Source organism: Klebsiella sp. JN_Kp122 (assembly GCF_040062085.1).
GTDB lineage: Bacteria > Pseudomonadota > Gammaproteobacteria > Enterobacterales > Enterobacteriaceae > Klebsiella > Klebsiella aerogenes.
This window is the reverse complement of sequence record NZ_JBEAHW010000001.1, coordinates 56200-171542: the sequence shown is the minus strand read 5'-3', so window position 1 is coordinate 171542 and position 115343 is coordinate 56200. Positions and strand designations below refer to the sequence as shown.

The window sequence follows — 115343 nt, the reverse complement described above, 5'->3', positions numbered from 1 at the left end:
CGCGATCGGCGACCGTTACCTGGCGCCACTGGCGAAAACCCTGTTGCGCCAGGGCAATGGCTGAATCCACTTGTTGTTCGGTTGACCACGGCAGAGACGACACGACTTCACCAGTGGTCGGGTTCACGGAAACCGCGTGGATGGCAGATAAATTCATGGTTATTCTCTCTGTAGGGATTGCGAAGTGTGGATAGTGTGGCCTACTCTTCCTTTCATTGAAAATGAATAATATTAAGCAATACATTCACAAAAGAAGAATACTATGGACCTTACCCAACTTGAGATGTTTAACGCCGTCGCCAGTACCGGCAGTATTACCCAGGCCGCGCAGAAGGTGCATCGCGTCCCGTCGAATCTGACCACCCGCATTCGCCAACTGGAGGCCGACCTCGGCGTCGAGCTATTTATTCGCGAAAATCAACGGCTGCGTCTGTCGCCCGCCGGGCACAGTTTTTTACGCTACAGCCAGCAAATCCTGGCGTTAGTCGATGAAGCGCGGATGGTGGTCGCCGGCGATGAGCCGCAGGGGCTGTTTTCCCTCGGCTCGCTGGAAAGTACCGCTGCGGTGCGCATCCCCACCACGTTAGCCCTTTTCAACCAGCGTTACCCGAAGATCCACCTGGCGTTGTCCACCGGCCCTTCCGGCACCATGATTGACGGAGTACTGGAAGGCACGCTCAGCGCGGCGTTTGTCGACGGTCCGCTGGTTCATCCCGGTCTGGAGGGGCTACCGGTGTTCCCGGAAGAGATGATGATCGTCGCCCCTTATGGCCATGCGCCGGTAACCCGCGCCAGCGAGGTCAACGGCGCGAATGTCTACGCATTTCGCGCCAACTGCTCCTACCGCCGTCATTTTGAGAGTTGGTTTCACGCCGACCGAGCGACGCCCGGAAGGATCCATGAGATGGAGTCCTACCACGGTATGTTAGCCTGCGTAATCGCCGGCGCTGGGCTGGCGCTGATCCCACGCAGTATGCTGGAGAGTATGCCAGGCCATCAGCAGGTTTCCGCCTGGCCGCTCGCCGAAGAGTGGCGCTGGCTGACGACCTGGCTTGTGTGGCGACGCGGCGCGAAGACGCGCCAGCTGGAGGCATTTATTGAATTGCTGAACGAGGACCGTCAGGCGGCAAGCGCGACATGATGGCCGGACGTTAATCGGCGATAATCAGCCGCGGCGAGAGTTCCTGGAGCGCATCACGGGTCTCCCCTGGCAAATGCGCATCGGTGATGATGTCCGTGAGTGAGTCGAGGTGCGCGATATTGAACAGCGACCAGGCGCCGTATTTCGAACTGTCGGCCAGCAGGATCCGCCGCCGGGCGTTGGCGATCAGATCGCGCTTCAGCGCCGCCTTCTCTTCCGTCGGCGCGGTAATGCCCTTTTGCAAATCCCAACCGTTACAGCTGACGAATGCCAGATCCGGCCACACATTCTGCAGCAAGCGTCGCCCATGCTCACCAATACACGACTGGCTGCTGTCATCGATGCGCCCGCCGATAATCGTCACCTCAATCTGTTTGAATTCAGCCAGAAACAGCGCGATATGCAGATCGCTGGTGATGACCCGCAGCGGCAGATGCGTAATCTGTCGCGCCAGTTCAATCATGGTGGTACCGGCGTCCAGCACAATGGCATCGCCGGCCTTGATAAGCGACGCCGCCGCCCTGGCGATGGCGTATTTCTCCTGAGGGCTACGCTGCGCTTTTTCCAGCGTCGTCGGCTGTGTGGGAATAAATCGGTTGAGCGTCACGCCGCCGTGGGTACGGCTAATGACCCCTTCCTGATCGAGTTTAATCAGATCGCGACGGATGGTCGCCGGCGAGGCGTTAGTTACCGCAACCAGTTGGTCGACCGTTACCAGATTATGGCTTTTCAGGAAGTCCATAATCTGCTCTAACCGATTATATCCCTTCATGTTATTCCTGTGCGATTTGCATGGCGAGCTCAATGGAGGTTGCCATGCTCTCAGACTTCGCTTTACCTGTCCAGGCAATATCAAAGGCGGTGCCGTGGTCCGCGGAAGTGCGGATAAACGGCAACCCGGCGGTGATATTCACCCCATCATAAAATCCAAGCAACTTGAGCGGAATATGCCCCTGATCGTGATACATCGCCACCACCATATCGTACATGCCTTCGTGACACTGCATGAAGACGGTGTCCGGCGGGCACGGTCCGACAACATGGATACCCTGCGCCTCCATCGCCGCGACGGCCGGGGCGACGATACGGATTTCTTCATCGCCAAACAGACCGTTTTCACCGGCGTGCGGGTTCACTCCGGCTACCGCGATGCGCGGCTGCGAATACCCCACGCGGCGTAAAAAATCATCGGCAACCCGGATAACCGTCTCCACCCGCGACTGGCTTAGGGTATCGAGGAAACGCCGCAGCGCGATATGGGTGGTAACGTGGATCACCTTGAGCTTATCGGTGTACAGCACCATGGCATAATCTTTGGTCTGCGTCAGATGGGCCAGCAGTTCGGTGTGTCCAGGGAAATGGTGCCCGGCCAGATGTAACGCCTCTTTATTCAACGGCGCGGTGGCGATAGCTTTGACTTCGCCAGCCAGCGCCAGCGCGGTGGCGCGCTTGATGCAGCGATACGCCAAATCGCCGGCCTGTGCCTGGACTTCGCCTGGCCGCAACGCCTGCGGATCGCTTAACGGTTCATCAATCACGTTAATCGTCGCGGGTGAAAACAGCGCTTCTCTCGGGTGCTCAATAATCCGCAACTCCGCACGCGGGGTAATGTTCAGCGCCAGGATTCGCCGCAGCGTCTGCGCGCAGCCCACGACCACTACCGGCGCACCGCTCAGTTCCCCTTCGCTCAGTGATTTAATAATAATTTCCGGACCAATGCCCGCCGGGTCGCCCATCGTTACCGCAATCATGTTAGACACTCAGTTTCTCCTCAATAAAATTCACGACATCCCGCAGCGTGGTCTCCGTACCGAATCCCCCTGCTTTGGTCATCACCGGACGCGGCCAGCGACTTCCGAGAAAATGGCCGTACGGCACGCATTGCGCCACCCGGCCGGTTATATAAAACCCCTGCGCGCCGAGCGCATGAGCGACGGCGATAGCGACATCGCCGCCGGACAGATAAAGCGCCCCGGGCGCATGTAACTCAACGGCAAGTTGGGTGACCTGCGCGAGATAAGCGCAGATCCGTTCTCCCAGCGACGCGCGGCTCACCCCGCGTTCACGGCACTGCGCCTCAATACCGTGCCGGGCAGCGCTGTCCGCGCAGGTGGTAACCACGCAATGATGACTTGCCGCCAGCACCGCGGCGATTCGCCGGGCATCGGCCAGGGCGTCGCCGTTAAAGGCGCGGGCGGTATCAATCCCGATCCGCTCGACCCGCGGATGGCCGGCCAAAGCGGCGACCTGAGTCTGTGCTATTTCGCTCATGGAGCCGACCACCGCCAGCAACGGCCCGGCCGCATCCCGGCGCAGATAGCGCGCCAGCGCCTCGCAGATCCCCGCAGAGCCCACCAGCAGCGTTTGCCGCGCGCGGCTGGCTACCGCGGCGATAACCTCATCCAGCTGCTCGTCTTCTTCGGCATCAATAATCAACACCCGTGGTTGGTCGCTCTCTTCCGCAAGGGCGGCTGCCAGCTGTCGCACGTCAAGCGAACGGCACGGCAGCTGGCTCTGCATGGCGAGCAATTGCCCAATATCGGCGCTAGTGACCGGGGTTTTGGGGTCGCTGGCGAATTCTGTTTCATTAAGCGCTACACCGTGGACATAACAGCGCCCCCCGCGGGTTATACGCCCTGCCCCCGGAAAGGCAGGCGCGACAACCGCGACAGAGCAGCTCCGCGCACGCATCATCGCCTCCAGTTCCGCGCCGGGGTTGCCGCGCAGGGTGGAGTCGATTTTCTTCACCTGCCAGACGGCGGCGAAATTTGCCGCATCACGGAGTACTGCGTTCACTTTCTCTGCAGCCTGCGCCCTGGAAAGCGCCCGACTATCGCTATTGAGGACCAACGCCCGGGTGGTGGACTGATGGCCGGCGTTAAAGGCCACCTCAACCGCCAGGCCCGCTTCCGCCAGACTGACACCAGCATCATTGGCCCCGGTAAAGTCATCTGCCAGCACCAGAACAGGGTTATCGCCGCAGCTCATTCTCTTTCCTTCATCGCTTATTTGAATCGTTAATGATTATATTCAATCATATTTGATTAAATGTGAGCAAGCTCAAGTTATTAAACGTCCGTATAAATTATAACTTTTGCTCATTGAAATGAGTGAACACTAAGCATGTTGATTGAATTCAATCATAACAATAGAGGAGTGAGACGTGGCGACGATTAACAGCACGATTATCAGCGGCGCGGGCGCCATATCAGCCCTGAAGCCAGTGCTGGCAGGTAAAAAGCGCATTTTACTGGTCACCGATGCGAACGTTGGTAAGTTGGCAGCGACCAAACAGATCCAACATCTGCTGGGCGAGAATAACGTTGAGGTGAGGATCGTGGATTCCGTACCGGCAGAGCCCAGCCAACATGACGTGGCGCAAATTGTTGACCAACTCGCGGGAGCGCAACCGGAGATGGTCGTCGGTATCGGCGGCGGCAGCGTCCTCGACGTGGCGAAGCTGCTCTCGGTATTACTTCATCCCGCCTCCCCTGCGCTCAACGCGCTGATCGACGGCGAGAAACCGCGCCTGCGTCTGACATCGCTGCTGATACCCGCCACCGCAGGCACCGGCTCGGAAGCGACACCAAACGCCATCCTGGCTATTCCCGAGCGTAATACCAAAGTGGGGATTATCTCCCCGCTACTGCTGCCGGATTTCGTGGCTCTGTTGCCGGAACTGACCACCAGTATGCCTGCGGCCATTGCCGCCTCCACCGGCATCGATGCGCTGTGTCATCTACTGGAGTGCTTTACTTCAACCGTCGCTAACCCGGTGAGCGATAACGCCGCCTTAATCGGCCTGCATAAGCTGGTGCGGCATATTGAGCGTTCCGTAACCCACCCGCAGGATCTTACGGCGAAACTGGAGATGCTATGGGCCTCGTACTACGGCGGCGTGGCTATCAATCATGCCGGTACGCATCTGGTGCATGCGCTCTCCTACCCGCTTGGCGGCACCTGGCATCTGCCGCACGGCGTCGCGAACGCCATTCTGCTGGCCCCCTGTATGCAGGTCGTACGCCCGCACGCGGTGGATAAATTCGCCCAGGTCTGGGATCTGATCCCGGACGCCGATCTGACTTTGAATAACGAAGAGAAATCTCATGCGCTGGTCTGCTGGCTGGCGCAACTGGTGAAACGCCTGGCGCTGCCGGACAACCTCGCCGCGCTGGGTGTACCACCAGAGAGTATTGAAACGCTAAGCGCCGCGGCGCTGGAAGTAAAACGATTAATGAATAATGCCCCATGCAGCGTGAACCAGGACGAAGTCCAGGCGATTTACCAGACGCTGTTTCCACAGTCATCTCATCAGGGAGAAGAGAAATAAATGCATCATTCCATTCGCGGCGTGTTAACCGCCATTGTTACCCCCTTTACCGCCAGCGGTGAACTTAATTTGCCGGCGCTGCGCCAACAGGTAGAACGTCAGCTGGCCGCCGGTAATGGCATTTTTTGCGGCGGAACCAACGGCGAGTTTTTCGTCCTCAATGAGGCGGAAAAAATAGCTGTTGCCGAAACCTGCGTCGAGGCGGTTGCCGGACGCGCGCCGGTGGTGGCGCATATTGGCGAAGTGTCGGCGCGGGAAACCATTCGTCTTGGCCAGCAGATAGCAAAGTCAGGCGTGGACGCGGTGTCCGTCATCACCCCGTGGTTCGTGCCGCTAAAACAAGATGAGCTGGTAAGCCACTACACGGCGATCGCCGATGCGCTAAGCGTACCGGTATTTCTGTATAACATCCCGGCGCGCACCGGTAACACCATTGAACCGCAAACCGCGCGTCAGCTGGCTGCGCATGGCAACATCATTGGCATCAAAGATAGCGCCGGTAGTTATGAGAGTCTTAAGGGCTTTCTTGATGCGGTGAAGGATATCGACGGTTTTAATGTCCTGAACGGGCCGGATTCGCTGATTCATCAGGGTTTCGTTGACGGTTGTTCAGCCTGCATTTCCGGGTTGGCTAACGTTGCGCCACGGGAGATTAACGCGATTTGGTCAACCTTCCAGGCAGGCGAAATTGAAGCCTCCAGGCTGGCGCAGGAAAACGTCACCGGCCTGCGTACCGATCTCTACAAAGTCGCCTTTTCCCCCGCCGCGGTGAAAAAAGCATTGCAGCTGATGGGCCATGAGGTCGGCGATAGCCGCTACGCGGTGCAGTTTAGCGCATCTCAACTGCAGCAAATACGTGGAATCATCGCGCAGTATCTTAATTAAGCGCTGCGCTTCTTCAACAAAATAGACCGGGCACCTGCGTGCCCAGGATTCGTACGCCCAAAGAGAGGCTAAGATGAATCATTTTACCACTGAAGATACCTTTATTATTGTTGGCATTGTCATCGCCTATATCTTATTTACCACCTGGCTGACGTTCCGTATTAGAAGTAAAAACTCCGGGGATTTTATGGAGGGCTCGCGCGCGATGCCGGCCTTTATTGTCGGTATCCTGCTGATGTCGGAATATATCGGCGCCAAGTCCACTATCGGAACCGCACAGGCCGCCTTTGAGAGCGGCATTGCCGCCTCCTGGTCGGTGTTGGGCGCCGCCATTGGCTTTCCCCTATTTGGCCTGATACTGGTTAAGCGCATCTATAACACTGGCAAAATTACTATTTCCGGGGCGATAGCCGAGAAATACGGCACCAGCACCAAGAATATTATTTCCATTATTATGATTTACGCCCTGTTGCTGGTGAACGTCGGTAACTACGTCAGCGGCGCGGCGGCCATTTCCACGGTATTAAAAATCAATTTACCCCTCGCGGCGTTTATTACCGCCATCGTCAGTACTTTCTATTTTGCCTTTGGCGGTATGAAAGGCGTGGCCTGGGTCACCATGCTGCACAGCACTTTAAAATATGCCGGCCTGCTTATTATTATGGGTTTCGCGTTGGCAAAAACCGGCGGTTTTACGCCAATGATCGAGAAAATGCCAGATTACTACTGGACCTGGGATGGTAATTTTGGCGCCGGCACGATCTGCGCCTGGCTTATCGGCACCATCGGCTCCATCTTCTGTACCCAGTTTGTCATTCAGGCGATCAGCTCGACAAAAAACGTAAAATCGGCGAAACGCTCTACCTGGATTGCCTTTTTCTTCTGCCTGCCTATCGCCTTCGCGATCGCCATTATCGGCGTGGCGGCGAAGTTTTTACACCCGGAAATCAACAGCCTGTACGCCCTGCCGGTGTTCCTGCAAGATATGAACCCGTGGCTTGCCGGGTTAGTGACAACGTCACTTGTTGCTTCAATTTTCGTTAGCGTCAGTACCGTTGCCCTGGCGATTGCCTCGCTGGTGGTAAAAGATTTTTACGTGCCGTGGCGCAATCCAACGCCGGAGCAGGAGTTTAAAGCCACCCGTTGGGCCTCGCTGATCATCGGTTTTCTGCCGCTTATTTTTGTGCTGCTGGTACCAGAAGTGCTGAAGCTCTCCTTCTTTACCCGCGCCATCAGGCTCTCTATCACCGTCGTCGCGGTCATCGCCTTCTATGCGCCGTTCTTTAAGAGCGCCCGCGGCGCGAACGCTGGCCTTATCGGCGCCTGCGTGGTGACTTCGGCGTGGTATTTGCTCGGCGATCCGTTCGGCATCAATAACATGTACATCGCGCTGATTACCCCGGCCCTGATTATGGTGATCGACCGCCTGATCCCCAATAAAGCGCAACAATCATCCCCGGCCCCCATTGAACAACGTGGAGTGTAAAAATGACCACCACCCCAACTTTTGACGGCGTAATTCGCCAACACCAACAGGATCCTCATCTGGCATGGGCAATGTTGCCCTCCGGCTGCCCGCAAAACCATGCCGCCAATCTTTTGCCGCTGCCCGATGGCACGCTGCTGTGCGTATGGTTCGGGGGTTCACAGGAAGGAAAAGCGGATATTTCAGTCTGGGGGGCGCGTTTAGCGCCGGGCGCCACAACGTGGAGCGAAGCAGTAAAGTTATCCGACGATCCGCAGCGTTCGGAACAAAACCCGGTGCTTTTTCAGGCTCCAGATGGCGTGCTGTGGCTGTTATGGACCGCGCAGCACGCCGGTAATCAGGACACCGCTATTGTGCGTTATCGCCAGTCGCGCGATGGCGGAAAACACTGGGGAGCAATCGCCACCCTGCTCGATGAACCCGGCACCTTTATTCGGCAACCCATCAGCGTGATGCCCAACGGTAACTGGTTGCTGCCGGTTTTCTATTGTCGTACCCGGCCGGGGGAGAAATGGGTCGGTAACGATGATGTGAGCGCGGTAAAAATCTCAGCCGATGGCGGCAAGAGCTGGCGCGACGTGGCGGTACCGCAGAGCCTCGGCTGCGTGCATATGAATATCACCCCACTGGCCGATGGCTCGCTGGCCGCCTTCTTCCGCAGCCGCTGGGCCGATCACATCTGGTACAGCCGGTCGACAGATTCTGGCGAAAGCTGGTCAGCGCCGATCCCCACCACGCTGCCAAACAATAACTCGTCCATTCAGGCTACCACGTTGAGCAACGGCGATCTGGCACTGGTGTTCAATAACATGAGCGCAGCAGGCGCCAGCGAGCGTCGGGCATCGTTATACGATGAAATAGAAGATGATGACGGTCGTAAAGAGCCTGAACGCACTGGCAAAACCGCCTTCTGGGGCGCGCCGCGTGCGCCAATGACCGTGGCGATTTCCGCTGACGGCGGTAAAAGCTGGCCATGGATGCGCAACCTTGATGAGGGCGACGGCTACTGTATGACCAACAATTCCGAACAAAAACTGAACCGCGAATTCTCCTACCCCAGTATTAAACAGGGTGAAGACGGTAATTTACACATTGCCTATACCTGGTACCGGCAGGCCATCAAGTATGTCCGCGTGTCGCCGCAGTGGGTGAAAGGAGAAATCGCATGATCATCGGTAATCTGAACGCCCTGCCTCAGGCGGGGTTGCCACTGGCGTTACGGCAAATCCTCAGCCGTCCTGAATGTTCTATTGCCGCCCTGACAGCCCGTGAAGATGGTCGCTTTCAGCCTGCTGATAGCGACTGGTACTGCACCATCGGCACCGCGCAAACCCAGGCGGCAGAACAGCGACATACCGAATACCACCACCAGTGGGCCGATATTCAGGTCATTTTAAGCGGAAAGGAGACTATTCATGCCGGTACGCTGTACAGCGGCCAACCCGACGATGAACAACGCAAACCAGATCTCTTTATCAGCCAGCAGACGCCGCAAAGCGTCACGCTGCATTTGCATGCCGGCGACTTCGCGGTCTTTCTGCCCGGCGAACCACACCAGGCGCTATGCGCCTTTGCAACACCCGCCCCGGTGAGGAAAGCGGTGTTTAAAGTACCGCGCAGCATGCTGGAGGCGCCATGAAGCAGGCACTGGTCACAGGCGCCAGTTCGGGGATCGGCGCGGCGATTGTGGGGCAACTGCTGGCGGAGGGCTGGCAGGTGCTCGGGCTAAGCCGCTCCGCGCCGCCGTTCGCTCATGAAGCCTTCAGGCATCTGGCAGTCGATGTAAGCGACCGCCAGGCGCTGGTTGATGCTCTGTCGTCGGTACCGACGACGCCGCAGGCGATTATCCATGCCGCCGGTATGATGGCGGCGGCGCCGCTAGGAGAACTTGACGCACTGCGTGGCGAGACGTTATGGCGTCTGCATGTGGATGCAGCGCAGACCTTAGCCAACCGCTTTGCGCCCGTTATGAGCCGCGGCGGTCGGATTATCCTTTTGGGTAGCCGAACCTCTCGCGGAGCGGCAGGCCGTTCTCAGTATACGGCAACCAAAGCGGCGCTGGTGGCGCTGGCGAGAAGCTGGGCGGCGGAACTTGCCGCGGCGGGCATTACCGTTAACGTGGTCGCCCCCGGCGCCACCGATACGCCAATGCTGCGCCAGCCAGGGCGGGAGAGTTCGCCGCCGAAGACGCCGCCGCTCGGTAGATTGATTAAGCCACAGGAAGTGGTGTCGCTGGTGAGCTGGCTTCTTAGCGAAGAGGCCGCGGCCATGACCGGACAAGAGCTGGTAATGTGCGGCGGCGCCTCGCTTAGTTAGGATTGCCCGGCTAAGCGCTGCGTCAGCCGGGGAAACTATCGTTAACTTTCGCGCAAATAGACCGTGCCGCGCAGATAGGTGGTCGCCTGGCCGCTAATCAATACGCGGTCATCGCGCCACTGGCAGCGCAGCTCGCCGCTGCGCGCCGACACCTGCCGCGCCAACAGGTCTGTTTTATTGAGCTTCGCTCCCCAGTAGGGGATCAACATACTGTGGGTTGAACCGGTTACCGGATCCTCCGGCACCCCATCACCGGGACAGAAAAAGCGGCTGACAAAATCGTACTCCTCGTCGGCGGCGCTGATGCAAATCCGCTTATCCAGCGTCTCCAGCAGCGCCATATTCGGTCGTACCGCTTCAACCTGCGCCCGGTCGCGTAGCACCACCAGGTAATCACGCCCTTCCCGCACCTCCAGCGCATCATCGATACCCAACCCGGCGAACAGTGCCGGCGGCACGTCACGCACCGGTGTCGTTTGCCAGGCGGGGAAATCCAGCGTCAGCCAATCGCCGCTGCGCGTCACCCGCAGCTCACCGACAAAACGGGTGCTGAATACGATGGTTGCCGAAGGGTGATCGAGATATTCAAAAATCACGTGCGATGCTGCGAGGGTGGCGTGACCGCAGAGATTAATCTCATCAAGGGTCGTGAACCAGCGCAGCTCATAGCCGCTGTCGGTACGAACAAAAAACGCCGTTTCGGATTGATTATGCTGCTGCGCCATTTTTAAAAGCGTTTCATCAGGCAGCCATTCGCTGAGCGGGCATACCGCCGCCGCGTTGCCGCCAAAATTGCGATCGCTGAAGGCATCGACCAGGTAAAAACTAATTTCTTTCATCGTGCTCCCCTTTTTTATCGTCTATCAACATGACACAGAAAGCGCGGGTGCACACTATTAGCTGAAAAATTAAGTTGTTAGCAGGCACAGGTGTCAGCATAAAATGAGACACAGATCACAAAGTGATTGTATTTTCAGCAGCATTCGTTTTAAGATCGCCTTCTCTTCTTCTCATTACTACCAGCCCGGAATTTATGCTTACAAATACGGTCTCACGCAGAGTCGCGTGGCTGCGGGTCGTCACGCTGGCAATTGCCGCCTTTATCTTTAATACCACGGAATTTGCTCCGGTCGGTTTGCTGTCTGATATCGCCGACAGCTTCGGCATGGAAACGGCCCAGGTCGGGATCATGCTGACCATTTATGCCTGGGTAGTGGCATTGATGTCGCTGCCGTTCATGCTGCTGACCAGCCAAATGGAGCGCCGTCGCCTGCTCATTGGCCTGTTCGTCTTATTTATCGCCAGCCACGTATTGTCATTTTTCGCGTGGAACTTCACGGTGCTGGTGGTGAGTCGAATTGGCATTGCGTTCGCCCATGCGGTGTTCTGGTCGATCACTTCCGCGCTGGCTATCCGTATGGCCCCTCCCGGCAAGCGCGCACAGGCGCTAAGTCTTATCGCCACCGGTACCGCACTGGCCATGGTGTTCGGCATCCCTATTGGCCGTATCGTCGGACAATATTTTGGCTGGCGCACCACCTTCCTGGCCATTGGTCTTGGCGCTTTAGCGACGCTGGTGTGCCTGGCTAAACTATTGCCGGCGCTGCCAAGCGAACATTCCGGTTCGCTGAAGAGCCTGCCGGTGCTGTTCCGCCGTCCGGCGCTGCTCGGCATTTATCTGCTGACGGTTATCGTGGTGACCGCCCACTACACGGCATACAGCTATATTGAACCCTTCGTTCAAACCGTCGCTGGTCTTAGCGGTAACTTCGCCACCCTACTGCTGTTAGTGCTCGGCGGCGCAGGTATTATCGGAAGTATTATCTTCGGCAAGCTGGGCAATCAACATGCTTCAGGGCTGATTACCACCGCTATCGGCCTGTTGCTAATATGCCTGCTGTTGCTGCTACCCGCCTCACGGAACGCCAACCAGCTGATGCTGCTCAGCGTGTTTTGGGGGATCGCGATAATGGTCATCGGCCTTGGCATGCAGGTGAAAGTGCTGGCGCTGGCTTCGGATGCTACCGATGTCGCGATGTCGCTGTTTTCGGGTATTTTCAATATTGGTATTGGCGCCGGCGCGCTGGTCGGCAGCCAGGTGAGTACGCAGCTGTCGATGTCGGCGATAGGCTACGTTGGCGCAGTGCCGGCGCTGGTGGCGCTGGTCTGGGCAGTGATGATTTTTCGCCGCTGGCCAACGCCGCTTGATGAACAGCAAGCGCATCACTCATGATAACGACGCGGGCGGTCAATGCCGCCCGCGGCGCCGACATCCTATCCCCAAAAGGCCCGAAACAGACACGTCGCCGGGCCTTTCAGAAAGTTATCGCGATCAGGCGTGATAGTTGGTGATAATCTCCAGCACGCCGTTAATGATGAACTGAACCCCCATACAGACCAGCAGGAAACCCATCAGGCGGGAAATCGCTTCTATGCCGCCTTTCCCCACCAGCCGCATGATTGCCCCGGAACTTCGCAGGCAGCCCCACAGAATGATCCCCACCAGCGCGAAGATAATCGGCGGCGCCGCCAATACTACCCAATCAGGGAAATCGACGCCGTGCTTCACCGTCGAGGCGGAGCTGATAATCATCGCAATGGTGCCCGGCCCGGCGGTGCTAGGCATCGCCAACGGCACGAAGGCGATATTCGCCGTGGGTTCATCCTGCAGTTCTTCCGATTTGATCTTCGCTTCCATCGAATCATGGGCTTTCTGCTGCGGAAACAGCATACGAAAACCGATAAAAGCCACGATCAGCCCGCCGGCGATACGCAGACCGGGAATGGAAATACCGAAGGTATTCATGACCACCTGGCCGGCATACCACGCCACCATCAGGATCGCGAAGACATACACCGATGCCATCAACGATTGCCGGTTACGCTCGGCGTTGTTCATATTGCCCGCCAGGCCGAGGAACAGCGCCACGGTGGTGAGCGGGTTCGCCAGCGGTAAAATCACCGCCAGACCGATCCCTATTGCTTTAAAGAGTTCCAGCATAGTGAGTCAACATCCCGTTAAGTATCATTTTTTCAGTACAGTTTCACCCCGTGAGTATATCGACAGCAGCAGCGCAGATGCCACACCCCATGAAAAAATCACGCTTATAAAAAATAACAAGCGTTAGTAAAATGGAAAAAAGTGACCACCATCAAATTATCGTTCTTTAGCAAATCGTGGCATCGGCGAATTCATAATGTTGACTTATGATTGCCACGGCAATAATATCCATCGCAACTAAATAATTGCCTGGGCAACTATCATGGAAAACACCAACAATCTGTTCAACGAGATGATCCCTCTCGGCCGATTGATCCAGATGGTTAACCAGAAAAAAGATCGACTGCTCAACGACTACCTTTCACCCATGGATATCACCGCTACCCAATTTCGGGTGCTCTGTTCCATTCGCTGCGAGGTATGTACGACACCCGTTGAGCTGAAGACCGTTCTGTCGGTCGATCCAGGCGCAATGACGCGCATGCTCGACAGACTCGTCTGCAAAGGCTGGATAGAACGGTTGCCCAACCCCAATGACAAGCGCGGCATTCTGGTGCAACTGACTCCAGAAGGCGCAGCCCTTTGTGAGCACTGTCATCAGGTTGTGGGTCAAAAATTGCACCAGGAACTAACAAAAAATCTAACGGCAGACGAAGTGGTCATGCTTGAGCAACTGCTCAAGAAAGTCCTGCCGTAATAAGAAGAGGTAAGATGATGTCCAGACGCAATAACGACGCCATCACTATCCATAGTATTTTGTCGTGGATCGAAGAGAACCTGGAATCTCCATTGTCGCTGGAGAAAGTTTCGGAGCGCTCAGGTTACTCCAAATGGCACCTGCAAAGAATGTTCAAGAAAGAGACCGGCCACTCGCTGGGCCAGTACATCCGCAGTCGTAAGCTGACGGAGATTGCGCAAAAACTCAAGCAGAGCAACGAGCCAATTTTGTATCTGGCTGAACGTTACGGTTTTGAATCGCAACAGACGCTGACGCGAACGTTTAAAAACTACTTCGATGTTCCGCCGCACAAATATCGCATCACCAACGTTCCGGGAGAATCCCGCTACCTGATGCCGCTAAATAATTATTGTTGTTAATCGCCTGCATAAAGACGTATCGAGGAAATCATGAAATTATTCGCTACCGCCGCCATCGTGCTAATGGCGCTGGCTGCAGGCCAGAGTTACGCGGAGCAAACCACCACTCCGGTTCGCCACAATAACCGGGATGCGATGATTATTCCTTCGGAACATAACGACTCGCCGTTTGATTTTAATCACATGGCTGCCGGCAATGATAAATCGGATGAGCTGGGCGTACCGTATTACAACTAATGCTCCACTTGTTCTGATATCTCCTGGGCCCCGCTAACGCGGGGCTTTTTTATCCCGCGCCGCGCCCGGGTGCACCAGCCGCAGACCAAACACGTTAATGTAGAGCCCGCCCATAATCAGCGCCGCCCCCAACAGCTGCAGGCCATTGAGCCGTTCACCGAGTAGCAGAGCCGCGCTGGCCATCCCGACCACCGGCACCAACAGCGACAACGGCGCCACCCTCCAGGTTTCATAACGTCCCAGCAGCGCTCCCCAGATACCGTAACCAACAATAGTGGCGACAAACGCCAAATACATGAGCGATAGCACGGTCGTGGCGTCGATATTCACCAGGCTTGCCGCCATCGCCTGCGGCCCATCAACAATACCCGACGCCAGCATAAACGGTAAAACCGGAATCAACGCGCTCCACACCACCAGCGACATAATCGGCGGCCTGTGCTGCTGAGACATAATCTTCTTGTTGAAAATGTTACCGCAGGCCCAGCTAAACGCCGCCGCCAGAGTCAGCATAAAACCGACCAGCGGCACGTGCTGGCCACCGAGGCTGGCCTCAACCAGTACCAATACGCCAAAAATCGCCAGCGCGATACCGGCAACCTGCTTTCCCTGTAACCGCTCGCCAAAGACAAAAGCGCCCAGCACGATTGTGAAAAAGGCCTGCGCCTGCAGCACCAGAGAAGCCAGCCCGGCCGGCATACCGAGGTTAATCGCGCAGAATAAAAAGGCGAACTGGCCGAAACTGATGGTCAGGCCGTAGCCCAGCATCAGACGCAGCGGTATTTTGGGCCGCGCAACGAACAGCAGCGCCGGAAACGCCACCAGCAAAAAACGTAACCCCGCCAGCATCAGCGGCGGCATATTGTGTAACCCGAGCTTAATCACCACAAAGTTAAGCCCCCACACCACCACTACCAGCATTGCCAGCAGTCCATCTCTGCGCGTCATACGAAGCCCCTGTCTTCCTGGTCAACGATGACCACCGTCAAAGTAACCAAATTCCCGCCGCTCGAACAGATCATTATTTTTAGCAGGTGCTGAAGGCACTTTCCGACACGGAGCCCGCTATACAAGGCTCAGTTAGCATGCTATTTGTGATCGGGCACAACAAAAATAAAACACTTCATCGGGCAAGGAAAAAATGACAACCACCATCAGGCGCTCAACGGTAGCGCTGTTGGCGTCGTCGTTGCTGTTAACCATCGGCCGCGGCGCAACGCTTCCTTTTATGACGATTTATCTCACCCGTCGGTTCCAGCTGGAAGTCGATGTCATTGGCTATGCGCTCTCCGTCGCGCTGGTCGTCGGCGTTATCTTCAGCATGGGCTTCGGTATTCTTGCCGATAAATTCGACAAAAAACGCTATATGCTGATCGCCATCGTGGCGTTTATCGTGGGCTTTATCGCCATCCCCGCGGTCAATAGCGTGGCGCTGGTGGTGTTCTTTTTCTCATTGATCAACTGCGCCTATTCGGTTTTCTCCACGGTACTGAAAGCCTGGTTTGCCGACGTGCTGACGCCGGAGAAAAAAGCGCGCATCTTTTCGCTCAACTATACCTTCCTCAATATCGGCTGGACCGTTGGGCCGCCAATAGGCACCCTGCTGGTAATGCAGAGTATTAACCTGCCTTTCTGGCTGGCCGCGCTGTGCGCCGCCTTCCCGCTGGTGTTTATTCAGCTCTTCGTCGAGCGCACCTCTGCCGCCAGTGCGGAAGGCATCACGCCGCAGTGGACGCCGTCGGTGCTTTTGCGCGACCGCGCCTTGCTGTGGTTTACCTTTTCCGGCTTGCTGGCGTCATTTGTCGGCGGCTCTTTCGCCTCCTGCATTTCGCAGTATGTGCTGGCCGCAGGCACCAGCGACTTCGCGGAAAAAGTGGTCGCGGTAGTGCTGCCGGTCAACGCCGCGGTGGTCGTCGCGTTGCAATATGCCGTCGGGCGACGGCTTTCGGCGCGAAACATCCGCCCGCTAATGACCTTCGGCACCCTGTGCTATGTGTTGGGTCTCGGCGGGTTTATCCTCTCCGGTAATAATCTGCTGATGTGGGGCATTTCCGCCGCCATCTTTACCCTTGGCGAAATTATTTATGCGCCGGGCGAATATATGCTGATCGATCAGATTGCCCCACCCGGTATGAAAGCCAGCTACTTTTCCGCCCAGTCGTTAGGCTGGTTAGGCGCGGCGTTCAATCCGATGCTAACCGGGATAATCCTCACCCATCTGCCGCACTGGTCGCTATTCTTCATTTTAATGCTGGCGATAGTCGCCGCCTGGCTGATGATTTTCCGCGGCATGAACGTGCGTCCGTGGCAAACCGTACAGGCGTAAACCGCGCGTCATGCGGCTGTCGGGTTGCTGTCGTCTGTCTGTCGGGTGCCTGTCGTGGCGCCCGGCAGGCTAAAAAACCACACTGGTCTCAGGTTCCCATCCGGAGATTAACATCATGAACAGCAGTACCCGCGTCAAACAATTACGTCTGCAGCGCGCCTGGTCCCAGGAACAGCTTGCCGAACTGGCTGGCGTCAGCGTTCGCACTATCCAGAGGATCGAAAACGGCGATCGCCCGGGGTTAGAAACCCTGAGCGCCCTGGCGGCAGTGTTTGAGATAAATGTGGCCGAACTCAGCGACGATGCGCCTGTCGGTCACGAAGCGTCGCTCGATTTACGGATCGAAGAAGCGAAAAGCCGCCTGCATCAGGAGAGCCGTTTTTTCCGCTCGCTAAGCGTGGCGGTCACGGTTTGCGTTTTGTTGCTGGTGATTAATCATTTCACCCAACCGGATGTCTACTGGTCAGTGTGGGTGGCGATCGTCTGGGGTGCATTATTGCTACTACGGGGATTACGTCTGTTTGTCTTTGCCGGGTGGATCCGCCACTGGCGACAGGCACGCCTACAGCGCCTGCTGCGCAAATAGAAAAAGCCCGCTTAATGCGGGCTATCTCTTTACCAGACCTGGGCGGCGATCCCTGTGACCAGCCGCACTTTATCCCACTGCTGGGCTTCGCTTAACGAATTGCCCTCTTCGGTGGAGGCAAAGCCGCACTGCGGGCTCAGGCAAATCTGCTCCAGCGGCACATACTGCGCCGCCTCCTGCAGGCGCGCCTTCACGCCTTCCGGGTTTTCCAGTTCACCATTCTTGGTGGTAATCAGCCCCAGAACCACCTGCTGATGGCCTGGTCGGATAAAGCGCAGCGGGGCAAAATCACCGGAACGGTCATTATCATATTCGAGGAAGAACGCATCGATGTTGACGCCGCCGAAGAGAATTTCCGCCACGGGCTCGTAGCCGCCTTCTGAAATCCAGGTCGAACGGAAGTTACCGCGACAGACGTGCAGACCAACGGTCAGATCCTGCGGTTTCCCTTCCAGCGCTTTATTCAGCACCCGGGCATAGGTACGCGCCAGTTCGTCCGGATCGTCACCGCGCTCGCGTACCTGCTGGCGTTGTTCGTCTGAACATAAATAGGCCCAGACGGTGTCATCGAGTTGCAGATAACGGCAGCCAGCGTCATAGAAAGCGCGGATCGCGTCACGCCAGGTGGTTGCTAGATCGTCAAAGTATTCGGCCAGGTCCGGGTATACGGTGCTATCGATATCTTTTCGCCCGCCGCGGAAGTGCAGCACGCTGGGGCTGGGGATGGTCATTTTCGGCTGCGCATTGCCGCTGACGCTTTTCAAAAAGCGGAAATCTTCCAGCATTGGATGGTTGCCGAAGCCCAGTTTACCGGTCACGCGCACGCCGTGCGCTTTGGTCTGTACGCCGTTGAACTGAATACCTTTCTCTGAATCGTAACGTTCCACGCCTTCCAGACCGTCGAAGAAGTCGAAGTGCCACCACGCGCGCCGGAACTCACCGTCGGTCACCACGTGCAGGCCGCAATCGCACTGCTGCTGAACCAGTTGGCGGATGGCTTCATTCTCAATTTCACGCAGATGGCCGGCATCAATATTGCCTTCCGCCAGCTGCAGGCGCGCCTGCTTAATAGCGTCAGGACGTAAAAAACTGCCGACAATATCTGCGCGGAACGGGGCCTGGTGACGTTGCATGTTCTCTCCTTAACGGCAGGCAGGTAGTTGCCCGCCGTGATAATTCATTATTTGAATTTTTAGACTTCTGGATGTCTATATGTCCAGATACTGTCATGCGGAGAGAGCATCGGCAAACGAGAAAAATTCATGGCTGTTGAATTTATTTCATGTTGCTCGTTTCGCTGACGCTAAATGCGAACCCCTCATCCGCCCAACCGGTCAGGCCGCCGAGCATCATTTTTACCGGTCTGCCAAGCTGCGCCAGCTTTAAGGCGGCAATATCCGCGCCGTTGCAGTGCGGCCCGGCGCAATAGACAACAAACAGCGTTTCCGCGGGCCACTGCGCCATTCGCGCGGCATTGATCTCGCGATGCGGCAGATGCAGCGCGCCAGGCAGGTGGCGACGGGCAAACACATCATGACTGCCAATCACGTGCAGTAGCACAAAGTCCTGTTCGCCGTGCTGCATGGCGTGATGGACATCCGCGCAGTCGGTTTCGAAACTCAGTTTATGGGCAAACCAGGCAGCGGCATCGACCGGGGCGGCTGGTGTAAATTGGCTTACAACACTCATGGCGTATTCTCCTTGTCTGTGGTAACACTACTTTAACCACCACCGTACCCGGACCACCGCCCCTATTGATGACAGAAAACGCTGAAATCCTGACAACCCGCAATGTGACACTGTCACCACCAAAAGTCGTCGTTCTGGCCTATGACGGCCTGTGTACCTTTGAATTCGGCGTGGCGGTGGAGATTTTTGGCCTCCCGCGCCCGGAAATGGGGGAAAGCTGGTATCGGTTCGCGGTCGCCGCCGTCGATGATGGCGAGCTTCGCGCCACCGGCGGTATCCGTATCGTCAGCGATGGCGGGCTGGCGCTGCTTGATGAAGCGGACACCATCGTGGTGCCCGGCTGGCGTGGCATAGAAAGCGATGTTCCTCAAGCGTTGTGCCAGGCGCTGGCGGCTGCGTACGCGCGCGGCTGCAGAATCGTTTCTATCTGTTCCGGGGTGTTTGTGCTCGCCGCCGCCGGATTGCTCAATGGGCGGCAGGCCACCACCCATTGGCGTTATACTGCCCGGCTGCAGCAGCGTTTTCCGTTGATTGAGGTGGTGGAAGACGTGCTGTACGTTGGCGATGCGCGGCTGATGACCTCCGCCGGCAGCGCCGCGGGCATCGATCTCTGTCTGCATCTGGTGCGCGAAGATTTCGGCCATGAAGCGGCGAATATCGTCGCCCGACGGCTGGTGGTGTCTCCGCACCGCGACGGTGGGCAGGCGCAGCAGGTGATTCGCCCGGTGGCTACAGCGCGTGAAAGCCAGCGCCTCGGCCAGCTGTTTGATTACCTGCATCAGCATCTCGCTGAGAGCCATACCCTCGCCTCGCTGGCGCAACGGATGGATATGAGCTCGCGCACTTTCTTGCGCCGTTTTCAACAGGCGACCGGCAAATCACCGGCCCGCTGGCTGCTCGATGAGCGGTTGCTTCGCGCCCGCCAGCAGCTCACCGACAGCCGCCTCAGCATCGACAGAATCGCCGAAATCTGCGGTTTCGCTAATGCCAGTACGCTACGTCATCACTTTCGCCAGCATTTCGCCGTGAGCCCGCTGCAATATCGAAAAAAGTTTTCCACCCGTCAGTGATAATATTAAGATGGCCAGCGACAATTATTCGCGTCGTTGATTTACACCTGCAAGGATTAAGCTGATGAAAAAAGAGTGTCGCGTCGTTATCTATAAAGAGGGGCTGCTGGGCAGTATGTTTTTTGGCGAAGCGAAAGCCGATCCCGATAAAATGAGCCGGTTCCTCACTGAGTACACGCAGCAGGGCTGGGAAGTCAAAACCATGGCGGTCGAGCGCCGCCGCAGCGCCCTGTTCTGGTCGCGCGAAGCCTATTTATTTGTGCTCGAACGCGCCATCTGATGCGTTAATTTATTTCATATACCCTAACGCCATTCTGGTTAATCGTTTGTTTAGATTGACCAGGATATTATCTCTTCAACAACCGTAAACCCTGTTCAATGAGGACAACATTAGCGCATAAATAAGATGGAGGTAGACCATGCTGGGAAACATGCATGTTTTTATGGCCGTACTGGGAACAATCCTGTTCTTTGGTTTTCTGGCCGCGTATCTAAGCCACAAATGGGATGACTGATGAACGACGATAATCCCCACCCGTAAGCGCCCCCTGCTGCTGTTGCACCAGGGGGCGTTCTGTTTTAAGTCACTTCTTTGAACGCCTGCCACATCATCCCCACCGCCTGTTTACTGCCGCTTATAAGGTCTTTCTACGCTTGCGTGAATACATCACTTCATCGCTTTGTTTTAGCATATCCCCGAGCATCGGATAACGGCTGACATCGCTCTGTAGCTCGCCGTAAGAGTAATTAATGTTATAGGGTTTTCCTGACGTCTGGTTGTAATGATCGACACTCTCACGCAGCTTTTGCAAGAATGTGTCGGCACGCCCGTTGCGGGTAATGATGGCGGCGAACTCATCGCCGCCTAAACGGCCGACAACCTCGCCTGGCAGCAGATGTTGCGCCAGAAACGCCGCGAAGGTTTTTAGCACCTCGTCACCTTCCGCATGCCCCCACAGATCGTTAATGGGTTTGAATTTATCGAGATCAAAAAAGACCAGGCTAAACGGCGTTGCATTGCTGGTAAGCATACGGAAACGTTTATCGCCGATGCGGTAAAAGCCGCGCCGGTTAGCGATGCCGGTCAGACTGTCGGTCATCGCCATGCCAATCACCTGGAACTCATCCTCGACGATATACGCCAGATCCTTGAGTACGGCGATCTCTTCATCGTTAAACTCGCGCGGCGTGGTATGAATCAGGCATAGCGTACCGGCCACGGCGCCATCGGGCAGATGGACAGGATAGCCCGCGTAGAAGCGGATATAGGGTTCGCCCGTCACCAGCGGGTTATCATAAAAACGATCGTCATTGACCGCATCGTTAACGATGAAGGCGCCGTCCTGCAAGATGGCGTGGGCGCAAAAAGAGATATCGCGCCGGGTCTGGCGAATCCCCAGCCCCTGACAGGCGAGCAGCCACTGCCGTTCCCGGTCGAGCAGGCTGATAAGTACCACCGGCACCTGAAAAATTTTTTTAGCCAGCCGGGTGAGGCGTTCGAAACGCTCATCATCACGGGTATCGAGCAAGTCCGCCAGATACAGCGATTTTAGTCTTTCTTCTTCATTTTCCGGTACGCCAGGGAATTTCATAAAGCCTCATTGCACTAAAGCGAAAAATCAGGTGGCTGGATTAATGCGCAGCCGATGAAAAGCGCGTCAGCGCCCCATACCAGTCATAGCTGCCCTGGGTACCAATTTCGCGTTCCCCCTCTTCCAGCTTCAGCAGAAAACGTCGTTTGTTAAGCTGATCGAGGTTGTGGAAGTAAGTTGCCAGCCGTCGGGCTAAATCTTCATACATGGCAAAAGCCACCGCGGTCCCTTGCGCCGCATCGGCATACTTCGCAAATTCGTTCTTAATCGCCTGAAAATCATCGTTCATTGAAAGCACCACTTCCTGTCACAATGTCATCAGTATGGTTAGCCCTGGCCATTTTTTCCATCCCGATAGCTATCAGCATTTTATGCTGCCTTAAAAAATACGGACCTGGGAATCGCCGAGACCCACGCTATGAAAAACAACGTATTTACGCCGCCATCAGCGCAAATCATCAACAACCAGCAGAAGATAATAAAATCGAAAAGCGACGAGACCGGGGGAATGGGCAAAAAAAACCGCCATGTGACTGGCGGTGAATAAATGCTTGCATGGATAGATCGTAGATTGTATTTAGCGTTTTCGTAGAAAAGCGTCGTGAGTTCCTACGTCTGACTCGCAGGCTAGCACGCCCTTGTTCAATAAATCTTAAACCGCAGACGTACTCATAGCTTCTCTACCAGCGCTTTGAGTTCAGCGATCTGCGGCGCGGTATTGTCCTGCGCCGCGAGCGGCCACGTCGACTGGCGTACCACCAGCCGCGCCGGCAGCAGTTCGCGCAGGCGACCGGTCGGCGCCGCCATCTGCTGCATCAGTAATTCCACCGCCCGGCGGCCTAACAGATCAAAATCCTGGGCGACGGTGGTAAGCGGCGGCTGAAAGTAAAGGCTATCGGCCGTATCGTCATAGCCGGTCACCGAAATCGCCTGGCTGCCGCGCCGATTAAGCTGCGCCAGCGCGCTTAACACCCCGAGCGCCATCTGATCGTTGGCGACCACGATCGCGCTTAATTTCGGGTTTTTATGCAGCAACTCAAAGGTTTTTTGCCAGCCGCTGGCGGCGCTCCAGTCGCCGAACACCGTAATCGATTGACTGACCCCCAGCCGGTGTAGCGTCTCGCGCCAGCTGCCAAGGCGCATCCGCGCCGATACCGAGCTTTCCGGCCCGGCCAACAGGCCAAACTCGCGATGCCCTAATTCCCAAAGGTGGCGCACGCAGGCGCCGCAGCCATCACGATGATCGAAACGCACGCAGGAGACATCCGTCTCCGGCGAGACATCGAGAAACAGGCAGGCGATATCCGTATTTTCCGCCGCCAGCCGTTCGGCGACGCTGCTCTCCAGCGGCAGGCTGATAATGGCGCCTCGAATATGCTGGGCGCGAAACTCATCCAGCCGCGCCTGCAGTGCCGGATAATCACTTTGTGCCGGCATGGCGATGGCGACCTCCAGCCCCTGCTCACCGGCATACCGTTTCACCGCCGCGGCAATTTGCGACGGCGCGTGTAAGGTCAACGATGCCGTGATAAGCCCTATCGACGCTGCCGCTTTGCCCGCCAATAGCTGTGCTGACCGGTTAGGCACATAGTGAAGCGTCTGCATCGCGCGCAGCACCTTTTCACGGGTGCGCTGCGCCACTATCTGTGGGTTATTCACCACCCGCGAAACCGTCTGCTGCGAAACGCCCGCCTCGCGGGCGACATCTTCTAAAGTGGCTGAACGGCGCTGCATCGCGTACTCCTGTCAGTGAAAATGGCTTAATGTCTTACGCTAACATTTTATGTCTTCCTTACGACAGAAATCTGCTATTTGCGCCGCGATTCGTGATCGTGAATGGGTTTCATTTTCGCCAACGTTGCGGGCCTGCAAAAAATACCCGATAACCCGATGAGATTGTTTAGCGAATAACATTTATTACCATTATCCGTCAGGTATGCGTATGCAACGATATGATTCAGGCGCCGCTCGCGGCCCCGCTTTTCACGAAGTCCTGGCCCGCGAGGACTGGCAGAACCAGACTATCACCCACCTCAACCGCCTGCCCGCACATCCCACTTTTGCCAGCTGGCGCGATGCCGATGCGGCGCGCGACAACCGCCATTCTGACCGCCGTCGTCAACTGGACGGCGAATGGCAATTTTCCTATGCCCGCAGTCCGTTTCAGGTTGATGCCAGCTGGCTGCAGCATGACCTGCCCGACAGTCGCCCGACGCCGGTGCCCTCAAACTGGCAAATGGAGGGTTATGACGCGCCGATATACAGCAACGTCCGCTATCCGATTGATACCGTGCCGCCGCGGGTGCCCGAAGACAATCCTACCGGCTGCTATTCGCTGCAGTTGACCGTCGATGAGGCGTGGCGGGCCGAAGGGCAAACGCAAATTATCTTTGACGGCGTCAACTCCGCCTTTCATCTGTGGTGCAACGGCGAATGGGTTGGCTACTCCCAGGATAGCCGCCTGCCCGCCGCCTTTGATTTAAGCCCGTATCTGCAGCAAGGCGCCAACCGCTTGTGCGTGATGGTGATGCGCTGGAGCGCGGGCAGTTGGCTTGAAGATCAGGATATGTGGCGCATGAGCGGTATCTTCCGTTCAGTCTGGTTGTTGCATAAACCGCAGGCCCGCCTCAGCGATGTGCAATTAACCCCGCAGCTCGATGCGCGCTATCGCGATGCGCAATTGCAGGTCAAACTTAGCGTCGAGGCCGCGTCTGAAGCGCTGGCGGCGCTGGAAGTGGAGGTTGCGCTGTGGGATGGCAAAACGCGCCTTGCCAGCCAGCGCCAGCCGCTGGGTACGCCGATTATTGATGAACGCGGCAGCTACGGCGAGCGGGCAATCATCAATCTCGACATCGAACGCCCGCGGCTGTGGAGCGCCGAGCAGCCTCATTGCTACCGCGCGGTGGTATCGCTATGGCGCGGCGAGACGTTGCTGGAAGCGGAAGGCTGGGATATTGGTTTTCGCCAGGTAGAAATCCGTGACGGGCTACTGTTGCTCAACGGCAAGCCGCTATTGATCCGCGGCGTCAACCGCCACGAACATCATCATCAGCGCGGCCAGGTGGTCAACGAAGAGGATATGGTGCAGGACATTCTGCTGATGAAGCAGAACAATTTCAATGCCGTGCGCTGTTCGCACTACCCCAACGCGCCGCGCTGGTACGAGCTATGCAACCGCTACGGCCTGTACGTGGTGGACGAAGCCAATATCGAAACTCACGGCATGGTGCCGATGAATCGGCTGTCTGACGATCCGGCCTGGCTTGCCGCTTACAGCGCGCGCGTCACCCGTATGGTCCAGAGCAACCGCAACCATCCCTCGATCATTATCTGGTCGCTGGGTAATGAGTCCGGCTGCGGCGACAACCATCAGGCCATGTACCAATGGTTGAAGCACAACGATCCTTCGCGTCCGGTACAGTATGAAGGCGGCGGCGCCGATAGCAGCGCCACCGATATTATCTGCCCGATGTACGCCCGCGTCGAGCGCGACCAGCCCTTCCCGGCGGTGCCCAAATGGTCGATCAAAAAGTGGATCGGTATGCCTGGCGAACAACGCCCGCTAATCCTCTGCGAATATGCCCACGCGATGGGCAATAGCCTTGGCAATTTCGCCGATTACTGGCAAGCCTTCCGTGACTATCCTCGCCTGCAGGGCGGTTTTATCTGGGATTGGGCCGACCAGGCAATCGAAAAAACATTCCCGGATGGTAGCGTCGGCTGGGCCTATGGCGGCGATTTCGGCGATAAGCCTAACGACCGGCAGTTCTGCATGAATGGCCTGGTATTCCCCGACCGGCGCGCTCATCCTTCGCTTATCGAGGCCAAACATGCGCAACAGTATTTCCAGTTCGCCTTGCTGGAACAAAATCCACTGTGCATTGCTATCACCAGCGAATACCTGTTCCGCGCCACCGACAACGAAACGCTGCGCTGGCGGGTAGAATGCGCCGGAAAAACGATAGCCAGCGGCGACTTAGCGCTGGTGCTGCCGCCGCAAGGGCGGGCAGAATTGATTCTTAGCGACAGCCTGGCCCTGCCGCGCGGCGCCCGCGATGTCTGGCTGCTGCTCGAGGTGATCCAGCCGCAGGCGACGTCATGGTCTGAGCCCGGTCACCGCGTCGCCTGGCAGCAGCTAGCGCTTACCGCGCCGCTGGCGCTTGCTGAGACCTCCGCCGAAGGCCCGGCGCCGGTCCTGACCATCAACCCCGCGATCTACGAGGTTAGCGTCGGATCCCAGCGCTGGGTTATCGATCGCCAGAGCGGGCGTTTAAGCGAATGGTATTGCGCGGGAGAACAGCAGCTGCTGACCCCGCTGGAGGATCAGTTTGTCCGTGCGCCGCTGGACAATGATATCGGCGTCAGCGAAGTCGAACGTATCGATCCGAACGCCTGGGTCGAACGCTGGAAGAGTGCCGGTCTGTATTCGTTGACGACCCGCTGCGTAAAATGCGAGGCACAACAGCTGGCACGGGAGGTGATCGTTGATAGCCACTGGCACTATCTGCGCGACGAGGAGACGGTCATTGCCAGCCACTGGCGCATGACCTTCACCGCCGACGGCAAGCTCCAGCTCACTGTTGATGGCGAACGTGCCGCCACGTTACCGCCGCTGGCGCGCGTCGGGCTGCGCTTCCAGGTCGCCGAACAACACGCTGAGGTCAGTTGGTTGGGATTAGGGCCGCACGAAAACTATCCGGATCGCAAAAGTAGCGCCTGTTTTTCGCGCTGGCGATTGCCGCTAAGCGAAATGAGCACGCCCTATATCTTCCCCAGCGAAAACGGTCTGCGCTGCGATTGCAAAGCGCTGGACTGGGGATACTGGCACGTCGCAGGCCTGTTCCACTTTTCGGTGCAGCCGTACAGCACGGAACAGCTGATGACGACCGATCACTGGCATCGCATGACGCCGGAAAAAGGCGTCTGGATCACCCTCGACGGCCAGCATATGGGCGTTGGCGGCGATGATTCCTGGACACCAAGCGTTCTGCCACAGTGGCTGCTGCTCGAAACCCACTGGTACTATCAGGTTACGCTTCATTGTCAATAATAACGGGGGCCTCGGCCCCCACCGCACAGGTATAATAAGATATGAAACTCTCTGAACTCACGCCCCGCGAACGGCACAATTTTATCTATTTCATGCTGTTCTTTTTCTTTTACTATTTCATTATGTCGGCTTACTTTCCCTTTTTCCCGGTATGGCTGGCGGAAGTAAACCATTTAACGAAAACCGAAACAGGGATTGTTTTCTCCTCCATTTCGCTATTCGCGATTATTTTCCAACCGGTGTTTGGCCTGATTTCGGATAAGCTCGGGCTGCGTAAACATCTGCTGTGGACCATTACCGTACTGCTTATTTTATTCGCCCCGTTCTTTATTTTTGTCTTCTCGCCGCTGTTGCAAATGAACATTATCGCCGGCGCGCTGGTGGGGGGCATTTATTTAGGCGTGGTATTTTCCAGCGGTTCCGGCGCGGTCGAGGCCTATATTGAACGCGTCAGCCGCGCCAACCGTTTTGAATACGGCAAAGTGCGCGTCTCGGGCTGCGTCGGCTGGGCCCTGTGCGCGTCAATTACCGGCATCTTGTTCGGTATTGATCCTAATATAACCTTCTGGATAGCCTCCGGTTTTGCGCTGGTGCTTGGCGTGTTGTTATGGCTATCGCGCCCAGAAGCCAGCAGCAGCGCGCAGGTTATTGACGCCATCGGCGCCAACCGCCAGGCCTTTTCTCTGCGTACGGCGGCCGAACTGCTGCGAATGCCGCGTTTCTGGGGATTTATTATTTATGTTGTGGGCGTCGCCAGCGTATATGACGTTTTTGACCAGCAGTTCGCAAACTTTTTTAAAGGCTTTTTCGCCACGCCGCAGCGCGGGACCGAAGTTTTTGGCTTTGTCACCACCGGCGGTGAATTACTCAACGCGATGATTATGTTCTGCGCCCCGGCAATTATTAACCGCATCGGCGCGAAAAACGCCCTGCTGATCGCCGGTATAATTATGTCGATGCGCATTCTCGGATCTTCATTTGCGACTTCGGCGGTGGAAGTGGTCATTTTAAAAATGCTGCACATGTTTGAATTACCGTTCCTGCTGGTCGGGACCTTCAAATATATTTCTTCCGCATTTAACCCTAAGCTTTCCGCCACCCTATTTTTAATCGGCTTTAACCTGTCGAAACAGCTTTCCGGCGTAGTGCTTTCGGCCTGGGTCGGGCGGATGTACGACACCGTGGGTTTTCACCAGGCTTACCTGATCCTCGGCTCAATCACCCTGAGCTTTACCCTGGTATCGCTATTTACCTTAAAAGGCGGTAAGACGCTGCTGCCCACGGCAGAGTATAACAACGCGGCCTGAGAGATTAACGTTCCGTCAGGGATGACGGCAACGCCGCTTTAATTTGCGTTTGCCCACCGTTATTTTCCAATTCGTAGATGCGGCTCTGCGCACGCGCCGAGATCAATTGCGCCAGTTCCGCCGAGTGGCTGGTGAGCCAGATCTGGCTATAGCGTGATGCTTCGACAATCAGTCGCGCCAGCGCCGGGAACATCTGACGATGCAGGCTGTTTTCCGGCTCATTAATGGCGAGAAAGGCCGGTGGTCGTGGGCTGAGTAAGGCAACCGCCAGGCATAAAAAACGCAGGGTACCGTCAGACATCTCCGCCGCCAGCAGAGGCCGATAAATCCCCTCCCGGCTCATCTTCATCACGAACCGCGAGTTGTCGTTCTCACAGAAAAAGGTACAGTCGGGGAACGCTTCGCCGAGGATTTCATGCAGCAACTCCTCAGCGCCAATTTCGACGATAGTCTGAAATGCCGCCGCCAGATTGCCGCCATCGCTATCGAGCACCGGCGAACGGTAGCCGACCGTCGGCTGGCGCAGCGGTGAAAGCCTGCCGATGGCAAACTCATGGTAAAAACGCCAACGGCGCATGGTCTCCCGCACGCGCGATACTTCCGGAAAACGATGCGGCTCGCCAAGCTGGCCGAAAATAGACTCGTTTTCGTAAATGGTATCGGTGAAGGTACTTTTTTCACCATTGACATCGACCAGGAACGCCGCCTGGTTTTTCCGCTGCAGTACACGCGATGATGGCCGGCGGTTAAAGCCCGACAGCCAGATATTCTCTTCTTTAACGATCGGATCGAGCATGAATTGCGTCGGATACGGCAGTTTTTCCGGAAACCCGACCTGCAGTTCATATTCAAATTCATCGGTCAGGCAGGCGATTTGCAGACGCCGTGGGTGGCGGTCGGTCGGCGCCTGCTTGCCTGACCACATGATGTTCTCCAGCCCGCCCTCCTCGCTGACATAGCTGGAGAACTGGCCGTTAGCCGAGGCGGTTAACAGATGGATTGCTTTGTAGATATTCGATTTTCCGCAACCGTTAGGGCCAAACACAATATTCAGCGGCCCCAGTTCCAGTTCAATCTCTCTGACTGAACGGAAATTATTGATACGAATACGGTTAATCATGCCATTCCTCAGGCGTGCCGACGCTCAACTGAGCGATTTTTTCATCCCGCGCGTCAGCGCGACTCTGGCGAGCTTATCGGCATCCAGGTGTGTATCACTAAACACGCCGAAAAACAGGCGTTCATTATCAATAACCTGCGACACAACCCGGTAGTTCAGCGGAAGCCCGGATGGCGCACCGTACTGCGCAGGCGTGACGGAAACTTCCGTCGCGGTGTCGGCGACGCTGACCAGCAGACCATCTGCTTTGCCGCCCACCAGCATGACCTTAATTAACGGGTGCACTGTGTTCCTCCCGAGTGGGGTCAAAAATGTCATTGAACAAGTCCCTGGCCACGCCCAAGCGCCGCAGGAAAAAACATCATCGTAAGTACTTTTTTATAGTTCATAGCGGCCAGGAATATAAAAAAAAACAAATTGCACTTTGTAAGTACGCATTATTAGTAGTAAAGGCCGACAAATGATGAAGGAAAAAAGTGGAATTGTGAATCTTAACAACTCTTATTTGTTGCTCCGGGCGTTGAGAATGGTCGCAAAATGTACATTGGTGACAGTAGCATGCCGTGCGTTTTGGTTGCCCGAACAAGGCGCAATGCGCCGCCGCCGGGAAAAACCCTGGCGGCGGCGGGTAGCACAGTATCTACAAACCGCGATTTTTCAACATCGGCTCGATCAGCGGATCGTGCCCGCGCCAGTCGCGATACAGCGCTTCGAGATCGCAGCTGTTACCGCGCGATAAGATCGCCTCGCGGAAGCGTTGACCGTTTTCCCGGGTTAATCCCCCCTGCTCGACAAACCACTGATAACCGTCGTCGGCAAGCATTTGCGTCCACAGATAGGCATAATAGCCCGCCGCATAACCGCCGCCGAAAATATGTGAGAAATAGCTGCTGCGATAGCGCGGCGGAACCGCCGCCAGATCCATCTGCTCCTCGCGCAGAGACTGCTGTTCGAAAGCATCGACATCCTGCGGCAGCCCCTGCGGGGTGACGCTGTGCCAGTGCATGTCCAGCAGCGCCGCCGCCAGCAGTTCGCTCATGTCATAACCCTTATTGAACGTTGAGGCGCGGAACATGCTGTCTCGCAGATCGTCCGGCATGGCTTCGCCGGTCTGGTAGTGCTTCGCATAATGGGCGAAGACCTGCGGCTCGCGGGCCCAATGTTCGTAAATCTGCGACGGAAATTCGACGAAATCGCGCGGCGTATTGGTGCCTGAAAGGCTCGCATAACGCTGGTTAGCGAACAGGCCGTGCAGCGCATGGCCAAACTCGTGGAACAGCGTGATGACGTCATCCCAGGATAGCAGCGCGCAGCCGCCGGCTTTTGGTTTCTGGTAGTTGCAAACGTTGTAAATCACCGGATGCTGGGCACGCAGCGTCGATTGCTCGACAAATACGTCCATCCAGGCGCCGCCGCTTTTGCTATCACGCGAGAAATAATCGCCGTAAAACAGCGCCATGCCTTCGCCGTTGGCATCAAAGATTTCCCAGACCCGCACATCGGGATGGTAAAGCGGAATATCAAAACGTTCGACAAAACGGATGCCAAACAGTTGGGAGGCGGTCCAGAAAACGCCATCTTCCAGCACCCGGTCCAGAGCGAAATAGGGTTTTAGCTGCGCTTCATCGATGGCGAATTTAGCGCGCCGCACCTGCTCGCCGTAATATAACCAGTCCCAGGCCGCGGCCTGAAAATCACCGCCCTCTTCATCAATAACCTGCTGGATGTCGGCAAGCTCCTGTTCGGCGCGTCGGCGGGCCGCAGGCGCGATGCGGCGCATAAAGGCAAGCGCCTCAGACGGCGTTTTCGCCATTTGATCGGCCATCGACCAGCTCGCGTAATCGGCGACGCCCAGCAATTCGGCCTTACGCGCGCGGATTTCCGCCAGCCGCAAAACCAGTTCACGGGTGTCGTTGGCATCGCCCTTCTGGTTACGCGTCCAGCCCGCGGCGAACAAATTGTGCCGGGTCTGGCGATCGGCAAGTGCCTGCAGCGCCGGTTGCTGGGTGGTATTGGTCAGCGCCAGCAGCCAACGGTCGTGCAGGCCTTTGTCGCGCGCGGCATCGGCGGCGGCGGCAATCTCATCCGCGGCCAGTCCGTCAAGCTGGTGTAGATAATCAACAACCAGACCGCCGGACTTCACTGCCGCCAGCAGACGCTGCTGGAACTGACTTTGCAGCAACGCCTCCTCGGTATTCAATGCTTTTAGCGCGGTTTTCTGCTCTTGCGCCAACGCGGCTCCCTCCAGCTGAAAACGCTGCCAGCTCACTTCGAGCAGACGACGCGACTCCGGATCCAGACTCAGGGCATCGCGCTGCTGCCAAACCTGTTTGACTCGCTGGTACAGCGCATCGTTGAGCCAGATATCGTTGCCAAGCTCGGCGAGCTCGGCGGAAAACTGTTCGTCCAGTTGCTGTATCAGCGGATTGGTATTCGCCCCGGCCATCGCGAAAAAGACCCGGGTCACCCGCCCCAGCAACTGACCGCTCTGCTCCAGCGCGACCAGGGTATTGTCAAAATCCGCCGGCGCCGGGTTATTGATTATCGCCGCGATCTCCTCGCGCTGGCGCCGTACGCCCTCATCAAAAGCCGGGCGATAATGACTATCTTCAATCAAATCAAAATGCGGCGCCTGGTACGGCAGTAGGCTGACGTGTAAAAAGGGATTATTGTCCGTCATCATTCTCTCCTGAACGCGGGTATCCACTAAGATTAGGCAACTCGTTGATTGGTCGCAATGATTTATCCTGCCAGCGCGTTATACCAACAGATGACGATACGATTTTCCTTTACCGCGCGGCGTTATCGCATGCTATGTTATGACAACACAAAAAGCGTTGAGGAACAGTAAGATGATTATTCTGGTGACTGGTGCAACTGCTGGATTTGGCGAATGTATTACTCGTCGTTTTATCGCTAACGGCCACAAAGTAATCGCCACCGGGCGTCGTGAAGAACGCCTGAAGGCGCTCAAAGAGGAGCTTGGCGATAACCTGTATACCGCGCAACTCGATGTGCGTAATCGCGCCGCCATCGAAGAGATGATCGCCGGGTTGCCTGCACAGTGGCAGGCTATCGACGTCCTGGTGAACAACGCCGGCCTGGCGTTAGGTCTGGAACCCGCCCATCGCGCCAGCGTTGAAGATTGGGAAGACATGATCGATACCAACAATAAAGGCCTGGTTTACATGACCCGCGCGGTGCTGCCGGGGATGGTTGAGCGTAATCGCGGCCATATTATTAATATCGGTTCGACCGCCGGCAGTTGGCCCTACGCGGGCGGTAACGTCTACGGCGCGACCAAAGCGTTCGTGCGCCAGTTCAGCCTGAATCTGCGCACCGATTTGCACGGCACTGCGATTCGCGTCACCGATGTCGAGCCGGGCCTGGTTGGCGGCACCGAGTTCTCCAACGTACGTTTTAAAGGCGACGATGCGAAAGCCGGTAAAACCTATGAGAACACCCAGGCGCTGACGCCGGAAGATGTCACCGAAGCGGTGTGGTGGGTCGCGAATCTGCCGAAACACGTCAACATAAACACGCTGGAAATGATGCCGGTCAGCCAGAGCTTTGCCGGTCTCAGCGTCCATCGTCAGGGCTAACGTCCTCTGCGACCTGGCCTGCGGGCCAGGTCTGGGCGGAACGGTAAAAAACGAGTAAAATAATGCTCATAACCCATTAAAAAGTAATCATCAATGGCCGCAGAAACGCAACTGAATCCGACCCAGCCCGTCAATCAGCAAATCTATCGCATCCTTCGCCGGGATATTGTCCATTGCCTGATCCCGCCGGGAACGCCGCTGTCGGAGAAAGAGGTGTCGGTGCGATTTGATGTCTCTCGCCAGCCGGTACGCGAAGCCTTTATCAAATTGGCGGAAAACGGGCTGATTCAGATCCGCCCACAGCGCGGCAGTTATGTGAATAAAATCTCGATGACCCAGGTACGCAACGGCTGTTTCGTGCGTCAGGCCATTGAGTGCGCGGTAGTACGCCGCGCAGGTTCGATGATCAACGATGAACAGCTCTATCAGCTGGAGCAAAACCTCAACCAGCAGCGGGTGGCGGTAGAGCGTCAGCAGCTCAATGATTTTTTCCAGCTTGATGACGAATTTCACCAGAAATTGTCTCTTATCGCCGACTGCCAGCTGGCGTGGGACACCATTGAAAATATTAAAGCGACCATCGACCGGGTTCGTTATATGAGTCTCGATCACGTGACCCCGCCGGATATGCTGCTGCGTCAGCATCTCGATATTTTTCATGCGCTGGAAAAACGCGATCTTGATGCCGTCGAACAGGCGATGAATATCCACCTGCATGAGATTAGCGAGTCGGTATTGTTAATTCGTCAGGAAAATAGCGAGTGGTTCAGCGAAGAATAATGGGATAAGCGGCAGCCAACGTTGCGTCAGCTGCCGTAAAATAGATTACCGCACCACTAACACCGGAACGTTGGCATAGCGTAAAACGGATTCAGCGTTTGAACCAAGAAGGTGGGTTGAAATACCCGGTTTACGTGAGCCAATAACGATAACGTCAAACTTTTCTTTTTCGCTCAGCGCTAATATTTCATCACGCACATTACCAAAAACAATGTGGGTATGGATCCGCGAAGCCGGGGTAGAAAACAACCGCGAGAGATCGCGCATTTTCTTTTCCGACTCCTCTTTCATATAGGCTTCAAATTTACGAATATCCGCCGTAAAGCCGCGCAGCAAAGAACTGGTGCTGTTAGGCAGCACGTTCAGCAACGTGATTTCACCCTCTTCGGCAGATGCTAAAAAATCGGCGTGACGAACGGCCTTATCGCTTAAATCCATTTCAAAAACATCGACCGGCAACAGTATTTTTTTGTACATAGCCTGAGCTCCTTAGTCCTGAAGAAACCGTTGGGATGATTTTATTCTGCCATATTTAAACGTATGGGAATACGATCAATCACCCAAATAAATACTTCAGAGATAAAAATAAATTTCAGCAATGTATAATTAATTATAGATTTTTAGAGTGATGTACAGGCGGGAAATATCAAAAGGTATTCGTATTGCTAATACAAAAATAGCCCGGCACGCTATACGTTGCCGGGCTACTAGTGGAATGATGGTTTTTTACTGGGCTTTAGCCCATTCGGCAACGGTCGCCTTCGCGCCGTGAATCTGTAAAGAGAGATACGCCGCCGTCACCGCATCGACAAAACGCGCTTCCTGCGGCAGGCTATCGCCGAAAATGGCCTTAATACCCAGCAGCGCCTGCACGCGTTCGCTACCCTCTTTACTGCCCTGCACCGCCTGTTGAATTACCGACAGCAGCGGATCGCTGATTTCAATCGCCTGCCCCTGATCATCGACGCCGCTCACGTAGCGCATCCAGCCGGCAATACCCAGCGCCAGCAGGCTGAAATCACTGTGATGCGCCAGGTGCCAGCGCACGGAATCAAGCATACGCTGCGGGAGCTTCTGACTACCGTCCATCGCAATCTGCCAGGTGCGATGCTTAAGCGCCGGATTGCTATAACGCTCAATAAGCAAACCGGCATAACGCGCCAGATCGACGCCCTGTACTTTTAGCGTCGGCGCTTGCTCTTGCAACATTAACGCCTGCGCGGCGCGGCGGTAGTTATCATCCTGCATGCAATCATTGATATGCTGATAACCGGCGAGATAGCCCAGATAAGCAAGGAACGAGTGGCTGCCGTTGAGCATACGCAGCTTCATCTCTTCAAACGGCACCACGTCAGTGACCAGCTCCGCACCGGCTTTCTCCCACTGCGGACGACCAGCCACGAAGTTATCTTCGATAACCCACTGGCGGAACGGTTCACAGGCCACACCAGCCGGATCGCGCACCCCGGTGAGTTGTTCAATTTTATCCAGCGTATCTGCAGTCACGGCCGGAACGATGCGGTCGACCATTGTGGAAGGGAACGTCACGTTCTGCTCAATCCACTGCGCCAGTTCGTCATCAACGGCGCGGGCATACGCACAAACTACGTTGCGCATTACGTGGCCGTTTTCCGGCATATTATCGCAGGACATCACGCTGAAAGCCGGTAGACCGGCGGCGCGACGGCGCGCCAGCGCTTCTACCACCACGCCCGGCGCCGATTTCGGCTGGTGTGGAGTTTGCAGATCGGCGGCAATCAGCGGGTTATCGAGCTGCAGCTGGCCGGTGGCCGGAGAGTGGCAGTAGCCTTTTTCGGTGATGGTCAGCGAGACAATCGCCACCTGCGGCTCGCACATTTTCGCCAACACGCTTTCCAGGCCATCGACCTGCGCATGCATCGCCTGCTTCACCACGCCGACGACGCGCGCGGTCCAGGCATCGGCGGACATTTCAGCCACCGTATAGAGCAAGTCCTGCTGTTGCAAATCGGCAATCTGCTGCTCACCGCCAATAAGGTTCACTTCGGTATAGCCCCAGTCGCTGCCGTGTTCGGCGGCAAGGATATCGGCATACACCGCCTGATGGGCGCGGTGGAAAGCCCCAAAACCGAGATGAACGATGCGAGAAACCAGCTTGCTGCGATCGTAAGAAGGAAGCGTTGCCCTGGCGTTTAAAAGCGTGTTTTCCATGGTGTCTCTCATTTTTATGATGACTGATAAATCATTCTCAAACAGAATGTTTTGGTGAGGTAAACCATCGCACGCAATTGGTATGACATCTTTGATTTCCATCAACTACCATACAAGAAGATTCGGCGCTGTCGCGTTTCGTGATCCTGCGCGCAATGGTGGGAATGAGCCGGGAATAAACCCGGCTGGATAGCGTTAACGATGAGATTAGGATTTCGCGTATTGGCCGTTCGCGCTCAGCGCCTGGCGCGTACCGGCGTCCGCCGCATCGTGGTCCAGACTCAGGTCACGGTCGCACACTTCCGGCATCAGCAAGGACGAGATGAGACCGATAGCTGAATAGCAGATCAGCATCGCGACAATCGGCCACCACGAACCGGTTACGTTACAGAAGATACCGGCCAGCACCGGCCCGAATCCCACCGCCACCAGACCGCCGGCCTCTTTTGAGATAGCCATTCTGGTGAAACGATTACGCGATCCGAACATTTCCGCCATAGTAATATTTTCCAGCGCGAACAAGCCCAGCACCGCCACGTTATGAATGACAATCAGCGATAGCATAATTGTGCTGGCGCTATAGCTTTTATCGACAATAATGGCCAGCATCGGCCAGGCCAGAATAATGGCCGAAATATTAACGATAATATAAGGTAAACGGCGCCCAACTTTATCTGACAACCAACCTAACAGCGGAATAGTAATAAAACCAATCACTGAGCTAATCATTAAGGCATCGGTCGGAATAGCCTTATCAAATAATAGAGTCTGTACCAGATATCCCGCGAGAAATGTTTGCAACAAACCGGAATTACCAGCCTGACCAAAACGTAAACCGGTCGCCAGCCAGAATGATTTACTTTTTAACATTGCGCCGAACGTGTTTTGCGCGGCGGCGGCTTTAGCCTGAATTTCATCGGCTTCGTTGACCTGTTCAAATACCGGGCTTTCTTTCAGATTCAAACGCAGCCAGATGGCAAAGATCATTACCACGACGCTCGCGAGGAACGGAATACGCCAGCCCCAGGCGATGAGTTGTTCGCGATCGAGCAGGAAGAACATTATCGCCCAGATGGCCGTGGCGCTCAGCGTCCCGCAGTTGGTGCCCATCGCTACCAGAGAAGAGATGATGCCGCGTTTGCCTTTTGGCGCATACTCCGCCAGCATGGTTCCGGCGCCGGAAATTTCAGCGCCCGCCCCCAGTCCCTGGATAATACGCAGGGTCACCAGTAACACCGGTGCAAAAATGCCAATCTGCGCGTAGGTAGGTAAAACGCCGATCAACGTGGTACAAATTCCCATCATGGTGATGGTAATAAACAGAACCTTTTTACGCCCGATGCGGTCCCCCATTTTACCGAATATGAAAGCGCCAACTATCCGCGCAATATATCCTGCGCCATAGGTTCCCATCGCTAATATCAGCGCCATAGCCGCCGACTGCTCCGGGAAAAATATCTCATGAAAGACCAGCGCGGCGCCTAAAGAATAAAGCTGAAAATCCATAAACTCCAGTGCCGTGCCAAGCCAACCGGATACCGCGGCGCGAATTAGATCCGAGGTGCTTCTCTCTTTTTTAGCTGTCGTCATAATAATAATCTCTAAAGTAGGATACAGCGAGGTTATTTATATTTATGCGTTGAAGGTTAATAACACCTTACAACAATGCTTGCGATCTTCTTCAAATAACGTCATGGCATCGACAACATCCTCAAAGGCAAACTGATGGGTGATGAGCCGCTCCGGATTAATTAAGCCGTTTGCCAACCATTCAAGAACCAGCGGGAATTTATTGGCATTGAGTCTGGAAGAATAAATAGTGAGCTCTTTGCCGGTAATCCCCTGCTGCGCCACCATTGAAGGTTCGGTAGAAAAGCCCATCAATACGATCCTGCCCGCCGGCGAGGCCAGTGCGATGGCCTCTGCGAAAATCGCCGGATGGCAGGCGGCGTCGATAATCAGCGTTGGCCGGATACCCTGCGCTTCCAGCGCCTGCGCCAGCGGTTGCTCCTTATTATTAATGGTCCAGTCGGCGCCGTTTTGCTGCGCCATCTGCAGCCGCTCGGGGATCTGATCGGCAACGATGACCTGCCGCACGTTATAGACGCGCTTGAGCACCTGAATGGTGGTCAGCCCCATCGGCCCGGCGCCGTAGACCAGCGCGATATCCTGTTCGCGTGGTTTAGCCTGCCCGGTGACATTCGCCGCAATGGTAAAGGGCTCAACCATTACCGCATGATGGTCGCTCACGTTCTCCGGCACCGGCCAGGCATTTTTGGCCGGTACCACCGCGTATTCGCTAAAACCGCCATCGCGATGGACGCCCAGCACCACCAGCGAAGCGCAGACGTTGGGCTTACCGACCGAACAGGGATAACAGTGGCCGCAGCTGATAACCGGATCAACCGTCACCCGCTGGCCCACGACTTTATCCGTCACCCCCTCGCCCACAGCATCAATCACGCCGAAAAACTCGTGGCCGATGACCCGGGGATATTTGGCGAACGGGTTATGTCCACGATAGATGTGGCTATCTGAGCCGCAAATTCCCGCCAGTTTCACCTTTACCCGCACTTCTCCATTTCCCGGCTGCGGCAGCGGCCGTTCTTCAATCGCCAGCGCGTTTGGCTGTTGGATAACAATGCTCTTCATTTTTCTCTCCTTACCAATTCCACAGCGTGCCATCTTCGAGGCGCGCCACCGGCAGACAGGCGGGTTCATAGGGATATTTCGCCGCCAGCTTCTCGTCGAATTCGATGCCCAGCCCCGGTTTATCGCCCGGATGCATATAGCCATTGTCAAAACGCCAGCTATGCGGGAAGACCTCCAGCATCTGTTCGGAATAGCCCATGTACTCCTGTACACCGAAATTTGGCACCCACAGGTCGAAATGCAGCGCCGCCGCCATACATACCGGAGAGAGATCTGACGGCCCGTGAGAACCGGTGCGTACCTGGTACAACGAAGCAAAATCGGCGATGCGCCGCATGCCGCTGATCCCGCCAGCGTGGGTAATGGTGGTGCGGATATAATCAATGAGCTGCTCTTCAATCAGCTGTTTGCAATCCCAGATGCTATTAAAGACTTCGCCCGCGGCAATCGGCGTGACGGTATGCTGGCGGATTAAGCGGAAGCACGCCTGATTCTCTGCCGGGGTCGGATCTTCCATCCAGAACAGGCGATACTCCTCAATGCTTTTACCAAAGCGCGCCGCCTCGATTGGCGTCAGGCGATGGTGCATGTCGTGTAGCAGGTGCTCGTTAAAGCCAAATCTTTCGCGCACGGCGGCAAACAGCCGAGGGGTAAAATCGAGATATTTTTCCGTTGACCACAGCTGTTCTTCCGGCCACACGCCTTTGGTCGCCGGCTCGTATGCCTGACCTTTGCCCTTGGCCATGCCGTAGGTGGTCTTCATCCCCGGAATACCGCACTGCACGCGGATCGCCTTAAAACCCATTTCCTGATGGCGGGCGTAGTCGTCCAGCACTTCATCAATGGAATGACCGGTGGTGTGGCAGTAGACCATCACCCCTTCGCGCGAGGCGCCACCCAGCAGTTGGTAAAGCGGCATTCCGGCGGCTTTGGCTTTGATATCCCACAGCGCCATATCAACGGCGGAAATCGCCGACATGGTCACCGGGCCGCGGCGCCAGTAAGCGCCTTTGTAGAAGAACTGCCAGATATCTTCGATGCGGTGAGCATCACGGCCAATCAGCTGCGGACAAAGGTGATCTTTCAGGTATGAGGCGACCGACAATTCACGGCCGTTTAGCGTGGCATCACCGAGGCCGACAATCCCTTCATCGGTGGTGATTTTTAAGGTGACGAAGTTACGCCCTGGACAGGTAACGAACACGTCGGCGGCAACGATCTTCATGGGTAATTCCTTACATCTGTGCGGTTAGTGATCAAAATTAAATCACCAGACCTACTACCATACAAGTATGATATTTAAAAAAGATGCGAAGGATCACAAACGGATGTGGTTGCGGGGGCGACTGGCGCCCCCGTTAGCGATTAATTGATGCGGTCTTTTACGATGAAGAAATAACACAGCGCGCCGGCAAAGGTCACGCAGGCGGCGATAACCAAGGCCAGGTTGAAGGAGTGCGTGGTATCCACCACCCAACCGGTGACGACCGGTGCAAAAGAGGCGAAAACAAAGCTGCCGAAGTTCTGAATCGCCGCCACCGACGCGACTTTATTCTCGCTGACCATCACCTGTACCAGCCCCCAGGCCGAGGTCCCGGCAAAGTGGACGCAGAATAGTGCCATGGAGATAAAAGCCACCGCCTGGGTCGGCGAGTTTGATTGCACCACCAGCAGCGTGCCGAGCGCAGAAAGCGTCAGGCCAACCACAATGGCCGTTTTGCGCGTTTTTGCCAGATCGTAACCGCGGCGCGCCAGCGCATCGACCACCAGCCCATTGACCCACATGCCCACCGCCGCGGCCAGGAACGGGATCGCCGCCACCCAGCCGGTTTTCGCAAGGCTCAATCCCTGCTGCGCCTGCAGATAACCCGGCAGCCACGCGATATACAGCCAGCCGGTATAGTTAACCCCGGAGAAGCCTAAAATCATGCCCCAGGTGGTGCGCCGTTTGAACAACGCCAGCCACTCGCTGAATACCAGCGTTGGGCGCGCTTTTTCCGGCGCCGCCAGATACTGGCGCTCCTCCTGCTGCAGATCGAATTGCGCGCGGTTGCGATACCACGCGTACCAGCACAGGCCCACAACGATCCCCGCAAGGCCGATAACCACGAACATGGTGCGCCAGCCCCAGGCTATCTGCATCAGCACCAGCGCTGGCGGCGCAATCGCCTGGCCAAGCACCGTTGACGAGTTAAAAATGCCGACCGCGGTGCCGCGCTCTTTTTGTACGTACCAGTCGGTAATGGATTTTACCCCCGCCGGCATAAACGGCGCTTCGCCAATTCCGAGGCCAATGCGCAGTAAAATAAAATGGCTAAAGGAGTTCACTACCCCGGTCAGCGCCTGCATCAGCGACCAGAAAATCAGCCCCGCCCCCAATACGATCCGCGGGCCGAAGCGGTCGAGCAAAATCCCCGAGGGCAGCTGCGCGAAACCATATGATAGCGAGAAGGCGGAGAGCAGTACGCCAAATTCGGTCGCGCTGAGCCCGAGTTCGCCACGGATGGCTTCTCCGGCGACGCTTAATGACGAACGATCGAGGAAGTTGACGATACCGGCGATAAACAGCAGCGTCAGGGTAACTTTTTGTACCCGACCAATGCGCACGGGTTTGGCGCCAGCTTCGCTGGCAAGGGTTTGTGTAGCCATAATTGCCTCTTACGATAAACAGCACGATGCGGTTAAGGTAAGTAAGGCAACTAGTCTTCTACCATACAAGAATTAAGGTTAAAATTAGCGTGAAAGATCACAAAGGGCGATTTTTTATCCTGCTGCGCGACGTTATGCCCGCCCCCAGCCTGCAACGATGATCAGCATACCACACAGCGCAATCGCCGCCCCCGCCCAGTCAAAGTGGCTTAGCTTCACACCATCGACGAAACGCAGCCACAGCAGCGCGGTGCAGACGTAGACGCCGCCATAAGCGGCATACACTCTGCCGCTGGCCTCCGGGTGCAGGGTCAGTAGCCAGACGAACATCGCCAGCGCCATCGCAGTCGGGATCAACAGCAGCGGCGAACCGCCCCGCTTCAGCCATAGCCACGGCAGGTAACAGCCGATGATTTCACACAGCGCGGTAGCAAAGAAAAGTAACGTGGTTTTCAGCATTAAAGTTTGGTAAATGAGACAATTTGTTGCACCAGTGTACGCGATAATGTGCCTGAACCCATGCCATTTTGTCAGGTAGGCGTAGGTAGCGAGTTGTAGTAAACTTGTCCAACTGGTTAACCCTTTTTATCACTCAAAGGAAATCGTGATGAAAATGACACGCAATAAACGCTGGTGCCTGACCGCCCTGCTGGCGGCAAGCGCAATGGTCTATACCGCTTCGTCCTTCGCGCAAACCGACAAACTGGTGATCGAGTCCGGCGACAGCGCGCAGAGCCGTCAGCAAGCCGCAATGGAAAAAGAGCAGTGGAACGATACCCGCTCGCTACGGCAGAAGGTGAATAAACGCGCGGAGAAAGAGTGGGACAAAACCGACGTCGCCTTCGATGCGCAGGATAACTGCCAGAAGAGCGCCAACGTCAACGCCTACTGGGAACCTAACACCCTGCGCTGTCTTGACCGCCGTACCGGTCGCGTTATTACGCCATAATTCCCCGGCGCCCGTGGGCGCCATCCTCTATTTCTATTCATGCACACAGGATTTCCCATGTCTGACGCCCCTCACGTCAAACTCCGCCCGCTTGAGCGCGAAGACCTGCGCTTCGTCCACCAGCTTGATAATAACGCCAGCGTAATGCGTTACTGGTTTGAAGAACCTTACGAGGCCTTCGTCGAACTCTCTGACCTTTACGACAAACACATTCACGATCAAAGTGAACGCCGTTTCGTTATCGAATGCGATGGCGAAAAAGCCGGGCTGGTTGAACTGGTGGAGATAAACCACGTTCACCGTCGCGCCGAGTTCCAGATTATCATCTCCCCGGAATATCAGGGCAAAGGGCTGGCGACGCGCGCCGCTAAGCTGGCAATGGACTACGGCTTTACCGTTCTGAATCTGTATAAGCTGTATCTGATTGTCGATAAAGAAAATGAAAAAGCGATCCACATCTACCGCAAACTCGGTTTTATGGTCGAAGGCGAGCTGATTCACGAGTTCTTTATCAACGGCGAATACCGCAATACTATTCGCATGTGCCTGTTCCAGCATCAGTACCTTGAGAAACATCGTCCTCAAGGCCAGACGCTACTCAAGCCCACGGCTCAGTAATAGTCGATACTGTTTTTGATGCTGTAGTGTCGCGTCACCGCCGGCTGGACGCTTTCATCGACAACCTGCATCTCGCAGCGGATCGGGTTGTCATGATCGTCATAGTCGCAGGTTTGATTGACCTTGCCTAACGCGCGGTCGTTAAATACGCTCACCGCGCTGTAATCGAGCTTTTTACGCGGATCGGTGGACGGCGTCGATACGACGCTGAAGCGCTCATCTTTCGCGGTGGTGGTTTTGCCCAGCGGATAACCTTCGCTGTCGTAGCGATAGCTGGAAGTACTCTCTTTCCCGCGAGCCGTCACCACAAAGCCGTTGTCATCGGTCTCCCAGCTGACGCCCGCCGCCGGCATCTCGGCGAGCTGGCATTTCCCCTGCAGCCGCAGGCGTTTCTCCTGCGTTTGCGCATCCAGATAGTAATTCGCGTCAAGTACCAGCGTCGCGCCGGTTTTGTTTTCGAGGTCGGTAAAATCCAGCAGATCAAAACAGCCTTCTGCCGACACCTGGGCACGCACCCGTTTCACCATTTCGCCCTGGTCGTCGAACAGGATCTGAGTAAAGGTTTTAACCGGGCCGCGCAGCGGATCGAACTCAAACTCATTGGAAAAACTGGCCATCTCCGGGGTAAACGCCGCCGGCGCTGACGGCTTATCGCAGGCGCTGAGCAGCAACGCCGCCGGGATCAGCAAAAACAGTTTATTCACAGCCGCTACCTTTTTGGGAACATTCCAATCATTTTAGCAAATACAATTGTTTACACCAATTCTGCTATGCTTAAAACTGGATGACATCAATAAGGAGCTTATGATGAAACTATCCCCATGGTTATGCGCGGTCCTGCTACTGGGTTCGGCATCCGCACTGGCAGCGCCGGACTCCTGCGAGCGGGTAAAAGGCGAGATCCAGCAAAAGATCATCAACAACGGCGTTCCGGCTTCTGGTTTTAGCCTGGCCATTGTACCGAACGATCAGCCTGACCAACCCGGCGCTCAGGTGGTGGGCCACTGCGCTAACGACACCTTCAAGATAATCTATACCCGCAACGGCGACGCGGCGGCCACCGATTCAGACGGGCAATAACCGCCGCTTTCGAGTGAAGGATCTTATCTCTGGTTGACCGGAGATAAGATTCGCCTACCCCTATTTAAGTATTATTCCTCACCCATGCGCCAGCAACCACGCTGTTGCCAGCGGCATTTCGCATAATAAAAATCATGGAGTGAGCACAATGTCCTACCCAGAACATCCCGGCGGCGTCAGCCGTCGCAACCTCATAAAATCCTCAGCAATCGGTTCACTGGCCCTGGCTGCCGGCGGTCTGTCGCTGCCGTTCAGTCTACGCGCCGCGGCCGCCGCCGTGCAGCAAGCCACCAGAGCAGAAGAAAAAACCGTATGGGGGGCCTGCTCGGTTAACTGCGGCAGTCGCTGCGCGCTACGCCTGCACGTCCGCGACGACGAAGTGGTGTGGGTGGAAACCGATAATACCGGCCACGATATCTACGGCGATCATCAGGTTCGCGCCTGCCTGCGCGGGCGTTCTATTCGCCGGCGTATCAACCACCCCGATCGTCTAAACTACCCAATGAAACGCGTCGGCAAACGCGGCGAAGGAAAATTCGAGCGCATTAGTTGGACCGAAGCGCTGGATACCATCGCAGAAAGTCTGAAACGCGTGGTAAAAGAGTACGGCAACGAAGCGGTCTATATTAACTACTCTTCCGGAATTGTCGGCGGCAATATGACCCGCTCTTCCCCTTCCGCCTCGCCGGTAATGCGGCTGATGAACTGCTACGGCGGATCGCTCAACCAGTACGGCACCTACAGTACGGCGCAGATCGCCTGCGCCATGCCCTATACCTACGGTAGCAACGACGGCAACAGCACCTCGGATATTGAAAACAGTAAACTGGTGGTGATGTTCGGCAATAACCCGGCGGAAACCCGCATGAGCGGCGGCGGCATCACCTGGTACCTGGAGCAGGCGCGTGAGCGCTCTAACGCCCGTATGATCGTCATCGACCCACGCTATACCGATACCGCGGCCGGGCGCGAAGATGAGTGGATCCCGATTCGTCCCGGTACCGATGCGGCGCTGGTCGCCGGTATCGCCTGGGTATTGATTAACGAAAATCTGGTCGACCAGCCGTTCCTCGATAAATACTGCATCGGCTACGATGAGAAAACCTTGCCGGCCGATGCCCCGGCCAACGGCCACTATAAAGCCTATATTCTCGGCCAGGGGGACGACGCTACCGCCAAGACGCCGCAGTGGGCCTCGCGTATTACCGGTATTCCCGCCGATCGCATCATTAAGCTGGCGCGCGAAATTGGTATGACCAAACCCGCCTATATCTGCCAGGGCTGGGGCCCGCAACGCCAGGCGAACGGCGAACTCTCCGCGCGGGCTATCGCCATGCTGCCGATTTTAACCGGCAACGTCGGCATTAACGGGGGTAACAGCGGCGCCCGCGAATCGACCTATACCATCACCATTGAGCGCCTGCCGGTGCTGGAGAATCCGGTAAAAACCGCCATCTCCTGCTTTAGCTGGACCGACGCTATCGCTCGCGGGCCGGAGATGACCGCCACCCGCGACGGCGTGCGCGGCAAAGAGAAGCTGACGGTCCCTATTAAATTTCTGTGGAACTATGCTGGCAACACCATCATTAACCAGCATTCCGACATCAATAAAACCCACGATATCCTGCAGGACGAGAGCAAATGCGAGATGGTCGTGGTTATCGAAAACTTTATGACCTCGTCGGCAAAATACGCTGATATTCTGCTGCCGGATCTGATGACCGTCGAACAAGAAGATATCATTCCTAACGACTATGCCGGCAATATGGGCTATCTGATTTTCATCCAGCCCGCCACCACGGCGAAGTTCGAACGCAAACCTATCTACTGGATCTTAAGTGAAGTGGCAAAACGCCTTGGCGACGATGTGCATCAGCGCTTCACCGAAGGACGAACTCAGGAGCAGTGGTTACAGTATCTGTACGGCAAAATGGTCGCCAAAGATCCGGCGCTGCCGGGTTATGACGAGCTCAAGAAAATGGGCATTTACAAGCGTAAAGACCCGAACGGCCATTTCGTCGCCTATCGCGATTTCCGTCGCGACCCTGAAGCGAATCCGCTAAAAACCCCCTCCGGCAAAATTGAGATTTACTCCAGCCGCCTCGCCGATATTGCCGCCCGCTGGCAACTGGAAAAAGACGAAGTCATTAACCCGCTGCCGGTCTATGCCTCCACCTTTGAAGGCTGGGACGATCCGTTGCGCAGCCAATTCCCGCTGCAAATGTTTGGCTTCCATTATAAGGCGCGTACCCACTCCAGCTACGGCAACGTCGATGTCTTACAAGCGGCCTGCCGCCAGGAAGTGTGGCTTAACCCCATCGATGCCGAAAAACGTGGGATTAAAAACGGCGACATGGTGCGCGTCTTTAATCAGCGCGGCGAACTGCGTATTCCGGCAAAAGTTACGCCGCGTATTATGCCTGGGGTAACGGCGATGGGTCAGGGAGCATGGCACGATGCCAATATGGCTGGCGATCGCGTCGACCACGGCGCCTGCATGAATACCCTCACCACCCACCGGCCTTCACCGCTGGCGAAGGGAAACCCGCAGCATACCAACCTGGTCGAAATCGAGAAGGTTTAAGGAGTAAACCATGAGCGCTCAATACGGATTTTTTATCGATTCCGCCCGTTGCACCGGTTGCAAAACCTGCGAGCTGGCCTGTAAAGACTACAAGAACCTGACGCCGGACGTCAGCTTCCGTCGTATCTATGAGTATGCCGGCGGCGACTGGCATGAGGGCAACGGCGCCTGGAATCAGAACGTTTTTGCCTACTACCTTTCCATCGCCTGTAACCACTGCGAAGACCCGGCGTGCACCAAGGTCTGCCCGAGCGGAGCGATGCACAAGCGCGAAGATGGTTTTGTGGTGGTCAATGAAGAGGTGTGCATCGGCTGTCGCTACTGCCATATGGCCTGCCCGTATGGCGCGCCGCAGTACAACGCCGCTAAAGGGCATATGACCAAATGCGATGGCTGTCACGAGCGTGTGGCACAAGGCAAGAAACCGATTTGCGTCGAGTCCTGCCCGCTGCGGGCGCTGGACTTCGGGCCGATTGCCGAACTGCGTGAAAAGCACGGCCAACTGGCCGCCGTGGCGCCGCTGCCGTCGGCGCACTTCACCAGGCCGAACATTGTGATAAAACCAAACGCCAACAGCCGTCCGTGCGGCGATACCACCGGCTATCTGGCCAATCCGAAGGAGGTCTAAAATGGGAAATGGATGGCATGAATGGCCGCTGGTTCTGTTTACGGTACTGGGGCAATGCGTAGCTGGCGCGGTTATTGTCAGCGGCCTGGGCTGGGTGTCGCTCTGCGATCAGCGCGAAGCGCGAGAGCGGCTGGTGCGCAGCATGTTCTTTATCTGGCTATTGATGGGAATAGGCTTTCTTGCTTCTGTCATGCATCTCGGCTCGCCGCTACGGGCATTTAACTCATTGAACCGCGTTGGCGCTTCAGCGCTCAGTAATGAAATCGCCAGCGGCGCCCTCTTCTTCATCGTCGGCGGATTCTGGTGGCTATTGGCGGCGGTGGGAAAAATGCCCTCAGCACTTGGCAAAATCTGGTTGTTTCTCACCATGTTGCTGGGGCTGCTATTTGTGATGGCGATGACCCGGGTCTACCAAATTGACACCGTGCCAACGTGGTACAATGGCTACACCACCAGCGCGTTCTTCCTGACGGTACTGCTCGCCGGTCCGCTGTTCGCTGCCCTGCTGCTAAAGCTGGCGAAAGTCGATTTCAACGGCTGGTTTTTTGCCGCTATTAGCGTGGCCGCACTCATCATCAGCGTGGCCGTTGTTGTCTTGCAAAGCGCGGATCTCGGCACGATCCACAGTTCAGTACAACAGGCGAACGCCCTGCTACCGGATTACGGCAGACTACAGGTTCTACGGCTGATCCTGCTGGCGCTCGGTCTCGGCTGCTGGCTGTGTCCGCTGATCCGCCGCCAGCCGCCGCGCGCCGCCGGGTTATTGATCGGGCTGATAATGGTTTTAGTCGCGGAGTGTATAGGCCGCGGCCTGTTTTATGGCCTGCATATGACCGTGGGTATGGCGGTTGCGGGTTAACAAGACGGCGCGCCTGTGCGCGCCGCAGTAAGGAATAGGGTAATGATGCAGATCCCAAATCGCGACGCCGTCGCACTAAGCGCCCGCACGTTGGGCGCGCTGTTCTCTTATGCGCCGAATAGCGAGCAAAACGCGCCGCTGGTCGCCGCTTTTCTCGATGGTAGCTGGCAGCCGCAGTGGCCGTTCCCGGTCTCCGATTCACTGGCAATGGAATTCGCCGCCAGCAGCGACGAGGCGCTGCCGCAAGCCTGGCAGCGTCTGTTTATCGGTCCATGGGCGCTTCCCGCTCCGCCGTGGGGTTCGGTGTGGCTGGATAAAGAGTCGGTGTTATTCGGCGACTCAACGCTTGCGCTGCGCGAGTGGATGCGCACCAGCGGTATTGCGCTGGATCTTGAGCGCAACGAACCCGAAGACCACTTCGGAACAATGCTGCTGCTGGCCGCATGGCTGTGTGAAACAAATCAGGATGAGTTGTTTGCGCAACTGCTGGCCTGGCATCTACTGCCGTGGTCCGGGCGTTTTCTGAGCGTCTTTATGGAAAACGCCGGGCATCCGTTCTATCGGGCGCTGGGCCAACTGGCGCAGTCGACGCTGGCTAACTGGCAGGAATATTTGCCCATCGCGGTGGCGGAAAAGCAGCTGTATCGTTAACTCACCCGCCGCGTCGATCCCCGGCGCGGCACTTATAGCTTTTGCATCTAAGGTTATTCCCTATCACAATAACGCTATGACTCCCAATTTCATTCCCGCTAATGCATCGTCTTCATAACTACCCTGATGTGCAGGTGATGTTCCGTCGCCTGATCATCGCCACGCTCGTCGGCATCTTTGCGGCGCTGGCCGTGGCGCTGTTTCGCCACTCGATGGTGGCACTGGAAACTTTATTTCTCGGTAATGATAGCGGCAGTCTGGTGAACGCCGCGCAGTCGCTACCGTGGTGGCGTCGGCTGCTGACGCCGGCGCTTGGCGGAATCGCGGCGGGGACATTACTCTGGTTATGGCAACGGCGCAACGTGTCGCGTCCGCACGCCCCGACCGATTACATGGAAGCGCTGGAAACCGGCGATGGCTGTTTCGATACGCCGGCAAGCCTCGTCAAATCGCTGGCATCGCTGCTGGTGGTCGTGACCGGCAGCGCCATTGGCCGCGAAGGGGCCATGATCCTGCTGGCCGCGCTGGCCGCCTCGCTGTTTGCCCGCCGTTTTACCCCGCGCGCTGAATGGAAGCTGTGGGTCGCCTGCGGCGCCGCCGCCGGGATGGCCAGCGCCTATCATGCGCCGCTGGCGGGGAGCCTGTTTATCGCCGAAATCCTCTTCGGCACCCTGATGCTGGCCTCGCTCGGGCCGGTGGTCATTTCAGCGGTGATCGCCCTGCTGCTGACCAATTTACTCAATGGCGGCACCGCGCCGCTGTACCACGTCATCTTGCAACAAAACCTGACCGCGCTGCATTACGGTTTAATGCTGGCAACCGGCCTGCTGGCCGGGCTGTGCGGGCCGCTGTTCATCTGGCTGATGGACTACAGCCACCGTGGCTTCGTGAGGCTGAAACTGTCGCCGCCGTGGCAGCTGGCGCTGGGGGGACTGATCGTTGGCATGTTATCGCTTATTACCCCGGCGGTGTGGGGCAATGGTTATAGCGTGGTGCAAAGCTATCTGCTATCGCCGCCGCTATTTAGCGTCATTATCATCGTCTTTATCTGTAAGCTGTTGGCGGTGCTGGCCAGCAGCGGCTCCGGCGCGCCGGGCGGCGTCTTTACCCCGACGCTATTCGTCGGGCTGGCAATAGGAATGCTATTCGCCACTTTTAGCGGGCTGTGGTTAGATAACGATCAGAACATAGCGATTATGATTGGGTTAACCGGAATGGCGGCGTTTCTCGCCGCGACAACGCATGCGCCGATGATGTCGACGCTGATGATTTGTGAGATGACCGGGCAGTATGTGCTGCTGCCCGGTTTATTGATCGCCTGCGTACTGGCTTCGGTAGTGTCGCGAACGTTACGCCGGGATTCGATCTATCGCCATCACGTTGCCGAGCACGTCTAAGTCAACATACTGGCTGAGTTCGCGCTGTTCGGCGCGCGGCAGATAAGGCAGCTCGCCAATCAGCGGCGCAGGCAGCTTTTTGCTCAACACATCGATGATTTCAGCGTAGTGCGCAAGGCCAGGGTTAATGCGGTTGGCGACCCAGCCGATTAACGGCAGACCATCGTTGGCGATCGCCTGAGCGGTCAACAGAGCATGATTGATACACCCTTCCTGAATGCCCACCACCAACACTACCGGCAGTTGTTCCTGCACTACCCACTCGGAGAGCGGGCGTAAGTCGTTCATCAGACTGCGCCAGCCGCCGGTACCTTCCACTACGACATGATCCACTCTGCCGCTGAGCTGCTGCAGGCCGTCACTGAGTAAGCCGTAGTTGATCGGGCAGCTGTGCGCCACGCTGCTTTCTTCTTCGCTTAACGCGATGGGATTGACAGCATCATACGGCAGCGACAGCGTCGACACGCTCTGTAATACCAGCGCATCTTTGTTACGCAGTCCTTCCGGCGTCTCTTTGCTGCCCTTCGCCACAGGCTTATACCCGGCGACGCTTTTACCGCTGGCAGCAAGTGCCTGCAGCAGCGCGCGGGATACTACCGTCTTCCCGACAGCAGTGTCAGTACCTGTTATAAAGAAACGCTTAAACATCACTAACCCCAAAGTTGTGTATACGAAAAATACATAAGAGAAATAATCAACAGTGGGAAAAGTCTACGCGAAGCCGTCGGGGCCCAGATTGAGATAGCGCAATTTTTGGTGCGACTATGAAAAAATGTTAACCCTGTAACAGTCGGATAAGGAGCGATCCGTTATAGAGGGCGTCTTTCACCAAAGCCGCGCCAGCCATCGTTCCGCGGTTTGAGAACTGAGTGCTCTCAACCGCGATATGACGACTATAGGCCGGTAGCGCCTGTTGCCGAATACAGTCAGAAATTGCCGGAAACAAAATATCAGACGCCTGATTGAACGGCGAACCAATAAGGATTTTTTGCGGGTTAAACAGATTGACCATGATAGCCAGAATACGCCCTACATGAGCGCCAACGCCGGTAATGATATCCCGCGCCAGTAAATCACCCTGCTGCGCCGCCTGACATAACCATTCAACGCTCAACTGCTGTTGATGCAGCATAGAGCTCATGGATTTTGCCATGCGCATCTGCGCCAGTTCCAGCACGCTTTCGACGCTGGCGATGGTTTCCAGGCAGCCGTGATTGCCGCAATAGCAGCGTTTACCATAAGGGTCAACCTGGGTGTGGCCGATCTCCACCAGGCTGCTGCTGCCGGCGTGCAACAGGCGGCCATCGGTGATCACTCCCGCGCCGACGTTGTGGTCGATTACCACCTGGATGACGTCGCGCGCCCCCCGCGAGGCGCCAAACAACGATTCGGCCATAGTCCAGGCGCTAATATCGTGCTGTATATAGACCGACACTCCGGTGTGATTAGCCAGAGCCTCACCGAGCGGCATATCTTTCACGTCATCATAAAACGGCATCCGGTGGATGATACCGTTTTCAGTATCAATGATCCCCGGCAAGGTGATGGCGATTGCGGTAAGTCGTTCGAGCTTGTGCTGATGGCGAATAAAAAACTGGTCGATATGCTCGATGATCCGCGTCAGCAGCGGTTGCGCATGCTGCAGCGGCAGTTCCAGTTGTTCTTCCACCACCAGCTTGCTGCTCAGATCGCGCAGCGCCAGGTGGATTTCCCCCCGGCTGATGCGCAACGACAAATAATGCCAGGCTTCCGTTTCAACCATCAGCCCGACCGCCGGGCGGCCGCGGCTCCCCGGCTCCTGGATTTCGGTCTCCTGCACCAGGTGCGCTTCCAGCATCTCGCGAACAATTTTGGTAATGCTGGCCGGCGCCAGTTGCGCAAATCGGGAAAGGTCGATACGCGACACCGGGCCAAGCTGATCAATCAGGCGATATACCGCGCCAGCATTAGTCTGCTTTATTTGATCGATATGGCCTGGTTGACTGTCCGCTACCACCGTTGACTCCCTTTATTTTCGCGCTTCGAAATAAACTTTTGGCTATGGTGAAGCACTTCGATGGTGCACGTCAAATTTTTACTTAGCCTTGTGATTTGCCGCACATTTTTACCCCGTTTTTGTCTTAATTCGCCAGGGCGGCGGCAGCGAGAAGATAATCGCGAAAGCGCTGCGCCGCCAGACCCTGTTCACGGTGTTTGGCCCACACCAGCCACATTTCCGACACCGCATCGGGTTCACTAATCGGCAGCCAGCGCATTTCATTTAACTGCACCCGCTTAAACGAGGCCGGTAGGATCGATACCCCAAGACCTGAAGCCACAAGGCCAATGATGGTCATTGCCTCGCCGACCTCCTGGGTGATAACGGGCGTGGTACCGTAGCGGCGCATCAACCCGAGAATATCGTCATACAGGCCGGTACCAACGTGCGGATCGAAAAAGACAAACGGCTCGCGCGCCAGCTCAAGCAGACTGACCGATTGCTGACGGGCCAGGGGATGATCGCTGGGCACCATCGCCAGTAGCGGTTCGCGCAGCACCCTTTCCCAGCACAAGGTATCCGGCAGCTGCGTGTTGCGCATCAGGCCAAGGTCAAGCGCCCCTTCATTCAGCGGCACGATCTGTTCGCGGGTGTTGGTTTCGCGGGTCTGGATATGGACATCGGGAAAGCGGCGACGAAAAGTGGAAAGCGTATCGGAAACCGCTTTGATAAATGGCGCCGACGAGGTGAAGCCGATACGCAGTTCACCGGTTTCGCCGTGGTGCAGGCGCCCGGCGCGAGCGGCGGCATCTTCAACCTGCGTCAGTATTTGTCGGCTATCGGCGAGGAACTGCACTCCCGCCGCCGTCAGGCTGACGCTGCGATTAGTGCGGGCAAACAGCCGCGCGCCAATCTGTTGTTCGAGAATCTGAATTTGCTGGCTTAACGGCGGTTGAGAGATATTCAGGCGCGCCGCCGCGCGGCCAAAATGCAGCTCTTCCGCCACGGCGACAAAGTAACGCAGATGACGCAGCTCGATATTCATATTTAAAACGTCTTATTTGAGATTATTAATATATTAGACGGAATATTTACAATTTTATACCCTAAAAATGTGAGCTGAATGGTCACATCAGTTTGTTTGTAATCCAGCTGTATATAAGCAAGGAATTCTCCGTGAGTAACACAACAACCGCTGACACCGCGCCGGCGAGCGATGTCAGGGATAAGGTCGCTTCCCAGCCAAATCAATTTATTAAACGCGGCACCCCGGCGTTTATCCGCGTCACCCTGGCGCTATTTTCCGCCGGACTGGCCACCTTCGCCCTGCTCTATTGCGTGCAGCCCATTCTGCCGGTGCTGTCAGGCGAGTTCGGCGTAAGCCCGGCCAGCAGCAGTATTTCGTTATCGATTTCCACCGCGATGCTCGCCATCGGCCTGCTATTTACCGGCCCGCTGTCGGATGCCATTGGCCGTAAACCGGTAATGGTCACCGCCTTACTGTTGGCGGCGTGTTGCTCATTATTATCAACGATGATGACCAGCTGGCACGGTATTCTGATCATGCGCGCGTTGATCGGCCTGTCGCTCAGCGGCGTAGCCGCCGTAGGGATGACTTATCTCAGCGAGGAGATCCACCCAAGCGTGGTGGCGTTTTCAATGGGGCTTTATATCAGCGGTAACTCGATAGGCGGCATGAGCGGCCGCCTGCTCACCGGGGTCTTTACCGATTTCTTCGGCTGGCGCGTGGCGCTGGCGGTGATAAGCGCCTTCGCCCTCGCTGCGGCAATCATGTTCTGGCGTATTCTTCCCGAGTCGCGCCACTTCCGCCCTATTTCGTTGAAACCGAAAACGCTGCTGATTAACTTCCATCTGCACTGGCGCGATCGCGGCCTGCCGCTGTTGTTCCTCGAAGGCTTCCTGCTGATGGGCGCATTTGTGACCCTGTTTAACTATATTGGCTACCGTTTGATGATGTCGCCATGGTCGCTGAATCAGGCGGTGGTTGGCCTGCTGTCGGTTGCTTACCTGACCGGGACCTGGAGTTCGCCAAAAGCCGGCGCGCTGACGGTGCGTTATGGCCGCGGTCCAGTAATGTTGTTCTTTATTGCGGTGATGCTGTTTGGCCTGCTGATGACGCTATTCTCGCCGCTGTGGCTGATTTTCATCGGCATGCTGCTGTTCTCCGCCGGCTTTTTTGCCGCGCACTCGGTCGCCAGCAGTTGGATCGGACCACGGGCGCGTCGCGCGCGCGGCCAGGCATCTTCGTTATACCTGTTCAGCTACTATCTTGGCTCAAGTATTGCGGGGACGCTCGGTGGGGTCTTCTGGCATCATTACGGCTGGAATGGCGTCGGCGGCTTTATCGCCCTGCTGTTAATGGCCGCGCTGCTGACCGGCGCCTGTTTGCACAACCGCCTGAAATAATCGTTAAACGACGTGACCTTATTGGTCACGTCCGTTCACCACAGCCCGAGCACCGATGGTAACCCCAACAGTTCTCTGAGAGCATCCATAGAAAGCAGTGCGAAAAACACCCACGTGAACGGATTCATACTCGCCTCCGCTGACAGCCAGCGCCTGTTTTCAGTGTAGCCGCTGGCGAAGCGCACCGTCCGTTATGGTTATCACATGCGCATTTTTCGATGCACGCAAAATGTCGTTCCAGCGACTCGACCAAATCACCCCGACGCGCTAGTGTACCCACTGACAACAGATTTATTTCACTCGCCACAGGCCAGCAGAGACTATGACTGACAACAACAACTATCAGCAGCTCACCCGCACTTTCCAACGGCTCTCCCGCTTCTCTCACCTTGCCGCCATCGCCGGCTGGGATATGTTCGCCATGATGCCGCCCGGCGGCAGCCGCGCGCGCGGCGAAGCGCTGGCGGAGCTCGGGGTGCTGCAGCACCAAATTTTGACCGATAAGAAGGTTGGTGAATGGCTGGAAAACGCCCTGCAGGAAGATCTTAACGATCTGGAACAGGCTAACCTGCGCGAAATGACCCGCCAGTACCAGCAAGCGGCGCTACTGCCCGAAAGCCTGGTGGAAGCGAAATCGCTGGCCGGCAGCCGCTGCGAACACGCCTGGCGCAGCCAGCGCCCGGCTAACGACTGGCAGGGGTTTGCCGAAAACCTGCGTGAGGTCGTTAAGCTCAGCCGCGAAGAGGCGCAGATCCGTGCCGATGCGAAAGGCTGTTCACGTTATGATGCCCTGCTGGATATTTTCGAACCCGATATGACCAGCGCGCGTCTTGACGTGCTATTCGCCAATCTGAAATCCTGGCTGCCGTCGCTGCTGGCAAACGTCGTCGATAAGCAAGCGCAGAAGACGCTGCTCGAGCCACAGGGGCCCTTCGCCATCAACGACCAGCGCGAGCTGGGGCTGGAAGCAATGCGGGTTTTAGGCTTTGATTTTGATGGCGGCCGCCTGGATATTAGCGCACACCCCTTCTGCGGCGGCGTGCCTGAGGACGTTCGTATTACCACCCGTTATAACGAAAACGATCTACTCAGCGCGCTATTTGGCGTGATCCACGAAACCGGCCACGCGCGCTATGAACAGAACCTCCCGCGTAACTGGCTCGATCAGCCGGTTGGGCTGGCTCGTTCAACGGCGATTCACGAATCTCAAAGTCTGTTCTTCGAAATGCAGCTTGGCCGCAGCGAAGCCTTCCTCAACCGCCTGCTGCCCGCCGTGCGTCAGCGCTTTGGCGACCAGCCGGCGTTCAGCGCGGAAAACTTTATCGCCTGGAACCAGCGCGTGAAGCCGGGCTTCATTCGCGTCGATGCCGACGAAGTCAGCTACCCGGCGCACGTCATTCTGCGCTATGAAATCGAGCGGGCGCTGATCGACGGCGATATTGAAGTAGACGATATTCCCGCCCTGTGGGACGAGAAAATGCAGAGCTGGCTGGGCATTTCGACCCTCGGCAACTATCGTGACGGCTGTATGCAGGATATTCACTGGACCGATGGCGGTTTCGGCTATTTCCCTTCCTATACGCTGGGGGCGATGTACGCCGCACAGTTAATGGCGGCCGCCAGACGCGCGTTACCGAATCTCGCACAGGATATCGCCGGCGGCGATTTTAACGCTCTGTTCGACTGGTTGCGGCAAAATATCTGGCAACACGGCAGCCGCTTTACCACTTCGCAGCTGATTAAGAATGCCACCGGCGAAGATCTCAACGGTGAGTATTTCCGCCAGCATCTTACCGCGCGTTATCTCTAAGCCTGCGCGCCGGGGCCTGCTCCGGCGCGTTATACCCGTTCGCTTCGCGTTGTACATATGGTTACACGCCGATACCAAACACTCACGGAAAGCTCGAAAAGACAAGCATATAGTTACTTCAACGGCCCCGCAGTGGGGTTGAAATGAAGAAACCTTTTCGAGGATATCAGAATGAAAAAAGTATTAGCTCTGGTCGTTGCCGCTGCTATGGGTCTGTCTTCCGCTGCTTTCGCTGCTGATGCAGCAAGCACCACTCAGGCACCTGCTGCTGCAACTCACAGCACCACTGCCAAGACAACTCACCATAAAAAACATCACAAAGCTGCCGCCAAACCGGCTGCAGAACAGAAAGCCCAGGCAGCCAAGAAACACAAAAAAGCCGCGGCGAAACCCGCTGTAGAGCAAAAAGCTCAGGCTGCGAAAAAACACCACAAAGCCGCCACTAAACCGGCTGCACAGAAAGCCCAGGCTGCCAAAAAGCACCACAAAACTGCCGCTAAACCAGTAGCGCAGAAAGCTCAGGCTGCGAAAAAACACCACAAAACCACTAAACACACCGCTGCTAAACCTGCTGCTCAGCCGGCTGCATAATCGTTTCGGTTAGTCTGGTATTGTATAAATCGGCGCTGTTTCAGCGCCGTTTTTTTCTGGAGAGCGCTATGCTGCGACGCTATCGTTTTGAGCTCATCCTGATACTGCTGATAATATGCGCGCTGGTGGCAACCCGCTTTTTCCTCTATTAGGCGCCGCTAATCATCCCCCTCAATAGGAAAACCGGCTTCACGAATTGCCTGACGGCAATCGCTGACGCCCGCAGCATATCCCGCTTCAATTTCGCATACCGGGCTCGCACTGGAGAAAGGTAAGCGAATCGGCGTCGCCAGTTGACGTTCCAGCTCGCCAATTTTTACCCGCGCCGCCAGCAATTCCTTCGCCAGTTCTGGGGGCGACACTTCGGTTTTTTCCCCCGTAATGATCGCCCGCAATTGCTTCTCATCGATAGTCATCATATCCGCCAGTTTGCATTCATTGACAGATATTATAGCCAACGCCACCTCAGTGGCGCTGGCGTGACGCTACATGGCACGTACCGCCTCAATCACGAGATAGCCCATCGCTCCCCACATAAAAAAAGAAACCAGCGAAACATAAACTAATGCGCGAATACCTTGTTTAGACATACACCCTCCCACTACGGGAAATGACATTGCGCTTATGATGGCCGGGTCAACCTCACATTTCACTCAACGGGAATCGCCAATGACAATGTTTACAGTGAGAAAATGTTTCGTAGTGAAAATAATTGAGAAGATGGTAAAAAAACGCCAATGACCATGAACTTTTGCGATCTTAAGGCGACTAAAACATCCTCGAAAAATTGCGCTTTGCGAATGTCCTGTAAGGCAAAGTGATTATTTTGCCGTCGTTTTACGTACGTTCCGATACACGAATTATGTTGCGTTGCACGCCGCTTTCTGCGGAAATGACAACAGCAGAGATAATGCGTTAACCATCTGAATTAACATGGTTCTTGCATAGATGAAATGTCTTCAGGAGTCATTTTAACTGCCGTTTGGCTTAATAAAAATTATTCTTAACTTTCATAAACTTAAATCTCCTGCTACTTTCAATAGACATAATTATCTCCCCAGAGAGTGATATGCGTAGAGACGTACTGTTATTACTGTGTTCGTTTTGTGTATTTCCCCTGTTTGCTCACGCCGATGATGACGGCATGAGCGCGAAAGATATCAAAACGCTTTTTTTCGGCCATGACGATCGTAAAGCGGTCAGCGATCCGGCCAGTTCCCCCTGGGATGCCATCGGCCAGTTAGAAACCGCCAGTGGTAATCTGTGTACCGCAACGCTGATTTCGCCGCATCTGGCCCTCACCGCCGGTCACTGTTTGCTGCAGCCGCCGAAAGGAAAGCCGGACAAGGCCGTTGCGTTGCGTTTTATCTCGCGTAAGGGCAGTTGGGTCTATGAAATTCACGGGATTGACGGCCGTACCGACCCATCGCTAGGCAAACGGCTTAAAGCGGACGGCGATGGCTGGATTGTCCCCTCTTCCGCAGCCCCCTGGGACTTTGGCCTGATCGTCCTGCGCTACGCGCCCGGCGGCATTACGCCTGTTCCTGTGTTTCGCGGTGATAAAGAAGCGCTGACCGCGGCGCTGAAAGCAACGGACCGCAAAGTGACGCAATCCGGCTACCCGGAAGATCATCTGGATAGCCTCTATAGCCACCAGGATTGTCTGGTGACGGGATGGGCGCAAGCCTCAGTTCTATCACATCAATGCGATACGCTACCGGGCGACAGCGGTTCTCCGCTGCTGTTAAAAACGGACAACGGCTGGCAGGTCATTGCAGTGCAAAGCTCGGCGCCGGGACCGAAAGATCGCTATCGCGCCGATAACCGGGCTATTGCCGTGACCGGTTTTCTCGACAAGCTGGAAGCGCTGGCTAACGAGTGATTATCCCTGCTGCTGGCGCAGTTGAAGCAATGAATCGATCGGCATCGGTTGGCTGAAATAAAATCCCTGAAGTCGATCGCATCCCGCCCGCCGCAGCAGCGCCAGCTGCTGCTGAGTTTCTACCCCTTCAGCAACCACGGTGATCCCCAGCGCATTAGCGATACGTACCGTGCCGCGCACCAGTTCTGCCGCCTGCGGGTCGACATCCACCACCCCGGCTAACGACTTATCAATCTTGAGGCTATCAAAACGACAGCTGCGTAGATAACCAATACTGGAATAGCCAATGCCAAAATCATCCAGCGCGACGGCGATACCTAACGATTTCAGGTTCTCGATAGCCACGCGAGCGCGCTCCGGGTTTTCCAGTACGTAGCTTTCGGTTACCTCAAGCTGCAGGCGGCGGGCAGGAAACTGACAGCGTCCCAGGGTTTGGATCACCCGAGTTTCGAATTCCGGGTCGCGGAACTGCGCCGGGGATATATTGACGGAAAGGAGTAAATCCCCCATCGTCTCGAGATCGTAACAGGCTTGCGACAGCGCAAACTGGCCCAAGGCATAAATCAATCCGCTGCTTTCGGCAATGGGGATGAAAGCATCCGGCGCCAGCGGGCCTTCAGGACGTCGCGGCCAGCGCAGCAAGGCCTCTACGCCTTCCATCACCAGCGTTTCGGCATTGACGATCGGCTGATACCAGACATCAAATTCGCCTTTTTCGAGACCTTCGCGGATACCATTTTCAATGTGCAGCTGGTGCTGACGCGTTTCGTTAAGGGTGTCATCATACCAGGCCGCTCTTCCCTTACCGCTTTTCTTCGCGTGGTACATGGCCATGTCCGCACGGCGAAACAACTCAGTACTGGAGCACTGCGTCGGCACCCCGCTGGCAATACCAATACTGGCGCTGATATATATTTTCCGGGCGCTGAGCGCAACGGGAGTTTTTAATAATTCGAGCACCGCCAGGGCGAATGCTGAGGCCTGATTAACCGCATGTTCGCCGCTCATGGTCATGGCGAATTCATCCCCGCCCATCCGCGCCAGCATCGCCCCCGCCGGAACCCGATCGCGTAATTCGCGGGCGATATGGGCAATCAGCGCGTCGCCAGTATCATGGCCGTAGTTATCGTTGACGTCTTTAAAACCATCGAGATCGATAAATACCACGCTCTGCATTTCATTCTTACCGCATTCGCCCATCGCATTTAAACGTTCAATCAATGCCCGACGGTTCGGCAAAAGGCTCAGCCAATCGATCAGCGCATTTTTTCGCGCCTGCTGTTCGCCGCGCGCCAGCTTGTAAAGCCCCAGGCTACTCAGCATGATAAACAGCAAAATTAAACTTGCCGCCAGAATGGCGATGAGCCTGATGCTGTTTGACGCGGCGCGCGCCGCTTCCGCACCGGGAAGGCGCGGTTGCCAGCTCAGATAGGCCAGCGTCTCCCCGCCCTCTGTGCGTAATGGTACGCTGTATTCGCCGGCAAACTGCGTCGTATGCAGACGATTAATCTGGAAAGTGTTCCCCAGGGTTTCCAGCATGGTTGGATTAATGTGGCGGGTAATCACCAGATAGCGACGGGTTTTATCATAAATCGGTAAGCGGCCGATTGTCGGGCGAATCAAGCCGATACCGACAAACGCAATGCCCGCGCGGGTACGGGTGATTCCGGCAAAGGCATTTTTACCGCGTCTCAGCGCATCCGCGTGCTGCTCGATAAGGGTTTGTAACCCGCTGCCGAAAAAACCAATATCGGATTCGGTAAATGGCTCGCTGCGAAAAGCCCCCCACAAGATGCGATAGTTTTCATCCAGGATAAAAGTGCCGTCGTAGAGATTATTAATCTTAAAACCCGATCCCCACGAATCATACAGCCAGTGTGCATCAAGATGGGGCGTATAGGTTTGTTTAACCGCATCATCCCAAATCGAATTATCCAGTACCAATGACAGCACCCGGTTCACCGATGTCTGCACGGCGCCTTCTACCGAAAGCATCGAACGGTGTTTATCTATTTCATTAGTTTTAATACTGACCAGATGTTGCGACAAATAGAAAAGAGAAATCACAGAGACGACCAGGCCCAGGCCGGCAAGAAATACCAGAATGGAAAGGATTTTGGCAGAGGGAATATTCCGCCAGCCAGGCAAAGGAATCATGTGCTGTCCTCATAGCGGCGTACAGAAAGATGCCGAATCTGCTTTTTTAAGCGTAATACAGAGAACAGAATTTGCCGCCTGCGAACGCAGGCGGCATCATATCAGGCCAGTTTTATCAATACCATACCGGCCACCAGCAGCACGACGCCAACCCAACCTTTATGGTTCAGACGCTGACCAAAGAGGATCCAGCCAGCGGCAATGGTGGCCGCAATCCCGAATCCGCCCCACAGCGCATAAGCGACGGACAGGTCGATACCTTTTACCGCCTGCGACAGGGCGCTAAAGGCCCCTAACACCGCCGCCAGCGACAGAATACCGTAGATCTTACGACGGAAGCCGTCGGAAAATTTCAGCAATACGTTCGCGGTTATTTCCAGTACGATAGCCAGCGCCAGCCAGGCGCCGTGAATCCACTCAAACTGTTGCATGAGCTGTCTCCTCATGCTGTTTTACCGCCTTTTTGGTGCCGGACTTAATCAGTACGATCCCGGCGACCAGCGTTGCCAGTCCGGCGAGTTTAATGACTGACAGGCTTTCATCGAACAGCAGCACGCTGAATACGGTAATCAACAGAATACCGATACCTTCCCACAGCGCATACGCCACACCGAGAGCAATTTTTTTAACGGCGAAGGCCAGGAAAATATAGGAAAGCGCAATCATTGCCAGCATTAAAATATAACCTGTATGACCGCCGCTGACGCTTGCCCATTTCATAGACAACGTGCCGGTAATTTCAGCGACGATAGCTAAGGCTAATAAAATCCAATAAAACATAATCCCTTCTCCTGCTTGAGAATACAATCCATGACGGCTTACGAGAGTAAACCGAAAAAATTCTGACGTAGTTTTAGCCGTGCGCGGTGCGCCAGCTCAGGCAGAGAGAATGGGACTATAGCGCGGAGCGCCAGTGCTGTTCGCCAGCAAATCGGGAAAGGATGAAGGGTAATGCGTGATGAGTCGAAAAATAAAGGCTGAACTGATTGTTCATAAAATTACAATTATCCGCGGTGTTGCTTCTCGTCATTGCGGAAAAAAATTGTCCTCGGTAGTTAAACACAAGTAAATTTGTACCATAGTGTTAATATTAACTCAAAGAATTTGCAATTCTTTACGTCTAATGCGCGATTTCAATTAGTATTTTCTCAAACTGATCTCCATCATAAACGTGTATAGCAAAGTCGCTATGATCAAGGACGTTTTCATCTTCACCGTAAGGAACCCAATGGCCAAACCCATCATCACCCTAAATGGACTCAAGATCGTCATCATGCTGGGCATGTTGGTTATCATCCTTACCGGCATCCGTTTTGCCGCCGACATTATCGTCCCATTTATCTTAGCGCTATTCCTTGCGGTGGTGATCAATCCGCTGGTCCAACTGATGGTACGCTGTCGGGTGCCGCGAGTGCTGGCGATTTCGCTACTGGTGGGCGCTATCGTGCTGCTGGCGGTGGTACTGCTGGCGTCGCTTGGCACCTCGCTTAACGAATTGGCGCGCACCCTGCCGCAATACCGCACGTCGCTGGCCGAACCGCTAAAGACGGTCACCCCATGGCTACAGCGCTTTGGTTTTACCGTCTCCGCCATTGAGCTGAATAAGTATATCGATCCCAACGCGGTGATGACCCTGGTTACCAGCTTGTTGACCCAGTTGTCGAATGCGATGTCGTCCATTTTTCTGTTGCTTCTCACCGTGGTATTTATGCTGTTGGAAGTGCCGCAGTTGCCCGCCAAGCTCCAGCAGCTAATGTCGCGGCCGGTTGAGGGAATGGGCGCCATTCAGCGGGCGATAGATAGCGTCTCACATTACCTGGTACTGAAAACCGCGATTAGCCTGGTCACCGGGCTGGTGGTCTGGGGTATGCTGGCGCTGCTGGACGTCCGCTTCGCCTTTATGTGGGGGCTACTGGCCTTTGCGCTGAACTATATTCCCAATATCGGTTCGGTACTGGCGGCCATCCCGCCGATTCTGCAGGTGATGGTATTTGGCGGCCTGTATGAGGCGCTGATCGTCACTGCCGGTTACCTGATTATCAACCTGGTGTTCGGCAATATTCTCGAGCCACGTATCATGGGCCGTGGGCTGGGGCTCTCCACGCTGGTGGTGTTCCTGTCGTTAATATTCTGGGGCTGGCTGCTGGGCCCGGTCGGCATGCTGCTGTCGGTGCCGTTGACCATCATTGTGAAAATCGCCCTTGAGCAAACCAACGGCGGGCAGAGTATTGCCTTCTTACTCAGTGACTTAAGTAAAGAATAATCGGCAATCTGGCTGGCCTATCCGCCAGCCTTCCCTCCTTTCATCTTTTCCGCTTAGACCGTTACTCCTTTTTTATTATTGATCCCCATCGCAAATGGGCACATCCAATCATTACTCTAAAGCTAACGATTAGCCGGCGTGCTTAATTGATGCACAGCGCCGCGCATCGCACACTAACTTCCACCAGGACAAACGAAACGATTTGTCGAATCAGGAGGTTAACAATGAATGCTGAACAAACGACGGGACGGGTCTGGAACCGTCGCCGGACGGAAAAACAGCGGCGGCTGGCCGAAACGAAGATTGCCGGCAAAGTCATCCCCACTGACCAACTGGTCAGCGTACTGGAAAATCTGCTCGCCCCTGGCGACCGGGTAGTACTGGAAGGTAACAACCAGAAGCAGGCTGATTTCCTCTCCCGCATGCTCGCCGAGGTTAATCCGCAGAAAATCCACGACCTGCATATGATTATGCCAAGCGTCGGGCGCAGCGAGCATCTGGACCTGTTTGAAAAAGGCATTGCCCGTAAACTGGATTTCTCTTTCTCCGGCACGCAAAGCTTGCGCATCTCGCAGCTGCTGGAAGATGGCCTGCTCGAAATCGGCGCCATCCATACCTATATTGAACTCTACTCCCGCCTGTACGTCGATCTGTCGCCAAACGTCGCGCTGATCGCTGGCTATAAAGCGGACCGTAAAGGCAACCTGTACACCGGGCCAAGTACCGAAGATACCCCGGCGCTGGTCGAAGCCGCCGCCTTCCACGACGGCATTGTGATAGCCCAGGTCAACGAACTGGTAGACGACGAATGCGACCTGCCGCGCGTCGATATTCCCGGCTCGTGGATTGATTACGTGGTGGTCGCCGACAAACCGTTCTTCATTGAACCGCTCTTCACCCGCGACCCGCGTCTGATTAAGCAAGAACACATTCTGATGGCGATGATGGCGATCAAAGGCATCTACGCGGAGCATCAGGTGCAGTCGCTTAACCACGGTATCGGTTTTAATACCGCCGCCATCGAGCTGCTGCTGCCCACCTACGGCGAACAGCTCGGCCTGAAAGGCAAAATCTGTAAACACTGGACGCTGAACCCGCATCCGACCTTAATCCCGGCCATCGAAAGCGGCTGGGTGGAGAGCGTGCACTGCTTCGGCGGCGAACTGGGGATGGAAGAGTATATCCGCGCCCGCCCGGATATCTTCTTTACCGGCCCGGATGGCTCAATGCGTTCCAACCGTGCCTTCTGCCAGCTGGCAGGTCAATACGCGGTAGATATGTTTATCGGTTCGACCCTGCAGGTTGATGGTCTGGCTAACTCCTCAACCGTCACCCGCGGTCGTCTTTCCGGTTTCGGCGGCGCGCCGAACATGGGCCATGACCCCCACGGTCGCCGCCACGCCACCCCGGCCTGGCTCAATATGATCACCGAACCAGACCCGATGCAGCGCGGTAAAAAACTGGTGGTGCAGATGGTCGAAACCTTCCAGGCCGGCGTAAAACCGACCTTTGTTGAAACGCTCGACGCGGTCGAGGTCGCCAAAACCTCCGGCATGCCGCTGGCGCCGGTGATGATTTATGGCGATGACGTGACCCACGTGCTGACCGAAGAGGGTATCGCCTACCTGTACCGCGCGGAGAGCCTTGAAGAGCGCCGGGCGATGGTCGCCGCGGTGGCCGGGATCACCGATATTGGCCTCGGGGTGGACGCCAAACGCGTCGCCGCGCTGCGCCAGAGCGGCAAAGTGGTGTACCCGGAAGATATCGGCATTCGCCGTAGCGATGCCACCCGCTCGCTACTGGCCGCCGGCAGCGTCGCCGAGCTGGTGGAGTGGTCCGACGGACTGTACAACCCACCGGCAAAATTCCGGAGCTGGTAATGAAAAATCTCTCCCCCCTACACGCAGAAAGCCGCGTCAGCTGGCTGGCGCATACCGCCAGCGCCTGTCTGATTGACGAAGCCCGCCTGAGTCCGAAACCGGGTCTGGTCGATAGTCGCGGCAACGGCGCGCATCAGGATCTCAATCTGGACCTGATGGAACGCTCCGCCCGCAGCCTGCAGCCAACCTTTCACGCACTGGCGCAGCAAAGCTGGCAGCGTCCGGCTGATATCGCCCTGCGCGAAACCGTCGGCCGCCTCGGTCGCGAAGGTGAAGCGCAGATGATGATGGCGACGGGTGGGGTTAACACCCACCGCGGCGCCATTTGGGCGCTGGGCCTGCTGGTCAGCGCGGTGGCGATGTTGGGTGGAGAGGGTCAATCACAGGCGATCGCCGGGACCGCCGCCGCCCTTGCCCGCCTGCCTGACGGTTTCGCGCCGAAAAGCTTTAGTAAGGGGCTGCGCGCCAGCCGCCGTTGGCAGGTGCCGGGCGCACGCGAGGAAGCGCAGCGCGGATTTCCGCATGTTACCGCCCTGGCGCTGCCGCAACTGCGGCAGAGCCGGGCGCGAGGCGCCAGCGAGCAGCAGGCGCGCCTTGATGCGCTGATGGCCATCATGACCTCGCTGAGCGATACCTGCGTGCTGTCGCGCGCCGGCATGAACGGCCTGCATGCCATGCAGCAAGGCGCCCGCGAGGTTCTGGCGGCGGGCGGTTGCGCCAGCGTCGCCGGTCGCGCCGCGCTGGCGCGCCTTGATGCGCAGATGCTGGCGCAAAACGCCTCGCCGGGTGGCGCGGCCGATCTCCTTGCCGCCACCCTGTTTCTCGACCGGGTTTCCGGCTAACGCATTCAGAGGATGTTATGGAACAGATTACATTGTCATTTCCTGCCAACCGCGCCCTCAGCGGCAAAGCATTGGCAGGAGTCGTAGGTTCAGGCGATATGGAAGTGCTTTATACCGCCGCACAGGGCGCCACGCTCAACGTACAGATCACCACCTCAGTGGATAACAGCCAGGCGCGCTGGCAGGCGCTGTTCGACAGGCTGAACCTGATCAACGGTCTGCCCGCCGGGCAGTTGATTATCCACGACTTCGGCGCCACGCCGGGCGTCGCTCGTATTCGTATTGAACAAGTATTTGAGGAGGCCGCTCATGCGTAACGATCGCAGCTTTATCGAACTGCGCGCTCGCGAACGCGCCCACGCCCTGCTGGACGACGGCAGCTACCGCGAACTGCTGGATCCGTTTGAAGGCATTATGTCGCCGTGGCTCGGCGCGCAGGGCATCGTCCCACAGTCCGACGACGGTATGGTGGTCGCCAAAGGCACGATCAACGGCCAACCTGCAGTGGTGATTGCCATCGAAGGCACCTTCCAGGGCGGCAGTATGGGCGAAGTCTCCGGCGCCAAAATGGCCGCCGCGCTGGAGCTGGCGGCGGAAGATAACCGCAACGGTATCCCGACCCAGGCGGTACTATGCCTCGAAACCGGCGGCGTACGTCTGCAGGAGGCCAACCTCGGTCTGGCCGCCATCGCCGATATTCATGCCGCGATTGTCGACCTGCGCCGCTACACCCCGGTGGTCGGCATTATTACCGGTACCGTCGGCTGCTTCGGCGGTATGTCCATCGCCGCGGCGCTGTGCAGCTACCTTATCGTCACCCGTGAAGCCCGTCTCGGCCTCAACGGCCCGCAGGTTATCGAGCAGGAAGCCGGCATTGAAGAGTACGACTCCCGCAACCGTCCGTTTATCTGGAGCATGACCGGCGGCGAAATTCGCGCCGCCAGCGGGCTGGTCGACGCGCTGGTTAACGATGGCGTTAACGCCGTTAAAACCGCAATGAATGAGGCGATCGCCAAAGGCGTACCGGCACAGCACCGCAGCGACAACTATGACGATTATCTGCGTCGCTTGAGCCAGTTCGATACTCGCCAGCAGGCGGATACCGCGCAGATTAAACAGCTTTTTGCCCGGGAGGATAAATAATGAGTCAGTTCCCAAACCGCGCCGCGCTGTGGCTGAATAAACTGGCGCCCGACGCGCCGCTGATGAGTGGTCTGTGCCCTTCGGTGCAGGTCGCAGATGGCCAGATTGATGGCGAAAGCGTCCGCTTTATCGCCGTGGTGTCTGACGCCAACAACCACTACCCGCGCGCCGCCGGCGGCGAAGTCGGCTTGCTGGAAGGCTGGACGCTGGCGAAAGTGGTCAATGAAACCATCGCCGCTGACGCCGACCAGCCTGTGAAACGGCCGATCGTCGCGGTAATTGATGTCCCGAGCCAGGCCTATGGCCGCCGCGAAGAAGCCTTTGGCATCCACCAGGCCCTGGCCGGGGCGGCAGGCGCCTACGCCAAAGCCCGTCTTGCCGGCCATCCGGTGATTGGCCTGATTGTCGGAAAAGCGATGTCCGGGGCGTTTCTGGCCCACGGCTATCAGGCCAACCGCCTGATCGCTTTTAACGATAGCGGCGTGCTGGTTCACGCGATGGGTAAAGAATCGGCAGCGCGCATTACGCTGCGTACCGTAGAGGCGCTGGAGAAACTGGCGGCGACGATCCCGCCGATGGCCTACGACGTCAGCAACTACGCTACGCTCGGCCTGCTCTCCGCCCTGCTTGATATCAACCATCCGGATGCGCCAGACGAAGGCGATCTGTCACTGGTCAGCCGTACCCTGCGCGACGCCATCGCTGACGCGCGCACCGATACCTCACTGAAGTGCCGTCTGGGCGCGGAAAACCGCCGCAGCTCGCAACTGGTTCGCGATCGCATGCGCGCCAGCTGGTAAGACGTTCGTACGTAAGTAGTAGAAGAAAACCTGCCGGAAGCAGTCTCCCGGAGCGCGGAATAAACGCTCCGGGAAGGGACGGCTTTTAGAAAAAATAACAATCGCGCCAGTACTCTATTTTATTTACAGGTGATTTATGACTTATGTGATTATTCATGCTCTTGCCCCGATTTTCGTCATTATGCTGCTGGGCTTTTGGGCCGGTAAGGCCGGGATGGTAGATAACAAAAACGTCTCGCTGCTTAATATTTTTGTAATGGATTTTGCCTTACCCGCCACGCTGTTTAGCGCGACGATACAAACGCCGTGGGCCGGTATCGTCGCCCAGTCGCCGCTGGTGCTGGTGTTGACCGGCGCAATGTGGATCACCTATGCCGCGATCTACTTCCTCGCCACCAGCGTGTTCAAACGCACGCCGCAGGATGCCGCGGTGCTGACCCTCACCGTCGCCCTGCCAAACTATGCCGCGTTAGGTCTGCCGATCCTCGGCAGCGTGCTGGGTGAAGGCGCGTCAACCTCGCTGTCGGTGGCGGTCTCTATCGCCTGCGGCTCGGTACTGATGACCCCGTTCTGCCTGCTGATTCTGGAGCGTGAAAAAGCCCGCGCCGCGGGTGAAAACAGCGGTTCTACGCTGGCGATGCTGCCGGTGCTGATGTGGCGTTCAGTGAAAAAACCGATCGTCTGGGGCCCGCTGCTTGGGGTGGTGCTTTCCGCGATCGGCATTAAAATGCCGGACCTGCTGCTGGCGTCAATCAAACCGCTGGGCCTGGCCGCCACCGCCGCCGCGCTGTTCCTCACCGGGGTGATCCTGTCGGCACGTAAACTGCAGCTCAATGCGCTGATCGCTACATCAACCATCGTAAAACTGCTGGTGCAGCCGTTTATTGCCTGGGGTCTGGTGATGTTACTTGGTCTGCACGGTTCTATCGCCATTACCGCGATCCTGATGATTGCGCTGGCCGCCGGCTTCTTCGGCGTGGTCTTCGGCAACCGCTTCGGCGTGCAGTCTCCGGATGCTGAAGCCGTGCTGCTGTTAAGCTCGGTTCTGTGTATCCTGTCGCTACCGCTGTTTATCTCTTTGACTTCAGGACTGTAAACCATGTCATCAACGCCGCGTCCCCACGATTTAGTTTGGTTAAACCACGCCAGCGCCCTGGAAGACATTGCCGAGCCATGGGTGGCTCAACAGTGGCGAGCCGCGCTGCCGGTGGTGGTGAGGCGCGACGTTGACGGCCAGGCCCGCATCCCGGTTGGGGTGCGGGGCATGAAGCGCGAACAGCGCGCCGCCGGCTGGGTTCAGCCGCACAATATCGTGCGCAACGTCACCCCGGAGATGCTTGTTGACCGTGAGGTCTTGCTCCATTCGCCTTTTGTTTCGCAGCCGCCGGTCCAGGCGGCTATCGCCCTCACCTTACAGCGCTGGCCCTGGGGCTGGGGCGTCACCGGCAGTACCGGCTACGCGCTGGCAACCGAAATCCCGGTGCTGCATGCGGCAAGCGATCTGGATTTGTTGATCCGCGCGCCGCAGCCGCTGGACCGCGAGGCATTGCTGGAATGGCAGGCCCGGGTGGCCCTACTACCGTGCCGCGCCGATACCCAGATAGAAACACCGTACGGCGCCTTCGCCCTTAATGAGTGGCTGCGCGATGGCCGCGCGCTGCTGAAAACATCCCGCGGCGCTCGCTTAACCGCGACGCCGTGGCACAGGGAGGACTGATGAAGATTATATTTACTTTTCCCGGTCAGGGCGGCCAGCGCCCCGCAATGCTGGCGGCAATCCCCGATCGCGAGGCTATCCTCACCCAGGCGCGTGCCGTGCTGGGGGATGAAGTCGATACTCTCGATAGCGCCGACGCGCTAAAGCATACCCGTGCAGTACAACTCTGTCTGCTGATCGCCGGGGTAGCCTGGGCGCGCGAACTACAGCGCCAGGGCGTGGATCCGCAGATGGTCAGCGGGCTCTCTATCGGCGCGTTTCCGGCAGCGGTGATTGCCGGCGCGCTCGATTTCGCCAGCGCGCTGCGCCTGGTGGCGCTACGCGGCGATTTAATGGAGCGGGCTTATCCCGAAGGTTACGGGCTGACGGCGATTATGGGGCTGACCCGCCCGCGGGTTGAGGCGCTGATGCAGGGCCACGAGGTTTATCTCGCCAACCTGAACGCCGAAACGCAAATCGTGATCGCCGGGCGCGATGAAGCCATGGCCGAGGTGGCGCAGTTGGCGCTGCAGGCTGGCGCCAGTAAAGCCCAACGGCTGGCGGTCAGCGTGCCGTCGCACTGCGCGCTGTTAGATAAACCTGCCGCAGCCCTGGCAAAAGCCTTTGCCGACGTCACCTTAACGCGCCCTCAGCGCGCCTATTTAAGCGGCTCGACGGCGCGCGTGCTGTGGGATCCGCAGCGGATCGCCGATGATCTGGCGATGAATATGGCGCGCACCGTGCATTGGCAGGAGGCGATGATCGCCGCTGATGAACGCGACGCAAGGCTGGCAATCGAGATGCCGCCCGGCGGCGTGCTCACCTGCCTGACCCGGCAGGCGGGCTGGCGCGGCGAGACAATTTCGCTGGAGCGCAGCGGCGTAGACGTCGCCCGCCATCTGGCGCAGCGGCTTAGCGATTAATACTGCGGGCGTACATGCGCCCTTCCGCCGCCAGCGCCAGCAGGTCGGCATCGCGCTCGCGATGATGTGAATAGACGATAGAGATCAGCTGGCGCATCTGATAGGGTTCCGCCAGCTTTAACAGCTGCACATCGTTTTCGTAAACCTTCTTCATGCGCCCCGGCAGCAGCGCAAACCCGACGCCCGCCTGCACCAGGCTTATCATCGAAAAGATATCATTCACCCTGGTCACGATTTCCGGCTCAAAACCGGCTACATGAAAGGCCTCCTGAAATCCGGCATACGTCGCAAACCCTTCCGCCAGCGAGACAAATTTACGATCGGCGTAATCGCGCAGGTCGGCGAGCTGAGTGGTATCCAGCTGTTCCGTCGCCGGCGCGGCGAGGAAGATATCATCTTCAAATAGCGGCACCACGTCGAAAGCCGAATTATTGTACTCGCCTTCATTGGTGGCGATTAAGATAGCGTCAAGGGCATCGTCTTCCAGCATATCCAGCAGCATCTGATTGGAGCCCATCGTCAGATCCAGTTCAAGCTCCGGGCGACGCAGCTTCATCCCCATGATGATGCGCGGAACGGTTTCCAGCGTCAGCGAATAGAGGGTACCGATGCGCAACCGTCCCTGACCGACGCCGGCAACTTTGCGCGTCGCCTCAAGCCCGCGGCTCATCAGACTCATCACATCCTGGCAGTATTCGAGCAGCGTCCACGCCGCCTGCAGCGGCAGCAGGTTGCGCCCTTTGTGAACAAACAGCGGGCAGCCGACCCCCTCTTCGAGCGTATGCAGCGCGCGGTGAACGCTAACGCTGCTGAGCTTCATGGCTTCGGCGGTTCTGGCGATATTGCCCTTCGCCATAAACATCATAAAGACCGATAGCTTGCGGAAGGTGATCTCCTGGTTGATATCGTCTTTCATAACCCTTCCACACCCCTGGTTTAATTTTCTTATTTCAATTCAAACCAGTATATCTTTTATGAGGCCAAAGTTGCAGGCAGCGCGCGGCCTCAGCCGGTAAATAACGCAAAAAAGGGAAGACCATGGTCTTCCCTTTTGTTCACTGCCTGGATGCGTCGTTACAGCGCCATATCGTGCTGCGGCGAGGCCTCGCGCGGCGTCTCTGCCGGTTTGGCGGTCGCGGTCGGCGCCGTCTCTGGCATCTGAATGACCGGAGGCTTGGTCAGTTGCAGCGCCGCGGCGGTGTCATCCCAAACCTGCTGGGTCAGCGCCACGTTGCCGTTTAACTTCTCGCCGTAGCTCGGCACGATAGCGCGAATGCGGCTCTGCCATTCCGGCGAGTTAAACTGCTGCGGGAACATCTGCTTGAGAACGTTCAGGGTGATCGGCGCGGCGGTGGAAGCACCTGGCGATGCGCCGAGCAGCGCAGAAATCGTTTTCTGCTGATCGACCACCACTTCGGTACCGAGCTTCAGCACGCCGCCCTTTTCCGCGTCTTTTTTGATGATCTGCACGCGCTGACCGGCCTGAATCAGTTTCCAGTCTTCTTTACGCGCGTTCGGGTAGTACTCTTTCAGCGCCGCAAAGCGGTCATCATCGCTGAGCATAACCTGGCTAACCAGGTACTTCACCAGATCGAAGTTGTCGAGACCAACGTGGGTCATCGGCAGTACGTTGCTGGTGGTGGTGGTACTCAGCAGATCGAAGAACGAGCCGTTTTTCAGGAACTTGGTGGAGAAGGTGGCGAATGGCCCGAACAGCACCACGCGCTTACCATCGAGGTAGCGAGCATCCAGGTGCGGTACCGACATCGGCGGCGCGCCAACTGAAGCCTGACCATAAACTTTCTGCTGGTGCAGTTTTGTCAGCTCCGGGTTCTCGGTCATCAGGAATGAGCCGCCTACCGGGAAGCCAGCATAGTTGTCCGCTTCCGGAATACCGGTTTTCTGCAGCAGCTTCAACGCGCCACCGCCGGCGCCGATGAAGACATATTTGGCGTCGATAGCCTGCTCTTCACCGCTCTGCACGTTCTTAATCGTCACGTGCCAGGAGTTGTCGGCATTGCGTTTAAAATCGGTGACTTCAGAAGAGGTCTGCAGCGAGAAGTTGCTGCTCTTTTTCAGGCTACCGATCAGCTGACGGGTAATTTCACCGTAGTTCACATCGGTACCGACCGGCGTCCAGGTCGCGGCCACTTTTTGCTGCGGATCGCGTCCTTCCATCACCAACGGCGCCCACTGTTTAATTTGCGCGTGATCGGTGGAGAATTTCATTCCCTGGAATAAGGTGGTCTGCTGCAGCGCGTTATAACGCTTTTGCAGATAATCCACATTATCGCCCCACACGAAACTCATATGCGGCGTGGAATTAATAAACGAGTGCGGGTCGTGCAAAATACCGCGTTTGACCTGCGCCGACCAGAACTGGCGCGAAATCATAAACTGTTCGTTGATATCCAGCGCTTTGCTGACATCAATAGAACCGTCTGCACGCTGCGGCGTGTAGTTCAGTTCCATATTCGCCGAGTGACCGGTACCGGCGTTATTCCAGCCGTTGGAGGACTCCAGCGCGACGCCGTCGAGTTTCTCCACCATCACCTGTTTCCACTCCGGCTGCAACTCCTGCAGCCAGGTGCCCAGCGAGGCGCTCATGATGCCGCCGCCGATCAGCAGAAAGTCAGTTTTTTTCGAGGTATCGCCATTTGCGTAGGTCGCCGTACTGACGAACATCGCTAATGCGGTCATAGATATAATCGTTTTTTTAATTGCAGGCATAATAGAAATATCGCGTAGCAAAAGTGTAATAAGAGCCGTCATATTAACGCACTTTTACTTTATTTTAAAATATCATTTACACTTCGACATTTTAATCAAACAGTTTTTTAACTTAAAAAAGCAGCTTATTTATTTCGCTGGCAGTTATTGTGAAAAATAGCGACGGAAAATCAGGATGATTCGGGCGATAAGAAATATAGCGCCGGTTTATTTAGTTATTTAACAAACCGGCGCGGCGAGGAGATTAATTAACGTTACTGAGCGTTTTCTCTTGCGCTTCAGCCAGGGCGACACGCAAATGGTTGTTGTTTTCGCTGAGCAGATCTCGCGCCTGCCAGGCATCGAGCCCCGTCATCAGCATCAGAATCGCCGTCCGACAATGCTGATTGCAACTGGCCAACGCGGCTTTAGCTTGCGCGCGCGTACACTCTGCGGCGGCCATCACCATGGCGATTTGCCGCTCCTCCCAGCGCGGGCTGGTTGCCTGTAGATCAACGCGCAGGTTGCCGAACACTTTGCCGCTGCGTACCGCAAGGCCGGTGGTTAACAGGGTGAGGATCTGCCGCTGCGCCATTTGCGCTTTCGGATTGCCATAACCCGCCACCGCTTCCGGCCCGGTCTGCGGCGCAATCATAATATCCGCCAGCTGCGCGGCTTCGCTATCAGGCTGCTGCGTCAGGATCGCAATCGGCGTCCCCAGCGACCAGGCGTGACGCATGGCTCCCCACACCCACGGCGTTTTGCCGCTGACGGTGAGCGCCAGCAGCATATCATTAGCGCTCAGGGACAATAGCTGCATATCCCGTAAGCCCGCGTCATAATCGTTAGCCGCCCGCTCGGCGGCCTGCAGCGCGCTCCCTTCGCCACCGGCGATCATCGCCACCAGTGAGTGATTGGCTTCAGGGGAATAGTCATTAACCGTTTGCAACGCCGCCTGCCCGGATGCCCCGGCGCCAACGATCACCAGCCGTCCTCCCCGGCTCAGGGTCGCCGCGGCGTTATCCACCAGCCGGGTAATCTGCGGCAGGCAGGCATCGATGGCGACGGCTATCTGTTTGTTATCCTGCTGCAGCAGGGTCAGCATATCGAGGGTGGCGAGCGTATCGATATGGCGCGTTTGCGGGTGGCGTCGTTCTAGCATTGATGCGGTTGGCTTACTGCTCATAAAACCTCCATTTAAAACCGAACTCACTGCGGCGAAATCAATAGCGGTGACATATCCATTCATTCATCACGGCTATTTGATTGATGCAGCCAGTGTAAAGCCTTCATTCACGGCTTTACCGCCACGGGGGTCACAGTTTGTTCACCCGACACCTAATCGCAGCGCGATTGCGCGTTATCCGAGCATGAGGGCTACGCATGTCAGGCAGCGGATACCCAGTACGCCGGTTTTACTGTTATTACACGGCTTTATGAAAACCGCCCTATCGGCGATAATGATCGTTCAACGAATCGATCGGGGTTGTCATGAAGGAAGCCGAGCTACAGCCGCCCGCCCGCAAGCGCGCCCGCAGCCTGAAATTAAGTACCGCCGTCACGCTGATGATTGGCAGCGTTATCGGCGCAGTGCTGCTGCTGGTCTACGCGCTATGGTTTATGCAAATCAGTAACGCCACTCGCGACGGCTTAAAAGAGACGGCGCTGGCGGTGGCGCGCACCATGGCCGATATGCCGCAGGTGAAGCGCGGTCTCGGCGAGCCGCCGCAGAGCAATATTATTCAGCCGTTGGCGCAGGCCATTACCCGGCGTAACGACCTGCTTTACGCGATTGTGACCGACATGCGCGGCATTCGCTATTCGCATCCGGATAGCGCCATCATCGGTAAACCCTTTATCGGCGAGGATATCCGCCCGACCCTCGCCGGCCGGGAAAACGTGGCGATTAACCACGGCGTACTGGCGCCGGCGCTGCGCGTGTTTACCCCGGTATTCAATGAACAGCATCAGCAGATAGGCGTGGTAGTGGTAGGTATTTCGCTGAGTAAAGTTGACAAACAGATCGCCAATAGCCGCTGGGACGTTCTGCTGACCATTCTGTTCAGCGCGCTGGTCTGCGCAATCGGCACCTGGAGCCTGGTGCGCGGCTTGAAGCGTATTTTGCTGGGGCTGGAGCCGCAGGATATCTCCACCCAATTCCAGCAGCGACAAGCGATGCTGCACTCGCTGAAAGAAGGCGTGATCGCGGTGGATAGCAGCGGCCAGGTCACGCTGATTAACCCGGCCGCCCGCGGCATGTTACTTAGCGGGCCGGATAAAAGCATCGATCGCACCCCGCTGCTGGCGGACCTGCAGGAAGTTTTGCGCAGCGGCGAGCCCATCTATGACCGTGCGCTCGGCTGTAATGGCCTGTTGCTGATCAGCAATACCGTCCCGGTGCGCAGCCAGAACGCCATCGTCGGCGCGATCAGCACCTTCCGCGATAAGACCGAGATGAGTCAACTGGTGCAGCGGCTGGACGGCATGATGAGCTACGTCGATGCCCTGCGCACCACTTCGCACGAGTTTATGAACAAGCTGCACGTGATCCTCGGCCTGCTGAATATGAAAAGCTATGACAAGCTGGAAGAATATGTGCTGCAAACCGCCCATGCCTATCAGGCCGATATCGGCGAAATTCAGCACCGGATAAAATCGCCGGTGGTCGCCGGCTTCCTGATTGGTAAAATCCAGCGCGCCAAAGAGCGAGGCTTCACGTTGAACCTCGCCGAAGAGAGCCTGGTGCCGGATTGCCCCAATGAAAAACAGGTCACCGTACTGGTGACGGTGTTAGGCAATCTGATTGAAAATGCGCTGGACGCGATGAGCGGCCAGGAGGAAGGCGAAGTGAGCCTGCTATTGCACTATCAGGATGGCTGGCTAAGCGGCGAAGTGAGCGACGATGGCCCGGGGATCCCGGCGGCCAATATTGACGCCATCTTTAATAAGGGCTTCTCCACTAAAGGCGAAAATCGCGGCGTCGGCCTGTTCCTCGCCAACCAGCAGCTCCACGAACTCGGCGGCACGTTGTCCGTCGAGTCCGAACCTGGCGTATTTACCCAATTTTTTGTTCACCTGCCCTGGGATAGTAAAAGGAAAAAAGCGTGATAAATGTATTAATTGTTGACGACGATGCGATGGTTGCCGAGCTGAACCGCCTGTATGTGGCGCGCATCCCCGGTTTCAGCTGCTGCGGCACCGCGTCGACGCTCGGCAAAGCCCAGGAGATGATTAACGACCCGCAGATGGCGATCGATTTGGTGCTGCTGGACGTTTACATGCAGCAGGATAGCGGACTCGATCTGCTGCCGACCATTCGCGCCAGCGGCCGCGCCATCGACGTGATTATGATAACTTCCGCCGCCGATGCCGCCACCGTCCAAACCGCTATGCACTATGGCGTGGTGGATTATCTGATTAAGCCCTTTCAGTTCTCGCGCTTTGAAGAAGCGCTGACCGCATGGCGTGAAAAACGCAAACTGATGACCGGCCAGCCCTATTACGAGCAGGCGGATGTCGATCGTCTGTTGCACGGCGGCACGCCGGAAGCGGCTGACGCGCGTAAGCTACCGAAAGGCTTAACGGCGCAAACTTTACGCACGCTGTGCCAGTGGATTGATAGCCACCCTGATGTGGAATTCTCTACCGATGAGCTGGCGGCGGCGGTGAATATCTCGCGCGTCTCCTGCCGCAAGTATCTGATCTGGCTCGCGCAGATCAATATTCTCTATACCACCATCCATTACGGCGCGACCGGCCGACCGGTGTATCGCTATCGGCTGGTCGCCGAGCAGTACGGCCTGCTCAAGCAGTACAGTCAGTAATCTGGTAGCCGCTGTCGAGCAGTTGAAAGCGGATGCGCTGCGGTGACGACAGAATCACGTCGCGGTTTTTGGTGACAAAAATCGCTTCAATGTCGTCCCGCTGGCGCAACGCCGCGCAGCCCTTCTCCACGCCAAGGCCATACAGCAGCGTGGTCCAGATATCGCCGTCCAGTGAATCCGCGGAAATGACCGTTACGCTATCGAGTTCGTTATCCAGCGGATAGCCGCTGCGCGGATCGAGGATATGGTGCCAGCGTTTGCCATCCTGTTCGAAATAGCGTTCATAGGTGCCTGAAGTGACAACCGACTGCCCGCTAACGGCAATCGAGCCGATAAGCTCCTGCGCCGCAGCAAAGGGTTTTTTCAGCCCAATCGCCCATTCCCCTAACGTATGTACATTGCCGCCGAGATTAATCAGCGCCTGTTCGATCCCCTGCTGGCCCAGGTAATCGTGTACCCGGTCGGCAATATATCCTTTGGCGATTGCGCCAAGGTCGATTTCCATTCCGGCCTGCGCCAGCCACACGCTCTGCTTTTCGTCATCAAGAATGACATCCTGCGGGCGGGTTAACGGCAGCCGGGCCGCTATATCCGCCGCCGCTGGCACGCTATGCCCCTGAAAGCCAATGCGCCACAGTTTAACCAGCGGACCGATAGCCAGATTAAAGGCGCTGTCGCGCACCATACTGGCGGCTTTAGCGCACTTAATCAGTTGGTACACCGGACGGCTAACGGTGACGGGATGACGCCCGGCGGCATGGTTGATATCCATCACCTGCGACTGCGCCCGGTTCACGGTGAGCAGATCTTCGTAGCGTTTAATTAACTGAAATACGCGGGAGGCCAGCGCCTCATCGTGGGAATAGAGTTTGAGCAGGATGGGCGATCCCATCAACACGGCGGAGTAGCTATAGACGCGGTTATCGGACATTGGGCTCTCCTTAGAAGGGATAAGCCGGGCGGCTAAGCCAGCCCGGCATCAGCAATTACCTATTATCCTCTGGCACGTTTCGCCGCCTGATGGCCCGCGAGGGTACCGAAGATGATGATATCCGCGACCGCGTTACCGCCGATGCGGTTACCGCCATGGATACCGCCAACCACTTCACCCGCGGCGTAGGCGCCGCGAATCGGCTGCTGCGCCACATTCAGCACTTCGCCATCGGTATTAATGGTCACGCCGCCCATAGTGTGGTGCACCCCTGGGGCAATACGAATGGCGTGGAACGGGCCTTCGTTAATCGGCGCGCGCAGCGCGGTTGTGCGGCCAAACGCTTCATCGTGCTGTTTTTCCACCGCGCCGTTGTAGCATTCCAGCGTAGCGAGGAACGCATGGTAATCCATCCCCAGCTTCTCCGCCAGTTCACGCGGCGAGCTGGCGCTAGTGACGAAGCCTTTGGCGATATACTCGTCGGCGGCTTTGTTTTTCGCCCGCACATGCTCGTCGAAGACGATGTAAGCATAGTGTTCCGGCAGCGCGATAATCGCCGCAGAGACTTTATCGCGGGTCTCCATCTCGTTGAAGAAGCGGTTCCCCTGCTGGTTAACGAGAATAGCGCCGCCGCCGCGAATCGATTCGGAAATCAGGTACGAGGTCTGCTGCTCGACGGTCGGGTGAATTTGAATTTCGCCCATGTCCACGGTGCCGGCACCAATGCGCTCCAGCAGCGCAATACCGCTACCGGTCGCCCCTTTATGGTTGGTGGTCACGAAGCCTTCGAGGTCAGGACGATATTTCACCACCATCGCGCTGTTGGCGCTGAAGCCGCCGGTTGCCACGATGATGCTTTTGGTCTGCACGTCGATGATCTCTTGTTCATCGTTGATAAGACGCACGCCGCTCACTTCGTCGTGGCGCATCAGGATCTCTTCTACCGAGGTATCCAGCAGTACATCGATACCGCGTTTGGTGATATTACGCACCAGACCGCTAATCAGGTAGCCGCCAACCGCCGATCCATCGCGCGGACGGTGGGTACGGTCGATACTCATCCCGCCGGTAGTGGTGATATCGTTAAGCATAATCCCACGGTCCGCCAACCATTCAATGGCTTGCGGCGCGTTTTCAACGAAACGGCGCAGCAGCTGCGGGTTGTTTTTGTTGTGGCCGCCCTTCAGGGTTTCCTGATAGAACAACTCTTTACTGTCCTGAATACCTTTGACGCGCTGGAAGCGGGTTTCCGCGGCGTTCATCCCGGCGGAAGCTTTGATGGTGTTGCCGCCAATAGTCGGCATTTTTTCGACGATCAGCACGCTGGCGCCTTCGTCGTGGGCCTGAATCGCCGCAGCCAGACCGGCGCCGCCGCTCCCCACCACCACAACGTCATAGCTTTTCGGCGCGGCATCGTTGCCGCCCTCTTCCGCAGCCAGCGCTTTGCTGGATTTCAGCATCGCTTTGGACACGGCTTTTTTCACCGCTTCGCTCTGGCTGGTCGCGCCGGAGATAGCGTCGACGTGCGGCGTGTTGGCGGTCAGAATACGTTCGCGGATCTCTTCGAAGCTGGTGGTAAATTCAACGCTCTGCACCGGGCTTGCGGCCAGCTCAATATCCGCAATGCGATCGTTTTCGAGGCTGACGTTAATGACCAGTTCGTTGGCATCGTCCTGAACGGTTTCGACAAACATCCCCGGTTTAAATTTCGCGTCGCCCATGCTCATGTCGCGGATCATCGCCTCAACCAGCGAGAAACGCCACAGCGGTTCCGGAATATGCAGCGCCTCGCGCTGGGTGCTGTCGATAAAGAGTTCCAGCTCTTCGCCGGCGGCGATACGTGAAGCCCAGTCCGGATAGGCGATGCAGGCGCGGCCGACGGCCATCAGATCATAACCGTGATCGAGGCCCTGTTCGGCATCAGCGGCGTTAACCACCCCGCCGACGCCCATCACCGGCACCTGCGCCAGCGTTTCAGAACGCATGGCGCAGTATTTTTCAATCAGCGGCGTCGGATCGCTGGTATCTACGATAGACGGGCGCAGCGTCGCGCCAACCGAGAAGTGCAGGTAATCGACGCCGCGGGCGGCTAGTTTTTCAAGCAGATACATGGTGTCGTCGAAGCGGATCCCCGGGACTTCCATCTCTTCCGGCGAGAAGCGATAGCCGATAATAAAGGCATCGTCAGCGTACTGGCGGGCCATTTTATGCGTGATGTCCAGCACCGCCAGTGGGAATCTGGCGCGGTTGTCGCGGCTGCCGCCCCACTCATCGTCACGCTGGTTGGAGTTCGGCGAATAGTACTGTTGAATAAGATAGGTGTTGGCGCCATGGATTTCGACGCCGTCGAAACCGGCGAGAATGGCGCGGCGTACGCCGTCGCCAAATTTGGCAATCATGCCTTCGACTTCTTCACCACTGAGGGCGCGCGGCATGGCGGCGCCGTCGCGCGGCGCGGCAATGGCGCTCGGCGCCACCGGCTGGCGACCACCAATCAACTGTGGGTCAACCATGCGGCCGCCGTGGTAAATCTGCAGAATCGCTTTCGAGCCTTCCGCTTTTATCGCTTCGGCGATTTTCGCCAGTCCGGCGATTTTTTCATCGTTATCAATGCCAATAGCGCCCGGGAAGGCCAGACCATAATCATCAATAAAGCAGCATTCAACGATGATAGTCCCGATGCTGCCGGCGCGGGCGCGATAGTATTCAACGAGCTCGCTGGTGACGGTACCATCGAAATAACCGGTGCAGGTGGTCATTGGCGCCATTAGCAAACGGTTTTTCAGTTCAGTCCCATTCGGTAAAGTAAATGGCTGCAGAATTCGTTCGTTACTGGTCATATTAATACTCCAGATTTTAAATATTGAAATTCAGAATTGGGTGACGGAAATTTTATTGTTTGTTTATTTTCATTCCTGTTGTCATGCCAATAATATAGCGTGTTTTTTAGTTACTAAATTAATTACGTTAGTTAAAAAACTATTTAATACCTGCAATAACAGCAATACCTCCATTGTATTATTAAATTTATATATCGCATTTACATAATACAAATGAATAGTAACATTTCGGTCACTTTTGTTAATGCTGGCAAAACACACAAAATAAAAATAAAACCAATAATTTCAATTTGTTAAATGAGAAGTTGGTTTGGCTATTTATTATTATTTAAGCGATACTTTAACAATTATCGTTTCTTACGGATAATAACCACATCATCATATGTGGTTATTGCCAAACGAAAAAAAAGATCCAGATCACCTGTTTTTTTTGATCTCGATCAATTGCAATGCAACGTGAAAGCGCAATATATAAATACCCAATGAATTTAATTTAACGCCGCGAAAAACGCGTTAAATAACCGTTTAAGCAATAAACAATCTCGACCATTAATAATTAAAGAAACTTTCGCAACTAAAAAAATCGAGAATTGTAAGCGAAGACGGAACCGTATTTTCAACTACTAGCAGATACTCATTATGAAAGAGAAAAAGACAACCATACCGCCTGCGGGTGCCGCGTCTAACGCGGCGTATAAACGTCTGATCATGATGGCGTTGCCCATTATCGTCGCCGTACTGCTGCTGTTCGTCCCGGTGCCTGACGGCTTACCGCCATTCGCCTGGCACTATTTTGCTATCTTCGTCGGCGTTATCGTCGGCCTTATCTTCGAACCGCTGCCGGGCGCCGTTATCGGTATCACCGGGGTGGTGGTGATTGCTTTATGTAGCCAGTGGCTGCTGTTCAGTCCGGAACAGATGGCGGCGCCGAGCTTTAAGCTGGCCGGCGCGTCATTTAAATGGGCGGTCAGCGGCTTTGGCAACTCTACCGTGTGGCTGATCTTCGGCGCGTTCATGTTCGCCGCGGGCTATGACAAAACCCAGTTCGGCCGCCGTCTGGCGCTGATTCTGGTAAAATATCTTGGCCGCCGCAGCCTGACGCTGGGCTACGCCATTACCTTCGCTGACCTGCTGCTGGCGCCGTTTACCCCGTCCAACACCGCACGTAGCGGCGGGACCATCTACCCGATTATCGCTAACCTGCCGCCGCTGTACGGTTCTAAACCTAACGATCCGAGCGCACGCCGCATTGGTTCTTATCTGATGTGGGTAGCCATCACCGCCGCCTGTATCACCAGTTCCATGTTCCTGTCGGCGCTGGCGCCGAACCTGCTGGCGCTGGCGCTGGTAAAAAGCATCGTCGGTATCAACATCTCCTGGGGTACCTGGTTTATCGCCTTCCTGCCGCTGGGTATCCTGCTGATTCTGGCCATGCCGCTGCTGGCGTACTGGTTCTATCCACCAGAAGTAAAAATCAATAACGAAGTGCCGCTGTGGGCCGCTCGTGAACTGGAAAAACTGGGCAAACTGTCGCGCAATGAAATCCTGCTGCTGGTGTTTGTTTGCTTCGCGCTGATGATGTGGATCTTCGCCGCCGACTGGATTGAACCGGCGCTGGCTGCCCTGCTGGTTATCGTGCTGATGCTGTGGACCGGCGTGCTGTCCTGGAGCGATATCACCAACAACAAAGCGGCATGGAATACCTTTGTCTGGTTCGCCACGCTGGTCGCGCTGGCTGACGGTCTCTCCTCCACTGGCTTCATCGCCTGGCTGGGTAAAGAAGGCGGCGCGCTGATGAGCGGTATTTCTCCGGGCGTTGCGACCATCGTCCTGCTGCTGGCGTTCTATCTGCTGCACTACCTGTTCGCCAGCACCACCGCGCACACTACCGCGCTGCTGCCGGCCATGCTGACCATCGCTTCGACTATCCCGGGAATGAATATGCAAGTCTTCGTCCTGCTGATGGTGACCTCGCTGGGCGTGATGGGCATCATCACCCCGTACGGTACCGGTCCGAGCCCGATTTACTACGGCAGCGGCTACCTGCCAACCAAAGACTACTGGCGCCTCGGCACCATCTTCGGCGCCATCTTCCTGGCCGCCCTGCTGCTGATTGGCTATCCGTGGATGTCCATGATGTTCTGATTCATAACCGCCGGGTCTTCCCCCGGCGGTTTTTATCTTTATGGAGTATGTGAATATGTCGACGAAACCCTTTGTTTATCAAGACCCGTTCCCGATGGCGCATGACGATACCGAATACTATCTGCTCAGCAAAGAGCACGTCTCCGTCGCCGAATTCGCGGGCCAGGAAGTATTGAAGGTTGAACCGCAGGCGTTAACTCTGCTGGCGCAGCAGGCCTTCCACGATGCCGCTTTTATGCTGCGCGTCTCTCATCAGCAGCAGGTCGCGGCCATTCTGCTCGACCCGCAGGCCAGCGAAAACGACAAATACGTCGCGCTGCAGTTCCTGCGTAATTCCGAAATCGCCGCCAAAGGTGTGCTGCCCACCTGCCAGGATACCGGCACCGCCATCATCATGGGTAAAAAAGGCCAGCGCGTTTGGACCGGCGGCGGAGATGAAGCCGCGCTGGCGCAGGGCGTCTATAACACCTATACCGAAGACAACCTGCGTTACTCGCAGAATGCGCCGCTGGATATGTATAAAGAGGTCAACACCGGCACCAACCTGCCGGCGCAGATCGATCTCTACAGCGTCGACGGCGACGAATATAAATTCCTGTGCATGGCGAAAGGCGGCGGTTCCGCCAACAAAACCTATCTGTACCAGGAAACCAAAGCGTTAATCACCCCGGCGAAGCTGAAAAACTACCTCGTCGAGAAGATGCGTACCCTCGGTACCGCGGCCTGCCCGCCTTACCACATCGCCTTTGTGATTGGCGGCACCTCTGCGGAAGCGACGCTGAAGACCGTTAAGCTGGCTTCCGCCCGCTATTATGACGACCTGCCGACCGCAGGCAACGAGCACGGTCAGGCCTTCCGCGATGTGCAGCTGGAGCAAGAGCTACTGCTGGAAGCGCAAAATCTCGGTCTCGGCGCGCAGTTTGGCGGGAAATATTTTGCCCACGATATCCGCGTTATCCGTCTGCCCCGCCATGGCGCTTCGTGCCCGATCGGCATGGGCGTCTCCTGCTCCGCCGACCGCAATATCAAAGCAAAAATCAACCGCGACGGCATCTGGATTGAAAAACTGGAGAGCAACCCGGGAAAATATATCCCTGAACACCTGCGCCAACAGGGCGAAGGCAAGGTGGTTAGCATCAACCTGAATCAGCCGATGAGTGAGATCCTGACGCAGCTGTCGGCGCACCCGGTCTCCACGCGTCTGAGCCTTAACGGCACGATTATCGTGGCCCGCGACATTGCCCACGCTAAGCTGAAAGAGCTTATCGATAACGGCGAAGCGCTGCCGGAGTACGTGAAAGATCACCCTATCTACTATGCCGGCCCGGCAAAAACGCCTGCCGGTTACGCCTCCGGCTCTCTCGGCCCGACCACCGCAGGACGAATGGATTCCTACGTCGATCTGCTGCAATCGCACGGCGCCAGCATGGTGATGCTGGCCAAAGGTAACCGCAGCCAGCAGGTGACTGACGCCTGCCATAAACACGGCGGTTTCTACCTCGGCAGCATTGGCGGCCCGGCGGCAGTACTCGCCCAGCAGAGCATTAAGAGCCTCGAGTGCGTGGCTTATCCGGAGCTGGGAATGGAAGCTATCTGGAAAATCGAAGTGGAAGATTTCCCGGCCTTTATCCTCGTTGATGATAAAGGTAACGACTTCTTCCAGCAGATCCAAAATCAGCAGTGCGCCGGTTGTAAACAACACGGCTAATTCCCTCCACGCCCGGCGGCTCATCGTCGGGCGTATTCTCCCCCTTTATTCTTGAATTCACCTGACGCTGAACTATGCTCAATCCAGCAGCCGCACAGAGTTTGACCGGCTGAAAAATAACAATAATTCCCCCTTTTCCGGTGTCGCATATGAACAGGATCCAGGCGTTATTAACGGCGTGTTTTCTGCTATGGCTGGCCTTTCCGCTTTCGGCGGCAGAACCGCGTCAGCAGCCCACCGCTCGCGAGCAGGCGCGAACCGTCGCGATTTTCCATCAACCGATCGTCATGCTGCAGGCCACCTTCGGCCAGACTACGCCGGAAGAGCGGGTTCTGCGCATCCGCAATACGCTACGCGCCTTTACCGAGGCCGATATCAGCCAGCCGCTGCAGGTGGTGCCAGTCACCCGCTACAACCAGCCGGGGCGGCTGTTTCTGATGAATGGCAAACCTATTATGTTGCTAAGCCAGGCCGACCTCGATGAAGGCGACGATCTTACCCTCGATCAGGCGGCGCAGCGCGTTCTTGCCCGTATGGAAGCGCAGCGGACGTCGCTACGCGAACAGTACAATACCCGCTATCTGCTGCTGGCGGCGCTAAAATCCGCCGCCGGCGCGTTGCTCCTCGCCCTGGCCTGCTATCTCGCTTTCCGTTCGTGGCGGCGAGTACGGCGCTTTTTCCACCTGCGGATCCTCGAAAAGCGCAGCATGATCCCGCATAACTGGCGGCGTTTTCTCGGCAACATTGAAAGCCGGCTATACGCACTACTGGTCATACTGCTTGGGGTACTGGCGGGTTATGTCTGGCTGAGTTGGGTATTTAGCCTGTTTCCGTGGACCCGGGTATGGGGAGAATCGCTCGGTGAGTGGTCGGTAGGGGTAATTCGCGATATTTCGCTGTCCATCGTGTCGGCGCTGCCGGGATTGATGATCGTACTGCTTATCTTTCTGATTACGTGGTTTATCATCCGCCTGCTGAAGGTGGTGTTGGATCAGGTCGCCGCCGGGCGTCTGCAGATCCCCGGTCTGCATCCGGAAACCGTCGGCGCCACGCGAAAGCTTATCGCCGTGGTTATCTGGCTCTTTGCGCTCTCCGCCGCCTATCCTTTCTTGCCTGGGGCAAACTCTCTGGCCTTCAAGGGAATTAGCGTGTTCTTCGGCCTGATGTTGACGCTGGGCTCAGCGGGGGTGATGAATCACGCCATGAGCGGCCTGGTGCTGATTTATACCCGCGCGCTGCATAAAGGCGACTGGATCCGCATCGCCGATAACGAAGGACAGGTCAGCGAGATCGGCATGCTGGCGACCAAAATCCTGACCCGCGAGAACTATATTGTCACCCTGCCGAACGCGGTGGTGGTCAGTGGTAAAATCACCAATCTCAGCGCCAGTGACCCGCAACAGGGAATCAACCTCACCACCGGCGTGACCATTGGTTACGACACGCCGTGGCGGCAGGTACAGGCGATGCTGGAACTGGCGGCCCACCGCGCCCAGGGAGTGGATCATCAGGTAGCGCCGGTGGTTCGCAAACTGGGATTGCTCGATTGGTATACGTCGTATGAACTGCAGGTGCGGCTGTTACCGGAAACGACGCTGCCGGAGGGGCGCAACGCGCTGCATAGCAGCATTATCGATGTATTTAACGAATTTGGCGTGCAGATTATGTCGCCCAATTTTGTCATGCAACCGAAAGGCGCGGTGGTGGTCGCCAAAGAGGATTGGTATACCGCCCCGGCCGTCGCGCCGCAGGAGCGCGACAGGTAACGTCGCGCCCCAACGCAGCGTCACCAGGTAATGCCGGATGGCGCTGCGCTTATCCGGCCTACAACTCAAAATCCCCGGTGGCGCTACCGCTTACCGGGGCTACAGCGCCGTGCGATTTAGTAGCCCGGACAAGGCGCAATGCGCCGCCCCCTACGCCTGCGCGGCGTCGATCTCGGCAAACACCTGCTGCGCAAGGTGCAACGTGGCGTTTGCCGCCGGTAAGCCGCAGTACAGCGCCGAATGCATAATCAACTCTTTCAGCTCATCACGGGTCACGCCGTTATTAAAGGCGGCGCGCAGATGCATCTTAAGTTCCGCCTCGCGGTTGAGCGCAATCAGCATCGCAATAGTGATCATGCTGCGGGTATGGTGATCGAGCCCCGGACGCGTCCAGGTTTCTCCCCAGGCGTAACGGGTGATGAAATCCTGAAACTCCTCATTCAGCGGCGTGAGGTTCTGCAGCGTACGGTCAACGTGAGCATCGCCTAATACCTTGCGGCGAACCTCCATTCCCTGCTGATAACGTTGTTTATCTTCCATTTTGCTCCCCCAGCAAAAAGCCGTTCAGCGCGGCGTTAAAGGCGGCTGGCGCTTCGATATTCGACAGATGCGACGCGCTCAGCACCACCACCTGGGAATCGGCAATCTGCTGATGCAGAAAGTTAGCGTCGGCGACAGTGGTGACAGGGTCACTTTCTCCAGCAATAATCAGCACCGGAATCGCAATTTGCCCGACCTCCCCCCGCAGGTCTGCCGCCGCCAGCGCTTCGCAGCAGGCGGCGTAGCCTTCAGCGTCGCTATGGGTCAACTGGTGACATAACGCCTCGACCACCTCCGGCGCGCGCTGGCGGAAATTATCACTAAACCAGCGGTCCGCCGCCCCCGCGGCAACCACATCCATTCCCTCCTGACGCACCGCGCGGGCGCGGGAAAGCCAGCCCGACTGATCGCCGATCCGCGCTGCGGTATTAGCCACCGCCACCGCGTAAAAACGTTCCGGCGCAAAGCGCGCCAGCCATAATCCCGTCAGCCCGCCCATCGAAATACCGCAAAACAGTGCCTTACCGATATTAAGGTGATCGAGCAGCGCAAGTACGTCTTCGCCCAGTTGCGCCAGGGTCACCTTGCCGTTTTTCGTCGTTTTACCATGGCCATGGGTGTCATAACGCAGTACGCGAAAATTCGCCGTCAGGGCCTCCATTTGCGGCTGCCACATGGCGCGCGTGGTGCCAAGCGAGTTCGACAGCACGATAACCGGCGCGCCTTCCGGCCCGTCGAGTTGATAATCAAGATTCATGATGTTGCTCCTGATAACGCGCCAACACCTGGCGCACAAAGCGTTCGGCGCTACCGGTAGCCGTTGCCGGATCCAGTAGCGCGTTTAAACGTTCGCGGGAGAGATACTGACTGACCAGCGGGTCGGCCGCCAGCAGATCGACAAGCAAGCCATTGCGATCCAACGCCTGACGACACAGCGCTTCTACACGATGGTGCGCCTCGGCTTTGCCAATAAACTCCGCCAGCGCCAGGGTCACCGCTTCCGCCATAATCAGCCCGTGAGTGATATCAAGGTCGGCACGCATCTTATGCACGAAAACCTGCATCTCGCGCACCAGCATGTCAGTTTGCGCCAGCGCCCCGCCCACCAGCATGATCAGTTCCGGTAGCGTTTCCCATTCGGCCTGCCAGCCGCCGAGCGCGCGCTCATGCTGTTGGATTTGACCGGCGTAAAGGGTGGCGACCAGCCCCGGCGTGCGCTGCGCCGCGGTGAGAATCGCCGCGCAGGAGACCGGGTTACGTTTGTGCGGCATGGTTGAGGAGCCCCCGCGCCCTTCCGCCAGCGGCTCGCCGACTTCCGCAACCTCGGTTTGCATCAGCAGCGAAAAATCATTGGCGAATTTTCCCAGAGTGCCGCAAACGCCGGCGAACCAGGCGCCGACTTCGAGGAAACGGTCGCGCTGGCTATGCCATGGCGTATCCGGCAACTGCAGGTCGAGGGTTTGCGCCAACGCCTGCGCCACCTGTGGCGCCTGCTGTTTCAATGAATCAAGCGTGCCCGCCGCGCCGCCAAACTGCAGCGCCAGCACCCGTGGGCGCATCTCAATCAACCGCTGTTGCCAGCGCAGCAGCGTATCCAGCGTCCCCGCCAGTTTAAGGCCAAAGGTGACCGGTAGCGCATGCTGCATCCAGGTGCGCCCCGGCATCACCGTATGTTGATAGCGCTGCGCCTGTTCGGCGAACGCGTCAATCAGGCTTTGTAGCAGGCTATCCGTCGCCGCCAGCGCGCCCCGCAGTTGCAGAACAAACCCGGTATCGATAGCGTCCTGGCTGGTGGCGCCCCAATGGACATAGCGCGCGGCGTCCGGATCCTGCGCTTTCACCCGCGCAGTCAGCTGTTTAACCAGCGGAATAGCCAGATTGCCGGCGCTGGCCGCCGATTGTCCCAGCGCGTCGAAATCGATAAGCGCATGCCGGCAGGCGTTGACTATCGGCGAGACTGCCGCCTGCGGCACCAGCCCGCAGTCGGCCTGCGCCTGCGCCAGCGCGGCTTCGAAATCCAGCATACCCTGTACCCGCTGCGCATCGCTGAACCAGTCGGTTAGCGGACTGCTACGCAACATGGGCGTCAACAAACTCATCGCGACTCCTTAAACGCGTTCAATAATCAGCGCAATCCCCTGGCCCACGCCGATACACATGGTGCACAGCGCATAGCGGCCGCCGGTACGCTTCAGCTGATAAGCGGCGGTCATCGCCAGACGTCCGCCGGAAGCCCCCAGCGGATGACCCAGCGCAATGGCCCCGCCGTTGGGGTTAACGTGGGCAGCATCATCCGGCAGGCCTAAATCACGGGTAACCGCCAGCGCCTGCGCGGCAAAAGCCTCATTCAGTTCGATGACATCCATCTGCGCCAGCTTCAGCCCGGTTTGCGCTAACACTTTGCGCACCGCCGGCGCCGGGCCGAAGCCCATAATCCGCGGGGCCACCCCCGCCGTCGCCACGCCGACAACCCGCGCTAGCGGCTGTAAATCATTCGCCGACATCGCCTGTTCACTTGCCAACAACAGCGCACAGGCGCCGTCGTTAACACCGGAGGCGTTACCGGCGGTAACGCTGCCATCGGCGCGGACCACGCCGCGCAGTTTAGCCAGCGCCTCCAGCGAGGTGCTGCGCGGATGTTCATCGCGGCTGAAACGCAGCGGCTCACCTTTGCGCTGCGGCACCGATACGGCGATCAGTTCATCGGCGAAACGCCCCGCTTCCTGCGCCGCCGCGGTACGTAACTGACTGCGTAGCGCAAAAGCGTCCTGGTCAGCGCGAGAAATGGCAAACTCATCGGCGACGTTTTCCGCAGTTTCCGGCATCGAGTGCACGCCGTACAGCGCTTTCATCTGCGGGTTAATAAAGCGCCAGCCGATGGTGGTATCTTCCATCTGCATCGAGCGGCTAAAGGCGCTCTCGGCTTTGCCCATCACAAACGGCGCGCGCGACATACTCTCCACCCCACCGGCGATCATCAGTTGAGTTTCGCCGCTTTTAATCGCCCGCGCCGCGACGCCGATCGCATCGAGACTGGAACCACAGAGGCGGTTAATCGTGCTGCCGGGAACGCTCTGCGGCAGCCCGGCCAGCAACAGCGCCATGCGCGCCACGTTACGGTTATCTTCTCCGGCCTGGTTGGCGCAGCCGTAGATCACATCGTCGATCAGCGCCGGATCGAGTCCCGGGTTACGCTCCAGCAGCGCTTTCAGCGGCAGCGCCGCCAAATCGTCGGCGCGCATACTGGATAATGCGCCGCCAAAACGGCCAAACGGCGTACGCACCGCATCACAGATAAATGCCTGATTCATCATAGGTTCCTTACGCACTTTCCGCCAGTTGTTCAAAAGTCAGCGCCACCGGAGTGATGCGCTGTAGCTCTTCAAAGGAGAGGCCATTAAAGATTTCGCGCACCACCGGGCCGCGGTCGGTAATATCGATGACCGCCAGATCGGTATAGATACGGCTGACGCAACCGACGCCGGTCAGCGGGTAGCTGCACTGTTCGACCAGTTTGCATTCGCCATCGCGGGTCAGATGGTCCATCATCACAAACACCTGGCGGGCGCCGATAGCCAAATCCATCGCCCCTCCAACCGCCGGGATCGAATCCGGCGCGCCGGTGCTCCAGTTAGCGAGATCGCCGCTGGCGGAAACCTGATAGGCGCCCAGCACGCAGATATCGAGATGCCCGCCGCGCATCATGGCGAAGGAGTCGCCATGGTGGAAAAAACAGCCGCCCTGCAGCAGGGTGACATACTCTTTACCCGCGTTGATCAGTTCCGGGTCCTCTTCGCCGGGCTGCGGCTTCGGCCCCATTCCCAGTAGCCCGTTTTCACTGTGCAGGAACACCTCTTTATCGGCAGGTAGATAGTTGGCGATACGGGTCGGCAGGCCAATACCGAGGTTGACGTAAGCGCCTTCTGGAATATCGCGGGCGACGCGCTGGGCCATTTCGTCACGAGTCAATTTTTGCATGTTCGGCTCCTCAGGCGCTTTGCGCGACGGACAGATTTTCCAGCGAGAATACACGCTGGACGAAAATCCCCGGGGTGATGATGTTTTCCGGGTCGAGTTCGCCAAGGGCGACCAGCTGCGAGACTTCAACAATGGTGGTTTTGGCGGCGGTCGCCATGATCGGGCCGAAGTTGCGCGCCGCTTTACGGTAGACCAAGTTGCCCCAGCGGTCTCCCTGGTGGGCCTTAATCAAGGCGAAGTCAGCTTTAATCGGATACTCAAGCACATAATGGCGGCCATCTATTTCCCGGGTTTCTTTGCCTTCCGCCAGCGGCGTGCCGTAGCCGGTTGGGGTAAAGACCGCGCCGAGCCCCGCGCCAGCGGCCTGGATCCGCGCCGCCAGATTGCCCTGCGGCACCAGTTCCAGCTCAACCTTGCCGCGGCGATACAGGTCATCAAAAACTTGTGAATCCACCTGGCGCGGGAATGAGCAGATCATTTTGCGCACCCGCCCGGCTTTGAGCAGCGCCGCCAGCCCCACTTCGCCATTACCCGCGTTGTTATTAATAATGGTTAGGTCGCGGGCGCCCTGTTCAATCAGGGCATCAATCAGATACGTCGGCTGCCCGGCGGGGCCAAAACCGCCAATCATGATGGTCGCGCCGTCGTGGATCCCGGCAATGGCCTCACTCAGCGTCGACACGCTTTTATCAATCATCAGGTCGCTCCTTAACGTGCGGTAATCGCACTTATATGCGTTGTTCGCACAAAATGTGACCCGCTTAACGATGCTGGTCAAGGGCGATAATCGAAATATGGTGCGATAATCGAACATCGTATATCTTTAGCGAAAGAATGTGATCGATGGCAAATACGGAGAACAAAATGGACAAGCATCCAGATGATGTAGTGGCGGGCGACGGCGATCCGTTTAAGGGCGACCCGAACTTTATGGCGTCGCTGGCGCGCGGGCTGGAAGTGATTCAGGCTTTTACCCCGCAGCGCCCGTTGCTGTCGATTTCGCAGATCAGCCAGAAAACCGGCATTCCTCGCGCGGCGGTACGGCGCTGCCTGTATACCTTAAGCAAACTGGGATTCGTTTACGCCGAAGACGGTAAGAATTTCCAGCTGCGTCCACGGATCCTCGCCCTCGGTCACGCCTGGCTGGCCTCAACGCCGCTGGCGCGCTCGGCACAGCCAGTGCTCAAGCATCTGAGCGAAATGCTCAATGAATCCTGCTCAATCGCCACCCTCGATGGCGACGATATCCTGTATATCGCCCGCGCCTCCAGTTCGCGAATTATGACGATCGATCTTGATATCGGCAGCCGCCTGCCGGCGTGGGCGACCTCCATGGGCCGCGTGCTGTTAAGCCATCAGCCGGAGGAACGGCTAAACGACATGCTGAGCCGGGTGACGATGATTCGCTACACCCCGCAGACGGTAGATTCGGTAAATAAGCTGCGCGCGGAGCTAAAACGCGTGTATCAGCAGGGATATGCGTTAAACGATCAGGAACTGGAAATGGGGCTGCGTTCGCTGGCAGTGCCGCTATATAACCCGCAAGGACAGGTGGAAGCGGCGCTGAACGTCGGGGTTCACGCGGGCCAGATGTCGACCCGCGAAATGCTGGATCGGGTGCTGCCGGAATTACAAAAAGCCGCCCGCGAGCTAACGCTGCTGCTGCGCTAGCGGCTGCGTTTGGCGTGTAGCTCCCAGTTCTCCTGCTTAGCCTGTTCGGATTTACGCAGCGCCACGTAACAAGCGCCGCTGCCGCCGTGGTGCGGTAGCGCGGCGCAAAACGCCTGTACCTCGGGCAGCTCTGGCAGCCAGCGCGCCAGGTAGCTGCGAATAATATTGGCGTGGGCCTGGTCATCACGGCCTTTGCCGTGGATGATAAGTAAATTACGCAGCCCCTCTTTTTGCGCCTGTATCACGAAGGCGAACAGCATTTGCCGACACTGTTCGACCGGCTGGCGCAGGAGCGACAGGCTTGCCTGCTGGCTGTATTTTCCGCGCCGCAGTTTTTCCAGCACTCCGCTTTGCAGCCCTTCCCGTTTGAACTCCAGCGGCACGGCGAGCGGCACAATATCGAGGTAGCCGGTGGTCAGATAATTATCGAGCTGCAGGGTATCGATACGCTGCGGGGCGCGCACGTTGCGCTCACGGTGCCAGTGTACGTCATTATTGCGTTTCAGAGGCTGGACATCCTCCATGGCGTCAAGAAACAGGGATTTGTCGTCAAGGTTCATGGTCTCTCCTCCAGCGGCTATCGCCTGCTACTATAGCCGCCTCGCGCCTCCCCCTCAACGCGTTTAGCCGCCACTGCCGGCAAATAGCCCCACGCAGGATTTTTAAGGAAACAATTGACGGCTTTGACGACGAAACAAGGTGATTAACGAAGCCGTTAACGGCGTTGGTCGCGTATCGCGCCGCTGAATCAGGTAGTAGGTTGCCCTGGGTAACGTTTCACGTATGGGAATCATCACCAGTTTATCCGCCATCATCGGATCGTTTCCGAGCTCTACCGGCAGAATGCTGAGGAAATCGCTCTTCACCACCAGACTGATGCACGAAGAGAAGGTTTCACACACGATATCGACCTTGGGCGCCAGCCCGGCCTGGTTAAACATCTCCTGCAGTTGTTTAAAGTAGCTGCCGCGCGGCGTTGGCATCGTCCAGTGGTGATCGAGCAATTCAGTCAGGGAAGTGGCGCGCGCCGCCGGATGTCCGGCGCGGGCGAATACCGCGAATGGTTTCTCAAACAGTTTTTCAAAGCTGAATTCATGATCGTACGGGCCGGGATAGTAGGTGTTGATAGTGAAATCAAGCTCACCCTGACGCAGTTCATTAATCATCGCCAGAAGTTGCCCTTCCATGATCCGCACCTTCACCAACGGATGCTGCTGATGAAAGCGGCAGATCACCGATGGCATCAGCGAACGGGCGACGCTGGCGCCGAGACCAATATTAATCTGCCCGGCCTGCTCGCCCTGACGCTGCAGCAGTTCATCCTGCGCCGCCCGCAGCTCTTCAAGGATCAGGCTCGCATGTTGATAAAAACTTTCGCCGTTTTCCGTCAGCGCCACCCCCTGGCTGCGGCGGACAAACAGTTGGGCGGAAAGCCCCTCTTCCAGCTCTTTAATCGCCTTGGTCAACGCAGGCTGCGAGATCGCCAGCGCCCGGCTGGCGCCGCGAATACTCCCCTCGCGGGCAACCTCAACGAAAGCGCGAATTTGATGAAATTTAATCTGAAATGACATGCTTTAGGCGATAACCATTGTTTATCAGACAGAAGAAAATGACATCTACTGTAATCGAACATGCTGTGGCAGGTTAAGGGTGAGATTGCATGAAAGGCGTATGTGATAAGCAAAAGCTATCACTTCGTGAACGCCGTCACACTTTTTTAATATGACAGGAAGGGTTATGCCGCAACTTCATGAATTGGTAAGCCAACTGGCGCCGGAAATGACGCAATGGCGTCGTGATTTTCACCTGCACGCGGAGTCCGGATGGCTGGAATTTCGTACCGCCAGCAAGGTTGCCGAGATCTTAGACGGCCTCGGTTATCAACTGGCGCTGGGGCGCGACGTTATCGATGCCGACAGCCGGATGGGGCTACCCGACGATACTACCCTGGAGCAGGCATTCCAGCGCGCCCGCGAACAGGGAGCGCCGGAACGTTGGCTACCGGCTTTTGAAGGCGGATTCGCCGGCGTCGTCGCCACCCTGGACACAGGCCGCCCCGGCCCGACGCTGGCGTTTCGTGTCGATATGGACGCGCTCGATCTTAACGAACAACACGACGATTGCCATCGCCCGCATCGCGCAGGTTTCGCCTCCTGCAACGCCGGAATGATGCACGCCTGCGGTCATGACGGCCATACCGCCATTGGGCTGGGTTTAGCGCATGTGCTACAGCAGTATGTCGATCGGCTCAACGGGATCATCAAGCTGATTTTCCAGCCTGCCGAAGAAGGCACCCGCGGCGCGCGCGCGATGGTGGCGGCAGGCGTGCTCGATAACGTGGACTACTTCACCGCCATTCATATCGGCACCGGCGTCCCCAGCGGCACCGTGGTCTGCGGTGGTGACAACTTTATGGCGACCACCAAATTCGACGTGCAATTCGAGGGAGTCGCCGCTCACGCCGGCGGCAAACCGGAAGATGGGCGCAACGCGCTACTGGCCGCCGCGCAGGCCGCCCTCGCCCTGCACGCCATCGCGCCGCACAGCGCCGGCGCCTCGCGGGTTAACGTCGGTGTTATGCAGGCCGGTACCGGGCGCAACGTGGTCCCTTCTTCCGCGCTGATAAAAGTCGAAACCCGCGGCGAGACGGAAGCTATCAACCAGTATGTGTTTGAGCGGGCGCAAAACGTGATTGCCGGCGCCGCAGCGATGTATGAAGCCCGCTATGAACTACGGCTCATGGGCGCGGCGACCTCCAGCGCACCTTCTCCGGCGTGGGTGCAATACCTGCGTGAACAGGCAGCACAGGTGCCAGGTGTGATAGAGGCGGTGGATCATATTGCTGCGCCGGCGGGATCCGAAGATGCCACTTTGATGATGGCGCGGGTACAGGAGCGCGGCGGACTGGCTTCATACATGATTTTCGGTACTGAACTGAGCGCCGGACATCACAATGAGAAATTTGATTTCGACGAAGGGGTCATGACCATCGCGGTCGAGACGCTGGCGCGCATCGCGCTCAACTTTCCCTGGCAGCGAGGTGTGTGATGGAAAAGATCTATCAATTTGTTGATGACATCATTGAATCGCGACGCGACGATTTTTGCGCTATTGCCGATGATATCTGGGATCATCCGGAAACCCGATTCCAGGAATTCTGGTCCGCCGCGCGGTTGGCCGACGCGCTGGAAGCGGAAGGTTTTCAACTAAGCCGTCACGCTGGTGGAATCCCCAATGCGTTTATCGCCAGCTTTGGCGAGGGTAAACCAGTCATCGCCCTGCTCGGCGAGTTTGATGCGCTGGCAGGACTCAGCCAACAGGCGCACAGTGCTGAACCAACTTACGCGACGCCGGGGGAAAATGGCCACGGCTGTGGGCATAATCTACTTGGCACCGCAGCGTTCGCCGCTGCTGTCGCTGCGAAACAGTGGCTGCAGCAGCATGGCGGCTCGGGCACCCTGCGCTTTTATGGCTGCCCGGGTGAAGAAGGCGGCTCGGGTAAAACCTTTATGGTGCGCGAGGGGCTATTCGATGATATCGACGCCGCCCTCACCTGGCATCCGGAAGCCTGGGCCGGGATGTTCAGCACCAGCACGCTGGCCAATATTCAGGCGGCGTGGCGCTTTACCGGAACCGCCGCCCACGCGGCAAACTCACCGCATCTTGGGCGTAGCGCGTTGGACGCCGTCACGCTGATGACCACCGGCAGTAACTTCCTCAATGAGCATATTATCGAGAAAGCGCGTGTGCACTACGCCATTACGGATACCGGCGGCGTGTCGCCCAACGTGGTGCAGGCGCAGGCTGAAGTGCTGTATTTGATTCGCGCTCCGGAAATGGCCGACGTGCAGCAAATCTTTGCCCGTATTGAGAAAATTGCTCAGGGTGCCGCGCTGATGACCGAAACCAGCGTCAGCTGTCGTTTTGAAAAAGCCTGTTCCAGCTATCTCCCCAATCGCACGCTGGAAGCGGCAATGTATCAGGCCGTATGTCATTACGGTACGCCGCAATGGAGTAACGAAGAGCGCGCTTTCGCAGCGGATATTCGCGCCACGCTCGGCGTGAACGATATACAGAACAGCCTGAAGAATATTGCCGGCACCAGCGGTGAAGAAGGAAAAGCGTTTGCCCGCCGCCATCACGACACGGTGCTGATTGATGAAGTCGCGCCGTGGGCGGCAACGGAAAACGTGCTGGCGGGATCTACCGACGTCGGCGACGTGAGCTGGAAAGCGCCGGTGGCCCAGTGTTTTAGCCCCTGTTTCGCCATCGGTACGCCGCTGCATAGCTGGCAACTGGTGAGCCAGGGAAGAACCTCCATTGCCCATAAAGGGATGCTGCTGGCGGGTAAGATACTGGGAGCAACGGCAATTCGTTTGTTCAGCGACAGGCCGTTGCTTGAAGCAAGCCAGCAGGAACTGGCTCAGGTACTGGCGATTAGCCCATATCAGTGCCCGATCCCGCGTGACGTCGTACCATCAATTTTAAAATAAGAAAAATTAGCCTCTGGGATAACGCACAGCGTGATGGCAATCGCCAATAAAAATAACAGCTGACAACCCATGAGGTATGCCGCAACCAACACAACAACGACAACTGAGGAACGCCCATGAGTATGTCATCCATACCGTCGCATTCCCCCACCGGTAAGCTGTATGGCTGGGTTGAAAAAATAGGTAATAAGGTTCCGCATCCATTTTTGCTGTTTATCTATCTGATAGTGGCGCTGATGGCCGCTACCGCCATCTTGTCGGCGCTAAACGTCGGCGTACAGAACCCCACCGACGGTTCGCGAGTGGTGGTAAAGAATCTGCTCAGCGTTGAAGGGCTGCACTGGTTTCTGCCAAACGTGATTAAAAACTTTAGCGGCTTTGCACCGCTGGGGGCGATTCTGGCGCTGGTGCTCGGCGCCGGTTTTGCCGAACGCGTCGGCCTGCTGCCGTCGCTGATGGTCAAGATGTCATCGCACGTTAGCGCGCGTTACGCCAGTTACATGGTGCTATTTATCGCCTTTTTCAGCCATATCTCTTCCGACGCGGCGCTGGTCATTATGCCGCCGCTAGGGGCGTTGATGTTTCTCGCCGTCGGTCGTCATCCAGTGGCGGGGTTACTGGCGGCGATCGCCGGCGTTGGCTGCGGATTCACGGCAAATTTACTCATTGTCACCACCGACGTATTGCTCTCCGGTATCAGTACCGAAGCGGCGAAAACGCTCGATGCCTCGCTGCATGTTAGCGTCATCGACAACTGGTACTTCATGGCTACCTCAGTCATCGTACTTACTCTGGTCGGCGGATTGATTACCGATAAACTGGTCGAGCCGCGGTTAGGAAAGTGGCAGGGTAAGAGCGATGAAACCCTACAGACGCTGACGGCGGAGCAGCGCTTCGGGCTGCGCATTGCCGGTATTGCGGCGCTGTTGTTTGTGGCAGTTATCGCGCTGATGGTGGTGCCGGACAACGGCATTCTGCGCGATCCCATCAAGCATACCGTGATGCCCTCGCCCTTTATTAAAGGCATTGTGCCGCTGATTATCTTTTTTTTCTTTGTCGTATCTTTAGCTTACGGCATCGCCACCGGCAAAATTCGCCGTCAGGCTGACCTGCCGCAGTTAATGATCGAGCCGATGAAGGAGATGGCCGGATTTATCGTGATGGTCTTCCCGCTGGCCCAGTTTGTCGCCATGTTTAACTGGAGCAACATGGGGAAATTCATGGCCGTTGGTCTGACCGATGTGCTGGAGAGCGCCGGGATGAATGGGGTGCCGGCGTTTGTCGGCCTGGCGCTACTGTCGGCGTTTTTGTGTATGTTTATCGCCAGCGGTTCGGCTATCTGGTCGATTCTGGCGCCCATTTTTGTACCAATGTTTATGCTGCTGGGCTTTCACCCGGCGTTTGCGCAGATCCTGTTCCGAATCGCTGACTCTTCCGTGCTGCCGCTCGCGCCGGTATCGCCGTTTGTGCCGCTGTTTCTCGGCTTTTTACAGCGCTACCGGCCCGATGCCAAACTGGGCACCTACTATTCGCTGGTATTACCCTACCCACTCATTTTCTTAGCCGTCTGGCTACTGCTGCTGGTGGGCTGGTATCTTGTCGGGCTGCCGATAGGTCCCGGCATCTATCCCCGTTTACCCTAACGCAGCGACAGGCCAGGGAGGGCCTGCGTGAGTTAACGAATTGTGGTGCGGTTCAGGAGCGTTTTACACAGACTTTCGATGGCTAACGACAGCAAATTGATAGCTAACCCACTGATAATCAACACAACAACTCCCGTTAATATGTATTGCATATCGCCACCTTTCTGTTGGTTAAAAAAAACCAGCGCCAAAGCGCTGGAAAAATAATTGACTCAAGGAATGCCTGTATATTTATCTGCGACGCCGGGTGCCTCCCGGTGAATTAGCCAGTTCACGCTAATTCGCGTGCGTATGACAAACTGCATAGAGATTTGAACTGAACGCTCCTCCGCACAGGGGAATTCGCCGCCAGACAAAGGTAGCAAAATGCTCTTTCTGCCGCGCCTGCTAGTTAATGCAAAAATAAACATTGCTCCCCGTCCCTTTATTCCAGCATTTTGCGATTGGGCAATCGAATGACGGAATTTAAATGACTGCGATTCGTATTTATAAATTAATAGTACAGCCTTTCATTATTTGCTGACCTTTCGGAGGTATAGTTGGCAGAGCGCACGTCATGATATGGTGTGCTCTTGCCGAAATAACCTCGTAGAAGGAAGACCGATGCTGACGCTACTGCAAGATAAAATCGATACCCCGCTGGGGCCGTTGTGGGTCATTTGCGATGAACAATTTAACCTGCGCGCCGTGGAGTGGGATCAGCACCGTGACCGTATGGAGCAACTGCTCGACATCCACTACCGCCATGAGGGTTATGAACGTCTTGATGCACGCGATCCGGGCGGGCTGAGCGCGAAGCTGCGGCAATACTTCGATGGCGATCTCGCAATTATCGATACCCTGCCGACCGCCACCGGCGGGACGCCGTTTCAACGTCAGGTCTGGCAAGCGCTGCGCACGATTCCCTGCGGGCAAGTCATGCACTACGGTCAGTTAGCCGAGGCTCTCGGCCGCCCAGGCGCGGCCCGTGCGGTCGGCGCGGCAAACGGTTCCAATCCGGTCAGCATTGTGGTTCCCTGCCATCGGGTGATTGGCCGTAACGGCACCATGACCGGCTACGCCGGGGGCGTACAGCGCAAAGAGTGGTTATTGCGCCATGAAGGCTATTTGCTGCTTTAACAGATAATGCCTTTTTTGGAAATTACAGGTAACTTTACAATAATTGATCGCTTAATAAATTTCTTGTTATCAACGAGATAGGGTGAAAGGTATATTTCCCCTTCTAATATTGCGTCTTTCCGGGTTTCGAGACTTACTTGCTCCTCAAAAAGATGTTAAAATTGACCAATATCAATTAAAGCTTGAGCAGACATATGATCCCGGAAAAGCGAATTATACGACGCATTCAGTCTGGTGGTTGTGCAATCCATTGTCAGGATTGCAGCATTAGCCAGCTCTGCATCCCCTTTACTTTGAACGAACATGAGCTGGATCAGCTTGATAATATCATCGAGCGTAAGAAGCCTATTCAGAAAGGGCAAACCCTGTTCAAAGCGGGTGATGAGCTGAAGTCGCTGTACGCTATCCGTTCAGGGACCATCAAAAGCTACACCATCACCGAACAAGGCGATGAGCAGATTACCGGCTTCCACCTGGCGGGTGATTTGGTCGGTTTTGACGCCATTGGCACCGCCCTGCACCCAAGCTTTGCGCAGGCGCTGGAAACCTCAATGGTTTGCGAAATTCCGTTCGAAACGCTGGATGATCTTTCCGGTAAAATGCCGAACCTGCGTCAGCAGATGATGCGCCTGATGAGCGGCGAGATCAAAGGCGATCAGGACATGATCCTGCTGCTTTCCAAAAAGAACGCAGAAGAACGGCTGGCGGCCTTTATCTACAACCTGTCCCGCCGTTTCGCGCAGCGCGGCTTCTCACCGCGTGAGTTCCGCCTGACCATGACGCGTGGCGACATCGGCAACTATCTGGGCCTGACGGTAGAAACCATTAGCCGCCTGCTCGGTCGTTTCCAGAAAAGCGGTATGCTGGCGGTGAAAGGGAAATATATCACCATCGAAAACAGCGATCTGCTGGCGCAACTGGCAGGCCAGGCGCGCAACGTCGCCTGATTTATCTCCGCTATACTTTCTTCTACCTTGTGCCGGATCGACATTTTTTTCTAATTTGTTGATCTGGCCAGGGTCATCCCCTGTTTCAATTCATCCATATAGGTTATCTTTTTAATGACTGACTGTAGCTACAGCTGTAAGGAGACCCTGTATGGCGAAGTATCAGAACATGCTGGTAGTAATCGACCCTAACCAGGACGACCAGCCTGCATTACGGCGCGCGGTGTATCTGCACCAACGGATTGGTGGACGCATCAAAGCCTTTTTGCCGATCTATGATTTTTCCTATGAAATGACCACCCTGCTGTCGCCCGACGAGCGGACGGCGATGCGCCAGGGCGTGATTAGCCAACGCAGCGCCTGGATCCGTGAACAGGCCAAGTTTTACATTGAATCCGGGGTGCCAATCGATATCAAAGTGGTGTGGCACAACCGCCCCTTTGAAGCCATCATTCAGGAAATCATCAGCGATAAACACGACCTGCTGCTGAAAATGGCCCATCAGCACGACAAACTCGAAGCCGTCATCTTCACCCCGACCGACTGGCACCTGCTGCGCAAATGTCCATGCCCGGTATGGATGGTTAAAGATCAACCGTGGCCGGAAGGCGGTAAAGCGCTGGTGGCGGTTAATCTGGCCAGTGAAGAGAACTATCACAACGCCCTCAATGAAAAACTGGTGCGGGAGACCATCGCCCTCGCCGATCAGGTTAACCATACCGAAGTACATCTGGTTGGCGCCTATCCGGTGACGCCTATCAACATCGCCATTGAATTACCTGATTTTGACCCGAGCATCTATAACGATGCGATTCGCGGCCAGCATCTGCTGGCTATGAAAGCGCTGCGCCAGAAATTCAGCATCGATGAAAACCGCACCCACGTAGAGAAAGGGCTGCCGGAAGAGGTTATCCCTGATTTAGCTGAACATCTGCAGGCCGGGATTGTGGTGCTGGGCACCGTTGGCCGCACCGGTATTTCTGCCGCGTTTCTCGGCAATACCGCGGAACAGGTTATCGACCACCTGCGCTGCGACCTGCTGGTACTGAAACCGGAAGCTTATCAAACCCCGGTTGAACTGGACGATGAAGACGACGACTAACGGCGTCTCATGAGGTTTGAAATTATATCTAACATCCCCCGCCCGTCGGGGGATTTTTTTTGTCGGCCCGCTAAAAAAGAAAAAGGGCCATACGGCCCCGGATATCAACGCTAATTGAACAAGCTTACAGAATGCGTTAGTGGATACCTAAACGCCAGGCCAGGTCGATCTCTTCTTTTAGTTCCATCGACGAAAGCGACATCAGATCGGCAAACTCGAGCTCGAGGAGTTTGAGCTTCTTCAGGTACTGCGCGGGGGTCATAACAGCGGTATCGCGGCGCAGGTACTCGATGGCCATCTGCGTGGGGGTTAACTCGGTATCCATAATATCCTCAGTGTGGTGAAAAAACAGGCATAGTATAACACCCATCGCCGTTCACTTTATGAGCAAATCATGGTTTCGCTGTCTATATAAAAAAGCCGTCTCAACAGAGACGGCTTAGAGCGTTGCGCTATTACAGCGCTTTCAGAATGGCATCCACGCTGGCTTTAGCGTCGCCAAACAGCATGTGGGTGTTCTCTTTGAAGAACAGCGGGTTCTGCACGCCAGCATAGCCGGTGTTCATCGACCGTTTAAAGACCACCACGTTTTGCGCCTTCCACACTTCCAGCACCGGCATACCGGCGATCGGGCTCTTCGGATCGTCCTGCGCCGCCGGGTTCACCGTGTCGTTCGCGCCAATCACCAGTACAGTATCGGTATCGGCGAAATCATCGTTAATTTCATCCATTTCCAGCACCACATCGTACGGAACCTTCGCTTCCGCCAGCAGCACGTTCATGTGCCCCGGCAGTCGTCCGGCGACCGGGTGGATACCGAAGCGCACCTTGATACCGCGCGCACGCAGCTTCTCAGTGATTTCCGCTACCGGATACTGCGCCTGTGCCACCGCCATACCGTAGCCTGGCGTGATGATCACGGAATGCGAGTTTTTCAGCATTTCCGCCGTCTCTTCAGCGCTGATTTCGCGATGCTCGCCAACTTCTTCATCGCCGCTGGAACTGCCGCCATCGGTGCCGAAACCGCCGGCGATAACGCTGATAAACGAACGGTTCATCGCCTTACACATAATGTAGGAGAGGATGGCACCGGAAGAACCGACCAGCGCGCCGGTCACGATCAGAAGGTCATTGCTGAGCATGAAGCCCGCCGCCGCCGCCGCCCAACCGGAGTACGAGTTCAGCATCGATACCACCACCGGCATATCCGCGCCGCCGATAGACGCCACCAGGTGCCAGCCGAACGCCAGCGCGATAATGGTCATCACCAGCAGGCATAGTACCTGCGTTCCGGTGCTGTCGGTACGCACGAAGGCCACCAGCAGCAGGAAGGAGATGACTAACGCCGCCAGGTTCAGCTTGTGGCGATTCGGCAACATCAGCGGTTTTGACGAAATTTTGCCGCGCAGCTTACCAAAAGCAACGATCGAGCCGGTGAAGGTCACGGCGCCGATAAAGATGCCGAGAAACACTTCAGTCAGGTGAATATTCGCCAGCACCTGATCGAGCCCCGGTCCGTGGTCGAGATAACTGTTGAAGCCGACCAGCACCGCCGCCAGACCAACGAAGCTATGCAGCACCGCCACCAGCTCCGGCATCTCGGTCATTTCGACTTTCTTCGCCAGACGAATACCGATCGCGCCGCCGATAACCATCGCCACGATGATCCAACCGACGTTACCGCTGTCCGGCCCGAAGATGGTGGCAATCAGCGCAATCGCCATCCCGGCGATGCCGTACAGGTTCCCCTGCTTCGACGTTTCGTGCTTTGACAGCCCCGCAAGGCTAAAGATAAACAGAATAGCGGCAACAATGTATGCAGCTGTAACTAATCCTCCAGACATGTGCTACCCCTTAGTTTTTGCGGAACATTTTCAGCATGCGCTGAGTGACGGTGAAACCACCAAAAATATTAATGCTGGCGATCAACACCGCGATAAAGCTTAAGAAGCTGACCCAGCCGCCGTGCCCTATCTGCAGCAATGCCCCAACGACAATAATCCCTGAAATGGCGTTGGTTACCGACATGAGCGGCGTGTGCAGCGCGTGCGACACGTTCCACACCACGTAGTAGCCGACTACGCAGGAGAGCGCGAAGACGGTAAAATGGCCAAGAAACTCTTTCGGCGCGACGTTCGCCAGCCAGCCAAAGAGGATAATCGCCAGCGCCATCAGCGCGTATTTACGCCACGGCGAAGCTGGTTTAGCCTCTTCTTTTGGCGCTTCGACGGTTTTCGCCGCCGCCTGCGGCTGCGCGGAGACCTGAATCGGCGGCGCCGGCCAGGTAATTTCGCCCTCGCGGACCACCGTGACGCCGCGCACCACTACATCGTCGAAATCGATGGTGATATTGCCGTCTTTTTCCTTGCACAGCAGCTTCAGCAGGTTCACCAGGTTGGTGCCATAGAGCTGAGAAGATTGCGTCGGCAGACGACCCGGTAGGTCGGTATAGCCGATAATTTTCACGCCGTTGGCGGTGGTCACGACTTCGCCCGGCACGGTGTATTCACAGTTGCCGCCGTTTTGCGACGCCAGATCGACCACCACGCTGCCTGGCTTCATGGTGTCAACCATTTCGCGGGTAATCAGCTTCGGCGCCGGTTTACCCGGGATTAAAGCCGTGGTGACAATGATATCGACATCTTTCGCCTGCGCGGCGAACAGCGCCATCTCGGCTTTGATAAAGGCTTCAGACATGACTTTGGCATAACCGTCGCCGCTGCCCGCTTCTTCTTTGAAGTCCAGTTCAAGGAACTCGGCGCCCATACTCTGCACCTGTTCTTTCACTTCCGGACGGGTATCGAAGGCGCGGACGATGGCGCCGAGGCTGTTCGCCGCGCCAATCGCCGCAAGGCCGGCGACGCCTGCGCCGATTACCATCACCTTCGCTGGCGGTACTTTACCCGCCGCGGTGATCTGGCCGGTAAAGAAGCGGCCGAATTCGTGCGCCGCTTCGACAATCGCGCGATAACCGGCGATGTTGGCCATCGAACTCAGGGCATCTAACGACTGGGCGCGGGAAATACGCGGCACCGAGTCCATTGCCATGACGTTGATACCGCGAGCGGCCAGCTTTTCCATAAGATCCGGATTCTGCGCCGGCCAGATGAAACTCACCAGCGTGGTGCCCGGATTGAGCTTCGCAATCTCCGCATCGTTCGGCGCGTTAACCTTGAGGATAACGTCGGAGTGCCAGACGTTATCCGTGCTGACGATTTCCGCGCCCGCCTGTTCGAAGGCTTCATCGTCGAAGCTCGCCAGTTTCCCGGCTCCGCTCTCGACCGCCACGCTAAACCCGAGCTTAAGCAGCTGCTCGACCGTCTTCGGCGTCGCAGCGGCCCGGGTTTCCTGAGCTAAGCTCTCTTTTGGTATCCCAATTCGCATAGTTTTCCCTTCCATCGGTTTTTGATGATGGTTTATTTTTTTCACAAATGCGCCAGCGGCGGCGCAAAAACGCCGCTCAGGTATTCATCTGGAAAATGAAACAGTAACAAACTTTTTATAACCTACTGAAAATACCGATTGTGATCTACATCGTTAAAACAGAATTTTTGATTTTATTGAGAAAAATTAGTCCTGACTGCGTCAGGCAGCAATATTTGCCTTAATTTTATGCCAGAACCTGATAATTCGCTTACCTGAGGGATTAATTCGCCATTTATTACCGTCAGTATCATTGCATTAACATTACGTTAACTTATAAAAGTGATATTGATTATCGATTTTGCTGTTCAAGGGGCTGTTTTTTCAACATATCAGTATTTGTTATATTTTTGTAACGAACGATTCGGGCGGGAAGTGAAAAATGACGCAGACAGTTACGTTGTTTAAATGCAATAATCACCTGTTTTCAGTCAACAACAATACCAGTACATGGTTTGCGCAAGGCAAAGGATTATTTTTATGAAGCTTAAGAACACACTCCTGGCGTCTGCTCTTCTGGCTACCACCGCGTTGTCTGCCCATGCAGCGACCGAGCTGACTCCTGAGCAAGCGGCAGCGCTGAAGCCCTATGACCGCGTCGTCGTCACTGGCCGTTTTAACGCGATTGGCGATGCCGTACAGGCGGTTTCCCGCAAGGCGGATAAAGATGGCGCAGCTTCCTTTTATGTTGTCGACACCTCAGATTTCGGCAACGGCGGCAACTGGCGCGTAACGGCGGATTTCTATAAAGAAAACGCCCCACAGGCGGATACCCCGAAAAACCGTATCATTAACGGCGTGATGGAACTGCCGAAAGATCAGGCCGTCGCGCTAATGCCGTATGACACCGTGACCGTACAGGGCTTCTACCGCAGCCAGCCGGAAGTCAACGACGCCATCGCCAAAGCGGCGAAAGCCAAAGGCGCGTATGCCTTCTTCATCGTCCGTCAGGTTGACGCCAACCAGGGCGGCAACCAGCGCATCACCGCTTATATCTATAAAAAGGATGCGCAGAAGCGCGTACTGCAGAGCCCTGATGCGATTCCAGCGGATTCCGAAGCCGGTCGCGCCGCTCTGGCGAAAGGCGGCGAAGCGGCTAAAAATGTCGAGATCCCAGGCGTGGCCTCCTCTGCGGCCGTCGGCGCCGGCACCGGCGTAGGTCTGTTCTACGAAACCCAATCGTCGAAAGGCGGACGTTACACTGTCACCCTACCGGACGGCACGAAAGTCGAAGAAGTGAACAAGATCACCGCCGCGCAGATGGTGCCGTTTGATAGCATCAAATTCACCGGTAACTACGGCAACATGACGGAAATCTCCTATCAGACCGCGAAACGCGCGGCGAAGAAAGGGGCAAAATACTACCACATCACCCGCCAGTGGCAGGAACGTGGCGGTAACATCACCATTAGCGCCGACCTGTATAAGTAATCGGTTTCAGCTGCTCAAAAAGGCGACATCGGGTCGCCTTTTTACATTTTTTCGCCCGCCGCCATTGCATGCGTTCAAGACACTCCGTAAAATCCCGCGCCTTAGCGTAATCCTCCATTTTTATGCGATTTCGCCAAATAAATATTCTTGATTCACTGTTGTCACCTCGGGAATACAATGGAAAAGAAACTGGGCCTTAGCGCCCTGACCGCACTGGTACTCAGCTCCATGCTGGGCGCGGGCGTTTTCAGTTTGCCGCAAAACATGGCTGCCGTTGCCAGCCCATCCGCTCTGCTTATCGGCTGGGCCATCACCGGCGTCGGGATTTTGTTCCTCGCTTTCGCCATGCTATTGCTGACCCGAATCCGCCCGGAACTGGACGGCGGAATCTTTACCTATGCCCGTGAAGGTTTTGGCGAACTGATCGGTTTCTGTTCCGCCTGGGGTTACTGGCTGTGCGCGGTGATTGCCAACGTCTCCTACCTGGTTATCGTCTTCTCCGCCCTCAGTTTCTTCACCGATACGCCGGAGATGCGTATTTTTGGTGACGGTAACACCTGGCAGGCGATCGTCGGCGCGTCCGTGCTGCTCTGGGTGGTGCATTTTCTGGTGCTGCGTGGGGTCCAGACCGCGGCAGGCATTAACCTGGTGGCGACGCTGGCTAAACTGTTGCCGCTCGGCGCATTTGTGGCGCTGGCCGCTATCGCGTTCCGGCTAGATACTTTCCGCCTCGACTTTAGCGGTATCGCGCTCGGCGTACCGGTATGGGAACAGGTGAAAAACACCATGCTGATCACCCTGTGGGTATTTATCGGCGTGGAGGGCGCAGTAGTAGTCTCTGCTCGCGCGCGCCACAAGCGCGACGTTGGCCGCGCGACGCTGCTGGCGGTGGTCTCGGCATTGGCGGTTTATCTGCTGGTCACCCTGCTGTCGCTGGGCGTTGTCGCCCGCCCGGAACTGGCTGAAATGCGCAACCCGTCGATGGCTGGCCTGATGGTCAAAATGATGGGGTCATGGGGCGAAGTAGTAATCGCCGCGGGATTAATTATCTCCGTCTGCGGCGCCTATTTAAGCTGGACCATTATGGCCGCCGAAGTGCCGTATCTGGCGGCGACGCATAAAGCGTTCCCGCGCCTGTTCGCCAAAACCAATAAGAATAATGCGCCTTCTTCCTCGCTGTGGTTGACCAACATCAGCGTGCAGATTTGTCTGGTGCTGATTTGGCTTACCGGATCCGACTACGGCACCCTGCTAACCATCGCCTCAGAAATGATTCTGGTGCCCTATTTCCTCGTTGGCGCTTTCCTGCTTAAGATTGCCGTACGTCCGTTACATAAAGCCGTGGGTGTCGGCGCGTGCGTTTATGGCTTATGGTTATTGTATGCGTCCGGTCCTGTGCATTTGTTATTGTCGGTGGTACTTTACGCTCCGGGTCTTCTGGTTTTCCTGTACGCCCGCCGTACGCACCAGCACGATCGCATGCTCAAACGCCGTGAAATGGCATTAATTGGTTTTTTGCTGGTTGCCGCCGTTCCGGCAACGTGGATGCTGGTGGGGTAAGCGGTTGCCCTACCGCTGAACTTGAAAGGAGATACCCATGGCTGAACCACAGCCTCGTCCGGTCCTGATCACAGGAGCAGGCCGCCGTATCGGCCTCGCTCTGGCACACCATTTTTTAAACCAGCAGCAACCGGTGATCGTCAGCTATCGCCAGCATTATCCTTCGATTGACACCCTGCGCGAAGCCGGCGCGGTGTGTCTGCAGGCCGATTTCAGCAGCGACGACGGTATTCTTACCTTCGCGGAAGCGGTGAAGGCGCAGACCAGCGGGCTGCGTGCGATTATTCATAACGCCAGTGATTGGATGGCGGAAAAACCCGGTGTGCCGTTATCCACGGTGATATCGCGGATGATGCAGATTCACGTCCACGCGCCCTATCTGCTTAACCATGCGCTGGAGAGCCTGCTGCGTGGTTTTGGTCACGCCGCCAGCGATATTATTCACATTACCGACTACGTGGTGGAACGCGGCAGCGATAAGCATATCGCCTATGCCGCCAGTAAAGCGGCGCTTGATAATATGACCCGCTCTTTCGCCCGTAAGCTGGCCCCGGAAGTGAAGGTCAACGCCATCGCGCCATCGCTGATTATGTTTAACGAGCATGATGACGCTGAATATCGTAAACAGGCGCTGGATAAATCGCTGATGAAAATCGCGCCGGGTGAGAAAGAGATTATCGACCTCATCGATTATCTGTTCACCAGTTGCTATGTGACCGGCCGCTCTTTCGCTGTCGACGGCGGCCGACCGCTGCGCTAGTGGAAACGGCTCCAGCCGAGGATGAGCAGCCAGGCCGCCAGACTCCAGCAGATCACCGCGCCTGCCAGCGCGTAAGGCAGGCGCATTACGCCAGTGAAGTACCATAATGAAAGTAAGTAGATAAAATACGGGATGATTGACCACATGCCGAAGACAATAGTCGTGCGCAGCGCTTCAATGCCGCGCTCGCTGGCGACGATATAATGGGCAATCAGCGCGAAGGTCGGAAATAACGGAATTAAACCGGCAATATAGTAATTTTTGGTTTTTGACAGTACGCCTATCAGTACCACCACCAGCGCTCCCAGCAGCGCTTTAATCAACAGCCCCATTTTATGCCTTAACATTTGAACAACAATTTCCACCAGCATAACGGAAGAACATTTGTTTATGAAAGATTAATGGCAGGCAATTTGCGGGCGGTGTATGTTAGCTTTTTAATTTATACGCGTAAGATATGAATAAGATCGTTTTTGTTGAGGATGAGCCCGAAGTTGGCGCGCTTATCGCCGCCTATCTGGGAAAGCATGATATGGACGTGGTTGTTGAGCCGCGCGGCGACCGGGCCGAAGAGGTTATTGCTCGTGAACAACCCGATCTGGTACTGCTCGATATCATGCTGCCTGGCAAAGACGGGATGACGCTGTGCCGCGACCTGCGCAGCCAGTGGCAGGGTCCGATCGTGTTGCTGACCTCGCTCGATAGCGATATGAACCATATTCTGTCGCTGGAGATGGGCGCCAGTGATTATATCCTCAAAACCACCCCGCCTGCGGTGCTGCTGGCCCGCTTACGTTTGCATCTGCGCCAGCACGTGGCTTCGCCGTCGATGCCCGCTCCCGCAACCCTGACGCCGCATAAAGCCATTGTTTTCGGTTCGCTGTCGATCGACCCGGTTAACCGTCAGGTATTGCTCGGCGGCGACAACGTTGCTTTGTCCACCGCCGATTTTGACCTGCTGTGGGAGCTGGCGACCCATGCCGGGCAGATTATGGATCGCGATGCGCTGTTGAAAAATCTCCGCGGCGTCAGCTACGACGGCATGGATCGCAGCGTCGATGTCGCGATTTCACGCCTGCGTAAAAAGCTGCTCGACAACGCCAACGAGCCCTACCGTATCAAGACGGTGCGCAACAAAGGTTATCTGTTCGCCCCGCACGCCTGGGATAATTAATCGGCGTCAGGAATAGACCGATATCACGCCGTGTAGTCGGTCTTGAAATTCAGCGTATTTCTCTCTGAATGCCTTTTCATCGTTTTCGTCATACCAGCGTACGACCTCACCGCTGGCAAGGAAATGATCCAGTAATTCACCGCTCGCCAGAATCCACTGCGGTAAACCATCGACCTGTAGACTCCAACCTCGCGGATGATAGTGGATGAAATCATTACGCAGCTGGTGAAGCTTGTCCATCGCCACCGTACAGACTTCGCTGGGTGTGAATCCGCTGCTCTTCCTCGTCGCACGGTATAGCGCCATGAAAGACGGCAGTTGCAACTTGTCGATGTTGGAAAAATCGTCGTTACCGATTTGCTGGTAAATATCTCGAGTCGACGCTTTACCGTCGGCCAGGTAGACCAGAAAGTCATTGCCCTGACACAGCGCCAACACCATCGCGTTCTGCAGGATGCTGTGCCAGCCGGTAATCACCCACTTCCACTGATAAGGGTCAGCGATCGCCTGCATATGGCTCAGAACCATATCGAAGGTTTTTAAAATCTCAACATTATTATCAGTATGTAAATACACAGGCTTAGTCATCTGGCGCTCTCCGTCATTTAAGGGGCGCTTAAATTAACAGAGAGGCTGGCACGTGACAGGACGGGCAGTCGGCTTAAAATGGCTCTCGGTCATTCGGCCTGGCGCGTCGGTGAGAACTTTGCCGAGCGGGATCCTTCTCCTGTAGAATCTTTTGTTGCGAGATAACCCAGTTAATGACCGGTGATGATTAATGAAAAAACTGTTTGTGCAGTTTTACCTTTTGCTGTTCGTCTGCTTCCTGGTCATGACCATGCTGGTCGGCCTGGTGTATAAATTCACCGCCGAGCGCGCCGGACGCCAGTCGCTGGACGATCTGATGAAAAGCTCGCTGTATCTGATGCGCAGCGAACTGCGCGAGATCCCGCCGCGCGACTGGAGCAACACGCTGAAAGAGCTGGACCTCAACCTCTCTTTCGATCTGCACATTGAACCGTTAAGCAAATTCAAGCTCTCGGAAAGCTCGATGCAGCACCTGCGCGCGGGCGATATCGTGGCGCTGGACGATCAGTACACCTTTATTCAACGCATCCCGCGCAGCCATTACGTATTGTCAGTCGGCCCGGTGCCCTATCTCTATTTTTTGCATGAGATGCGCCTGCTGGACGTCGCACTGATGGCGTTTATCGCTATTTCACTGGCGTTCCCGGTGTTTATCTGGATGCGTCCGCACTGGCAGGATATGTTGCGAATCGAAACCGCCGCACAGCGCTTCGGCGAAGGCCATTTTAGCGAGCGCATTCATTTCGATAGCATGTCGAGCTTCGAGCGACTCGGCGTAGCCTTTAACCAGATGGCCGATAATATCAACGCCCTGATAGCCAGTAAAAAACAGCTTATTGACGGTATCGCCCATGAATTGCGCACGCCGCTGGTGCGCCTGCGCTATCGCCTGGAGATGAGCGAAAATCTGACCGAGGCGGAGTCGCAGGCTCTCAATCGCGATATCGGGCAACTGGAAGCGCTGATTGAAGAACTGCTCACCTACGCGCGCCTCGATCGCCCGCAGAACGAACTCAACCTGACCACCCCGGATTTCCCGGCCTGGATCCGCGCGCACGTCGAAGATATTCAGCTGGTCAATCCGCAGCGTGAAGTCGCGTTGCGCCAGCTTACGGCGGGCGACTACGGTGCGCTGGATATGCGTTTAATGGAGCGCGTGCTGGATAATCTGGTCAATAATGCTCTGCGCTACAGCCATCAACATATTCATATCAGCCTGTCGCTGGCCGGTTCACGGGCGACGCTGCGCGTGGAAGATGATGGCCCGGGTATCGCCCTTGAGGAACGCGAACGGGTATTCGAGCCGTTTGTCCGTCTCGATCCCAGCCGCGATCGCGCCACCGGCGGCTGCGGCCTGGGGCTGGCTATCGTACACAGTATTGCCCAGGCAATGGCCGGTGAAGTCCGCTGCGACGAAAGCTCGCTCGGCGGCGCGGCGTTCATTTTCAGCTGGCCTATTTACCACCAGCTTCCCGCTTTTACTTCTGCTTAGCCGAACTTGCGCAGGCGTTACGGCCTGCGTATAGTTTATATTCAAACAGTATGTTGTAACTAAGGCGGTAATCATGGCAAGCTACGACCTCGTTGCGCGCTTAAATGACACCTTTCGTGAGCTTGAGCGCGAACTACAAACCTTCAAAGCGTCGCTGAGCCGCTGTCGCCTGCTGGCGGCGCGGGTTTTCGAATTGCCGGCGGTAAGCAAAGAGGCGGAGCACGCGCCGCTGGATACCATTCAGGTCACGCAGCACGTTGGGCAAGACGCGCTGGAGATGGCGCTCAGGCACTACAGCCATCTGTTTATTCAGCAGCAGTCGGAAAACCGCAGCAGCAAGGCGGCGGTACGCCTGCCTGGGGCGATTTGCCTGGCGGTTGATACGCAACAGCAGGCGGAGCTACTGGAGAAAATCAGCGCTATTAACGCGCTGAAAGCGGCATTTGAGAAAATAGTCACCGTCGATTCCGGATTGCCGGCCGCCGCGCGTTTCGAATGGGTTCACCGCCACCTGCCGGGCCTGATTACCCTCAGCGCCTATCGTACGCTGACGCCGCTGCGCGATCCCAGCACCATCCGCTTCGGCTGGGCCAATAAGCATGTGATTAAAAATCTGACCCGCGATGAAGTATTAATGCAGTTAGAGAAGAGTCTGCAATCGCCGCGCGCGGTGCCGCCCTGGACCCGCGAACAGTGGCAAAGCAAGCTGGAACGGGAATTCCAGGATATCGCCGCCCTGCCGCAGCGGGCAAAATTGAAAATTAAACGCCCGGTCAAGGTACAGCCGATAGCCAGAGTGTGGTATGCCGGCGAGCAGAAGCAGGTGCAGTACGCCTGTCCCGGCCCGCTGATTGCGCTCATCTCAGGCACACACGGGGTGAGCGTGCCGGACCTCGGCGAGCTATTGAACTACGATGCCGATAACGTGCAGTATCGCCACAAACCGCAGGCGCAGTCGTTGAGATTGCTGATTCCGCGCCTGCATCTGTGGCTGGCTAGCGAGTAGCCAGGCTGCCTACCATATCCTGCGGGCGCACCCAGCTGTCGAATTCGGCTTCCGTCAGGTAACCAAGCGACAGCGCGGCGGCTTTCAGCGTCAGCCCTTCATGGTGCGCTTTTTTGGCGATCTCCGCTGCCTTATCGTAGCCGATATGGGTATTGAGCGCGGTCACCAGCATCAGCGACTCATTCAGCAACTGGTTGATTCGCTCGCGGTTCGGCTCAATACCCACCGCGCAGTGCTCATTAAAGCTCTCCATGCCATCCGCCAGCAGGCGTACCGATTGCAGGAAGTTGTGGATGACCATTGGCCGATAGACGTTGAGCTCAAAATTCCCTGACGCGCCGCCGATATTCACCGCCACGTCGTTACCCATCACCTGGCAGCACAGCATGGTCAACGCTTCGCACTGCGTCGGGTTGACCTTGCCGGGCATAATGGAGGATCCCGGTTCGTTCTCCGGAATGGCGATCTCACCGATGCCGCAGCGCGGGCCGGAGGCCAGCCAGCGCACATCATTGGCGATTTTCATTAGCGAAGCCGCCAGCCCCTTCAGCGCGCCGTGGGCATGAACCAGCGCATCCACGGTGGCCAGCGCTTCAAATTTGTTTGGCGCGGTGACGAACGGCAGTCCGCTAAGCGACGCCAGTTCCGCCGCCACCCGCACCGCATATTCCGGGTGCGTATTCAAGCCGGTGCCAACCGCCGTACCGCCCAGCGCCAGCTCAGCGAGATGCGGCTGGCTGTGTTCAATATGGCGGAGATTATGTTCCAGCATCGCGACCCAACCGGAGATCTCCTGCCCTAACGTCAGCGGCGTAGCGTCCTGTAGGTGCGTGCGGCCAATTTTAACGATGTCACCGAAGGCCAGCGACTTTTCCTGTAGCGTGGCGCGCAGCGCCTGTAGCTGCGGGATCAGCTTTTCGCGCAGCGCGATTAGCGCCGCGACGTGCATGGCTGTTGGAAAAACATCATTCGAGCTCTGGCTTTTATTGACGTCATCATTGGGATGAATTTTGCGCGCCATGCCGCGCTCGCCGCCAAGCAACTCGCTCGCACGGTTTGCCAGCACTTCGTTCATATTCATGTTGCTTTGGGTACCGGAGCCGGTTTGCCAGATAGCTAACGGAAACTCCTGCGCATGCTTGCCGGCGAGAACTTCATCTGCGGCGGCGATGATAGCGTCCGCTTTGTCCGCCGCCAGCAAGCCCAGGTCCTGGTTAACCTTCGCCGCCGCTCGCTTGGTCAGCGCCAGCGCGTAGATCAATTCATCAGGCATTTTCTCCGTTGAGATACGGAAATGCTCAAGCGAGCGCTGGGTCTGCGCGCCCCAAAGTTTATCGGCCGGGACGTCGATTGCGCCCATCGAGTCTTTTTCACTGCGATGCGTTGTCATTACTTTCTCCTTGGATTCAAAGTGCGTCATAGCGACAAAGCTCACCTGCTTAAAGGATTAAGTATTAACCAGATTTATTAGTTGTTTTGGTCGTTCGTGCCGCTAAGCGGCCCAAACAAAAACCGCCCCGAAGGGCGGTCTCGTTTACTTCACGCAGCGTGAGCACTGCGACGTCTGGATCTGCTGGAAGAAGTCGTTACCTTTATCATCAACGAGGATAAAGGCCGGGAAATCTTCCACTTCGATTTTCCAGATAGCTTCCATTCCCAGCTCCGGATAAGCCACGCACTCAAGGCTGCGGATACTCTGTTGCGCGAGAACCGCCGCCGGGCCGCCGATACTACCGAGATAGAAACCGCCGTGTTTATGGCAGGCATCGGTCACCTGCTGGCTACGGTTACCCTTAGCCAGCATGATTTTACTCGCCCCGTGCGATTGCAGCAGATCGACATACGAGTCCATGCGGCCAGCGGTCGTCGGCCCCAGAGAACCGGAGGCGTAACCATCCGGCGTCTTCGCCGGGCCGGCGTAGTAGATCGGATGATCTTTGACATACTGCGGCAGCGCTTCGTCGTTATCGATAAGCTCTTTCAGCTTGGCATGGGCAATATCGCGGGCTACGATGATCGTGCCGCTCAGCGACAGACGAGTCGACACCGGATACTGCGACAGCAGCGCCAGAATCTCGCTCATCGGCTGATTGAGGTTCACCTTCACCGCTTCGCCTTCACCGGCCTGACGCAGGTGCTCAGGGATATATTTGCCTGGGTTGCTCTCCAGTTTTTCCAGCCAGATCCCCTGACGGTTAATTTTGGCTTTAATGTTACGGTCGGCGGAA

General features: G+C 56.5%; 108 protein-coding genes and 1 pseudogene (2 of these 109 only partly in view). 59 read left to right on the top strand and 50 right to left on the bottom strand.

The features are described 5' to 3' along the window. Positions 1-157, bottom strand: the beginning of a protein-coding gene (sad, locus tag ABLU78_RS00840) for a succinate-semialdehyde dehydrogenase (protein ID WP_048228727.1). It extends 1229 nt beyond the left edge of the window; only the first 157 of its 1386 coding nucleotides appear in the window; it begins with the start codon at positions 155-157; its stop codon lies beyond the left edge, outside the window. 105 nt (positions 158-262) lie between these two features. On the opposite strand from sad, the gene ABLU78_RS00835 reads away from it, so the two are divergent. Beyond that, complete coding sequence (locus ABLU78_RS00835; protein ID WP_015366719.1) at positions 263-1141, top strand: LysR family transcriptional regulator; 879 nt, start codon at positions 263-265, stop codon at positions 1139-1141. Positions 1142-1151: 10 nt separating this feature from the next. Here the strand turns inward: ABLU78_RS00835 and ABLU78_RS00830 are convergent, their stop codons facing one another. Genes ABLU78_RS00830 through ABLU78_RS00820 form a run of 3 tightly spaced genes read right to left on the bottom strand, consistent with a single transcriptional unit; the run spans position 1152 to position 4129 of the window. Beyond that, on the bottom strand, positions 1152-1913 hold the full coding sequence (locus tag ABLU78_RS00830) for a DeoR/GlpR family DNA-binding transcription regulator (RefSeq protein WP_015366720.1): 762 nt from the start codon (positions 1911-1913) through the stop codon (positions 1152-1154). A 1-nt stretch (position 1914) separates the two neighbouring features. Further along, positions 1915-2901 (bottom strand): D-threonate 4-phosphate dehydrogenase, encoded by a 987-nt coding sequence (locus tag ABLU78_RS00825; RefSeq protein ID WP_015705322.1) that lies wholly within the window; start codon positions 2899-2901, stop codon positions 1915-1917. Continuing rightward, complete coding sequence (locus ABLU78_RS00820; protein ID WP_048228726.1) at positions 2894-4129, bottom strand: four-carbon acid sugar kinase family protein; 1236 nt, start codon at positions 4127-4129, stop codon at positions 2894-2896. Before ABLU78_RS00820 ends, ABLU78_RS00825 begins: the two co-directional genes overlap by 8 nt. A 175-nt stretch (positions 4130-4304) precedes the next feature. Between ABLU78_RS00820 and ABLU78_RS00815 the strand changes: the two genes are divergently transcribed. From ABLU78_RS00815 to ABLU78_RS00790, 6 genes are all read left to right on the top strand, one after another. Then, entirely contained in the window at positions 4305-5471 is a 1167-nt protein-coding gene (locus ABLU78_RS00815) for an iron-containing alcohol dehydrogenase (protein ID WP_048228725.1), read from the top strand. Continuing rightward, entirely contained in the window at positions 5472-6356 is an 885-nt protein-coding gene (locus ABLU78_RS00810; protein ID WP_032711583.1) for a dihydrodipicolinate synthase family protein, read from the top strand. Between the two features lie 73 nt (positions 6357-6429). Beyond that, positions 6430-7842, top strand: coding sequence for a sodium:solute symporter family protein (locus ABLU78_RS00805; RefSeq protein ID WP_048228724.1), 1413 nt, complete (start codon positions 6430-6432; stop codon positions 7840-7842). A gap of 2 nt (positions 7843-7844) precedes the next feature. Continuing rightward, on the top strand, positions 7845-9011 hold the full coding sequence (locus ABLU78_RS00800) for an exo-alpha-sialidase (protein WP_048228723.1): 1167 nt from the start codon (positions 7845-7847) through the stop codon (positions 9009-9011). Beyond that, positions 9008-9481, top strand: coding sequence for a YhcH/YjgK/YiaL family protein (locus ABLU78_RS00795; protein WP_058676150.1), 474 nt, complete (start codon positions 9008-9010; stop codon positions 9479-9481). The genes ABLU78_RS00800 and ABLU78_RS00795 overlap by 4 nt, the downstream gene beginning before the upstream one ends. Beyond that, positions 9478-10158 carry an SDR family oxidoreductase gene (locus ABLU78_RS00790; RefSeq protein WP_048228721.1) on the top strand — a complete coding sequence of 227 codons (681 nt, stop codon included), beginning with the start codon at positions 9478-9480 and terminating at the stop codon, positions 10156-10158. The genes ABLU78_RS00795 and ABLU78_RS00790 overlap by 4 nt, the downstream gene beginning before the upstream one ends. Before the next feature lie 41 nt (positions 10159-10199). On the opposite strand, the gene ABLU78_RS00785 is transcribed toward ABLU78_RS00790, so the two are convergent. Beyond that, positions 10200-10997, bottom strand: coding sequence for a PhzF family phenazine biosynthesis protein (locus tag ABLU78_RS00785; RefSeq protein ID WP_015705314.1), 798 nt, complete (start codon positions 10995-10997; stop codon positions 10200-10202). A 194-nt stretch (positions 10998-11191) separates the two neighbouring features. Between ABLU78_RS00785 and ABLU78_RS00780 the strand changes: the two genes are divergently transcribed. Further along, positions 11192-12391, top strand: coding sequence for a sugar transporter (locus ABLU78_RS00780; RefSeq protein ID WP_015366730.1), 1200 nt, complete (start codon positions 11192-11194; stop codon positions 12389-12391). Positions 12392-12490: 99 nt separating this feature from the next. Here the strand turns inward: ABLU78_RS00780 and ABLU78_RS00775 are convergent, their stop codons facing one another. Continuing rightward, positions 12491-13159 carry a MarC family NAAT transporter gene (locus ABLU78_RS00775; RefSeq protein WP_015366731.1) on the bottom strand — a complete coding sequence of 223 codons (669 nt, stop codon included), beginning with the start codon at positions 13157-13159 and terminating at the stop codon, positions 12491-12493. A gap of 262 nt (positions 13160-13421) precedes the next feature. Between ABLU78_RS00775 and marR the strand changes: the two genes are divergently transcribed. From marR to marB, 3 genes are read left to right on the top strand one after another with little or no spacing between them, the layout of a single operon-like run. Further along, the gene (gene marR, locus ABLU78_RS00770; protein WP_015366732.1) at positions 13422-13856 is read left to right on the top strand and encodes a multiple antibiotic resistance transcriptional regulator MarR; all 435 of its coding nucleotides are present in this window, start codon (positions 13422-13424) and stop codon (positions 13854-13856) included. Positions 13857-13873: 17 nt separating this feature from the next. Then, positions 13874-14257, top strand: coding sequence for an MDR efflux pump AcrAB transcriptional activator MarA (gene marA / locus ABLU78_RS00765; protein ID WP_015366733.1), 384 nt, complete (start codon positions 13874-13876; stop codon positions 14255-14257). Between the two features lie 30 nt (positions 14258-14287). Further along, a complete protein-coding gene (gene marB, locus ABLU78_RS00760; RefSeq protein ID WP_015366734.1) occupies positions 14288-14494 on the top strand; it encodes a multiple antibiotic resistance protein MarB in 207 nt (68 codons plus the stop codon). Positions 14495-14527: 33 nt separating this feature from the next. Here marB and eamA read toward each other — a convergent pair whose 3' ends face one another. Next, positions 14528-15442, bottom strand: a complete 915-nt coding sequence (gene eamA / locus ABLU78_RS00755; protein WP_015366735.1) for an O-acetylserine/cysteine exporter — start codon at positions 15440-15442, stop codon at positions 14528-14530. 193 nt (positions 15443-15635) lie between these two features. On the opposite strand from eamA, the gene ydeE reads away from it, so the two are divergent. After that, positions 15636-16820, top strand: a complete 1185-nt coding sequence (gene ydeE, locus ABLU78_RS00750; RefSeq protein ID WP_015705311.1) for an efflux MFS transporter YdeE — start codon at positions 15636-15638, stop codon at positions 16818-16820. 115 nt (positions 16821-16935) lie between these two features. Continuing rightward, a complete protein-coding gene (locus ABLU78_RS00745) occupies positions 16936-17406 on the top strand; it encodes a helix-turn-helix domain-containing protein (RefSeq protein ID WP_015366737.1) in 471 nt (156 codons plus the stop codon). 29 nt (positions 17407-17435) lie between these two features. On the opposite strand, the gene ABLU78_RS00740 is transcribed toward ABLU78_RS00745, so the two are convergent. Together ABLU78_RS00740 and ABLU78_RS00735 are read right to left on the bottom strand one after the other, a co-directional pair. Then, positions 17436-18539 carry a cobalamin-independent methionine synthase II family protein gene (locus ABLU78_RS00740; protein WP_042897583.1) on the bottom strand — a complete coding sequence of 368 codons (1104 nt, stop codon included), beginning with the start codon at positions 18537-18539 and terminating at the stop codon, positions 17436-17438. Positions 18540-18681: 142 nt separating this feature from the next. Next, complete coding sequence (locus ABLU78_RS00735; protein ID WP_032705757.1) at positions 18682-19095, bottom strand: rhodanese-like domain-containing protein; 414 nt, start codon at positions 19093-19095, stop codon at positions 18682-18684. Between the two features lie 68 nt (positions 19096-19163). Between ABLU78_RS00735 and ftrA the strand changes: the two genes are divergently transcribed. From ftrA to mgtS, 3 genes are all read left to right on the top strand, one after another. Further along, positions 19164-20165 carry a transcriptional regulator FtrA gene (ftrA, locus tag ABLU78_RS00730; protein WP_032714431.1) on the top strand — a complete coding sequence of 334 codons (1002 nt, stop codon included), beginning with the start codon at positions 19164-19166 and terminating at the stop codon, positions 20163-20165. Positions 20166-20229: 64 nt separating this feature from the next. After that, positions 20230-20445 (top strand): DUF4177 domain-containing protein, encoded by a 216-nt coding sequence (locus tag ABLU78_RS00725; protein WP_015366741.1) that lies wholly within the window; start codon positions 20230-20232, stop codon positions 20443-20445. 139 nt (positions 20446-20584) lie between these two features. Continuing rightward, positions 20585-20680, top strand: coding sequence for a protein MgtS (mgtS, locus tag ABLU78_RS00720; protein WP_004102377.1), 96 nt, complete (start codon positions 20585-20587; stop codon positions 20678-20680). Between the two features lie 120 nt (positions 20681-20800). Here mgtS and ABLU78_RS00715 read toward each other — a convergent pair whose 3' ends face one another. From ABLU78_RS00715 to ABLU78_RS00705, 3 genes are all read right to left on the bottom strand, one after another. Further along, a complete protein-coding gene (locus ABLU78_RS00715; RefSeq protein WP_063421197.1) occupies positions 20801-21757 on the bottom strand; it encodes a sensor domain-containing diguanylate cyclase in 957 nt (318 codons plus the stop codon). 40 nt (positions 21758-21797) lie between these two features. Continuing rightward, the gene (locus ABLU78_RS00710; RefSeq protein ID WP_015705306.1) at positions 21798-22046 is read right to left on the bottom strand and encodes a hypothetical protein; all 249 of its coding nucleotides are present in this window, start codon (positions 22044-22046) and stop codon (positions 21798-21800) included. A gap of 380 nt (positions 22047-22426) precedes the next feature. Continuing rightward, entirely contained in the window at positions 22427-23491 is a 1065-nt protein-coding gene (locus tag ABLU78_RS00705) for a LacI family DNA-binding transcriptional regulator (RefSeq protein WP_285197667.1), read from the bottom strand. Between the two features lie 208 nt (positions 23492-23699). Between ABLU78_RS00705 and ABLU78_RS00700 the strand changes: the two genes are divergently transcribed. Together ABLU78_RS00700 and ABLU78_RS00695 are read left to right on the top strand one after the other, a co-directional pair. Continuing rightward, positions 23700-26807 carry a beta-galactosidase gene (locus ABLU78_RS00700; RefSeq protein WP_348819935.1) on the top strand — a complete coding sequence of 1036 codons (3108 nt, stop codon included), beginning with the start codon at positions 23700-23702 and terminating at the stop codon, positions 26805-26807. Positions 26808-26848: 41 nt separating this feature from the next. Further along, complete coding sequence (locus tag ABLU78_RS00695) at positions 26849-28114, top strand: MFS transporter (protein ID WP_015705302.1); 1266 nt, start codon at positions 26849-26851, stop codon at positions 28112-28114. A gap of 4 nt (positions 28115-28118) precedes the next feature. Here the strand turns inward: ABLU78_RS00695 and ABLU78_RS00690 are convergent, their stop codons facing one another. The 3 genes from ABLU78_RS00690 to dcp all read right to left on the bottom strand — a co-directional run bounded on the left by ABLU78_RS00690 (position 28119) and on the right by dcp (position 31914). Next, positions 28119-29234: an AAA family ATPase gene (locus ABLU78_RS00690; RefSeq protein ID WP_048228718.1), complete on the bottom strand. Its 1116-nt coding sequence runs from the start codon at positions 29232-29234 to the stop codon at positions 28119-28121. A gap of 24 nt (positions 29235-29258) precedes the next feature. Further along, positions 29259-29519: a hypothetical protein gene (locus ABLU78_RS00685; protein ID WP_015705301.1), complete on the bottom strand. Its 261-nt coding sequence runs from the start codon at positions 29517-29519 to the stop codon at positions 29259-29261. Between the two features lie 355 nt (positions 29520-29874). Then, on the bottom strand, positions 29875-31914 hold the full coding sequence (dcp, locus tag ABLU78_RS00680) for a peptidyl-dipeptidase Dcp (protein ID WP_048228717.1): 2040 nt from the start codon (positions 31912-31914) through the stop codon (positions 29875-29877). 172 nt (positions 31915-32086) lie between these two features. Between dcp and ydfG the strand changes: the two genes are divergently transcribed. Together ydfG and ABLU78_RS00670 are read left to right on the top strand one after the other, a co-directional pair. Continuing rightward, positions 32087-32836 (top strand): bifunctional NADP-dependent 3-hydroxy acid dehydrogenase/3-hydroxypropionate dehydrogenase YdfG, encoded by a 750-nt coding sequence (gene ydfG, locus ABLU78_RS00675; RefSeq protein WP_015366753.1) that lies wholly within the window; start codon positions 32087-32089, stop codon positions 32834-32836. Positions 32837-32929: 93 nt separating this feature from the next. Further along, positions 32930-33616: a GntR family transcriptional regulator gene (locus tag ABLU78_RS00670; RefSeq protein ID WP_015366754.1), complete on the top strand. Its 687-nt coding sequence runs from the start codon at positions 32930-32932 to the stop codon at positions 33614-33616. Between the two features lie 45 nt (positions 33617-33661). Here ABLU78_RS00670 and ABLU78_RS00665 read toward each other — a convergent pair whose 3' ends face one another. From ABLU78_RS00665 to ABLU78_RS00635, 7 genes and pseudogenes are all read right to left on the bottom strand, one after another. Further along, positions 33662-34093: a universal stress protein gene (locus tag ABLU78_RS00665; RefSeq protein ID WP_015366755.1), complete on the bottom strand. Its 432-nt coding sequence runs from the start codon at positions 34091-34093 to the stop codon at positions 33662-33664. Positions 34094-34342: 249 nt separating this feature from the next. Continuing rightward, positions 34343-35806 carry a mannitol dehydrogenase family protein gene (locus tag ABLU78_RS00660; RefSeq protein WP_048228716.1) on the bottom strand — a complete coding sequence of 488 codons (1464 nt, stop codon included), beginning with the start codon at positions 35804-35806 and terminating at the stop codon, positions 34343-34345. A gap of 207 nt (positions 35807-36013) precedes the next feature. After that, positions 36014-37396 carry an MFS transporter gene (locus ABLU78_RS00655; RefSeq protein ID WP_020078938.1) on the bottom strand — a complete coding sequence of 461 codons (1383 nt, stop codon included), beginning with the start codon at positions 37394-37396 and terminating at the stop codon, positions 36014-36016. A gap of 42 nt (positions 37397-37438) precedes the next feature. Then, positions 37439-38458 carry a Zn-dependent oxidoreductase gene (locus tag ABLU78_RS00650; RefSeq protein WP_032714419.1) on the bottom strand — a complete coding sequence of 340 codons (1020 nt, stop codon included), beginning with the start codon at positions 38456-38458 and terminating at the stop codon, positions 37439-37441. Between the two features lie 10 nt (positions 38459-38468). Continuing rightward, on the bottom strand, positions 38469-39683 hold the full coding sequence (gene manD / locus ABLU78_RS00645) for a D-mannonate dehydratase ManD (protein WP_048228715.1): 1215 nt from the start codon (positions 39681-39683) through the stop codon (positions 38469-38471). 140 nt (positions 39684-39823) lie between these two features. Further along, positions 39824-41107, bottom strand: coding sequence for an MFS transporter (locus tag ABLU78_RS00640; RefSeq protein ID WP_045365758.1), 1284 nt, complete (start codon positions 41105-41107; stop codon positions 39824-39826). Between the two features lie 132 nt (positions 41108-41239). Continuing rightward, positions 41240-41601, bottom strand: a pseudogene (locus tag ABLU78_RS00635) (YnfA family protein). Between the two features lie 113 nt (positions 41602-41714). Here ABLU78_RS00635 and ABLU78_RS00630 point away from each other — a divergent pair. After that, entirely contained in the window at positions 41715-42056 is a 342-nt protein-coding gene (locus tag ABLU78_RS00630) for a DUF1283 family protein (protein ID WP_015366763.1), read from the top strand. A 57-nt stretch (positions 42057-42113) separates the two neighbouring features. Beyond that, on the top strand, positions 42114-42674 hold the full coding sequence (gene speG / locus ABLU78_RS00625; RefSeq protein ID WP_015366764.1) for a spermidine N1-acetyltransferase: 561 nt from the start codon (positions 42114-42116) through the stop codon (positions 42672-42674). Here the strand turns inward: speG and ABLU78_RS00620 are convergent. Continuing rightward, a complete protein-coding gene (locus ABLU78_RS00620; protein WP_015366765.1) occupies positions 42668-43378 on the bottom strand; it encodes a YnfC family lipoprotein in 711 nt (236 codons plus the stop codon). The two genes, speG and ABLU78_RS00620, sit on opposite strands and share 7 nt — an antisense overlap. Positions 43379-43481: 103 nt before the next feature. On the opposite strand from ABLU78_RS00620, the gene ABLU78_RS00615 reads away from it, so the two are divergent. The 6 genes from ABLU78_RS00615 to clcB all read left to right on the top strand — a co-directional run bounded on the left by ABLU78_RS00615 (position 43482) and on the right by clcB (position 49873). After that, complete coding sequence (locus tag ABLU78_RS00615; RefSeq protein WP_045413825.1) at positions 43482-43754, top strand: DUF1161 domain-containing protein; 273 nt, start codon at positions 43482-43484, stop codon at positions 43752-43754. A gap of 148 nt (positions 43755-43902) precedes the next feature. Beyond that, on the top strand, positions 43903-46338 hold the full coding sequence (gene ynfE, locus ABLU78_RS00610; RefSeq protein ID WP_048228714.1) for a selenate/tellurate reductase subunit YnfE: 2436 nt from the start codon (positions 43903-43905) through the stop codon (positions 46336-46338). A gap of 10 nt (positions 46339-46348) precedes the next feature. Next, positions 46349-46966: a DMSO/selenate family reductase complex B subunit gene (locus ABLU78_RS00605; RefSeq protein WP_048228713.1), complete on the top strand. Its 618-nt coding sequence runs from the start codon at positions 46349-46351 to the stop codon at positions 46964-46966. Between the two features lies 1 nt (position 46967). After that, on the top strand, positions 46968-47825 hold the full coding sequence (locus ABLU78_RS00600) for a DmsC/YnfH family molybdoenzyme membrane anchor subunit (protein WP_015366769.1): 858 nt from the start codon (positions 46968-46970) through the stop codon (positions 47823-47825). 42 nt (positions 47826-47867) lie between these two features. Further along, positions 47868-48476, top strand: a complete 609-nt coding sequence (gene dmsD / locus ABLU78_RS00595; protein WP_042892401.1) for a Tat proofreading chaperone DmsD — start codon at positions 47868-47870, stop codon at positions 48474-48476. 101 nt (positions 48477-48577) lie between these two features. Beyond that, entirely contained in the window at positions 48578-49873 is a 1296-nt protein-coding gene (gene clcB, locus ABLU78_RS00590; RefSeq protein WP_048228712.1) for a voltage-gated ClC-type chloride channel ClcB, read from the top strand. Here clcB and bioD read toward each other — a convergent pair. The 3 genes from bioD to ABLU78_RS00575 form a co-directional block, all read right to left on the bottom strand. After that, positions 49826-50521 (bottom strand): dethiobiotin synthase, encoded by a 696-nt coding sequence (bioD, locus tag ABLU78_RS00585; RefSeq protein WP_015366772.1) that lies wholly within the window; start codon positions 50519-50521, stop codon positions 49826-49828. The genes clcB and bioD overlap by 48 nt on opposite strands. Before the next feature lie 127 nt (positions 50522-50648). After that, positions 50649-51869 carry a sugar metabolism global transcriptional regulator Mlc gene (gene mlc, locus ABLU78_RS00580; RefSeq protein ID WP_015366773.1) on the bottom strand — a complete coding sequence of 407 codons (1221 nt, stop codon included), beginning with the start codon at positions 51867-51869 and terminating at the stop codon, positions 50649-50651. Between the two features lie 124 nt (positions 51870-51993). Then, entirely contained in the window at positions 51994-52896 is a 903-nt protein-coding gene (locus ABLU78_RS00575; RefSeq protein WP_015366774.1) for a LysR family transcriptional regulator, read from the bottom strand. A 92-nt stretch (positions 52897-52988) separates the two neighbouring features. Here ABLU78_RS00575 and ABLU78_RS00570 point away from each other — a divergent pair, with 92 nt between their 5' ends. The 3 genes from ABLU78_RS00570 to asr all read left to right on the top strand — a co-directional run bounded on the left by ABLU78_RS00570 (position 52989) and on the right by asr (position 56679). After that, positions 52989-54278 carry an MFS transporter gene (locus tag ABLU78_RS00570; protein ID WP_071596080.1) on the top strand — a complete coding sequence of 430 codons (1290 nt, stop codon included), beginning with the start codon at positions 52989-52991 and terminating at the stop codon, positions 54276-54278. Between the two features lie 322 nt (positions 54279-54600). Beyond that, positions 54601-56088, top strand: coding sequence for a carboxypeptidase M32 (locus ABLU78_RS00565; RefSeq protein WP_047064650.1), 1488 nt, complete (start codon positions 54601-54603; stop codon positions 56086-56088). 171 nt (positions 56089-56259) lie between these two features. Next, on the top strand, positions 56260-56679 hold the full coding sequence (gene asr, locus ABLU78_RS00560; protein WP_015366777.1) for an acid resistance repetitive basic protein Asr: 420 nt from the start codon (positions 56260-56262) through the stop codon (positions 56677-56679). A gap of 158 nt (positions 56680-56837) precedes the next feature. On the opposite strand, the gene ABLU78_RS00555 is transcribed toward asr, so the two are convergent. Then, positions 56838-57095, bottom strand: coding sequence for a hypothetical protein (locus ABLU78_RS00555; RefSeq protein WP_015366779.1), 258 nt, complete (start codon positions 57093-57095; stop codon positions 56838-56840). A 653-nt stretch (positions 57096-57748) separates the two neighbouring features. On the opposite strand from ABLU78_RS00555, the gene ABLU78_RS00550 reads away from it, so the two are divergent. Continuing rightward, on the top strand, positions 57749-58561 hold the full coding sequence (locus tag ABLU78_RS00550) for a serine protease (RefSeq protein ID WP_015366781.1): 813 nt from the start codon (positions 57749-57751) through the stop codon (positions 58559-58561). Here the strand turns inward: ABLU78_RS00550 and ABLU78_RS00545 are convergent, their stop codons facing one another. From ABLU78_RS00545 to mdtJ, 3 genes are all read right to left on the bottom strand, one after another. Further along, the gene (locus tag ABLU78_RS00545; RefSeq protein ID WP_048228711.1) at positions 58562-60718 is read right to left on the bottom strand and encodes a bifunctional diguanylate cyclase/phosphodiesterase; all 2157 of its coding nucleotides are present in this window, start codon (positions 60716-60718) and stop codon (positions 58562-58564) included. 101 nt (positions 60719-60819) lie between these two features. Then, positions 60820-61149 carry a multidrug/spermidine efflux SMR transporter subunit MdtI gene (mdtI, locus tag ABLU78_RS00540; protein WP_015366783.1) on the bottom strand — a complete coding sequence of 110 codons (330 nt, stop codon included), beginning with the start codon at positions 61147-61149 and terminating at the stop codon, positions 60820-60822. Next, on the bottom strand, positions 61136-61498 hold the full coding sequence (gene mdtJ / locus ABLU78_RS00535; protein WP_020078952.1) for a multidrug/spermidine efflux SMR transporter subunit MdtJ: 363 nt from the start codon (positions 61496-61498) through the stop codon (positions 61136-61138). Before mdtJ ends, mdtI begins: the two co-directional genes overlap by 14 nt. Before the next feature lie 448 nt (positions 61499-61946). Between mdtJ and ABLU78_RS00530 the strand changes: the two genes are divergently transcribed. The 9 genes from ABLU78_RS00530 (at position 61947) to mdcH (ending at position 70265) form a co-directional block, all read left to right on the top strand. Then, positions 61947-62981, top strand: coding sequence for an AI-2E family transporter (locus ABLU78_RS00530; RefSeq protein WP_015366785.1), 1035 nt, complete (start codon positions 61947-61949; stop codon positions 62979-62981). Positions 62982-63205: 224 nt separating this feature from the next. Beyond that, the gene (gene mdcA / locus ABLU78_RS00525; RefSeq protein WP_045388299.1) at positions 63206-64861 is read left to right on the top strand and encodes a malonate decarboxylase subunit alpha; all 1656 of its coding nucleotides are present in this window, start codon (positions 63206-63208) and stop codon (positions 64859-64861) included. Continuing rightward, complete coding sequence (locus ABLU78_RS00520) at positions 64861-65703, top strand: triphosphoribosyl-dephospho-CoA synthase (protein WP_043875354.1); 843 nt, start codon at positions 64861-64863, stop codon at positions 65701-65703. Before mdcA ends, ABLU78_RS00520 begins: the two co-directional genes overlap by 1 nt. 17 nt (positions 65704-65720) lie before the next feature. Continuing rightward, positions 65721-66020 (top strand): malonate decarboxylase acyl carrier protein, encoded by a 300-nt coding sequence (mdcC, locus tag ABLU78_RS00515; protein ID WP_008805033.1) that lies wholly within the window; start codon positions 65721-65723, stop codon positions 66018-66020. Further along, positions 66013-66846, top strand: coding sequence for a biotin-independent malonate decarboxylase subunit beta (locus ABLU78_RS00510; protein WP_012541866.1), 834 nt, complete (start codon positions 66013-66015; stop codon positions 66844-66846). The genes mdcC and ABLU78_RS00510 overlap by 8 nt, the downstream gene beginning before the upstream one ends. Beyond that, positions 66846-67646 (top strand): biotin-independent malonate decarboxylase subunit gamma, encoded by an 801-nt coding sequence (gene mdcE / locus ABLU78_RS00505; RefSeq protein ID WP_063421095.1) that lies wholly within the window; start codon positions 66846-66848, stop codon positions 67644-67646. The genes ABLU78_RS00510 and mdcE overlap by 1 nt, the downstream gene beginning before the upstream one ends. A 136-nt stretch (positions 67647-67782) precedes the next feature. Beyond that, entirely contained in the window at positions 67783-68742 is a 960-nt protein-coding gene (locus tag ABLU78_RS00500; protein WP_058676174.1) for an AEC family transporter, read from the top strand. Between the two features lie 3 nt (positions 68743-68745). Then, on the top strand, positions 68746-69363 hold the full coding sequence (locus ABLU78_RS00495) for a malonate decarboxylase holo-ACP synthase (protein ID WP_058676176.1): 618 nt from the start codon (positions 68746-68748) through the stop codon (positions 69361-69363). Then, positions 69363-70265: a malonate decarboxylase subunit epsilon gene (gene mdcH, locus ABLU78_RS00490; protein WP_032707945.1), complete on the top strand. Its 903-nt coding sequence runs from the start codon at positions 69363-69365 to the stop codon at positions 70263-70265. The genes ABLU78_RS00495 and mdcH overlap by 1 nt, the downstream gene beginning before the upstream one ends. Here the strand turns inward: mdcH and ABLU78_RS00485 are convergent. From ABLU78_RS00485 to ABLU78_RS00475, 3 genes are all read right to left on the bottom strand, one after another. Next, positions 70255-71181: a LysR substrate-binding domain-containing protein gene (locus ABLU78_RS00485; RefSeq protein WP_015366791.1), complete on the bottom strand. Its 927-nt coding sequence runs from the start codon at positions 71179-71181 to the stop codon at positions 70255-70257. The genes mdcH and ABLU78_RS00485 overlap by 11 nt on opposite strands. 158 nt (positions 71182-71339) lie before the next feature. Continuing rightward, positions 71340-72995, bottom strand: a complete 1656-nt coding sequence (gene mqo / locus ABLU78_RS00480) for a malate dehydrogenase (quinone) (RefSeq protein ID WP_042892408.1) — start codon at positions 72993-72995, stop codon at positions 71340-71342. 244 nt (positions 72996-73239) lie between these two features. After that, complete coding sequence (locus ABLU78_RS00475; RefSeq protein WP_015366793.1) at positions 73240-74160, bottom strand: N-acetylmuramic acid 6-phosphate etherase; 921 nt, start codon at positions 74158-74160, stop codon at positions 73240-73242. A gap of 305 nt (positions 74161-74465) precedes the next feature. Between ABLU78_RS00475 and ABLU78_RS00470 the strand changes: the two genes are divergently transcribed. Then, positions 74466-76082 carry a sensor histidine kinase gene (locus ABLU78_RS00470; RefSeq protein WP_020078958.1) on the top strand — a complete coding sequence of 539 codons (1617 nt, stop codon included), beginning with the start codon at positions 74466-74468 and terminating at the stop codon, positions 76080-76082. Next, entirely contained in the window at positions 76079-76798 is a 720-nt protein-coding gene (gene dcuR, locus ABLU78_RS00465) for a two-component system response regulator DcuR (protein ID WP_047064648.1), read from the top strand. Before ABLU78_RS00470 ends, dcuR begins: the two co-directional genes overlap by 4 nt. On the opposite strand, the gene ABLU78_RS00460 is transcribed toward dcuR, so the two are convergent. Both ABLU78_RS00460 and ABLU78_RS00455 read right to left on the bottom strand, forming a co-directional pair. Continuing rightward, positions 76779-77729 (bottom strand): FAD:protein FMN transferase, encoded by a 951-nt coding sequence (locus tag ABLU78_RS00460; protein ID WP_047040686.1) that lies wholly within the window; start codon positions 77727-77729, stop codon positions 76779-76781. The genes dcuR and ABLU78_RS00460 overlap by 20 nt on opposite strands. A 62-nt stretch (positions 77730-77791) precedes the next feature. After that, positions 77792-80569, bottom strand: coding sequence for a flavocytochrome c (locus tag ABLU78_RS00455; protein WP_323806258.1), 2778 nt, complete (start codon positions 80567-80569; stop codon positions 77792-77794). A gap of 639 nt (positions 80570-81208) precedes the next feature. On the opposite strand from ABLU78_RS00455, the gene ABLU78_RS00450 reads away from it, so the two are divergent. From ABLU78_RS00450 to ABLU78_RS00440, 3 genes are all read left to right on the top strand, one after another. Continuing rightward, a complete protein-coding gene (locus ABLU78_RS00450; RefSeq protein ID WP_015366800.1) occupies positions 81209-82714 on the top strand; it encodes an anion permease in 1506 nt (501 codons plus the stop codon). A 55-nt stretch (positions 82715-82769) separates the two neighbouring features. Then, entirely contained in the window at positions 82770-84422 is a 1653-nt protein-coding gene (gene fumA, locus ABLU78_RS00445) for a class I fumarate hydratase FumA (protein ID WP_047079698.1), read from the top strand. A gap of 149 nt (positions 84423-84571) precedes the next feature. After that, the gene (locus tag ABLU78_RS00440) at positions 84572-86188 is read left to right on the top strand and encodes a mechanosensitive ion channel domain-containing protein (protein ID WP_047079697.1); all 1617 of its coding nucleotides are present in this window, start codon (positions 84572-84574) and stop codon (positions 86186-86188) included. A 150-nt stretch (positions 86189-86338) separates the two neighbouring features. Here the strand turns inward: ABLU78_RS00440 and pcaC are convergent, their stop codons facing one another. The 6 genes from pcaC to ABLU78_RS00410 are packed head-to-tail and all read right to left on the bottom strand — an operon-like array spanning position 86339 to position 91403. Then, positions 86339-86728: a 4-carboxymuconolactone decarboxylase gene (gene pcaC / locus ABLU78_RS00435; protein ID WP_015705266.1), complete on the bottom strand. Its 390-nt coding sequence runs from the start codon at positions 86726-86728 to the stop codon at positions 86339-86341. Next, positions 86718-87485 (bottom strand): 3-oxoadipate enol-lactonase, encoded by a 768-nt coding sequence (gene pcaD, locus ABLU78_RS00430; protein ID WP_032707941.1) that lies wholly within the window; start codon positions 87483-87485, stop codon positions 86718-86720. The genes pcaC and pcaD overlap by 11 nt, the downstream gene beginning before the upstream one ends. Next, a complete protein-coding gene (locus ABLU78_RS00425) occupies positions 87475-88827 on the bottom strand; it encodes a 3-carboxy-cis,cis-muconate cycloisomerase (RefSeq protein WP_116328541.1) in 1353 nt (450 codons plus the stop codon). The genes pcaD and ABLU78_RS00425 overlap by 11 nt, the downstream gene beginning before the upstream one ends. Positions 88828-88836: 9 nt before the next feature. Continuing rightward, entirely contained in the window at positions 88837-90039 is a 1203-nt protein-coding gene (pcaF, locus tag ABLU78_RS00420; protein ID WP_116328540.1) for a 3-oxoadipyl-CoA thiolase, read from the bottom strand. Between the two features lie 10 nt (positions 90040-90049). Beyond that, on the bottom strand, positions 90050-90706 hold the full coding sequence (locus tag ABLU78_RS00415) for a 3-oxoacid CoA-transferase subunit B (protein ID WP_015705262.1): 657 nt from the start codon (positions 90704-90706) through the stop codon (positions 90050-90052). A gap of 10 nt (positions 90707-90716) precedes the next feature. Continuing rightward, positions 90717-91403 (bottom strand): 3-oxoacid CoA-transferase subunit A, encoded by a 687-nt coding sequence (locus tag ABLU78_RS00410; RefSeq protein ID WP_032711547.1) that lies wholly within the window; start codon positions 91401-91403, stop codon positions 90717-90719. Positions 91404-91570: 167 nt separating this feature from the next. Here ABLU78_RS00410 and ABLU78_RS00405 point away from each other — a divergent pair, with 167 nt between their 5' ends. Then, complete coding sequence (locus ABLU78_RS00405; RefSeq protein ID WP_047058510.1) at positions 91571-92377, top strand: IclR family transcriptional regulator C-terminal domain-containing protein; 807 nt, start codon at positions 91571-91573, stop codon at positions 92375-92377. Here the strand turns inward: ABLU78_RS00405 and smrA are convergent. Then, entirely contained in the window at positions 92374-92937 is a 564-nt protein-coding gene (gene smrA / locus ABLU78_RS00400) for a DNA endonuclease SmrA (RefSeq protein ID WP_015366810.1), read from the bottom strand. The two genes, ABLU78_RS00405 and smrA, sit on opposite strands and share 4 nt — an antisense overlap. 102 nt (positions 92938-93039) lie before the next feature. Next, on the bottom strand, positions 93040-93948 hold the full coding sequence (locus tag ABLU78_RS00395) for a LysR family transcriptional regulator (RefSeq protein ID WP_015366811.1): 909 nt from the start codon (positions 93946-93948) through the stop codon (positions 93040-93042). Positions 93949-94114: 166 nt separating this feature from the next. Between ABLU78_RS00395 and ABLU78_RS00390 the strand changes: the two genes are divergently transcribed. The 6 genes from ABLU78_RS00390 to uspE all read left to right on the top strand — a co-directional run bounded on the left by ABLU78_RS00390 (position 94115) and on the right by uspE (position 101681). Beyond that, complete coding sequence (locus ABLU78_RS00390) at positions 94115-95425, top strand: M20 family metallo-hydrolase (RefSeq protein ID WP_116328539.1); 1311 nt, start codon at positions 94115-94117, stop codon at positions 95423-95425. Further along, the gene (locus ABLU78_RS00385) at positions 95425-96870 is read left to right on the top strand and encodes a M20 family metallopeptidase (protein ID WP_116328538.1); all 1446 of its coding nucleotides are present in this window, start codon (positions 95425-95427) and stop codon (positions 96868-96870) included. The genes ABLU78_RS00390 and ABLU78_RS00385 overlap by 1 nt, the downstream gene beginning before the upstream one ends. A gap of 116 nt (positions 96871-96986) precedes the next feature. Then, positions 96987-98513 carry a p-aminobenzoyl-glutamate transporter gene (abgT, locus tag ABLU78_RS00380; RefSeq protein ID WP_020078968.1) on the top strand — a complete coding sequence of 509 codons (1527 nt, stop codon included), beginning with the start codon at positions 96987-96989 and terminating at the stop codon, positions 98511-98513. Between the two features lie 603 nt (positions 98514-99116). Next, entirely contained in the window at positions 99117-99632 is a 516-nt protein-coding gene (ogt, locus tag ABLU78_RS00375) for a methylated-DNA--[protein]-cysteine S-methyltransferase (protein WP_015366816.1), read from the top strand. 194 nt (positions 99633-99826) lie between these two features. Then, positions 99827-100579, top strand: coding sequence for a fumarate/nitrate reduction transcriptional regulator Fnr (fnr, locus tag ABLU78_RS00370; protein ID WP_004862555.1), 753 nt, complete (start codon positions 99827-99829; stop codon positions 100577-100579). Positions 100580-100730: 151 nt separating this feature from the next. Continuing rightward, positions 100731-101681 carry a universal stress protein UspE gene (gene uspE, locus ABLU78_RS00365; protein ID WP_015366817.1) on the top strand — a complete coding sequence of 317 codons (951 nt, stop codon included), beginning with the start codon at positions 100731-100733 and terminating at the stop codon, positions 101679-101681. A 136-nt stretch (positions 101682-101817) separates the two neighbouring features. Here uspE and ABLU78_RS00360 read toward each other — a convergent pair whose 3' ends face one another. From ABLU78_RS00360 to pntA, 3 genes are all read right to left on the bottom strand, one after another. Then, positions 101818-102006 (bottom strand): YdiH family protein, encoded by a 189-nt coding sequence (locus tag ABLU78_RS00360; RefSeq protein ID WP_015366818.1) that lies wholly within the window; start codon positions 102004-102006, stop codon positions 101818-101820. A gap of 130 nt (positions 102007-102136) precedes the next feature. Continuing rightward, positions 102137-103525 (bottom strand): Re/Si-specific NAD(P)(+) transhydrogenase subunit beta, encoded by a 1389-nt coding sequence (gene pntB / locus ABLU78_RS00355; protein ID WP_020078971.1) that lies wholly within the window; start codon positions 103523-103525, stop codon positions 102137-102139. A 10-nt stretch (positions 103526-103535) separates the two neighbouring features. Next, complete coding sequence (gene pntA / locus ABLU78_RS00350; RefSeq protein WP_042892360.1) at positions 103536-105065, bottom strand: Re/Si-specific NAD(P)(+) transhydrogenase subunit alpha; 1530 nt, start codon at positions 105063-105065, stop codon at positions 103536-103538. Positions 105066-105584: 519 nt separating this feature from the next. Here pntA and ydgH point away from each other — a divergent pair. The 3 genes from ydgH (at position 105585) to folM (ending at position 108855) form a co-directional block, all read left to right on the top strand. Then, a complete protein-coding gene (ydgH, locus tag ABLU78_RS00345; protein ID WP_032711543.1) occupies positions 105585-106535 on the top strand; it encodes a DUF1471 family protein YdgH in 951 nt (316 codons plus the stop codon). A gap of 177 nt (positions 106536-106712) precedes the next feature. Further along, a complete protein-coding gene (locus ABLU78_RS00340) occupies positions 106713-108095 on the top strand; it encodes an amino acid permease (RefSeq protein ID WP_015366823.1) in 1383 nt (460 codons plus the stop codon). A gap of 37 nt (positions 108096-108132) precedes the next feature. Next, a complete protein-coding gene (gene folM, locus ABLU78_RS00335; RefSeq protein WP_015366824.1) occupies positions 108133-108855 on the top strand; it encodes a dihydromonapterin reductase in 723 nt (240 codons plus the stop codon). On the opposite strand, the gene ABLU78_RS00330 is transcribed toward folM, so the two are convergent. Beyond that, a complete protein-coding gene (locus ABLU78_RS00330; RefSeq protein WP_015366825.1) occupies positions 108852-109187 on the bottom strand; it encodes a GlpM family protein in 336 nt (111 codons plus the stop codon). The two genes, folM and ABLU78_RS00330, sit on opposite strands and share 4 nt — an antisense overlap. A gap of 125 nt (positions 109188-109312) precedes the next feature. On the opposite strand from ABLU78_RS00330, the gene rstA reads away from it, so the two are divergent. After that, the gene (rstA, locus tag ABLU78_RS00325) at positions 109313-110029 is read left to right on the top strand and encodes a two-component system response regulator RstA (protein ID WP_015366827.1); all 717 of its coding nucleotides are present in this window, start codon (positions 109313-109315) and stop codon (positions 110027-110029) included. A 6-nt stretch (positions 110030-110035) separates the two neighbouring features. Here the strand turns inward: rstA and ABLU78_RS00320 are convergent, their stop codons facing one another. Continuing rightward, positions 110036-110617: a hypothetical protein gene (locus tag ABLU78_RS00320; RefSeq protein WP_045360709.1), complete on the bottom strand. Its 582-nt coding sequence runs from the start codon at positions 110615-110617 to the stop codon at positions 110036-110038. A 190-nt stretch (positions 110618-110807) separates the two neighbouring features. Between ABLU78_RS00320 and rstB the strand changes: the two genes are divergently transcribed. Together rstB and tus are read left to right on the top strand one after the other, a co-directional pair. Further along, entirely contained in the window at positions 110808-112109 is a 1302-nt protein-coding gene (gene rstB, locus ABLU78_RS00315) for a two-component system sensor histidine kinase RstB (protein WP_015705253.1), read from the top strand. A 73-nt stretch (positions 112110-112182) separates the two neighbouring features. Continuing rightward, entirely contained in the window at positions 112183-113115 is a 933-nt protein-coding gene (gene tus / locus ABLU78_RS00310; RefSeq protein ID WP_047040878.1) for a DNA replication terminus site-binding protein, read from the top strand. Here tus and fumC read toward each other — a convergent pair. Continuing rightward, positions 113105-114505 carry a class II fumarate hydratase gene (gene fumC, locus ABLU78_RS00305; protein WP_015705251.1) on the bottom strand — a complete coding sequence of 467 codons (1401 nt, stop codon included), beginning with the start codon at positions 114503-114505 and terminating at the stop codon, positions 113105-113107. The two genes, tus and fumC, sit on opposite strands and share 11 nt — an antisense overlap. A 144-nt stretch (positions 114506-114649) precedes the next feature. After that, on the bottom strand, positions 114650-115343 hold the 3' portion of the coding sequence (gene fumA, locus ABLU78_RS00300) for a class I fumarate hydratase FumA (protein ID WP_048228710.1). Its footprint extends 953 nt past the window's final position; only the last 694 of its 1647 coding nucleotides appear in the window; its start codon lies off the right edge, out of view; the stop codon is at positions 114650-114652.

Bases quoted from the DNA above. Each gene is read 5' to 3' on its own strand.
- pcaD (WP_032707941.1), bottom strand. From the start codon at position 87,485: ATGAATCTTGATTATCAACTCGACGGGCCGGAAGGCGCGCCGGTTATC.
- ABLU78_RS00700 (WP_348819935.1), top strand. From the start codon at position 23,700: ATGCAACGATATGATTCAGGCGCCGCTCGCGGCCCCGCTTTTCACGAA.
- ogt (WP_015366816.1), top strand. From the start codon at position 99,117: ATGCTGACGCTACTGCAAGATAAAATCGATACCCCGCTGGGGCCGTTG.
- ydfG (WP_015366753.1), top strand. From the start codon at position 32,087: ATGATTATTCTGGTGACTGGTGCAACTGCTGGATTTGGCGAATGTATT.
- ABLU78_RS00450 (WP_015366800.1), top strand. From the start codon at position 81,209: ATGAAAGAGAAAAAGACAACCATACCGCCTGCGGGTGCCGCGTCTAAC.
- ABLU78_RS00690 (WP_048228718.1), bottom strand. From the start codon at position 29,234: ATGATTAACCGTATTCGTATCAATAATTTCCGTTCAGTCAGAGAGATT.
- ABLU78_RS00530 (WP_015366785.1), top strand. From the start codon at position 61,947: ATGGCCAAACCCATCATCACCCTAAATGGACTCAAGATCGTCATCATG.
- marR (WP_015366732.1), top strand. From the start codon at position 13,422: ATGGAAAACACCAACAATCTGTTCAACGAGATGATCCCTCTCGGCCGA.
- mgtS (WP_004102377.1), top strand. From the start codon at position 20,585: ATGCTGGGAAACATGCATGTTTTTATGGCCGTACTGGGAACAATCCTG.
- ABLU78_RS00545 (WP_048228711.1), bottom strand. From the start codon at position 60,718: ATGATTCCTTTGCCTGGCTGGCGGAATATTCCCTCTGCCAAAATCCTT.
- ABLU78_RS00670 (WP_015366754.1), top strand. From the start codon at position 32,930: ATGGCCGCAGAAACGCAACTGAATCCGACCCAGCCCGTCAATCAGCAA.
- mdcC (WP_008805033.1), top strand. From the start codon at position 65,721: ATGGAACAGATTACATTGTCATTTCCTGCCAACCGCGCCCTCAGCGGC.
- ABLU78_RS00475 (WP_015366793.1), bottom strand. From the start codon at position 74,160: ATGAGCAGTAAGCCAACCGCATCAATGCTAGAACGACGCCACCCGCAA.
- ABLU78_RS00340 (WP_015366823.1), top strand. From the start codon at position 106,713: ATGGAAAAGAAACTGGGCCTTAGCGCCCTGACCGCACTGGTACTCAGC.
- ynfE (WP_048228714.1), top strand. From the start codon at position 43,903: ATGTCCTACCCAGAACATCCCGGCGGCGTCAGCCGTCGCAACCTCATA.
- ABLU78_RS00485 (WP_015366791.1), bottom strand. From the start codon at position 71,181: ATGAAAGACGATATCAACCAGGAGATCACCTTCCGCAAGCTATCGGTC.
- ABLU78_RS00555 (WP_015366779.1), bottom strand. From the start codon at position 57,095: ATGACTATCGATGAGAAGCAATTGCGGGCGATCATTACGGGGGAAAAA.
- ABLU78_RS00775 (WP_015366731.1), bottom strand. From the start codon at position 13,159: ATGCTGGAACTCTTTAAAGCAATAGGGATCGGTCTGGCGGTGATTTTA.
- mqo (WP_042892408.1), bottom strand. From the start codon at position 72,995: ATGCCTGCAATTAAAAAAACGATTATATCTATGACCGCATTAGCGATG.
- ABLU78_RS00790 (WP_048228721.1), top strand. From the start codon at position 9,478: ATGAAGCAGGCACTGGTCACAGGCGCCAGTTCGGGGATCGGCGCGGCG.
- ABLU78_RS00665 (WP_015366755.1), bottom strand. From the start codon at position 34,093: ATGTACAAAAAAATACTGTTGCCGGTCGATGTTTTTGAAATGGATTTA.
- ABLU78_RS00630 (WP_015366763.1), top strand. From the start codon at position 41,715: ATGAAAATGACACGCAATAAACGCTGGTGCCTGACCGCCCTGCTGGCG.
- fumC (WP_015705251.1), bottom strand. From the start codon at position 114,505: ATGACAACGCATCGCAGTGAAAAAGACTCGATGGGCGCAATCGACGTC.
- ABLU78_RS00800 (WP_048228723.1), top strand. From the start codon at position 7,845: ATGACCACCACCCCAACTTTTGACGGCGTAATTCGCCAACACCAACAG.
- ABLU78_RS00395 (WP_015366811.1), bottom strand. From the start codon at position 93,948: ATGTCATTTCAGATTAAATTTCATCAAATTCGCGCTTTCGTTGAGGTT.
- ydeE (WP_015705311.1), top strand. From the start codon at position 15,636: ATGACAACCACCATCAGGCGCTCAACGGTAGCGCTGTTGGCGTCGTCG.
- ABLU78_RS00805 (WP_048228724.1), top strand. From the start codon at position 6,430: ATGAATCATTTTACCACTGAAGATACCTTTATTATTGTTGGCATTGTC.
- ABLU78_RS00565 (WP_047064650.1), top strand. From the start codon at position 54,601: ATGACTGACAACAACAACTATCAGCAGCTCACCCGCACTTTCCAACGG.
- ABLU78_RS00830 (WP_015366720.1), bottom strand. From the start codon at position 1,913: ATGAAGGGATATAATCGGTTAGAGCAGATTATGGACTTCCTGAAAAGC.
- ABLU78_RS00780 (WP_015366730.1), top strand. From the start codon at position 11,192: ATGCTTACAAATACGGTCTCACGCAGAGTCGCGTGGCTGCGGGTCGTC.
- ABLU78_RS00740 (WP_042897583.1), bottom strand. From the start codon at position 18,539: ATGCAACGTCACCAGGCCCCGTTCCGCGCAGATATTGTCGGCAGTTTT.
- mdcH (WP_032707945.1), top strand. From the start codon at position 69,363: ATGAAGATTATATTTACTTTTCCCGGTCAGGGCGGCCAGCGCCCCGCA.
- asr (WP_015366777.1), top strand. From the start codon at position 56,260: ATGAAAAAAGTATTAGCTCTGGTCGTTGCCGCTGCTATGGGTCTGTCT.
- speG (WP_015366764.1), top strand. From the start codon at position 42,114: ATGTCTGACGCCCCTCACGTCAAACTCCGCCCGCTTGAGCGCGAAGAC.
- ABLU78_RS00385 (WP_116328538.1), top strand. From the start codon at position 95,425: ATGGAAAAGATCTATCAATTTGTTGATGACATCATTGAATCGCGACGC.
- ABLU78_RS00640 (WP_045365758.1), bottom strand. From the start codon at position 41,107: ATGGCTACACAAACCCTTGCCAGCGAAGCTGGCGCCAAACCCGTGCGC.
- ABLU78_RS00320 (WP_045360709.1), bottom strand. From the start codon at position 110,617: ATGACTAAGCCTGTGTATTTACATACTGATAATAATGTTGAGATTTTA.
- ABLU78_RS00440 (WP_047079697.1), top strand. From the start codon at position 84,572: ATGAACAGGATCCAGGCGTTATTAACGGCGTGTTTTCTGCTATGGCTG.
- ABLU78_RS00795 (WP_058676150.1), top strand. From the start codon at position 9,008: ATGATCATCGGTAATCTGAACGCCCTGCCTCAGGCGGGGTTGCCACTG.
- smrA (WP_015366810.1), bottom strand. From the start codon at position 92,937: ATGAACCTTGACGACAAATCCCTGTTTCTTGACGCCATGGAGGATGTC.
- ABLU78_RS00735 (WP_032705757.1), bottom strand. From the start codon at position 19,095: ATGAGTGTTGTAAGCCAATTTACACCAGCCGCCCCGGTCGATGCCGCT.
- ABLU78_RS00575 (WP_015366774.1), bottom strand. From the start codon at position 52,896: ATGAATATCGAGCTGCGTCATCTGCGTTACTTTGTCGCCGTGGCGGAA.
- ABLU78_RS00500 (WP_058676174.1), top strand. From the start codon at position 67,783: ATGACTTATGTGATTATTCATGCTCTTGCCCCGATTTTCGTCATTATG.
- ABLU78_RS00390 (WP_116328539.1), top strand. From the start codon at position 94,115: ATGCCGCAACTTCATGAATTGGTAAGCCAACTGGCGCCGGAAATGACG.
- ABLU78_RS00695 (WP_015705302.1), top strand. From the start codon at position 26,849: ATGAAACTCTCTGAACTCACGCCCCGCGAACGGCACAATTTTATCTAT.
- ABLU78_RS00725 (WP_015366741.1), top strand. From the start codon at position 20,230: ATGAAAAAAGAGTGTCGCGTCGTTATCTATAAAGAGGGGCTGCTGGGC.
- ftrA (WP_032714431.1), top strand. From the start codon at position 19,164: ATGACAGAAAACGCTGAAATCCTGACAACCCGCAATGTGACACTGTCA.
- ABLU78_RS00660 (WP_048228716.1), bottom strand. From the start codon at position 35,806: ATGGAAAACACGCTTTTAAACGCCAGGGCAACGCTTCCTTCTTACGAT.
- ABLU78_RS00360 (WP_015366818.1), bottom strand. From the start codon at position 102,006: ATGGATACCGAGTTAACCCCCACGCAGATGGCCATCGAGTACCTGCGC.
- dmsD (WP_042892401.1), top strand. From the start codon at position 47,868: ATGATGCAGATCCCAAATCGCGACGCCGTCGCACTAAGCGCCCGCACG.
- ABLU78_RS00615 (WP_045413825.1), top strand. From the start codon at position 43,482: ATGAAACTATCCCCATGGTTATGCGCGGTCCTGCTACTGGGTTCGGCA.
- marB (WP_015366734.1), top strand. From the start codon at position 14,288: ATGAAATTATTCGCTACCGCCGCCATCGTGCTAATGGCGCTGGCTGCA.
- ABLU78_RS00510 (WP_012541866.1), top strand. From the start codon at position 66,013: ATGCGTAACGATCGCAGCTTTATCGAACTGCGCGCTCGCGAACGCGCC.
- ABLU78_RS00550 (WP_015366781.1), top strand. From the start codon at position 57,749: ATGCGTAGAGACGTACTGTTATTACTGTGTTCGTTTTGTGTATTTCCC.
- ABLU78_RS00330 (WP_015366825.1), bottom strand. From the start codon at position 109,187: ATGGGGCTGTTGATTAAAGCGCTGCTGGGAGCGCTGGTGGTGGTACTG.
- uspE (WP_015366817.1), top strand. From the start codon at position 100,731: ATGGCGAAGTATCAGAACATGCTGGTAGTAATCGACCCTAACCAGGAC.
- ABLU78_RS00745 (WP_015366737.1), top strand. From the start codon at position 16,936: ATGAACAGCAGTACCCGCGTCAAACAATTACGTCTGCAGCGCGCCTGG.
- pcaC (WP_015705266.1), bottom strand. From the start codon at position 86,728: ATGGAAGATAAACAACGTTATCAGCAGGGAATGGAGGTTCGCCGCAAG.
- ABLU78_RS00710 (WP_015705306.1), bottom strand. From the start codon at position 22,046: ATGAACGATGATTTTCAGGCGATTAAGAACGAATTTGCGAAGTATGCC.
- clcB (WP_048228712.1), top strand. From the start codon at position 48,578: ATGCATCGTCTTCATAACTACCCTGATGTGCAGGTGATGTTCCGTCGC.
- pntA (WP_042892360.1), bottom strand. From the start codon at position 105,065: ATGCGAATTGGGATACCAAAAGAGAGCTTAGCTCAGGAAACCCGGGCC.
- ABLU78_RS00705 (WP_285197667.1), bottom strand. From the start codon at position 23,491: ATGCAGCGCCGTTCAGCCACTTTAGAAGATGTCGCCCGCGAGGCGGGC.
- ABLU78_RS00600 (WP_015366769.1), top strand. From the start codon at position 46,968: ATGGGAAATGGATGGCATGAATGGCCGCTGGTTCTGTTTACGGTACTG.
- ABLU78_RS00405 (WP_047058510.1), top strand. From the start codon at position 91,571: ATGGACAAGCATCCAGATGATGTAGTGGCGGGCGACGGCGATCCGTTT.
- ABLU78_RS00605 (WP_048228713.1), top strand. From the start codon at position 46,349: ATGAGCGCTCAATACGGATTTTTTATCGATTCCGCCCGTTGCACCGGT.
- mdtI (WP_015366783.1), bottom strand. From the start codon at position 61,149: ATGCAACAGTTTGAGTGGATTCACGGCGCCTGGCTGGCGCTGGCTATC.
- mdcE (WP_063421095.1), top strand. From the start codon at position 66,846: ATGAGTCAGTTCCCAAACCGCGCCGCGCTGTGGCTGAATAAACTGGCG.
- tus (WP_047040878.1), top strand. From the start codon at position 112,183: ATGGCAAGCTACGACCTCGTTGCGCGCTTAAATGACACCTTTCGTGAG.
- ABLU78_RS00470 (WP_020078958.1), top strand. From the start codon at position 74,466: ATGAAGGAAGCCGAGCTACAGCCGCCCGCCCGCAAGCGCGCCCGCAGC.
- ABLU78_RS00410 (WP_032711547.1), bottom strand. From the start codon at position 91,403: ATGATTGATAAAAGCGTGTCGACGCTGAGTGAGGCCATTGCCGGGATC.
- ABLU78_RS00655 (WP_020078938.1), bottom strand. From the start codon at position 37,396: ATGACGACAGCTAAAAAAGAGAGAAGCACCTCGGATCTAATTCGCGCC.
- ABLU78_RS00785 (WP_015705314.1), bottom strand. From the start codon at position 10,997: ATGAAAGAAATTAGTTTTTACCTGGTCGATGCCTTCAGCGATCGCAAT.
- ABLU78_RS00715 (WP_063421197.1), bottom strand. From the start codon at position 21,757: ATGAAATTCCCTGGCGTACCGGAAAATGAAGAAGAAAGACTAAAATCG.
- ABLU78_RS00820 (WP_048228726.1), bottom strand. From the start codon at position 4,129: ATGAGCTGCGGCGATAACCCTGTTCTGGTGCTGGCAGATGACTTTACC.
- mdcA (WP_045388299.1), top strand. From the start codon at position 63,206: ATGAATGCTGAACAAACGACGGGACGGGTCTGGAACCGTCGCCGGACG.
- ABLU78_RS00415 (WP_015705262.1), bottom strand. From the start codon at position 90,706: ATGCAAAAATTGACTCGTGACGAAATGGCCCAGCGCGTCGCCCGCGAT.
- manD (WP_048228715.1), bottom strand. From the start codon at position 39,683: ATGAAGATCGTTGCCGCCGACGTGTTCGTTACCTGTCCAGGGCGTAAC.
- ydgH (WP_032711543.1), top strand. From the start codon at position 105,585: ATGAAGCTTAAGAACACACTCCTGGCGTCTGCTCTTCTGGCTACCACC.
- pntB (WP_020078971.1), bottom strand. From the start codon at position 103,525: ATGTCTGGAGGATTAGTTACAGCTGCATACATTGTTGCCGCTATTCTG.
- ABLU78_RS00425 (WP_116328541.1), bottom strand. From the start codon at position 88,827: ATGAGTTTGTTGACGCCCATGTTGCGTAGCAGTCCGCTAACCGACTGG.
- ABLU78_RS00650 (WP_032714419.1), bottom strand. From the start codon at position 38,458: ATGAAGAGCATTGTTATCCAACAGCCAAACGCGCTGGCGATTGAAGAA.
- fnr (WP_004862555.1), top strand. From the start codon at position 99,827: ATGATCCCGGAAAAGCGAATTATACGACGCATTCAGTCTGGTGGTTGT.
- ABLU78_RS00460 (WP_047040686.1), bottom strand. From the start codon at position 77,729: ATGTCCGATAACCGCGTCTATAGCTACTCCGCCGTGTTGATGGGATCG.
- ABLU78_RS00495 (WP_058676176.1), top strand. From the start codon at position 68,746: ATGTCATCAACGCCGCGTCCCCACGATTTAGTTTGGTTAAACCACGCC.
- ABLU78_RS00455 (WP_323806258.1), bottom strand. From the start codon at position 80,569: ATGACCAGTAACGAACGAATTCTGCAGCCATTTACTTTACCGAATGGG.
- marA (WP_015366733.1), top strand. From the start codon at position 13,874: ATGTCCAGACGCAATAACGACGCCATCACTATCCATAGTATTTTGTCG.
- ABLU78_RS00835 (WP_015366719.1), top strand. From the start codon at position 263: ATGGACCTTACCCAACTTGAGATGTTTAACGCCGTCGCCAGTACCGGC.
- pcaF (WP_116328540.1), bottom strand. From the start codon at position 90,039: ATGAATCAGGCATTTATCTGTGATGCGGTGCGTACGCCGTTTGGCCGT.
- rstA (WP_015366827.1), top strand. From the start codon at position 109,313: ATGAATAAGATCGTTTTTGTTGAGGATGAGCCCGAAGTTGGCGCGCTT.
- abgT (WP_020078968.1), top strand. From the start codon at position 96,987: ATGAGTATGTCATCCATACCGTCGCATTCCCCCACCGGTAAGCTGTAT.
- ABLU78_RS00810 (WP_032711583.1), top strand. From the start codon at position 5,472: ATGCATCATTCCATTCGCGGCGTGTTAACCGCCATTGTTACCCCCTTT.
- fumA (WP_047079698.1), top strand. From the start codon at position 82,770: ATGTCGACGAAACCCTTTGTTTATCAAGACCCGTTCCCGATGGCGCAT.
- eamA (WP_015366735.1), bottom strand. From the start codon at position 15,442: ATGACGCGCAGAGATGGACTGCTGGCAATGCTGGTAGTGGTGGTGTGG.
- mdtJ (WP_020078952.1), bottom strand. From the start codon at position 61,498: ATGTTTTATTGGATTTTATTAGCCTTAGCTATCGTCGCTGAAATTACC.
- bioD (WP_015366772.1), bottom strand. From the start codon at position 50,521: ATGTTTAAGCGTTTCTTTATAACAGGTACTGACACTGCTGTCGGGAAG.
- dcp (WP_048228717.1), bottom strand. From the start codon at position 31,914: ATGACGGACAATAATCCCTTTTTACACGTCAGCCTACTGCCGTACCAG.
- folM (WP_015366824.1), top strand. From the start codon at position 108,133: ATGGCTGAACCACAGCCTCGTCCGGTCCTGATCACAGGAGCAGGCCGC.
- rstB (WP_015705253.1), top strand. From the start codon at position 110,808: ATGAAAAAACTGTTTGTGCAGTTTTACCTTTTGCTGTTCGTCTGCTTC.
- ABLU78_RS00520 (WP_043875354.1), top strand. From the start codon at position 64,861: ATGAAAAATCTCTCCCCCCTACACGCAGAAAGCCGCGTCAGCTGGCTG.